This window comes from Leucobacter chromiisoli, from assembly GCF_016522505.1.
In the GTDB taxonomy this organism is placed as follows: domain Bacteria; phylum Actinomycetota; class Actinomycetes; order Actinomycetales; family Microbacteriaceae; genus Leucobacter; species Leucobacter chromiisoli.
In genome coordinates this window covers 400,158-501,933 of sequence record NZ_JAEHOH010000001.1, presented here as the reverse complement: position 1 = coordinate 501,933, position 101,776 = coordinate 400,158, and the positions used below count along the sequence as shown (strand labels likewise).

Here is a 101,776-nt window from a genome sequence, read left to right as displayed (position 1 = left end):
ACCTGGCGCTCGTTCTTCTCTCGATGACGCACCCCGGCGTAGCGAAGTAGCGCGTCCCAGAGAAGGGGGCCGGGATCCGTGCGGATCCCGGCCCCCTTCCGCGCGTTATGAAGACATTAAGAGCGCGTTCTGTCAAGTTCATAGGGGGTGGTTGAAGGGGTGGTAGTGTTGCCTCGTTCCAGAATCGTTACATCGGCTTCCCAGCCCCTCATCGATAGGTCCTCCCGATCCCATGACTGAACCGTCCGCATCGCGAACCGCTCTCCCCTCCCTCGACCGCCGCACCGTGCTCAAGGGAGCCGCGTGGGCGGCTCCGGTGATCGCGGTCGCCACCGCCGTCCCCGCCGTCTCGGCCACCACCGCCGGTTTCGATATCGAGATCCAGGGCCTCCAACGGGGCTGGGGCTTCTCATTCTTCAACGACGCCCTCACGGAACGGATCTCCGTCTCCACCGGCGACGGCTTCGCCATCGGCAACCCGGGCGCCTCCGACGCTCCCGCCGGCACGACGGTCACGGTCTCGGTCGACAACCGCGTGTTCGATCTCGGCACCGCCGCCCAGGTCGGGCCTGAGGGCGCGTCCTCCCCGGTGCCCCTGTCCCCCAGCGTCTCGGGCAACGTCACCACGTACACCCTCGTCGTCAACCACCCGGTTCCGGCTGGCGCCGACTACATGACGCCGGGTACCGGCGCCGTCGTCGTGACCTTCCCCGATATGAACACCGGCGTCGAGTACCCGAACGACCACCTCGACGGCTACACGCCGAGCGTGTGGGCCCTCGGCCTGTCCGGTGACGCCGACACGTCGAACAACTCCTGGCCTGGCACGCCGCCGGAGATCGAGCCCGCCACCCCGTGGGGCGTCCACTTCGAGTCGCACACGGCCGGCACCGTTCCCACTCAGGACGGGGAGGTTCGCACCATCGAGACCGCTCGAGCCGTCTCGGTCGGCCCGAACCCGACTCCCGCCAACGCCACCTTCCTGCTGTCGTTCGACTCGGGCGCGATCGCAGGAGTGGCCGCCGAGGTGACGCTCAACGGGTCGCCCTTCACCGGTGCGTCCCTCACCGAGCAGCCTCTCGTATCATCGGCTCGGCAGTGGATCCTCGATCTGGGGCAGCCCCTCGTCGAGGGCGACACGGTCGAGTTCGCCTTCGCCTACACCCTCATGGAGGAGCCGCTGCAGCGCCTCCAGGACAACGGCGCGGGTGCTGTGAACGTCTGGCTCGAGAGTCACCTCAACGACCCGAACCAGCGCTCCACGGTCTCCGTGGTTCGCGAGTACGCCTCCGACTGGAGCGAGTCGCCCGCGGAGTAGACGCGAACAGGTTCTTCGAACGCGGGCGGGGCCCGGGATCCGCGCGGGTCCCGGGCCCCGCTACGCTTATGGGCGTGATGCCTGGCCAGTCCCCCGTCGCGGGCGCCCGCGCGCTCGCCCTCTCCCTCACCGCCATGTTCGCCCGCCGCTTGGGCTGGAACGGGCTCTACGCCCGGGCGAACCGCCCGCTCATGGAGCTCGCCGAGATGCAACCCGTCACGGCCGCATGGTGGCGCGAGCGCCGCAAGCAGAAGGGCGAGTTCTTCTACCTCGCGATCGGCGACTCGACCGCCCAGGGGATCGGGGCGTCGACGCCGGGGCGCAGCTACGTCGGGCAGCTCGCCGACCGCATCGAGGCCTACACGGGCGCACCGGCGCGAGTGGTCAACCTCGGCGTCTCGGGCTCCACGACCTTCCTCTGCGCGCGCGACCAGCTGCCCCGCGCCGAGAAGCCGCTCGCGCAGCACCCGAACCTCGTCACCGTCTCCATCGGGGCGAACGACATCGCGATGTGGGACCCCGTGGCCTTCCACCGGAACCTCGGCCGCATCCTCGACGCCGTCCCGCGGCACACGATCGTGGGCGAGCTCCCGTGCTTCTTTTTCCCGAGGAACGAGCGGAAGGTCGCCGAGGCGAACGGGATCCTGCACCAGCTCGCCGAGGCGCGGGGGCTGAGGGTGGTGCCGATCCACGCGGCGACCCGGCGCCGCGGGCTGCTCGGGATCCTCACCGAATTCGCGGGCGACGCCTTCCACCCCAACGATCGCGGCTACGAGGTATGGGCCGACACCTTCTGGCCCGATGTGCGGGATCGCGTGGACGCCGTGATGCGCGAGCGCCGGGCATCGAGGCAGGCTCGCTGAGCGGCCCAGGAGTCCGGCGGCCGGCCTGCGGGCCGTCGGTGAGCCCTACAGCCCCGAATCCTCCAGCACCTCGGTGACGAGGGCCGCGATCTCGCTGCGCTCCGAGCGGGTGAGCGTCACGTGCCCGAAGAGCGGGTGGCCCTTCAGCTTCTCGATGACCGCGGCGACGCCGTCGTGGCGGCCGACCCGCAGATTGTCGCGCTGGGCGACGTCGTGCGTCAGCACCACCCGCGAGTTCTGCCCGATCCGGCTGAGCATCGTCAGCAGCACCCCGCGCTCGAGGGACTGCGCCTCGTCGACGATCACGAAGGCGTCGTGCAGCGAGCGGCCGCGGATGTGCGTGAGCGGCAGCACCTCGACGAGATCGCGCGCCACCACCTCGTCGAGCACGTTCTGCGAGACGATCGACCCGAGCGTGTCGAACACCGCCTGACCCCAAGGGTTCATCTTCTCCTGCTGGTCGCCCGGCAGGTACCCCAGCTCCTGGCCGCCCACCGCGTAGAGCGGCCGGAACACCATGATCCGGCGGTGCTGCTGGCGCTCGAGCACCGCTTCGAGACCCGCGGCGAGCGCGAGCGCCGATTTACCCGTCCCCGCCCGGCCCCCGAGCGAGACGATGCCGACCCGGGTGTCGAGCAGCAGGTCGATGGCGAGCCGCTGCTCGGCGCTGCGTCCGGAGACGCCGAAGACCTCCCGATCGCCGCGCACCAGCCGCACCGATGCCTCCCCGTCGACGCGCCCGAGGGCGTGCCCGCGCGGCGAGTTCAGGATCAGGCCCGTGCCGTGGGGCAGCCCGTGCACCTCGGGCACGTCGGTCAGGCGCTCGTCGTCCCAGAGCTCGCCCATCCGCTCCTCGTCGAGCTCCAGGGTGGCGACGCCCGTATAGACGTCGTCGCCGACCTGCTCGGCGAGGTACTCCTCCGCGCCGAGGCCGATCGCGGCCGCCTTCACGCGCATCGGCAGGTCCTTCGACACGATCGTGACGTCGAGCCCCTCCGCGGCGAGGTTCTGCGCCACGGCGAGGATACGCGTGTCGTTGTCGCCCAGTCTGAGCCCGTTCGGCAGCACCTCGTCGCTGCCGTGATTGAGCTCGACCCGCAGGGTGCCGCCCTGGTCCCCCACGGGAACGGGGAAGTCGAGCCGGAGGTGCTGCTCCCGCAGCTCGTCGAGGAGACGCAGCGCGCGCCTCGCGAAGTAGCCGATCTCCGGATCGTGCCGCTTCTTCTCGAGTTCGCTGATCACCACCACGGGCAGCACCACGGCGTGCTCGGCGAATCGAAACAGGGCCCGCGGGTCGCTCAGCAGCACCGAGGTGTCGAGCACGTAGGTGCGCTCACCCCGTTCCGAGCCCCGTACTTCTGCTGGTTCCATACCCCCACGCTACGCCCATCGGGCGATTCTCGCGGCAGCACATGCGAGGGGCCGGGTAAACACCTGGGGTTCGCTGGGTGAACACCCAGTTCCCCTCCCGACCTGGGGATTCGTGAAAAATCTCCCAGCACGCCGTGCAGCGGTCCGGTAACGTTGTGACGTTAGACGACGGATCCGGGCCCCGCCTCGACGGGATGGTCGACGGGAACGGGTTCCCCGCCCTCGGGCGGACCGCGGAGAGCGACCGGCCCTCCGCGGCAGGAAGTTCTTCAAGGGAAACGAGACATGACCGACGCAAGGGTACTGCGCACGCGCGCGTCTCTGCACCGGGCCATCGCGGCGCTCGCCGCGAAGGCCCCGGTGACCGAGATCACCGTTTCGCAGCTCGCCGAGGACGCGGGCATCAACCGCGCCACCTTCTACAAGCACTTCGATTCCCCCTCCGAGACGCTCGCATCCTTCCTGCAGGCCGAGCTGGGGCCGGTCCGCGACCGCTTCTCGGCCGACTTCTCGTCGCCCGACGTCGACCCGGTCGACGCGTACCGCAACTGCGTGCAGGGGGTGCTCGATCACGTGGAGCGCTTCCGCGACGTGTACGCGATGGCGATCGCCACGCCTCACGACGGCGTCGCCCAGAACCTGCTGTGCGACTTCTTCACGGACACGGTGCACCCGTTCCTCGAGAGCCGCTCGAAGGTCGACCCGCGCGTGCTCGAGCTGGAGCCGAACACCGCGGCGCGCTTCTTCGCCCACGGCATCGTCGGGGCGATCAAGTCGTGGGTGCTGAACGGAGATCCCGACCGGGAGTACTTCGTCCGTACGCTGGTCGGCTGCGCCCCCGACTGGTGGCTCCGACCGCGCACGACGTGACGGCGGAGGCGGACTGCGACCGAACCGGGAGCCCCGAAGCCCGGGAGTTCAGAGAGTTCAGAGAGTAAGGCGGACATCGCATGACCGACGCACGAGTGGTGCGCACGCGCGCGGCGCTGGATCGCGCCATCGCCGAGCTGGCCTCCGAGGCCTCGGTGTCCGAGATCACGGTCTCGCAGCTCACCGAGACGGCCGGCATCAACCGCGCCACCTTCTACAAGCACTTCACCTCGCCCGCCGAGGCCCTCGAGGCGCTGCTCGCGCAGGAGCTGGATCCGGTGCGGGAGCGGCTGCAGGGCTACGCGACGCCCGGCAGCGATCCCCGCGCGGTGTTCCAGTCGACGATGACCGAGGTGCTCGACCACATCGAGCGGTTCCGCGACATCTACGAGACGGCCTTCGCGAGCCCTCACGACAGCACGGCGGGCCACGTGCTGGCCGCCCACTTCGCCGAGTCGGCGCGGGCGTTCCTCGGCGAGCCGGAGGGCGGCGGACCGCTCGATCCGACCATCGACCGGGATGTCGTCGCGAGCTTCATCGCCTCCGGCCTGGTCGGGGCGATCGGGGTGTGGCTGCGGCGCGAGGACTGCAGTCGCGAGATGCTGCGCGAGGCGATGCTCGCCGTACTACCGGGCTTCTGGTTCCCCGGGCGGTAGCCCCGAGCCGCTCTCAGCGGCCCGGGGATCGTCCGGAGCACCGGGGGTCGCGGACGGCGCCGAGGGGCGTCGGCCTGCGACGCGCTTCGGAGCGAGCTCGGGCTCGGGCCCGAACTGCCGGGTGAGCAGGAGGATCAGCACGACGGCCGCCACCACGATCCACCCCGAGACGCCGAGCGGGTTCACGAGCGCCATCTCCATCGGCTCGCCGGCGGCCGGCAGCCAGATGAGCAATCCCGCCGAGGCGTTGAGCGCGGCGTGACCGAGCACCGCGGGCCAGACGGACCCGCTCCGCAGACGCACCCAGCCGAACAGCACGCCCCAGACGACGGCGCCGACGGTCATGAGCGCGACGCCGCTCCAGTCGGTGCGATTGAAGTTGTATCCGAGCAGGATCACCGGCGTGTGCCACAGCCCCCAGATCGCTCCGCTCAGCAGCAGCGCGGGCCACGCTCCGAGCGGCCGCAGCGCCGGGAGCAGCCAGCCGCGCCAGCCGATCTCCTCGCCGAATGCGGCGATCGACCCGACGAGCGCGTTGAGGGGGATCGCGGCGATCTGCAGGGCGACCAGCAGCCCGAGGGGCGGCATGGCGGCGGCGGCCAGCGTGCTGGGCGCACGCATCGTCCTGAGCGCACGCCCCGCGCACGCCCCTCCTGCACATTAGAACGCGGCGATCCCCGTGAGTTCGCGCCCGATGACCAGCTGGTGCACCTCGTCGGTGCCCTCGTAGGTGCGCACCGACTCGAGGTTCGCCATGTGCCGCATCACGGGGAAGTCGTCGGTGATGCCGTCGCCGCCGAGGATCGCGCGACTCGTGCCCGCGATCTTGATCGCCTCGCGCACGTTGTTGAGCTTGCCCACCGAGATCTGGCCATGGGTGAGTCTGCCCGCGTCCTTGAGGCGGCCGAGGTGCAGCGCGAGCAGCAGCCCTTTCTCGTACTCGACGAACATGTCGGCGAGCTTGGCCTGGATGATCTGCTTCCCGCCGATGGGCGCCCCGAACACCTCGCGGGTCTGGGCCCGTCGCACGGCGACCTCGAGGCAGGATCGCGCCGCGCCCATGACGCCCCAGGCGATGCCGTAACGAGCCTCGTTGAGGCACTTGAACGGCGAGGAGAGCCCCCGCGAACCCGGCAGGATCGCGTCGGCGGGCAGGCGCACGTCGTTCAGCTCGATCTCGGTCTGCAGCGAGGCTCGCATCGACAGCTTGTTCTCGATCGCGGTCGCGCGGAAGCCCGGCGTATCCGTCGGCACGACGAAGCCGCGCACGACGCCCTCGTCATCCTTCGCCCAGATCACGCCCACCTGCGCGATCGTGGCGAGGCCGATCCAGCGCTTGCGGCCGTTCAGCACCCACTCGCCGCCGTCGCGACGGGCCGTCGTGACCATCGTGTTCGGGTCGGATCCGCCCTGCGGCTCCGTCAGCCCGAAGAAGCCGATCGCCTCGCCCCGGCCCATCGCGGGCAGCCAGCGCTCCTTCTGCTCATCGGAGCCGAACTTGTAGATCGCCCCCATGGCGAGGGATCCCTGCACCGAGAGCGCTGTGCGGAACCCCGAGTCGACCGCCTCGAACTCCATCGCCACCAGGCCGTACGCCACGGAGGAGGCGCCTCGGAGGCCGTAGCCCTCCATGTACATGCCGAAGGCGCCGAATGCGCCCACCTCGGGCAGCAGCTCCGCCGGCAGGCGCCGCTCCTCGAACGCCCGGTCGATGATCGGCCGGATGCGGGTCTGCGCGAACTCGCGCGCCCGCAGCTGCCACTCGCGCTCCTCGGCGGAGACGAGATCCGCGACGTCGAACAGCTGGTCGATGGTGGTGGTCATTCCTGCTCCTTCTGGGCGGTTCGGGATGGGGACGGCTCGGGGCGCGGCAGCCAGTCCGCGTCGTCGTGGGCGCCGAGCGCCGGCGGGGGCAGCCGCGTGCCGACCGGCGTCTCGGAGAGCGAGATGGGGGTCGCGACCGAGCGCAGGGTGCGCCGTTCGCCGTCCGGCCCCACGGCGGCGGTCTCGGCGACCGCACCGAGACCGAGCGAATCGGCGAGCTCGAACGCCTGCCCGATCGTGTTCACCCGCCCGGCAGGGATGCTCCGCGCGGTGAACTCGCCGATCCACTCGTCCGCGGGCCGTTCCCCCAGGCGCTCCTCGAGCAGGGCGCGGAGCTCGGCGCGATGCGCCACGCGCGAGGGGTTGTCGGCGAACCGCGGATCCTCGGCGAGGTCGGGGATCCCGAGCGCCTCGCACAGCCGCGAGAACTGACCGTCCGTGCCCACGGCCAGCGCGATCGCCTGGTCGCGGGCGGCGAGCGTCTCGTACGGCGCGATCGACGGGTGCGCGTTGCCCATCCGCCCCGGGGACGTCCCCGTCTCGAGCGTCGAGGACGCCTGGTTCGCGAGCGCGGAGAGCAGCGAGCCGAGCAGCGTCACCTTGACGTGCTGACCCCGGCCCCTCGCCTCGCTCCCGCGCGGCTCGGTGGGGGTCGCCCCGGCCTCGCCGCTCCCGCGCGGCTCGGCAGGCGGCAGATCCCGCGCACGCAACGCGGCCTGGATCCCGATCACCGCGTTCAGCCCCGTGAGCACGTCGACGAGCGCGACGCCCACCTTGGTCGGCTCCCCGCCGTCGTCGTCGCTCGCCCCCGTGATGCTCATGAGCCCTCCGACCGCCTGCACGAGCAGGTCGTAGCCGGGAAGCTCGGCCCCCGCCGCGTCGCCGAAGCCCGAGATCGAGCAGTACACGACGCCCGGATTGACCGCCGACACCTCGGCGTACCCGAGGCCGAAGCGATCCATCGTGCCGGGTTTGAAGTTCTCGACGACCACGTCGGCGGAGCGGGCGAGCCGCCGCGCGCGAGCCAGTCCGTCCTCGGATCGCAGGTCGCACACCACCGAGCGCTTCCCGCGGTTGACACCCGCGAAGTAGGTGCTCTGCCCCACCGCGTTCACCGGCGGGCGCCACTGCCGGGTGCCGTCGCCCTCGGGGCTCTCGATCTTGATGACGTCGGCTCCGAGATCGGCGAGGATCATCGTCGCGTGCGGGCCGGCGAGCACGCGCGAGAAGTCGGCGACGCGGATCCCGGCGAGCGGGCCGGTGGCAGCGTCGGGCGCTGCTGCGCTCTCGGGCACTGCTGCGCTCGCGTGCGCCCCCTCACCCCGGCCGGAATCACCCTGCGAGGGGTTCTCACCCATGCTGCTCCCATCACGGTCCACGACGACTGCGGCGGCTCACGCCCGAGTTCCCCGGTACGCCGGCTCGACGCGGCAGGACGGGGCCCTCCCACCATGTTAGGGGGTGAGCCGCAGCGGCGAGCAGCGCGCGCCCGCGCGGCCTCGACCTCCCCTGTCGGATCCTACGCGGCGATCCGCTCCGCGTCCTGCTCGGAGATCATGATGAGCCCGCGCGGCGTGTTGGCGAGGCGGTTCATCACGTCGATCCACGCGGGATTGAGCTCGGGAGGCCGGCTGCCGGAGAACCGGAACACGAGCGGGATGTGCGGGGAGACCCACACCGATATCCGGCCGCTTCCCCTCTCGACGGGGTTCGCCCAGCTGATGAAGAAGCACTCCTGCCGCCGGAGCTTGATCCCCACCGCCGCCTTCAGGTGGGCGAGCATGCGGTCCTCGATCTCGTACTCGGCTGCGCCGTCGTATACCAAGTGGCCCATGGGCACATGGTGGCACTCTTTCCTCTCCCGTGGGGCCGGGTTAAGTGGCTTTGCGCCGGCGGGCCGCGCCGCGCCGTCGTGCGGACCGTTCGATCAGTACAGCAGGAACTGCGCCGTTCCCGCGCCCTGTACCTCGCCGACGGCGACCCGCAGATGGTAGGAGGCGCCGCCCGCAGTGACGGGCTCACGCGTAATCCCGCAGGTATCGGGGCTGCTGCGCTCTCGGTTCCAGGTGAGGGGCTCGGTCTCGAGCGGCTGGCCCGGTTCCAGGATCACGTTGCGATGGTCGGGCTCCTCCATGCAGTCGCTCGCGCGCCACACCTCGTCGTCGCCGCTCGAGATCGCGAACTGCATGCCGGCTGTGCCGAGGTCGGTCGAGCAGGCGGCGTCGCCCGTGTTCTCGACGCTCAGCGAGAGCTGCGGCTGCACGCCCTCGGCGTAGCTCTGCGCGTCCGTCATCGGGGTCACGGCGAGCTGACCCGCGGAGCAGGCGGGCGGCTCGTCGGCGTCCTCCTCCTCGTCCGGCTGCTCCTCCGAGGCGGCGATGTCGCCGGGCACGGAGACCTCGCCCGCGCCTCGCGCCCCGCCGCTGGAGCCCGGCTTCACCACGATGAGCACGACCACCGCGATCAGCGCGAGCAGACCGAGCAGCACGAACAGGCGCCGCCGGATGTACACCTTCCGATCCTTCGGCCCCACCGGGTTACGCAGCGTCGACATGGCGACAGCGTAACGCTCGCCGCCGACGATCGGCGGCAGACTCGCGCACCCGCGCGAAGCTAGAGGCGCTTCAGCATGCGGGTGTTGCCGAGGGTGTTGGGCTTCACCCGCGCCAGGTCGAGGAACTCGGCCACGCCCTCGTCGGTCGAGCGCAGCAGCTCGGCGTAGACGTCCGCCGCGACGAGCTCGGCGTTCTCGCTCACGGCGTCGAAGCCGTGCCGGCCGAAGAAGTCGACCTCGAAGGTCAGGCAGAACAGCTGGGTCAGGCCGAGCTCGCGCGCCCGATCCTCGAGCGCGGCGAGCAGGCGGTGGCCCACCCCGCGTCCGAGCCACTCCTCGGCCACGCCCAGCGTGCGCACCTCGCCCAACTGCTCCCACATCACGTGCACCGCTCCGTACCCGACGACGCGATCCTCGGCGTCGACGGCGACGAGGAACTCCGGGACCGAGCCGTAGAGCACCACCAGATCCTTGCCCAGCAGGATCCGGCGCTCGACGAGCGGTGCCATCAGCTCGACGATGCGCGGCACGTCGGCCGTGCGAGCGGGTCTGATCCCGATCTCTTCAGCCATGGGATCTAGGCCGCGTAGTCGCCGACGAGACGCACCGCGCCGCCGTCGACCCCCTTGGCGCCCTGCTCGAACCCCGCGAGATCGCGTGCGCCGGTGGAGACGGCGCCGACCTGCCACGTCTCGAGACCCTCGGCGCGCAGCTTCTCGGCGACGCGGTCCGCGCGTCGCTCCTCGACCACCGCGAACATGCCGACGCCGAGGTTCCAGGCGTCCTCGAGGCTGCCGAGGCTGTGCCCGCCGAGCTCCGCGAGGTGGCGGAAGACGGGCAGCGGCGACCAGGTGGAGCGGTCGATCTCGGTCCACGCGCCGACGGGCAGCACGCGGGCGAGGTTCGCGGCGATCCCGCCGCCGGTCACGTGGCTGAGGGAGTGCACCGCGCCGTCGAGCTCGGCGTCCTCGAGCACGCGGAGCAGCGGAGCGGTGTACAGCGCGGTCGGTTCGAGCAGCGCCTCGCCGTAGCTCGTGCCGAGCTCGGCAGTGCGATCGGAGTAGCCGACGCCCCGCTCGGCGAGGATGTGGCGCACCAGCGAGAACCCGTTGGAGTGCAGGCCGGAGGCCGCCATCGCCAGCACGACGTCGCCGTGCTGCACGCGCTGCGGGCCGAGCATCCTCTCCGCCTCGACCACGCCCGTCGCCGCGCCGGCCACATCGTACTCATCGGGGCCGAGCAGACCCGGGTGCTCGGCGGTCTCGCCGCCGACGAGCGCCGTGCCCGTGGCCTCGCACGCCCCGGCGATCCCGCGCACGATGTCGGCGATGCGCTCGGGCACCAGCTTGCCGCAGGCGATGTAGTCGGTCATGAAGAGCGGCTTCGCGCCGACCACCACGATGTCGTCCACCACCATGGCGACGAGATCCTGCCCGATCGTGTCGTGCTTGTCGATCGCCTGCGCGATCGCGACCTTCGTGCCGACGCCGTCGGTCGAGGAGGCCAGCAGCGGCCGTCGGTAGCCCAGCAGCGCGGAGGCGTCGAAGAGCCCGGCGAAGCCGCCCACCCCGCCGAGCACCTCGGGCCCCTGAGTGCGCGCCACAGCCGACTTCATCAGCTCGACGGCAACGTCGCCGGCGGCGGTGTCCACCCCGGCCTGGGCATAGATCGACGAGTTCTCGCTCACTCCGACAGTCTACAGGGCCGCCACACGGCGACCCGCGGCTGCCTCCCGAGCGCCCTGCCTGAGTGCGGGCTGCGGAGCGACCATCGCAGGCCCCTGCACGTGCGCGAAGCGGCCGGGGGTGTGGGAGACTTGGAGAGGCCCGTTTCCCCGGGCACACCCGACTTCTCAGGGAGCAAACACACAGCATGTGCGGCATCGTCGGCATCGTCTCGTCCGAGCCCGTCAACCAGCAGGTCTACGACAGCCTGCTCCTGCTTCAGCACCGAGGCCAGGACTCCACCGGCATCGCCACCGTCGACGGCGACCGCTTCCACATGGTGAAGGCGAACGGCCAGGTGCGCGAGGCCTACCGCACCCGCGACATGCGCCAGCTGCTCGGCAACGTCGGCCTCGGGCACGTCCGCTACGCCACCCGCGGCTCGGCCGCCCGCGAGGAGGAGGCGCAGCCCTTCTACGTCGGCGCCCCCTACGGCATCATTCTGGTGCACAACGGCAACCTCACGAACACGCGCGAGCTCACCGCCGAGCTGTTCAACGTGGATCGCCGCCACCTGAACACCCACTCCGACACGGAGCTCCTGCTGAACGTGCTCGCGAACGAGCTGCAGGCGGGCATCACCGGGCTGCAGCTCGACGACGAGCAGGTCTTCGACGCGGTCGCCAGGGTCCACGAGCGGGTCGAGGGTTCCTACGCGGCGATCGCGATGATCGCCGGCTACGGTCTGCTCGCGTTCCGCGATCCGTTCGGGATCAGGCCGCTCGTGCTGGGGCGCCGCAAGGCCGAGAACGGCCAGGACGAGTGGGTCGTCGCCTCGGAGTCGCTCGTGCTCGAATCGGGCGGCTACGAGATCGTGCGCGACGTCGAGCCCGGCGAGGCGATCATGATCTCCCCCGACGGCTCGATGAAGTCGCGCCAGTGCGCCGCGGCCCGGAAACTCGTGCCCTGCGCCTTCGAGTACATCTACCTCGCGCGCCCCGACTCGGTGCTCGACGGCATCTCGGTGTACGACGCCCGGCTGCGCCTCGGCGACGTGCTCGCCGAGGAGATCGCCGAGCAGCTGCAGGGCGTCGACGTCGACGTCGTGATGCCGATCCCCGATTCAGCGCGGCCCAGCGCCATGCAGGTCGCGCAGAAGCTCGGCATCGAGTACCGCGAGGGCTTCTTCAAGAACCGCTACGTCGGCCGCACCTTCATCATGCCCGGCCAGGCCGTGCGCAAGAAGAGCGTGCGCCAGAAGCTCAATGCCATGAGCACCGAATTCGCGGGCAAGAACGTGCTGATCGTCGACGACTCGATCGTGCGCGGCACGACCTCGCGCGAGATCGTCGAGATGGCCCGTACCGCCGGCGCGAAGTCCGTGATCTTCGCCTCCGCCGCCCCGCCGGTGATCTACCCGCACGTCTACGGCATCAACATGCCGACCCGCTCCGAGCTGATCGCGCACGGCCGCACCCCGGCCGAGATCGCCGAGGGCCTGGGCGCCGATCACCTGATCTACCTGAGCGTCGAGGGCATGAACCGCGCCATTCTCGAGGGGCAGGATCACGTCACGGAGCTCGAGCAGAGCTGCTTCACCGGTGAGTACATCGCCGGCAACGTCGACGAGGAGTACCTCTCCTGGGTCGAGGCGACGCAGGAGAGCTAGGGTCCGCGCCGGAGGCGCCGGCGAGGCGGGGATCGGGGTCGGGATCGGGATCGGGAGAAGCCTCGGGACTCCCTCCCGGGCGCGCGAAGAAGGCCCCCGACCGAGGTCGGGGGCCTTCTTCGCGGCTATCGGAGCGCTACGGCCTGTCGGAGTTGCCCTGATCGTTCCGGGGCGGGTTGCCGGTGGCGGTGCCGCCGGGAGCGGTGCCGCCGGGAGTGGCATCGCCGGAACCGTCCGAGGAGTTCGCGACACCCTCGCCGCCCTGATCGCCCTTCGCATCGGCGTCGCTGCCGCCGACCTCCTTCTTCAGGATCTTCATCGACTGCCCCAGGCTCTTCGCGAGCCCCGGCAGCTTCGGCGCGCCGAACAGCAGCAGCACGATGAAGACGATGACAATGAGGGTTGGCCCCGTCATATTTCCGAACATAGCTAGAACGCTCCCATCATTGATGTCCGGCCATTATCGCACGTCACCCGGGCGGCCGGTCGTCGGAAGGTCCGCATCCGCGGCAGCGGCGCTCGCGGCGGCGGGAGCGGCCGTGCCGGCCGAGGTCGCGGGGGCGGTGGTCGCGGAGGCCGGGGCGGCGGCCGCGGGAGCCGCCGGGGTCTCGCCCGACTCGTCTCCGCCGACCTCCTTCTTGAGGATCTTCAGCGACTGGCCGAGACTCTTCGCAAGCGCGGGGAGCTTCGGGGCACCGAACAGCAGGACGATGATGAAAACGATGACGATGAGGTGCGCACCGCTCAGTCCCTGGATCATGGGAGCAGACTCCGTTCGATAGATTCGGCGAGCTTCTCGCTCACCGCATGTCGGCCTGGATCGCGACGCCCGTGCCGCGTTGCCGCTTCGCGATCATACCCAGGATCAGCGAGAAAACACCCCCCACCGCGAGACCGAGAGCGGCCCCGATGAGGAGCATGAAGCCGACGACCTGCCCCATCGTGTACTCGGCTCCCTCTTCGATGGGGAACAAAAGGCTGATCAGCGCGGCGATCAGGGCTCCGACGACGGCCCCGCCGAGAATCACCCGTGAATACCTGACGGACCGCTGCAGCCCGACCTGGAGCTCGGTCTCCTCGATCACGGGATCGGGATCCCCGACCTCGGCCGCGAGTGGCGCCTGCTCGGGAACCTCGGCTTCGGGCGCGGTTGCCGGTTCGTGACGACCGGCGGGATCGGAGATGCTCATGCCCCCTATTCTCGCAGGCCCACGCTGAGGTTCCGCCCGACCGCCGTGCGACGTCAGCGTCGCGACGTCACCGCGGTGCGGCACCACCGCGGTTCGGCGCCAGCGCGGTCCGATGTCACCGCGCCGGGCCGCGGTCATCGCCGTCGGGACCGGCGAATCCGAGATCCACCGTTCCGTCCGCAGTTCCCGCGCTCGGGGTTCCCGCGCTCGGGCGAGATCGCACCAGCGGGAGCAGGCCGTCGAGATCGGCCCGTGATCCCGAGGCGATCACCCGGCCGTCGCGCAGCGCCCGTTCCCAGTCGAGATCGCCCGAGGCGAGCGCGATCCAGGTCGCCGGATCGGTCTCGATCACGTTCGGCGGCGTGCCGCGCGTGTGACGCGGACCGGTCACGCACTGGGTGGCCCCGAACGGCGGCACGCGCACCTCGACGGAGTTGCCGGGCGCCCGCTCCGCGAGCTCCTCGAGCAGGTAGCGCACGGCGGCGGCCATCACGGGGCGGCCGGTGTCTCCCCCCAGCGCGGCGGCGAGCGCCGCTCTGCCGTCCTCCTCGGAGATCCTGCGCTTCGCCATGCCACCACCCTACCGCCGGGCTCGGCGCCGCCTGCCGCCTGCCGCCCGCCCGTCGCCGTCGCCGTCGCCGTCCGTCGAGAAAGCATGCTTGCTCCGCGGTCGCATCACAACTGCGGGGGTTTCGATGCGACCGTGGAGGTTCGATGCACCTGGAGGACGCGGAGGGACGCGGCGAACGCCGGAAAGGTAGGCTGGGAATCGTGAAGATCCTCGTGCTGGGCCCGGGAGCCCGTGAACATGCCATCGTCCGCGCGCTCCTCGCCGAGGAGGCGGGGCACGAGATCGTCTGCGCGCCGGGAAACGCAGGTGTCGCCGCGGAGGGCGTGGAGACGCCCGAGCTGGCGTTCACCGATCCCGTGGCCGTCGCGAACTTCGTGCAGCAGCGGGGCTTCGACCTCGTGGTCATCGGCCCCGAGGCCCCGCTGGTCGCGGGTGTCGCCGATCCCCTCCGCGAGCGCGGAGTGCCGGTGTTCGGCCCGGGGAAGGCGGCGGCCGAACTCGAGGGGTCGAAGGCGTTCGCCAAACGCATCATGGCGGAGGCGGACGTTCCCACCGGCCGCGCGGTGCGCGTCGAGACGGTTGAGGCCGCCGGCGACGTGCTCGACGAGTTCGGCGCCCCGTACGTGGTGAAGGCCGACGGGCTCGCCGCCGGCAAGGGGGTGCTCGTCACCGAGGACCGCGACGCCGCCCTCGAGCACGTCGCCACGTGGGCTCCGCACGGCGACGTGCTCGTCGAGGAGTTCCTCGACGGCCAGGAGGTCTCCCTCTTCTTCTTCGCGGACGGTCACGACGTCGTCGCCCTCAGCCCCGCGCAGGACTACAAGCGCATCTTCGACGGTGACGAAGGCCCCAACACCGGCGGCATGGGCGCCTACTCGCCGCTGCCCTGGGTCGCCGACGACTTCGTGGAGCAGATCACCGACACCGTGGCGCTGCCGACCGTGCGCCAGCTCGAGTCGGAGGGCACTCCCTTCATCGGGCTGCTCTACTGCGGCCTCATCGTGACCTCGAAGGGCGTGCGCGTCATCGAGTTCAACGCCCGCTTCGGCGATCCCGAGACGCAGGTCGTGCTGCCGCGCCTCGAATCCCCGCTCAGCAGCTACCTCTTCGCGGCGGCCTCGGGCACGCTGCAGGCGCAGCCGGCGCCCAGGTTCTCCGACGACGCGGCCGTGATCGTGGTGGTCGCGAGCGAGGGGTATCCGGGCGAGGTGGTGACCGGACGCGAGATCACCGGGCTCGACGCCGCCGCCGAGGTGCCGGGTGTGCACCTGGTCCACGCCGCGACCCAGCGCGACGCCGAGGGGCGCTGGATCGCGACGGGCGGGCGCGTGCTGGGCGTCGTCGCGCGGGGAACGGACTTCGCGGAGGCCCGGGAGCGCGCCTATCGGGCCGTCGATCTCATCGGGCTCGAGGGCGGGCAACACCGCACCGATATCGCCGCGCGCGTCGCCTGAGCGGCCGATCACCTCGTTCGAGCGGCTGAGCGCGTCGCTCGAACGGATGAGCGCAACGAGCCCCCGAGTGCGGTCGGCGACTACCGCCCTCGATCGTCCCCGCTCCCGCGGATGAGATCGTCGAATCCCAGTTCGTCCCAGGCGTCGCCGTCCAAGCCGTCACCGGCGTCCGTCGCGGACCCCGCCGAGCCACCGGCGTCCGACGCGGAACCCGCCGAGCCACCGCTGTCCGATGCGGACCCCTCGGAGCCGGCCTCGACCGTGGGCCGGGCCTCCTCGGGGTCGACGGCATCGGCGGGCGTCGGGGGCGTCCCGTCGCTCACGGTTCCGGATTCCGTCGATTCCCCCGGTTCCACGGCGGGCTCCGTCGATTCCCCGGCGGCAGGGGCTTCCGTGGAGGATTCCATGGCGTCGGGAACGTCGGCGCTCCGCTCTTCGGCTTCGGGCACCTCGGTGCCCGGGCCCTCAGGAGCGAGTTCCTCGGCGCCCGGCCCTTCAGGAGCGAGTTCCTCGGCGCCCGGTCCTTCGGCGGGATCCTCGACAGAGGGCTCCTCGGCGGCGGGCTCCTCGACGGAGGGCCCCACGCCAGCGGACTCCTCCGCCACCGCCTCCGAGCCTCGATCCTCTCGGGGTTCCGGATCCTCCTGCTGCCCGGAGGCGGCCTCGGCGGCGGTCTCCAGATCCTGCATCAGCACCTGCCACCCCTCAGCGGAGGCGGCGGCCCGCGCCGAGGCTCCCGGCAGCGCGTCGAACCCGGTCTCGGTCACGACGACGGCCGTGCCCTCCTCGAGCGAGCGGAGCGTGATCAGCACGGCGGTGGGGCGCTCGTCGCCGGCTTCCGACCACCGGAAACCGATGGCGTGCCCGTCGACGAACACGTCGACCTCGCCCGAGGCGTCGCGGGCGACGCGATCGGGGCCCTCGCCCTCCGACCAGCGCTCGGCCACGGATCCGCCGAGGCGCGGCTCGAGCTCCAACTCGGGCCACCATGCCTCGCGTCGTTCCGCGTCGACGATCAGCGACCACACAGAGGAGCGCGTTGCGGCCATCCGCTTCCGCGCTACCACCGGTCCCAGCGGGATCATAGCCCTCCCATGATTCTCGCTTTCAGCTTAGTGCTCGGCACTGACAACCAGCCTCAGGACACGGACTCGTCAGCATCCTTTCACCCGCGATCCCACCCTTCCCTCCCCGGATGCGAGAATGGTCCGGTGACGAACTCGACGACGCCCCCGCAGCTCGACGGCTGGCTGCACCGCTACTCCGGCAAGGTGCGCGATCTGTACGTGCCTGCCGACGGATCGGACGCCCACCTGCTCGTGGTCGCGAGCAACCGGGTGAGTGCGTTCGACCACGTGCTCGAACCGCCGATCCCGGGCAAGGGCGCGCTGCTCACCGCGCTGTCGAACTGGTGGTTCGAGCGCATCGACCTGCCGAACCACCTCGCGGGTGAGGGATCCGGGGCGCCCGCCGTGCCGGAGGAGGTGGCCGACCGCGCGATGGTCACCCGCCGCCTCGACATGCACCCCATCGAGTGCGTGGTGCGCGGAGCGCTGACCGGCTCGGGCTTCGCCGAGTACCAGCGCACGGGCGCGGTGTGCGGCATCGAGCTCCCCTCCGGCATCGAGGACGGCGACCTGCTGGAGACGCCGATCTACACTCCGGCGTACAAGGCTCCGCTGGGCGAGCACGACGAGAACATCACCTTCGAGCGGAGCGTCGAGCTCGTCGGCGTCGAGGTCGCCACCGCTCTGCGCGACGCTTCGCTGCGCATCTTCACCGCGGCTCGGGATCTCGCGGCCGAGCGCGGCGTGATCCTGGCCGACACGAAGTTCGAGTTCGGCCGGGATCCCGAGACGGGCGCACTGGTGCTCGCCGACGAGGTGCTGACCAGCGATTCCAGCCGCTACTGGGACGCGGAGGCGTACGCCGACACGAGCAGGGACCGCGCCGAGCGTCTCGCGAGCTTCGACAAGCAGATCGTGCGGAACTGGCTGCGGGCGCACTGGGACGGGACCGGCGAGCCGCCCGCTCTGCCCGACGAGATCGTCGAGCGCACCTACGCGCGCTACCGCGAGCTCTACACGCGCCTCACCGGCCTCGAGCGCTGAGCGCCGGATTCCCCGCGTCACCCCCCGCCACCCGCGCCCGCAGGCGCCCCAGGAGCTCCATGATCCTCTCCCCCATCGACGAGCAGGCCGCTTCGGCGATGCTCGGCGATCCCGCCACCTCGGCGGCGTGGCTCGCCGAGATCGCTCAGCAGCACCCCGCGCTCTGGGACCGCATCGCCGAGCATCCGAGCGCCTATCCCCATCTGATCGCCTGGATGACGGAGCACGCGGCGATCGCCCGGCGCCAGGATCCCGGCCTGGAGATCGCCCTCGGGCCGGATACCGAGCCCGTGCCCGCCCCTCCGTCGGCGCCGTCGCGGCGCGGGCCGGCGGCCCGAGTGCTCCTCTTCACCGCTGCGGCGATCGCGGTGGCCGCGGTCATCGCGATCGCCGCGGGGGCGCTGCTCGCCCGGCTCGACTGAGAGAGCGGCGAGGGATCTCGCGGCCCTCCTGCCCGCGCGGTTCCGTGTGCGAGAATTGGAGAGATCCTCACACGAGAAACGGAGATCCCGGGTGCCCACGATTGTTGTTGATGTCATGCCCAAGGCCGAGCTGCTGGACCCGCAGGGGAAGGCCACCTCGGGCGCACTGGACCGTCTCGGGCACGGCAAGTTCCACGACGTCCGCATCGGCAAGCGCTTCGAACTGAGCGTCGACGGCCCCGTCACCGACGAGGTGCTCGCCGAGGCCCGTCAGGTCGCCGACGAGATCCTCTCGAACTCGGTCATCGAGGACGTCGTCGCCATCACCGTCGACGGCGAGGCCGAGTGATGTCGCCCCGTATCGGCGTCGTCACCTTCCCGGGTTCCCTGGACGACCGCGACGCGCAGCGCGCCATCCGCATGGCGGGCGCCGAGCCCGTCGCGCTCTGGCACGCCGAGCACGACCTGCAGGGCGTCGACGCGGTCGTGCTGCCCGGCGGCTTCAGCTACGGCGACTACCTGCGCCCCGGGGCCATCGCCGCGGTCTCGCCGATCATGACGGAGGTCGTGGACGCTGCGAGCACGGGCATGCCCGTGCTCGGCATCTGCAACGGCTTCCAGGTGCTCGTGGAGTCGCACCTGCTCCCCGGCGGGCTGATCCGCAACGCGCACCAGCAGTTCATCCGCCGCGACCAGCGTCTGGTCGTCGAGAACGCCGACACCGCATGGACGCGCGAGTTCGAGCAGGGCGAGGAGATCATCATCCCCCTCAAGAACGGCGACGGGGGCTACATCGCCGACGACGAGACGCTGAAGCGCATCGAGGGCGACGGGCTGGTCGCGTTCCGATACGCGGGAGTCAACCCCAACGGATCGCTGAACGACATCGCCGGCCTCACGAACGAGGCGGGCAACGTCGTCGGTCTCATGCCCCACCCGGAGCACGCAGTCGAGGCCGGCTTCGGGCCCGACACCGCCGATGCGATGCGCTCGGGCCTCGACGGCCTGCGGTTCTTCACCTCCGCGGTGAACGCGCTGGTGGCGCGGGTGTAAGAGGGGGAACGCGCCGCGTTCTCGGGGACGCGGGGCACGATCCTCGACCGCGCCCCGCTATGCCGCGGGGCGCGACGTCCCCGGAATGCCGCAGCGCCGCCGCTAGACCGTCGCCGCGGCGCGGGCGGCCGCCGGCAGAGCCTCGACCACCCGCGCGATCGCGGCGTCGTCGTGCGCCGCCGTCGCGAACCAGGCCTCGAAGGCGCTCGGCGGCAGGTTGACGCCGCCGTCCAGCATCGCGTGGAAGAACGCCCGGTGCGCGGCCGTGTTCTGCCGCTGCACGTCGGCGTAGGTGCGCGGCACCTCGGCGAACTCGCCGAAGAGCACGCTGAACAGGGTTCCGGCGCGCTGCACGCGGTGCGGCACGCCCGCCGCGCTCAGCTCGGAGGCGACCGCTCCCGCGATCGCGTCAGCGGCGTGCCCGAGGCTCCGGTAGGCCGCGGCGTCGGCGTGCCGCAGGGTCGTGAGGCCAGCGGTCACCGCGAGCGGGTTCCCCGAGAGGGTTCCGGCCTGGTACACCGGCCCCAGGGGGGCGAGCATCTCCATCAGCTCGGCGCGTCCGCCGAGCGCGGCGAGCGGCAGCCCGCCTCCGACGACCTTGCCGAAGGTCAGGAGATCGGGAGCGGCGCCCCCGTGACCGACATCCCCATCCCCGGCGCCCCCCGAGACGATACCGCCGGACGCGTCGCGGCCGGCAGACGCTGCAGCGGACTCGATGCCCCAATAGCCGGAAGGCCCGGCGCGGAAGCCCGTGAGCACCTCGTCGAGGATCACCAGCGCGCCGTGACGGTGCGCGAGCTCGATCATGGCCCGGGTGAACCCGGGCGCGGGCGGCAGCACGCCCATGTTGGCGGCCGCGGCCTCGGCGATGACGGCGGCGATCCGGTCGCCGTGCTCCGCGAAGGCAGCCTCGAGCGCCGGCAGATCGTTGTAGGGCAGCACGAGGGTCTGCGCGGCGGTCTCGGCGGTGACGCCCGCGGAACCGGGCATCGCGAGCGTGGCGAGGCCCGAGCCCGCCTCCGCGAGCAGTCCGTCCGAGTGGCCGTGGTAGTGCCCGGCGAACTTGATGAGCAGCGGGCGCCCGGTAGCGCCGCGGGCGAGCCGGATCGCCGTCATCGTGGCCTCGGTGCCGGTGGAGACGAGACGGAGGCGCTCGACGACCGGGACGCGCGCGATGATCTCCTCGGCGAGCTCGGCCTCCTCCGGCACCGAGGCGCCGAAGCCGAGCCCCCGGCCCGCGGCGGCCTGCACGGCGTCGACGACCGCCGGGTGGGCGTGCCCGAGCAGGGCGGGGCCCCAGGAGGCGACGAGGTCGACGTACTCGTTGCCGTCGACGTCGGTGACGAGGGGGCCGCGACCGGACACGAGGAAGCGCGGCGTGCCGCCCACCGAGCCGTAGGCGCGAACGGGCGAGTTCACCCCGCCGGGGATGACGCGGCCCGCGCGCTCGGCGAGCCGGGCGCTGCGGGCGGTGGACACGGCCGCGCTCATCGGATCCACCCCGCGATCTCCGTCGCGAAGTAGCTCAGGACGGCATCGGCCCCCGCCCGCTTGATGCCGAGCACGGACTCCTCGATCGCGCGCCGGCGGTCGATCCACCCGTTCGCGGCGGCCGCCTCGATCATCGCCGCCTCACCCGACACCTGGTAGGCCCACACCGGCACCGGGCTCGTCGCGGCGACGTCGGCGAGCACGTCGAGGTAGCTCATCGCCGGCTTCACCATGAGCACGTCCGCGCCCTCCGCGAGGTCGAGCTCGGCCTCCCGGAGCCCCTCCCTGCGGTTCGCGGGATCCTGCTGGTAGCCGCGGCGGTCTCCGCTCAGCTGCGAGTCGACGGCTTCTCGGAAGGGGCCGTAAAACGCCGACGCGTACTTCGCCGCGTACGCGAGGAGCGCGGTCTCGCGGTGGCCGGCCTCGTCGAGGGCGTCGCGCACCGCCGCGACCTGGCCGTCCATCATGCCCGAGAGCCCGAGCATCGCCGAACCGGCGCGCGCCTGGGCCAGCGCCATGGAGCGGTAGCGCACAAGCGTCGCGTCGTTGTCGACCTCGCCCGAACCGCCGAGCACGCCGCAGTGGCCGTGGTCGGTGAACTCGTCCAGGCAGAGGTCGGTCTGCACGACGAGCGCGTCACCGACCTCGTCGACGACCGCGCGGGTCGCGGCGTTCAGGATCCCGTCGGGGTCGTCGGCGGCGCTGCCGCTGGCGTCGCGCCGCTCGGGCACGCCGAAGAGCATCACCCCGCCGAGGCCGGCCTCGGCGGCCTCCGCCGCTGCGCGACGCAGCGAGTCGAGGGTGTGCTGATGCACACCGGGCATGGAGGAGATGGGCCGCGGCTCGGCGATCCCCTCGCGCACGAACAGGGGCAGGATCAGCTCGGCCGGGTGCAGCCTGGTCTCCGCGACCAGGCGGCGCATGGCGGGCGTGGCGCGCAGACGGCGCGGGCGGACGGTCGGGGTGTGGATCATGGGTCGTTCCCTTCTGCGGGTTCGGAGGTCTGAGGAGCGGAGTGCCGGCCTGCGGGGCCGGGGGCGTCGCGGGCGGTCGCCGCGGGATCCGTGCTCGCGGGCTTCAGCGCCGCCGCGAGCGCGGCGAGCAGGCCCGGGACGGTGTGCTCGTCGGCGACGACGTGGGCGGGGATCCCGCAGCGCTCGAGCGCTCGGGCCGTCGGCTCGCCGATCGCCGCGAGCACGACGGCGGCCGGGAGCGCGGGGAAGCGTCGGGCGACCTCGCGCGCGACGGAGCCGCTGGTGACCAGGATCGCGTCGACGACGCCGTCGGCCACGGCGGCCTCCGCCTCGGTCGCGGGCGGCGCGGGGATCGTGCGGTAGGCGGTGACGCGCTCGGGGCAGTGCCCGGCGTCGCGCAGCGCGCGCTCGAGGGTGTCGTCGGCGATCTCGGACAGCGGCAGCAGGATCCGGGAGGGACGCCCGGAGGCGGGACCGATCACGTCGAGCAGGGCGGCGGCGAGGCCGGAGCCCGAGTAGTCCCGTTCGGGCGCCGCGGCGACCTCGAAGCTCCGAGCCCGCAGCGCCTCGGCCGTCGCCGGGCCGACCGCGGCGACGCGTCGATCCGGCCGCGGACGAGCGCCGGCGTCGGCCGCGGCCGCGGCGCCGTTGGCGCTCGTGACGGCGAGCCAGTCGTACTCGCCGAGGTTCCACCGCTCGGCGGCGGCGATCAGGGGCCCCGGCTCCGAGGGCGGGACGATCTCGATCAGGGGCGCCTCCAGGGGGACGCCGCCGAGCGCGCGGATCGACGCCGAGGCGCGCGCTCCGGCGCCCCCACCGCGGGGGACGAGGATCCGGACCCCCCGGAGGGGCCCGGGATCCTCCGCGGCGTCGGCGAGCGCGCCCATCAGGCGCCCCCGAGCGGCGCGAGCCGGGCGGCGCCCCGTTCGAGCAGCTCGGCGGCGACGGCGCGGCCGAGCGCGAGGGGCTCGGATCCCGCTCCGCCGGCGCTCCCGTCGGTCTCCGCGTCCGATCCGGGGCCCCAGAGGGTCTCGCCCTCCGCGGTGAGCCGCCCGGAACCGTCCAGGCGGTACACCGCTCCCCGCAGCCGCAGCACGTCGCCGGACACCTCGGCGCAGGCGCCCACGGGAGCCGCGCAGCCCGCCTCGAGCGCGGCGAGCAGTGCGCGCTCCGCGAGCGCGCACGCGCGGGCCTCCGGATCGTCGAGCGCGGCGAGCGCCTCGGCGTAGGGCGGCAGCGCGGCGTCCTCCTCGCGCACCTCGATCGCGAGCGCGCCCTGGCCCGGGGCAGCGGGGGCGTCGGCGAGCGAGAAGCGCTCGGTGATCGCGTGCTCCCGGCCGATCCGGTCGAGGCCGGCGGCGGCGAGGACGACGGCATCGAGGTCGGCTCCCACGCGCCCGAGGCGCGTGTCGACGTTGCCCCGCAGATCCTGCACGTCGAGGTCGGGCCGGCGGGCGAGGAGCTGCGCCGCGCGCCTCGGCGAGCCCGTGCCGACGCGGGCGCCCTCGGGCAGCTCCGCGAGCGTCAGTCCGTCCCGCGCGCAGAGCGCGTCGCGGGCGTCCGCGCGCACGGGGACGGCGCCGAGCGCGATGCCGGGACAGGGCGTCGTCGGCAGATCCTTGAGCGAGTGCACGGCGACGTCGCACTCCCCCGCGAGCAGGGCGTCGCGCAGCGCGCTGACGAACACGCCGGTGCCGCCGAGCTGCGAGAGCGGCGCACGCGACGTGTCGCCCTGCGTCGTCACGATGACGAGGGCCACCTCGGCACCGGTCGCGGCGGCGATCGCCTCCCCGACGGTCGTCGTCTGCGCGACCGCGAGAGCACTGCCGCGCGTGCCGATCCGGATGAGACCCGGCCTGGCGGGGGTCGGTCCCGTGGCCCGGAACACCCGTCCGGCGGTGTCTGCAGAGCGTTCGTGGTGGGTCATGTCCGTGATGTTCCTTCGTCGTTCGGGGCGTGGAGCAGCTGTCTGGCGGCGGCGCGGGCGGCGGGGATCACCGACGCGAGGCCGGTGCCGCTCACCCAGTCGCCGATGAGCACGGTGCCCGGAGGGGCGGCGAGCGGCGGGTCGACCGAACCCTCGCGCCCGCGCGCTCCCGGCGGCGCGTTCGTGCGCCACTCCCTCCGCACCATGCCGCGCAGCGACTCCGCGCGCAGCTCCACGCCGAGGATCCGGGAGGCGTCGTTCAGCGCGATGCGCTGCACGGCGGCGTCGCCGAGGCCCGCGGTCTCCGGGGGGCTCCCGGCGCGTCCGTAGGAGACTCTGAGCAGGTGCAGGCCGCTTCCCGCGCGGCGCGCCCGCTCCGGCCACTTCGCGGTCACGTGGGTGAGCGCCTTGGCGGCGATCCCGCGCCGGACGCCGTCGCCGGTGCCCGCGACGAGGGCTCCCGTGCCGCGGGGAGCGCTGTCGAGCAGCGGCTCCTCGAGCGCGAGCGCCACGACCTCGACCCGGGAGGAGGCCTCCTCCGCGGCCGGGGCTCCGAGCACGGTCCGAGCGGCCTCCTCGGGCACCGCGAGGACGACCCCCTCGGCGCGGTCGAGCTCCCGCCCCTCGGCGTCCAGCAGCGCCCAGGCTCCGGCGCGGCGCTCGATCCGCTCGACGGCGACGCCCGTGCGCGCCTTCACCCCGAGGCGCCCGAGCTCGGCGGCGAGGGCGTCGGTGAGCGTCGTCATCCCGTCGCGCAGGCCCGCGACCGCGCCTCCGGCAGCGGATGCGCCGTCGCGCAGCTCGCGGGCCGCGACCACGAGCGAGCCCCGTCGGGCGTAAGCCTGGGCGAGGCCGGGGATCGATGAGAGCGTGAGCCGGGACGGGTCGGTGGAGTGCACGCCGAGCACCACGGGTCCCACCAGCCGCTCGAGCACGCGGCGGCCGAGGCGGACGCGGACCAGTTCGGCGAGGCTCTCGCTCCTCGCTCCGACGCGCCGCGGCAGCAGGCGCTCGGCGGCGGCCCGCACGGAGCCCGGGAGGCCGAGCGCGCGACGCGATTCCCGGGAGAGCGGCTCGGCCGGGATCCCCGCCGTGCCGGCCGCGGGAAGCCGCACGGCCCGTGCGCCGGCGATCACCCATGAGCCGAGCTTCGCCGGCGGCACGATCTCCGCCTCGATCCCGAGCTCGGCGAGGAGCTCGGCCACACCGCCGCCGCGGGTCGCGAACGCCTCGGCCCCGATGTCGATCGGCACGCCCGCGAGGGTCTCGCGCCGGATCCGGCCGCCCAGACGATCCGCCGCCTCGAGCAGCGAGACCTCGGTCCCGGATCCCCCGATCAGCGCGGCCTCTCGGGCCGCGGTGAGCCCGGAGACCCCTCCGCCGATCACGGCGATACGACGAGACCGTTCAGCGCTCATGCGCGAGCTCGACGATGCGCGTCAGCACCGCCGGATCGGTCTCGGGCGGCACGCCGTGCCCGAGGTTCAGCACGTGGGCCGGCGCACGGGAACCGCGCTGGAGCACGTCCTCGAGGTGCGCCTTCAGGGTGTCCTCGGGCGCGCCCAGATAGGCGGGGTCGAGGTTGCCCTGCAGCGGCACCGCGTCGCCGAGCCGGCGGCTCGCCTCGTCGAGCGGCGTGCGCCAATCGACGCCCACGGCGCTCGTGCCCACCGCCGCGAGCTCTTCGAGCAGGTGACCGGAGCCGACCGCGAAGTGGATCGAGGGCACGGTGCCGATCCGCTGCACCGGCTCCAGGGCGCGGCGCGAGGCCGGCGCCACGCGCTCGCGGTAGTCGGCGACGCTCAGCGAGCCGGCCCACGAGTCGAAGAGCTGCACAGCGCTCGCCCCCGCCTGCACCTGCGCTTCCAGGAAGGCGCCGCTGAGTTCGGCCGCCCAGTCGAGCAGTTCCCGCCAGGTCTCGGGGTCGGCGTGCATCAGCGTGCGGGCGCGCAGGTGATCACGCGACGGACCGCCCTCCACGAGGTAGGCGGCGAGCGTAAACGGGGCGCCCGCGAATCCGATCAGGGGCGTCGCCCCCAGCTCGGCCACCGTGAGCCGCACCGCCTCGCGCACCGGTTCCAGCGCCTCGCTCAGCCGATCCGCGCCGAACTCCGCGCGGCAGCGGGCGACGTCCGCCGCAGTGCGCACCGGGTGCGGGAAGACCGGCCCGCGGCCGGCCACCAGGTCGACCTCCACGCCCGCGAGCAGCAGGGGCACGACGATGTCGCTGAAGAAGACGGCGGCGTCGACGCCGTGGCGGCGGACGGGCTGCAGCGTGATCTCGCTCGCGAGCGCGGGGTCGAGGCAGGCGTCGAGCATGCGGGTGTCCGCACGGATCGCCCGGTACTCGGGGAGCGACCGTCCGGCCTGGCGCATGAACCAGACCGGCATCCGCTCGGGACGATCGCCCCGAAGTGCACGGACGAGCGGAGCGGCGCTCGTGCGCCCGTCGACGAGGGGGTGGGAAGCTGTGAGCGTGTTCATCGCTCGAAATGCTAACTTATACATCTGATGAAACACATCTGATGTGGCCCCCAGGGGCCCCTCCGGCCTCGATCCTCCCACATGATCCCCCGATCACACACATAATCGAGAATTTCCGCATGCTGATCTGCCTTTCCATCGACCACCGCGGGGCCCCGCTCCCGCTGCTCGAGCGCATCGAGCGCAACGGCCGAGCGGTCACCCGCGCGTTCGCGGACCCCGCGGCCGCTGACGGCTCGGTGGTGCTGGCGACGTGCAACCGCTTCGAGGTGTACCTCGACTCCCCCGCCGAATCGCACGACGCGATCCTCGATCGCCTCGCCGCCGCGAGCGCGGTGCCGAGGGACCAGATCGTCGCCGCCACCGAGGTGCTCGCCGACGACCGGGCGGCCGAGCACCTCTTCGCCGTGGCCGGCGGGCTCGAGTCGGCCGTCCTGGGCGAGGGCGAGATCGCGGGGCAGGTGCGCCGCGCCCACACCCGCGCCCGCGAGTCGGGCACCCTCACGCACCGGCTCGAACGGCTCTTCCAGACCGCGGCCCGCACCTCGCGCGCGATCAAGCACCGCACCGGCATCCAGTCGACGGGCCGCTCGCTGGTGCGGCTCGCACTCGTCCTGGCCGAGAGCCGCGTCGCGTCGTGGGCCGACGCGCGCGTGCTGCTCATCGGCACCGGGGCCTACGCGGGCGCCACCGTCGCCGCCCTGCGCGCACGCGGGGCGGCACCCGCCAGGGGCGGGTCGGACGGGCGCAGGGGCGCTGGGAGCATCCGCGTGCACTCACCGTCGGGGCGCGCCGCGGAGTTCGCGGCGAGCCGCGGCCTCGAAGCCGTCGCGCCGGGAGAGCTGGACGCCGCGCTGGCCGATGCCGAGCTCGTGATCGCCTGCAGTTCGGTGGAGGATCCGCTGCTCTCCGTCGAGGATCTCCGAGCCGCCCCCTCCGCCGACGGCGGCCCGCGGCTGCTGATCGACCTCGGCATGCCGCGCAACATCGACCCGGCGGTCGCGGGGCTGCCGGGCGTCGAGCTGCTCGACCTCGAGACGATCGCGAAGCACGCCCCCGTGCCCGAGCTCCGCGCCGAGGCGGAGGCTCTCGACATCGTCCGCGAGGCCGCCGCCGAGTTCGCGGCGTCCCAGGCCGAGCGCGAGGCCGTGCCCGCACTCGTGGCGCTGCGCAGCCGCGTGCTCGGGATCCTCGAGGAGGAGCTGTGCCGGGCGCGGCCCGGGCGCGGGGCCGGGGACGCGCCGGGCGCGGGCGCGGAGTCGGGTGCCGCCACGGAGCCGGGTGCCGGCACGGATGCCGGGGCCCGGGCCGGCGCCGGGGGGCCCGCCGGTCGCGGGCCTCATGGCGGTGACGACTCGACCTCTCCCGAGCGCGGCTCGCACGACCTCGAGGCGGCGCTGCGCCGCTTCGCGGGGCGGCTGCTGCACGAGCCGACGACGCGGATCCGCGCGCTCGGCCGCGAGGGGCGCGCGTCCGAGGCCGAGCGCGCGGTCGACGCGCTCTTCGGAATCGGGCACTGAGCCGGCCGGCCCGCGTCCGGGCCGCGCCTCCGTTCGATCCCGCCGCCCAGAGCCTCTCCGGCGGCGCGATCCATCGCGATCAGACCCGCGGCCGATCCGGCCGCAGCCACACGGCGCCCGTCGCGAGCGCCAGGCCGGCGAGCACGACGCAGGTCAGCCTCCCGCTCGGGTCGGCGGCGAAGAGCCAGCCGACGCAGATGGGGCCGAGGGCTGCGATCGCGAAGGCGAGGCCCTGCACGCGCCCCGCGATGCCGGCCGCCCCCTCGCCGCGTTCGGCGGCGGCCAGCTGCAGCAGCACGGCCGGGTAGATGAACTGTCCGAGCCCCACGAGCAGCACCCCGGGAACCGCGAGCGTCGCCGACCCAGCCAGCAGGCACCCGAACCCGAGCGCGATCGACGCGAGCGCGACGAGGGTCAGGGTGCGGTAGGAGCGCGGCGTGCGCGTGAGCGCCGCGACGATCGGGGCGGCGGGGATCGCGCAGACCGCGTACAGCGTGAGCAGCAGGGCGCCCGCCGAGGCGTCGAGGCCGACCCTGGCCGAGACCAGCTCGGGCAGCCACGCGAACATGGCGAAGGCGAAGAAGGAGTTCGCGGCGATGAGCGCCGTCGAGCGCGCGGCGAAGTCCCGCCGGGACGCATCGGGGCGCGTTCCGCAGGCAGGGGCGGGGCGACGCTTCCGAACGCGACCCCGTGCGTGCGGCGCGCGCGGGGGCATCGGCGCGCGGGGCGCGAGCGGGCGCAGCGCCGAGTGGGTGAGCGGCACGAAGAGCACGACGCCCGCGGCCGCGACGACGCCCCAGGCACCGGTCGCGACCTGCCACGAGACGAGGTCGGTGCCCCAGCGCGAGGCGAGGGGCGCGGCCGCGGTGCCGATCGTGATCATCGTCGCGTAGACGGCGGTGACCCCGCGCAGCTCGCTCGCGGGGAACCTCCTGCCGATGAAGAGCGGGATCGCGGTGTTGAGCACGCCGATCGCGAGATACGCGAGCAGCGCGAACGCCACGAGGCTCGGGGTGCTCCAGGCGAGGCTCCGCGCGAAGAGCGACAGCACCAGCGTCAGGCAGGCGACGTGCGACAGCCAGCGGATCGAGGCCGTGCGCGCCCGGAGTCCCGTGCCGAGCGTCACCGCCGCCATGAGGAACGGCCCGAGGCTTCCAATGAGCCCGATGTCCGCGATGGTCGCGCCGGTGCTCTCGCCGATCTCGCGGGCGATCGGCGAGAGCGCGCCGAGCGGTGCGCGCAGGGTGAGGGCGCAGAGCAGGATCGCGGTCAGCGCCAGGAGGAGGGAGCCGGGCCGGCGGGTCACCGCCGCGAGTCGGGCAGCGCGGCGAGGGTGCCGAGCAGTGAGTCGGGAACGAGCGAGGCGTCGGCCTCGCCGCTGCGCACCAGCTCGGCGATCCGCGTACCCACCTCGGCCGTCGTCGCGCCCATCTCGGCGCCGGCGAGCGCCGGCAGCCCGCCGAGCACCTCGACGGTGGCCGCCTCGACGGCGCGCGCGGCCTCCCCCTCGCCGAGGTGTCCGAGCATCAGCGCGAGCGACAGGACCGCGCCCGAGGGGTTCGCCCATCCCTTGCCGGCGATATCGGGCGCGGAGCCGTGGATCGCCTCGAACATGCTCGGCGCGGAGCCGTCGAGGTTCAGATTCGCACTGGTGGCGACTCCGAGGCCGCCCTGGATCACGGCGCCGAGGTCGGTGATGATGTCTCCGAACAGGTTGTCGGTGACGACGACGTCGAAGCGCTCGGGCGCGAGCGGCAGGTGGAAGCACATCGCATCGACGTGCACGTAGTCGACCTCCACCTCGGGGTAGAGCGAGGCGAGGTCCTCCACCACCTCCTGCCACAGCTGCCCGGCGGCGACCAGGATGTTCGTCTTGTGGCAGAGCGTGAGGCGGCGGCGGCGGCCGAGCGCGAGCCTGAACGAGAAGTCGACGACCCGCTCGATCCCGGCCCGCGTGTTGAGCGACTCCTGCATGGCGACGGCGTTCGGGGTGCCCGCGTGCACCGTGGAGCCGCGTCCCACGTAGGCGCCCTCGGTGTTCTCGCGCACGATCACCATCTCGCAGCGCTCGGGGGTGAGGCCCGCGATCGGCGTCGGCACGCCGGGGTAGAGGCGCACGGGGCGCACGTTCGCCGCCTGCTGGAAGCGCTGGCGCATCTCGAGGATGAAGCCGCGCTCCAGGATCCCGGGCGCGACCCGCGGATCCCCCATCGAGCCGAACAGGATCGCGTCCTTGTCGCGCAGGCGCGCGTCGACGGCGTCGAACAGCTCGCCCGTCTCCAGGTAGCGGTTCGCGCCGGCCGCGACCTCGCTGCGCTCGGTGCGGAACCCGTAGCGGGCCTCCGCCGCGTCGAGCACCTCGAGGGCGCAGCCCACGACCTCCGGTCCGATGCCGTCGCCGGGCAGCACTGCAATCGAGTAGGGCTGGGTCATGGTGGTCCTTCCATCGGCTCGGCGTCCGCGCCGGATCGCGCACGAATCGGCACATCCCGTTGGAGAACCGATCTTGGTGATCTATATTAAGTGGTAAGACCACTCAGCGCGACCGGATGTTCGCGACCCGATCCCGCTGCAGAGGCGGTTCTGACGGGCACCGACGCCGGGCCCACGCCCGCCCCACCGCCCAGCCGCCCCAGCCGCAAGGAGACCTCGTGACCGACACCCGCCCGCTCGCCCAGCCGCTGCTCGCTCCCGCCGGCGCTCTGCCCATCGGCGACGGCTGGCGGCCCGCGGCCGAGACGTCCCCCGTCGTCTTCCCCTTCGACGGCGGCGTAGTGGCGCAGGCGCCCGTCGGTACCGCCGCCGATTCCGCGGACGCCCTCGACGCGGCCGAGGCCGCACGAGCCGAGGTCGCCGCGCTGACCACCGCTCAGCGCAAGTCCATCCTCACCGCCGTCCACGACCGGCTCCGGGCCGAGGCGGAGCGTATCGAGGATCTGCTGATCCTCGAGACCGGCAAGCCTCGCGTCGACTGCCGCACCGAGGTGAGCCGCACGATCGTCACCCTGCAGGCCACCGCGGAGGAGGCCTCGCGAATCCACGGCGAGACCGTGCCCCTCGACCTGCAGGAGCTCGGCCGCGGCATGATCGGCTACTACACGCGCAAACCGGCCGGCGTCGTCGTCGCGATCGCGGGTTTCAACTACCCGCTGCTGCTCGCGACCCACAAGCTCGCGCCCGCCATCGCGGCCGGCTGCCCCGTGATCGTCAAGCCCGCGCCGAACACCCCGCTCGCCACGCTCGAGCTCATCGCGATCGTGCGCGAGGTGCTCGCCGATCACGACGTCACCCCCGCCGCCGTGCAGCTCGTGAACGGCGGCCCGAGCGTCGGAGAGACGCTGGTGCGGGATCCGCGCGCGCAGGTCGTCTCCTTCACCGGCTCCGCGAAGATCGGCCACCTGATCGCGCAGCAGGCCGCCCCCCGCAAGACCCTGCTCGAGCTCGGGTCGAACACCGGGTTCATCGTCGCGGCGGATGCCGACGTCGAGGCCGCGGTCGACGCCGTGGTGGCGGGCGGCTTCTACGCGAACGGGCAGGCGTGCATCTCGGTGCAGCGGATCCTGCTCGAGCGCCCCGTCGCGGATCGCTTCGCGGCGCACCTCGCCGAACGCGTCGCCGAGCTGGTCGTCGGCGATCCCCGAGACGCCGCGACGAACGTCGCCCCGGTCATCAACGCCGCATCGGGCGAGCGGATCCGGGCCATGATCGACCGCGCCGTCTCCGCAGGCGCGCGGGTCCTCGTCGGACCGGGAGAGTCGCGGGAGGCGGACCCCGGTTCCGCAGGCGCCGCGGGCCCCGCGATGATCCGGCCCACGGTGCTCGGCGACGTGCCGGCCGACGTCGACGTCTGGGCCGAGGAGATCTTCGGCCCCGTCGTATGCCTCACGACGGTCGACTCGGTCGACGAGGCCATCGACCTGGTCAACGATTCCCGCTACGGCCTCCAGGCGGCGATCTTCACCTCCTCGCTCGAGAGCGCCTTCGCGGCCGTCGAGCGGCTCGAGGTCGGCGGAGTCGTGGTCAACGAGATCCCCGGCTTCCGCTCCGACATCATGCCCTACGGCGGCGTGAAGGACTCGGGTGTCGGGCGCGAAGGCCCCCGCTACGCCATCGAGGAGTACACCGTCACCCGCATGGCGATGATCCGCCCCCGAGCACGGTAGCCCGGCACCGTCCGCACCCGGCTCCTCTGCAGCCGGACCTCGCCTCGCTCGCCGCAGCCCGCCCCGGCGCATCCGTCTCACCGCACCAGACCCTCTCCGCCCTCGACCTCGCCGCATCAGAAGGAAGCCCCATGACCGACGCCCTCCCCTCCCCCGACTACTCCCGTCTCTTCCGCCTCGACGACCGCACCGTCGTCGTGGTCGGCGCGGGAGGCGGCATCGGCCGCGAGGCGGCGCAAGCGCTCGCCGCACAGGGCGCGCACGTGGTGGCGGCCGATCGCGCATCGGAGCAGGCTGCGGCGACGACCGAGCTGATCCGCGAGCGCGGCGGCTCGGCCGAGGCCTTCGAGATCGACGTCCTCGACGACGGCGCCGTCGAGGACGCGGCCGAGCGCTTCGGCGATGCCGCCGCCCTGGTCTTCACCGCGGCGACGAACGTGCGCAAGCGCATGGAGGACTACTCGCTCGAGGAGTTCGACCGCGTCGTCAACCTGAACCTGCGATCCTCGTTCCAGCTGATCCGCACCTTCGGCGCGCGCTTCGCCGCGAACGGCGGCGGCTCGATCGTCGGCTTCGCCTCGATCCGCGCCCAGGTCGTCGAGCCCGGCCAGGGCGTCTACGCCGCCACCAAGGCCGGTCTCGTGCAGCTCGCCAAGACCGCCGCCGCCGAGTACGGAGCGCAGGGCGTGCGCGTCAACGTCGTCGCTCCGGGTGTCGTCGAGACGCCGCTCACCGCCCAGATCAAGGCGAACGACGCCTGGTACGACGCCTACTCGCAGAAGGCCGCGCTCGGCCGCTGGGCGCGCCCCGACGAGCTCGCCGGAGCGGTCGTCTACCTCGCCTCCGACGCCTCCTCGTTCGTCACGGGATCGACGCTCACGGTCGACGGCGGCTGGACCGCGATCGACGGGCGCTTCACCCCGCCCGCGTCATAGGGCGCCGTCGCGCCACCCGACGTCACTCCCCTCTCCCCGGCGCGTCGAGCACGCGGCGCACCGTCGGGGCGGTCGCGGCGACGCCGATCCGGATCATCGCGAAGCCGAGCACCAGCAGCAGCGCCGAGCCCGCTACGAAGAGCGGCGCCGTCACCGCGGCCACCGCGACGAGCATGCCGGCGAGCGCCGTCGCCGCGAGCGCGGAGCCCGCGATCGCGACGACCGCTGGCATGCCGACCCTCAGCCTGCGCGCGCGGTCCAGAGCCGCGCGCGGCATCCCCAGCCGGTCGAGCGCGACGTACAGCTCGCGGCGCTCCAGCACGGCCGCCGTCTGCGTGATCCCGATCTGGCACGCGACCACGACGAAGGCGATCGCGACGAGCGCGACGAGCATCGTGCGGGCATCGACGAAGAGCAGCAGCTGGTCCGGCGTCATGATCGTCCGGCTGGCGCTGGCGCTGATCGCCTCCAGGTACCCGAGCAGACTGCCGGCCGGCAGCAGGATGAAGCTCGTCAGCGCCACCGCCGAGACCTGCCGCCACGCCGCCTTCGGGTCGTCGAGGACCCCTCTCGCCGCGACCAGCCTCGCGGGGTCGTCCGTGCGCGCGATCCGCGCCCGCGCCACCGCCGCGATGACGAACGGCCCCACGACGCCGAGCACGCCCATGACGGCGAGCACCGCGAGCGAGAATGCGATCACGAGCGCCGCGACGCCCCAGCCGGGAGACGCCAGCTGGGTGACGAGGACCGCTCCGCCGACGACGAGCAGGCCGGCGATGAGGCGCATCCGACCCATCCGCGGGGCGTCCTGACGGGTGCGGACGCCGAGCGGCGACAGCACGACCCGCCGCAGGCCGAGCAGCGCGCTGAGGGCGGCGATCGCGACGAGGGCGGGCGGGATCGCCGCAGCGCCCCACCACGGCAGCCACACCTGCTGGGCGCCGAGCCGCTCGCCGTGCACCGAGAGGGCGCCGAGCGCGACCGGAAGGACGAGCAGCGCCGCGGCCGTGCCGAGCAGCACACCGCCGCCCGCGAGCAGGGCGGCCTCGGCGACCGCGATCCCGCGCACCCGTCTCGCGCTCGCCCCCAGCAGCCGCAGGGTCGCCAGCCGGTCGTCGCGGCTGCGGGCCGCGAGGCGCGCCGTGGCGGCACCGAGGGTGACGAGCGGCACGAGGAGCACGCTCACGAGCCCGATCGCGAGCACGCGATAGCCGGCCTCCTCCGTCGGAACGCGCCAGAACGCGGCCGCGAGCAGCGTCGCCGCGAACGCGAGCAGCGTCGCGACCGCCGACGCCGACAGCTGCAGCCACGCGAGGACCGAGGATCCCCGCCTCGGGAGCACGAGGAGGCGCAGTGCGCTCACCGTGCGCCCCCGGGGCGGACGGCTTCCCCGGACCCCGCGCGACCGGCCCCGGGTCCCTCGATCCGGCCGTCGCGCAGGCGGACGGTGCGATCGCAGCGAGCGGCGACCCGCTCGTCGTGCGTGACCACCACGAGGGCCCGCGCTCCCGGCTCGCGGCCCGTCTGAAGCAGCGCGTCGAGCACCTCGTTGGCGGTGCGCGAGTCGAGCGCGCCGGTCGGCTCGTCGGCGAAGATCAGCTGAGGATCGGCGATGAGCGCCCTCGCGATGGCGATGCGCTGCGCCTGCCCGCCCGAGAGCCGGCCGATCCGCCTGCCGCCGAGCGAGCCGATGCCCAGGGCGCTCATCGTCTCGGCCGAGCGCTGCCGGGCCTCGGAGCGCGCGAAGCCCGCCAGCAGCAGCGGCAGCTCCACGTTCTCGGAGGCGGTGAGCTCGGGCAGCAGCATCCCCTGCTGGAACACGAAGCCGAACCGGCGCAGGCGCAGCGCTGAGCGCTCGTCGTCGGAGAGCGCGGCGAGGTCGACGCTGCGGGCTCCGGCGGTGCCCGTCGCGACGCCGGCTCCCGCGTCGTCCGCGCCGACCGCTCCCCCTCCGTCCGTGCCCGCCCTCGTCCGCAGCAGCACGCGCCCCTCGTCCGGGGCGATGATCCCGGCGATCGCGTGCAGCAGCGTCGACTTGCCCGATCCGCTCGGCCCCATGATCGCCACGGCCTCCCCCTGGCCGATCTCGAGATGCGCGTCCGCGAGCGCCGTGACGGATGCGTCCGTCGAGCCGTACCGCTTGCCCAGCCCCTCGGCGCGCAGCACCCAGGGCGCCTCCGTTCCGACCGCTTCGCGCGGTCCGCTCCGCATCGCCGTGCGCATGTCGCTCCCGTCCCGTTCGCCTCCCTCCCCGGCGGTCACCGGGGCGATGCATCCACGCTAGGAATCGCAGCCCCCGGTCGGACACCACCCGGGGGTGGAACCCTGGACGGGCGGATCCACCCGTGGGTGGTGGTCGGCTCCGCGCCGAGTCCGTAGCCTGGGCTCATGACGAGCGCGGCAGGGGCACCGGAGGAGGCGTCCGCCGCCGTCCCGCTGCTGCCTCGATCCCGCGCCGGGGCCTGGCTCGCCGGGCGGCCCCGCATCGCCGATGTCGCGGTGATCCTCGCCTGCACGGCGCCCACCGTCGCGGCCCTGATCCTCTCGCCGCCGGCGCACGCGTGGCTCGGATACCTGTGCGCGGCGGCGGTCGCGATCGTGTTCTGGTGGCGACGGTCGCATCCGCTCGCGGTGCTGCTGATCGCGGTCGGCATCGCCTCGGTGAACCCGATCTACGAGCACACCGTCGGGGGCGTCTTCTTCGAGAGCGTGTTCGGCGCCTTCGCCCTGGCCGCCCGGACTTCCCTGCGGGTCGCGCTGCTCGGCTACGCCGCGAGCGAGGTCGTGATCCTCGTCGTCTCCGGCGCCGGGATCCTGCTCGGCGCGCGCGAGGAGCTTCCGCCCGTGATGCTCGACCCGGCCGCCCTCATCGCGCTCGCGCTCGGCGTGGCGGTGCGCGCGAACTCCGCCCGCAGGGCCGCCCTCGAGGAGCTCGTCGCGGTGCGGGAGGCGCAGGCCGCGCGCGCCGAGCGGGCGAGGATCACCGCCGAGATGCACGACGTGGTCGCCCACTCCGTGACCGTGATGATCGCGCTCGCGGGCGGCGCTCGGGCCGGGTGGGAGAAGCACCCCGAGCGGGCCCGGCGGGCGCTCGAGCAGCTGGGAGCGGTCGGGGCGGAGGCGCTCGGCGAGATGCAGCGGATCCTGCGCGTGCTGCGCACGGACGGCGAGGGGCCGGATCGCGGGATCACCGCCTCGGGGCACGACCTGCCGCCCCTCGAGGAGCTCGTCGAGGTGTTCCGGGCGGCCGGGCTGCCGGTCTCGCTCGTGCGCCGCGGTGAGGCCCCGACCGACCCCGCCCTGCTGACCACGGTGTACCGGATCGTGCAGGAGTCGCTCACGAACGCCCTGCGCCACGCGGCGGGCGCGAGCCGAGTGGAGGTCGAGGTGGTCCACCGCGAGGACGAGCTCGTCATCTCCGTCTCCGACGACGGCGCGGCGAGCGGACGCGGCGCCGTCGCCGGGGCCGGCATCGCAGGCAGGGTCGGGGCCGGGGTCGGGGCCGGCGTCGGTCTCGCGGCGATGCGCGAGCGCGTCGCGGTGTTCGGCGGCAGCCTCGAGGCGGGGCGCCTCGACAGGGGTCCGGGGTGGCGCACGCGGGCGACGCTGCGTCTGGAGGCGCCGTCGGTTGCCGAGGCGGGGGCCGGCGCGTGAGCGCGGGCGGCGGCGCGGGAACGGCGGGCGGGGCGATCCGCGTCGTCGTGGTCGACGACCAGCCACTGGCGAGGGCCGGCCACGCGCTGATCCTCGACTCCGCCGACGGCATCGAGGTGGTCGGCGAGGCCGGCACCGGCGAGGACGCCGTCGAACTGGTGCTGCGCGAGCAGCCCGACGTCGTGCTGATGGACGTGCGCATGCCGGGCTTCGGGGGCATCGAGGCGACGCGGCGGATCGTCGCCGGGCGGTCCGCCGCCAGGGTGATCGTGCTCACCACCTTCGACCTCGACGAGTACGCCTTCGGCAGCCTGCGGGCCGGAGCGAGCGGCTTCCTCCTGAAGAGCGCCCGCCCCGAGGCGCTCGTGGAGGCCGTGCGGACGGTGCACTCGGGAGAGGCGGTCGTGGCGCCGCGCCTCACCTCCCGCCTGATCGACCGCTTCCTCCACGCCGACGACGACCGCGCCGACGACGACCGCGCCGGTCGCACCGGCCGTATCCTCCGCGCCGACGACGAGAGGCCGGTGCGCGGCGCGGGAGCCCCCGCGGCCGCCTCGCCCCTCGACCGTCTGAGCCCGCGCGAGCGCGACGTCTTCGCCGCCATCGTCCGGGGTCTCACGAACGGCGAGATCGGCGCCGAGCTGCACCTCGCCCCGTCCACGGTGAAGTCGCACGTCAACGCCATCTTTGCGAAGCTGCACCTGCGCGATCGGGTGCACGCCGTCATCCTCGGCCACGAGCTCGGACGCCCGCGGCGAGACTGAGCGTTCCCGACGAAGGAGGGCGCCGGAATCGCCCGTCCGGACCGCCCAGCCCCGGTGCGCTACAGTTGAGAGGCACTTCGAACGGCCGCGCATGCGGACCCCAGCCCCTCCCTCGCAGCAGAAACCACGGTAGAGATGTCGCACAGGTTCGAGCCGGTCACCCCGGTCCACACCTACCAGCGCATCGTCGAGCAGATCGAGCGGGCGATCGTCTCGGGCGAGGTTCCCGTCGGATCGCAGCTCGCCAGCGAGCGGGATCTGATGGCCCAGTTCGGGGTCAGCCGACCGACCGTGCGCGAGGCCCTGCGCATCCTGCAGAGCATGGGGCTCATCGAATCCCGCCCGGGCATGCGCGGCGGCCCCCTGGTGCTCGCACCGTCGCCGAGCGCGCTGCGGCGCTCCTTCCGGGCGATGCTCGGCACCAGCGCGATGGACGTCTCCGAGCTCGTGCAGTTCCGCGTGGTGCTCGAGGGCTCGACGAGCAAGCTCGCCGCCCTCAGGCGCACGGACGCCGACCTCGACCGGATGCGGGCCGCGGTGGAGCGGATGCGCGCCGCAGCGGAGACGAACGACCCCGACTTCGCCGACGCCGACCTGGAGTTCCACGAGGCGATCTGGGCGGCCAGCCGAAACGGGATCCTCGAGATGAGCGGTCAGGCCGTGTCGGGCGTGCTCCGCCTGCTGATGCGGCAGGAGGAGGCGGACGATCAGAACGACAACCGCGTGAAGCTCTCCTCGACCACGACCGACGAGGGGCTCTTCGAGGCGATCGCCGCGCAGGACGCGCAGCTGGCGGGCGGGATCGCGAGGCGATCGGTCGCCGAGCGCTACGCGCCCCTGCTCGAGGACGAGGGCGACCGACTCGCGCTCAGGCTCCTGGCCGAGTGAGCGCGGCGGCCTCGTCGAGCACGCTGCCGAACGACGCCGGATCGTGCGCGAAGCGCCCGAGGAAGAGGCCGTCGACGCTGTCGCCGATCGCCTCCAGCAGGCCCGGTCCCGCGCTGCCGCCGTAGATCACCCGCGCCGAGGGCGAGACACGGGCCCGGGCGTGTTCGCGCAGCGGGCCGCAGACCCCTCGGATGTGATCGGGGCCGGCCGGCCGGGCGGCCCCGATCGCCCAGACGGGCTCGTAGGCGATCACGATGTCCCCGCCCCTGCCCGCCGAGCGCGCGACGCCGAGGGCCGAGTCGAGCTGCCGGACGCACTCCGCGACCGCCGCCGCGGGTTCGCCGCGTTCGAGCTCGCCGAGGCACAGCAGCGGGGTGAGTCCGTTCCGCAGCGCCGCGTCCACCTTCGCGGCGACGATCTCCTCGGTCTCGCCGAACAGCCTGCGCCGCTCGGCGTGCCCGACCTCCGCGTAGCGGCAGCCGAGTTCGGCGAGCACGGCTGCGCTCACCTCTCCCGTGAACGCCCCGGCGTCCTCCGCGGCCACGTCCTGCGCGCCCACCCGCAGCCCGGCGGGGCCGCCGATCTCGACGGCGGCCGGGATCGACGGGAACTGGGGGATGACGAAGGGCACGACGCGCCCGTCCGCGACGGCGGGGTGCCGACCCGCGAGGCGTGCGGCCTCCGTCACCCACTCCACCGTGCGAGCGTGCGAGAAGTACATCTTCAAGCTGGTGCCGATGAGCATGCCCGGGCCCGCGGCGTCCGCCCCTCCGACCGCGGTCACGCCGCGCCCTCCCCGCGCTCCGCCAGCACCTCGAGCGCGGTCCGCGCCGCGAGCGAGAAGGAGACGGCTCCGGGATCCGGCGTGCCGAGGCTCTTGTCGCCGTGCGAGCGCGCCCTCCCGAGCCGAGCGACCATGTCGGCGGTCTCCTCGGCTCCGCGACGGGCGGCCTCGACCGCGCTCGTCCAGGCCTCGAGCAGCCCGTCCCCGGCCGCGATCCTCGCGGAGAGCTCGTCGGCGAACGGCACGACCGCGTCGATCATCGTCTTGTCGCCCGGCTGCGCCTTGCCGAACGACATGATCGCCTCCTTCATCCGGGTGACGCCCGCGCCCACCGCGGCGGTATCGACCGGGTGCTCGTCGCCGAGCTCGCCCCCGAGCGCGTCGAGCATCCGCCCCCAGATGGCGCCCGAGGTTCCGCCGCCCTCGTCGCTCCAGGCGTCGCCCGCGCAGCGCAGCAGCGTGCCCGCCCCGGCGCCGGCCTCCGCGGCGGCGGCCGCAGCGGCCGAGGCCGCGGCGCTGCCCCGCTGCATGCCGATGCCGTGATCCCCGTCGCCCGCGATCCGGTCGATGCGGCCGAGCTCCTCGGCCTGCTCGTCGAGCATCCGCGCGAGGGCGTCGAGCACCGCCGCGGCCGTGGCCGCGGCGTCGCGGGACTCCTCCGTCGACGGGCCGATCTCCCGGGAAGGTCCGGCGGCGACGAGGTCCTCCTCGCGCACCGCCACGCGCCCGGCGACCGCGCCGCGCCGGAAGGCCGGCGTGTCGCACGGCTCCAGCCAGAGCCGCTCGAGCTCCTCGTCGAGCCAGAGCAGGGTGAGCGACGCCCCCGCCATGTCGAAGCTCGTGCAGAACTCCCCCACCTCCGGCGAGACGAGCACGAGACCGGCCTCCTCGAGTCGCCGGGCGACCGAGGCGTAGACGACGTAGAGCTCCTCGTACTTGACGCTGCCGAGCCCGTTGAGGATCGGGACCACCCGAGCGCCGTCGCGAGAGACGCCCTCGGGGACCTCGTCGAGCAGCTTCGTCACGAACAGCTCGGCGAGTCCGTCGGCGGTCGGCACGTCGACCTCGTCGATCCCGGGCTCCCCGTGGATGCCGAGCCCCACGGCCATGCGCCCCTCCGGCACGTCGAACAGCGGCTCGTCAGCCCCGGGCAGGGTGCACCCCCCGAAGGCGACGCCGAACGACCGGGTGCGGGAGTTCGCCCGGTTCGCGACGCGCTCCACGCCGTCGAGGTCGTACCCCGCCTCGGCGGCGGCCCCCGCGATCTTGAACACCGTGAGGTCGCCGGCGATGCCGCGGCGCTTCTCGATCTCCTCGGCGGGCGCGCTCGAGACGTCGTCGGTGACGCGGACGGTGCGGCAGTCGACCCCCTCGGCGCGGAGCCGCTCCTGGGCCTGGTCGAAGTGCAGCACGTCGCCGGCGTAGTTGCCGTAGCTCAGCAGCACGCCCCGCCCCTCGTCGGCCGCGGCGGCGACCGAGTGCACGCGCTGCGCCGAGGGCGAGGCGAAGAGGTTGCCCATCGCGGCGCCGTGGGCGAGGCCGGGCCCCACGAGCCCGCCGAATGCCGGGTAGTGCCCGCTTCCGCCCCCGATCACCAGGGCCACTGTGGGCTCAGCGCCCCGGGTCGATCGCACGACGCCGCCGGGCACGGCGCGCACCCAGCGCGCCGATGCGGCGGCGAAGCCCTCGATCATCTCGGCGGCGAACTCGTCGGGGTCGTTGAACAGTCGCGTCATCGCGTCCTCCTGATCTTTCGTTGTCTCGCGGGCGGATCGGTCCGCCCCGTCGTGGGCTGTGCGGGGGGCCGGGCGGGGGCCGGCCGGCCGATCGGCGCCGGTGAACCCGCGTCGGTCGACCGGTCTGCACCGGTCAATCGGCCGGCGCGTCGTCGCGCTCGTCCTCCTCAAGGTAGACGAGCGCCCTCGTCTGGCGGTCCTCCTCCGGCGTCAGGTCCTCGGCGTAGAAGCGGTAGATGTTGCGGCGCACGATCGACGCGGCGCGCGCCGAGTCCCGGTTCCGGATCGCCTCGACCAGCTCCCCCGCGGCGCGCGCCTGCCGCAGCATCCGGGAGTCCCGGTCGGGGTCCTGGGCGAGGCGCGCGTAGACGAGCTCCCTCATGACGTCGGCCACCGCGTTGCCGCAGACCCGGATGATCTGGTTGTGCGAGGCCACCTTCAGCGTGTCGTCGAAGCGGTTCGTGGCCTCGGGGAACTTCACGGCCTCCTCACGCGCGGCGGCCTCCATGAGCTTCTGGGCCTCGACGATGCGCTCGAGATCTGCGTCGTCGTGGAGCTGCGCGGCGAGGCGGCAGGCGGTGCTCTCGAGCGAGAGCCGGAACTGCAGCAGCTCGGCGCGCGAGACCGACTCGAGCCTGGCGAAGCGCTGGATCGAGTTCTCGAGGAGACGGGGTGAGTAGTTCGTGATGATCGGGCCCCGGGGGTCGCCGGGCTTGGTGATGATGCTTCCCGTGGCCTGCAGCACCTTCAGCGCCTCGCGCACGGTGGATCGGCTGACGCCGAACTCCGCCATGAGCTGCCGCTCCCCCGGCAGCCGGTCGCCGGCCTTCAGCCGGCCCGCCGCGACGGCGCTCTCCACCTGTTCGACGATCGACTCGTACGCGACCTTGCGCCCCGCCTCGGTGAACAAGGGTTCCGACATGTTGACAACGCCTCCTCGGTGAGTGTGCTCGAAACGCTCGCAGCGGCTCGCATTGACCGTTCGCATCTCATAGGCTAATTTAAAGCAAGTCTACTGGTCGAACCAGTAGACCGTGCATGAGAACACAAGGGAGTATCACAATGCCAAAACTTCGCCGCACCGTCGCTGCGGCCGCCGCACTGGCGGCAGCGATGGTCCTCAGCGCCTGCAGCGCGGGCAGCTCCGGCAACTCGGGCGGATCCTCCGCCGGTGCCGACCAGGACTCGCTCACCGTCGCTCTGACCGCGGAGCCCCAGAACTTCGACTTCACCACCACGGGCGGTGCGCCGATCCCGCAGCTGCTGATGACCAACGTCTACGAGGGCCTCGTCGTCATCGACCAGGAGGGCACGCCCCAGCCGCAGCTCGCCGAGTCGTGGGAGCTCAGCGACGATCGCAAGTCCTACACCTTCACGCTGCAGGAGGACGTGACCTTCTCGAACGGCGAGCCGTTCACCGCCGATGACGTGAAGGCCAGCATCGAGCGAGTGCAGAACGACTGGGTGCTCGACCTCAAGAACAAGATGGATGTCGTCGAGTCGGTCGAGGTCGTCTCCCCGACCGAGGTCACCGTCACCCTGAGCCGCCCCAGCAACGCGTGGCTGTTCGACATGGGCACCTCCGTCGGCGCCATGATGCCCAAGGAGGTCGGCGACCTCGCGAACGAGCCGATCGGCACCGGCCCCTACGTCATCACCGACGTCAAGCGCGGCGACAGCATCAGCCTCGAGGCCCGCGACGACTACTGGGGCGAGGAGCCGGCCATCAAGGACGTGACGATGCGCTACTTCGCCGACGCGGTGGCCACCACGAACGCGCTGCGCGCGGGCGACGTCGACCTCGTCTACAACCTCGGCGCCCCCGACCTCATCGACGGGTTCAAGAGCGATGACGCGTTCAGCGTCGTCGAGGGCTCGACCAACCGCGAGATCATGCTCGCCATGAACAACAAGCGCGCTCCGTTCGACGACATCCGCGTGCGCCAGGCCGTCCGCTACGCGATCGACGAGCAGGCCGTCATCGACACCGCGTGGGCCGGCTACGGCACCGAGATCGGCGGCATGGTCCCGCCGCACGACCCGTACTACGAGGATCTGACGGATCTCTACCCCTACGATCCCGACAAGGCCCGCGACCTGCTCAAGGAGGCGGGAGCCGAGAACATCGACGTGACCTGGAAGGTCCCGACGCTCCCCTACGCGACCGCCGTCTCCGACATCGTGGTCTCGCAGCTCGCCGACGTGGGCATCAACGTGACCATCGAGTCGACCGAGTTCCCCGCCGTCTGGCTCGACACGGTCTGGACCCAGGCCGACTACGAGATGACCGTCATCGGCACCGCCGAGGCCCGCGACATGCTCATCACCTTCAACGACCCCGAGTTCTACACGGGCTACGACAACTCCAAGATCAAGGACCTCGCCGCGGCAGCGGACCAGGGCACCGAGGAGGAGTACGTCGAGGGGATGAAGGAGGTCGCACGCATCATCTCCGAGGACGCCGCCGCCGAGTTCCTCTTCCTCTACCCGCTCGTCTCGGTCTCCAAGGCCGGTCTCGAGGGCGTGCAGGAGAACGAGGTCACCGAGGCGCTCACGCTCTCGACCATGCACTGGAGCGAGTAGCGCCCGACCGCGCTGCTCACCACCGAGGATAAAGGAGCCCGCCCATGCCGCTTCGGCTTCTCAGCAGTCTGGGACAGCTGATCATCACCCTGTTCATCGCCACGGTCATCCTGTTCGCGCTGCTGCGCGTCATGCCGGGAGACCCCGCGGTCGTCGCACTCGGAGTCAACGCGACTCCGGAGGCGCTCGACCAGTGGCGCGAGCGATACGGGATCGATCAGCCGCTCGTCCTCCAGTACTTCGACTGGGCGGGCGGGCTCCTCCGCGGTGACTTCGGCGACTCGTACGTGCTGCAGGAGAACATCTCCGCCCTGGTCATCGACCGGACGCAGGTGACGCTCCTCCTGGTGATCACGGCGATGGTGCTCGCCCTCGTCATCGCCATCCCCGTCGGCACCCTCGCCGCGATCCGCCACCGCAACGCCTCCGGGGCCATCATCTCCGGCGTCTCCCAGGTGGGCGTCGCGGTGCCGAACTTCCTCGTCGGCGTGCTGCTCATCGCGCTCTTCGCCGTCAACCTCGGGTGGTTCCCGTCCGGGGGCTGGGTGGCGCCCGCCGACGACTTCGGCGAGTTCGTGCGCAGGATCTTCCTCCCGGCGCTCGCGCTCGGCTCCGTGCAGGCGTCGGTGATGACCCGCTACGTCCGCTCGGCCGTGCTCGAGATCATGCGCGAGGACTTCCTCCGCACCGCGCGGGCGAAGGGCCTCACCAGCAACGCGGCGCTCGTGCGGCACGGCCTGCGCAACGCCGGCATCCCGGTGCTGACGGTGGTGGGCGTGCAGCTCGCCACGATGCTGGTCGGCGCCGTCGTCATCGAGCGGGTGTTCGTCATCCCCGGCCTCGGCAGCCTGCTCGTCGACTCCGTCAGCAACCGCGACCTCATCGCCGTCCAGGGCGTCGGCGTGATGCTCGTGCTGCTGGTGGTCCTCATCAACTTCCTGGTGGAGATCACGTACTCGCTGTTCGATCCTCGTCTGCGGAAGGCGGCCTGACCATGACCGAATCGCATCCCCCCACGGGCGTCGTCGCGCAGCCTCCGGCCACGCTGGCGCTGGCCGTCCCGCGGCGCCGCGAGCGCCTCAACGCCCAGCTGATCGCCGGCGGGATCCTCGTCGGCATCGTCGTCGTCACGGCCCTGATCTCGTTCTTCTGGACCCCCTACAACCCCGTGCAGAGCGTGCCGGCGGATCGCCTGCAGCCGCCGGGGGCCGAGCACTGGATGGGCACCGACCGCTACGGCCGCGACGTCTTCTCGGCCATCATGGTCGGGTCGCAGATCACGCTGCTCGTCGGCATCGTCGCCGTCGGCATCGCGGTCGTGTTCGGCGTGCCGCTCGGCATCGTGGCCGGCATGCGTGGCGGCCGTCTCGACGGCTTCCTCATGCGGGTCACCGACGTGATGATGGCGTTCCCCAACCTGCTCCTCGCCATCATCTTCGGCGCGGTGTTCGGCGGCAGCACGGTCACCGCGATGTCGGCCATCGGCATCGCCGCGATCCCCGCCTTCGCCCGCGTCGCGAGGGCCGGGACCCTGCAGGTCATGAAGACCGACTACATCTTCGCCGCCCGCGCGGCGAACCGCCCGATGTTCATGATCGCCCTGCGGCACGTGCTCCCCAACATCTCGGGCATGCTCGTCGTGCAGGCCTCCGTGAACTTCGCGATCGCGGTGCTCGCCGAGGCGGGGCTCTCCTTCCTCGGTCTGGGCACTCCCCCTCCGACGCCCTCGTGGGGACGCATGCTGCAGGAGTCGCAGCAGTTCCTCGCCACCGACGTCTATCTCGCGATCTTCCCCGGCGTCGCGATCGCCATCGCGGTCCTGGGATTCAACCTGCTCGGCGACGGTCTGCGCGATCGTTTCGATCCGAAACTCCGGGAGAACCGATGAACACCCCAGTGAACTCGCAGCTCGCGCTCGACGTCTCGAACCTCACGGTCAGGACGCCGCACGCCTCTCTCGTGAGCGGCATCTCCTTCCACATCGCCCAGGGCGAGCGGGTCGGACTGATCGGCGAGTCGGGATCGGGCAAGTCGCTCACCTCGCTCGCCGTGATGGGCCTGCTCCCCGAGCCGCTGACCGCGAGCGGGACGGTGCACGCCGGCGACGACTCGGTCAACCTGCTGCAGCTCTCCGAGCGGGAGCTCGCGCAGCGGCGCGGCAAGTCGATGTCGATGGTGTTCCAGGAGCCGATGACCGCGCTCAACCCGCTCATGCGGGTGGGTCGCCAGGTCGCGGAGATCATGCAGATCCACGGCACCCAGCCCTCGCGGGCGGCGGCCGAGAAGCGCGCCGTCTCGCTCCTCGACGACGTGGGCCTGCCCAATCCGGCGGAGGCCGCGCAGGCCTTCCCGCACCAGCTCTCGGGCGGGCAGCGCCAGCGCGTGATGCTGGCGATGGCGCTCGCCAACGATCCGTCCCTGCTCATCTGCGACGAACCGACCACCGCGCTCGACGTCACGGTGCAGCGGCAGGTGCTGGATCTCGTGGTCGAGCTCGTCAGGAAGCGCGACACGGGCATGCTCTTCATCACCCACGACCTCGCCGTCGTGGCGAGCGTCTGCGACCGCGCGGTGGTGCTCAACAAGGGCGACATCGTCGAGGAGGGACCCATCGAGCAGGTCTTCCAGAACCCGCAGCACCCCTACACCCGAGGGCTGCTGGCGGCCTCCGACCTCGACGCCCGCGACGAGCACGGGCGCCTGTTCACCGTGGCGACCGCGGCGGCGTACCGGCCGGCCGAGGTCGCGGAGCAAGTGGCGGCGGAACCGGCGCCGGAGCCCGTGGGCGAGTCGCCGGCCGAGCACGGCGGCGAGCCGATCATCCGGGCCCGGGATCTCACGAAGACCTACGTGCGCACTCGCGCCTCGATGTTCGGCAAGGCCGCCGAGGTGCGGGCCCTGCGCGGAATCGACTTCACCGTCCACGCCGGCCAGCGTTTCGGCATCGTCGGCGAGTCGGGATCGGGCAAGTCGACGCTGCTCAAGATCCTGTCGGGCCTCGAGCGGCCCACCGGCGGGCAGGCCGACGTGCTCGACATCGACCTCATGCGCGCCCGCGACCGCGACTTCGGCACCCTGCGCAGCCAGCTGCAGATCGTGTTCCAGGATCCGATGGCGTCCCTCGATCCGCGCATGCGGGTGCTCGACATCGTCGAGGAGCCGCTGCTCAACCCCGCCAACCTGCAGGACGGCAAGCCGATGCGCGCGAGCGACCGCAGGGACGCCGTGGCCGAGATGCTCGAGGCCGTGGGGCTCAGCCCCGATGCCATGGAGCGCTTCCCCCACCAGTTCTCCGGCGGTCAGCGGCAGCGCATCTCGATCGCCCGCGCGCTCGTGTGCAAGCCCCGGATCCTGGTCGCCGACGAGCCGGTCAGCGCCCTCGACGTCTCGGTGCGCGCCCAGGTGCTCAACCTGCTCGCCGACCTCGTCGACGAGTACGCGCTCACGCTGCTGTTCGTGTCGCACGATCTCAGCGTGGTCAAGCACCTGTGCGACACGGTCGCCGTGATGCGGGCGGGCAACGTCGTCGAGACCGGCACGACCGCCGAGATCTACGAGAACCCGCAGGACGACTACACCCGCCAGCTCATCGAGGCGACGCCGACGCTGCACCACGCGATCGGCTCCGCGTAGGCCGCCGACGCGGCCCGCACCGGCGGCAGCGCCGAATTCACGAACGTTCCGACCAGCACACCGACAGGGGAGAGAGCATGTCCACCGCATCCAGCCGATCCGAACTCCGAGCGATGACGGGCAGGGAGCTGAGCGCCGGCTTCACGGCCGGCGACTTCGATCCCGTCGACGTCGCCGAAGCGGTCATCGAGACCGTGGAGGAGCGCAACCCGGAGCTCAACGCCTTCACCGAGTTCACCCCCGAGAACGTGCGCAGCAGCGCCGAGCGGAGCGCCGAGCGCTGGCGGCGCGGCGAGCAGCTGAGCGACTTCGACGGCGTGCCGTGGACGATCAAGGAGAACCTGCGCCGCGAGGGCGTCGACTACCGCTCGGGCACGGCGGCGACCGACCCGAGCCTCTCCACCGCGAACGCGCCCGTCGTCGACCGCGCGCTCGAGTCGGGCGCCGTGATCGTCGGATCCACCACGATGCCCGACTGGGGCATGCTCTCCTCCGGCGTCTCCAGCATCAACGGCATCTCGCGCAGCCCGTGGGATCCCTCCTTGACCACCGGCGGCTCGAGCGCCGGTGCGGGCGCCGCCGCCGCGGCGGGCTTCGCGGTCGCCAACATCGGCACCGACATCGGCGGCTCGATCCGGCTGCCCGGCACCTGGCTCGGCCTCGCCACGCTGAAGCCCAGCGACGGGCGCGTGCCGCTCGACAACCCCTATCTCGGTCGCGCGGCGGGCCCGATGTCCCGCACCGTCGAGGATCTGGCCTGGACCATGGAGATCGTGTCGCGCCCCGACGCCCGCGACTACACGGCCCTCCCCGGCGCGGAGATCGACTGGACGCAGCTGGGAACCGACGTGTCGAAGCTCAGGGTCGGCCTCCACCTCGACGCCGGAGCGGGCCTGGAGCTCGATCCCGAGGTGCGCGACGCCGTCGCCGCGGCCGGCCGGCTGTTCGCCGCCGCGGGCGCGGAGGTCGTCGAGGTGGATCCCTTCATCACCGACGACATGCTGACCGACCTCGACCAGTTCTGGCGCGTGCGCTCGTGGGCGACCTACCGGGCCCTGCCCGCCGAGAAGCAGATGCGGGTGCTGCCCTTCATCGCCGACTGGTGCATGGGCGGATCCGACGTTCCCGGGTCGCGCGTGCTCGAGTGCTACGAGACCATCCAGGAGCTGCGCGCCGCCACGACCGCTGCGACGCAGCCCTACGACATCGTGCTGTCGCCGGTCGCGACCCGCGCCGCCTTCCCCGCGGAGTGGCCGATGCCCTTCGGCTTCGAGAACGGCGGCATGAGCCACATCGGGTTCACCCTCCCCTACAACATGTCGGGCCAGCCCGCCGCCACCGTGAATTGCGGCCTCACCTCGGACGGCCGCACGATCGGCCTCCAGCTCTCGGGGCGCCGCTTCGACGATCTCGGCGTGCTGCAGGCGGCGTCCTGGTACGAGGCCGCGCGCCCCGCGGAGGCGGCGCCGCAGTTCCCCGTCCGCTGAGGCGCAGTGGAATGATCGGTCTCAGCACCTACGCCTTCTTCTGGCAGCACTCGGACCGGGTTCCCGCCCCGCTCTCCCTCGTGGGGGCGTTCGAAGCCACCCGGGAGCAGGACGTGCGGCTGTTCCAGATCTGCGATTTCGCGCCTCTGGAGCGGATGAGCGATGAGCAGCTGCGGGAGGCCGCGCGGGCGGCGCGGGATCTGGGCCTCACGATCGAGCTCGGCACCAAGGGCATCGAAGCGCCCCGACTCGAGCGCTTCCTCCGTCTGGCCGAGATCTTCGACGCACGGCTCGTCCGCAGTATGGTGTTCGGCCCCGACAGCCGGCCGAACCCGCAGCAGGCCGAGGAGTGGCTGCGCGACGCCGCGCCCGCCTTCGAGCGGGCCGGCGTCGACCTCGCGCTCGAGACCTACGAGCAGATCGCGACGGCCGACCTCGTGCGCCTGGTCGAGCGGGTCGGTTCGCCGAGGCTCGGCGTCTGCCTCGACCCAGCGAACGTGGTCGCGAGGCTCGAGCACCCTCGCGACTGCGTGGAGCTCGCGGCCCCCGTCCTGAAGAACGTCCACGTCAAGGACTTCGCCTTCGACCGGCAGGACGGCTGGGTCGGCTTCACGTACAGCGGAGCCCCGATGGGCCGCGGCCTGCACGACTACCGCCACCTGCTCGACACGGCCCGTCCCCGCGAGCGCGGGATCAACGAGGTCGTCGAGCACTGGCTCCCCTGGCAGGGGGATCCCACGAGCACCGTTGACCTCGAACGGGCCTGGACACGAACCACACTCGAATATCTAAGGAGCACACTGTGAACAACTACGCGATCGCGGTCATCGGCGCCGGCGGCAAGATGGGCACCCGGGTCTCGAACAACCTCGTGAAGACCGACCATCGCGTCTCCTACGTCGAGACCTCGCCCGCGGGCCGGGAGCGGGTCGTCGCGGCCGGTCGCGAGCTGACCGACGCCGCGACCGCCGTGGCGGGCGCCGACATCGTCGTCCTCGCGGTGCCCGACCTCGCGCTCGCGAGCGTCTCGGCGGAGCTCGTGCCGCAGATGAAGAGCGGCGCGATCCTGCTCACCCTCGATCCCGCGGCAGCCTACGCCGGTCTGCTGACGACCCGCGACGACGTGATCCAGGCGGTCGCCCACCCGTGCCACCCGTCGGTGTTCCTCGAGCGCACGACCCCCGAGGAGTGGGCGGACACCTTCGGCGGCATCGCCGCCCCGCAAGACGCGATCGCCGCGGTCGAGTCCGACGATCCCGAGAAGCGGGAGATCGTGGAGGCCACCGTCCGTGCGATCTACGCCCCCGTCATCGACGTGCACTGGGTCACCGTCAAGCAGCTCGCGCAGCTCGAGCCGACGCTCGTGGAGACGGTCGCCTGCATGATCGGCGAGCTGCTGAACGAGGCGCTGCAGGAGGCGATCGACACCATGGGGGTGCCCGAGGCCGCGGCGCGCAGCATCCTCTACGGCCACACGCAGGTGGCGCTCGCGAACGGTCTGCGCGGCGACAACCCCTTCAGCGAGGCGTGCCTGATCGCCATGGACTACGGCCGCGAGAGCATCATCAAGGAGGACTGGAAGAAGATCTTCCGCGACGACGAGCTCGACAAGAACCTCGCGCGCATGCTGCACCTCGACAAGATCGAGCGCTGATACGGCGGGCGCGTCCGCTCGGCGGGGCGGCGGGCGCGTCCGCTCGGCGAGCGCGCTCCGCTATGCGGCCGCCCGGCGCCCGCCGGTCGCGAACGCGAGGGCCGCGCAGGCGGCGGCGGTGACGAGCGCGAACGCGGCGACGGCGGGCCCCAGGCCGACGAGCTCGGCGAGCGCGCCGAGCCCCAGCACGGGCAGTGCGCTCCCCAGATAGGTGACCGTGTAGATCGCGCTGACGGTCGAGGCGTGCTGCCGGGGCGCCACGGAGGTCGTCGCGGCCGTGAAGGCGGCCTGGAAGGCGATCCCCTGCCCCGCACCGGCGAGGACGCCCGCCGCCACGACGAGCGGGGCGCCGCCGATCCACCCCGCGGCTCCCAGTCCGAGGAGCGCGACCGCCAGCGCGGAGAGCCCGACGGGCATGCGCCACGCCCCTCGCAGCGGGAGGAGTTGCGTGAGCGCGGAGGCGCCCAGCGTGACGGCGGAGAGCAGACCGATCGCGAGTCTCGACTCCGTCTGCACGATGCCGGCGAAGTAGGAGGGCGCGAGCGAGAGGCAGAAGCCGAAGACGGTGAAGCTCAGGAAGCCCGTCGCCGCCGCGACCCTGAAGGCGCGCAGGGCTGGCGAACCTGGGCGGTGCCCCGACCGCCGGCCTGGGGCGGGCGGCGTCTCCGGGGTGGGCGGCACCTCGGCGGGATCGCCGGACTCCGGCCGGGCGTCGAGCTCCGGCGGCGCGTCCGCGAGCGCGATCGGCTCCGTCGCGGTCGCCGGGCGGCAGGCGGTGCGCGGCGCCACCAGCAGGATGGCCGGGATCAGGGCCGCCAGCAGGGCGGCCACCGCGAGGAAGGGCACCGCCACGGCGTCACCGCCCGCGAGCGACAGTGCTCCCCCGACGACCGGTCCCGCGGCGACCCCGCCCGAGCTCGCGAGCAGCGTGAGCCGGCCCGCGAACCCGGGTCTCGTCGGCATCAGGATCCGGAGCGCCCCCGATGCCGTCCCGGTGGCGCAGGCGATCGCCGCACCCTGCGCCGCTCGGCCCGCGCAGAACCAGGCGAGCGAGGGGGCGAAGGCGAGAGCCGCGGTCGCCGTGGCGGCGACCGTCAGCGCCGCCACGAGCACGGTGCGGCGGTTCACCGAGTCCGCGAAGCACCGGAACACGAGCAGGCCGATGATGAGGGCGACGATGTAGCTCGAGAAGGCCAGCGAGATCCCGAGCGGCCCGACCCCTAGCCGATGCTCGAGCACCGGGAAGAGCGGGGTGCCGAGGTTCGCGCCGACGAGCAGCGAGAAGAGGGCGAGGGCGGTCAGCGCGACGCGCGGTCGCGGGCGGATGCGGGCGGGGTCCGGGCGGGGTGTGCTCGAGGCCTCGACGGCCTGGGCGCGGGTGGCGCTCATGGTGCTCCTGACTGGGGTGTGTCGCCCTTGTGGGGCGTTCCGCACCGTTCGCGGGATGCTGCGAGGCGGTGCGATCGGGATCGCGCCGACCGCGTCCCGTAAGCGATTCAAGCGGTACTGTCCGATCTGCGCAACCGACAAGAGATCAATTGATCGATATGATCAATGAAGAACGCTCTCGCTTCACAGAAAGTGGGCACTATGACCGACCTCGACGTCACGGACCGGCGCATCCTGCGCGAGCTCGACCACGACGCCCGCATGCCGACCGCCATGATCGCGCAGCGGCTCGGGCTCGCCCGCGGCACCGTCCAGGCGCGGCTGGAGAAGCTCTCCTCCTCCGGAGTGCTGCGCGCCCACAGTGCACGCATCTCCCCCGCCGCGCTCGGCCGGCCGGTCGGCGCGAGCGTGCAGGTCGAGCTCGACCAGCATCAGATCTCCGAGGCGATCGCCGCGCTCGCCGACATCCCGGAGGTGCTCGAGTGCTTCGCGCCGGCGGGCAGCACCGATCTGCTGCTCCGCGTCGTCGCCAGAACGCCCGACGACCTCTACCGGGTGAGCGAGGTGATCCGGCTCTGCCCCGGCATCCGCCGCACCTCGACGAGCCTGTTCCTGCGCGAGGTCATCCCCTACCGCGTGACCGGCCTGCTCGAAGAGGCCGCCGGCCGACGGGGCTAGACCGCGGCCGGAGCCCATTCGCGGTTCAAGAGCGGGAGCAGAGCGCCCCAGGGGGCCGGTCCCGGGTGCGGCGGCGGTGTCAGGAGCGGTAGTAGACCGCGACCCGCCTCCCCGAGTGGTCGATCACCTGCACGGGCGTCTCGAACACGTCCTGCAGCACCTCGGGCCGCATGATCTCCTCGGGAGTACCCGACGCGACGATGCGCCCGTTCGCCAGCGCGACGATGCGATCCGCGTAGGCCGAGGCGAAGTTCACGTCGTGGATCACGAGGATCACCGTCTTGCCCAGCGCGTCGGCCGCGGCCCGCACCTGCCCCATCATGCTCACCGCGTGACGCATGTCGAGGCCCGTGAGCGGTTCGTCCAGCAGCACGTAGTCCGTGTCCTGCGCCAGCACCATCGCCACGAACGCGCGCTGGCGCTGCCCGCCCGAGAGCTCGTCGATGAAGCGATCCTCCATGCCTGCGAGGTCGAGGAAGGCGATGGCGGCGTGGATCGCCCGCTGGTCGGTCTCGGTCAGCCGCCCCGACGAGTGCGGGAAGCGGCCGAAGGTGACGAGCTGCCTCACCGTCAACCGCGCGAGGAAGTGGTTCTCCTGCTTCAGGATCGAGACCGTCCGGGCGAGCTCCTTCGGCTTCGCGGCCCGCACGTCGAGCCCGCCCACCGTCACCCGGCCCCGATCCGCCTCGAGCAGGCGCCCGATGATGGTGAGCATCGTCGACTTGCCGGCGCCGTTCGGCCCGATGAGCGCGGTCACCCCGCCGCGCTCGATCGTCAGGTCGATCGGCCCGAGCACATGCCGCCCGGCGTAGTGCTTCTCGACCCCGCGCAGTTCGATCATCGCAGGCTCCTTTCGGTCAACGCAGTCCCTTTCTGAGCAGCACGACGAGGAAGGTGAGTCCGCCCACGAACTCGATGATGACGGTCACGAGCCCCGCAGCGGAGAAGACGTTGCGCAGCACGAACGTCGCGCCGAGCAGGGTGACGAGCCCGATGCCGATGGCGAGCGGCACGGTCTCGGAGTGGCTGTCCCCCGGCGCGAACTGATACGCGAGGGTCGCGACGAGGAATCCGAAGAACGTCATCGGCCCGACCATCGTCGCCGAGACCGACACGAGCACCGCCACGAGCACGAGCGTCGTGACGACCTCGCGCCGGTAGTGCACGCCGAGCCCCACCGCGACGTCGCGCCCGAGCGCGACCACGTCGTACGTGCGCCGGCGCAGCCACGCGTAGACCAGGATCGCCAGCACCATGGTCCCCGCGATGGGGAGGTACTCCGGGTTCCCCTTCCCGATGCTGCCGAAGAGGCGCGCGCTCAGCACGTCGAACTCGCTCGGCGTGAGCGTGCGCTGCAGGAACGTGGAGAGCGACCCGAAGCCGATCCCGAGCACCACGCCCACCAGCAGCATGAGGTGCAGGTTGGCGCGCCGGCCCGAGAAGAGCCAGCCGTAGAGCACCGTCGCGAACACCACCATGAGCGCGCTCTGGGCGACGATCTTCGGGATCCCCTCCATCGTGCCCGCTGCGGTGCCGAAGACGAACACGAGGGCCGTCTGCGTGAGCACGTAGAGCGCGTCGAAGCCGAGGATCGAGGGCGTGAGGATCCGGTTCGACGTCACCGTGTGGAAGAGCACGGTGGCGAGCGCCTGGGCGACCGCGACGAAGGCGATCGTGCCGAGCGACGTCAGCCGCGTCTGCACGATGATCCAGAACCCGGGGCTGCCCACGGGCGCGGGGTTCTGGTAGACGAGGATCGCGACGGCGAGCAGCGCCGCCACGGCGTAGACGACGAGCAGCGCCCGGTGCCGCGACAGCCAGGAGGGCCCCGGCTCGGACCAGTCCGGCGGCTCCCCCGTGCTGCCGAGCCGCACGATGCCGAGCTGCCCGAGCCGCCCGGCCTGCCCCTCGCGCTCAGCCACGTGCCCGCTGCCTGAGGAGCAGAGTGATGAACACGACGGAGCCGACGATCCCGAGCACCATCGAGACGGGGATCTCGAAGGGCATGATGATCGTGCGCCCGACGAGGTCGCACGCGGTCACGAGGGCGACCCCGCCGAGCACGACCCACGGGAGGTTGCTGCGCACGTTGTCTCCCCGCACCATCGCCACGATGTTGGGCACCACGAGGCCGAGGAAGGGCAGGAAGCCGACGACGACGGTCGTGACGCCCGCGGCGATCGCGACGAGCGCCGTTCCGGCGATGAGGATCGCCTCGTAGCTGAGGCCGAAGCTCGTCGCGATGTCCTTGCCGAGGCCCGCCACGGTGATGCGATCGGCCATGACGAACACGAGCAGCGTGACGACGGCGACGACCCACAGCACCTCGTAGCGGCCGCGGACCACCGAGGTGAAGCTGCCCATGAACCAGACGCCGAGCATCTGCAGCAGGTTGAACTTGGCGGCGAGGAAGGTGGTGAGGGCGCTGACGACGGCCCCGATCATGATGCCGACGAGCGGCACCACGAGCGTCGTGCGGATGACGATGCGACGCAGGATGATCATGAACAGCATGGCGCCGACGAAGGCGGAGGCGCTGGCGATCACCATCTTGCCGAACAGCCCCACGCCGGGCAGCAGCAGCACCGTGAGCAGCAGGCCGAGGGCGGCCCACTCGGTCGTGCCAGATGTCGTGGCGTCGACGAAGCGGTTCTGCGTGAGCATCTGCATCACGAGACCGCTGGTCGCCATCGCGGCCCCGGCGAGCACGAGCGCGATCGTGCGGGGCACGCGCGTGATCCAGAACATCTCGGATCCGAACTCCCCGTCGCCGACGTCGTAGACCCCCGTCATCAGCGAGGCGACGAGCAGCCCGGCGACGACGGCGCAGGCCCCGAGCATCAGCCACGGACGACGCCTCGGCGGCGCGAGCTCGGGGGCCACGGGGGCGTTCCCGCCCTCGCTGCGGATACGCCGAGCGGGGCGCCCGTTCTCTCGAACGGACGCCCCGCTTCCACGGCCAGGGGCCGCGTCGGGCGTCATGCTCATGCGGCGCTGAACGCCTCCTGCAGCTGGGTGAACAGGTCGGTGTAGGCGTGGATGCCCTCGGTCAGGTAGAAGTTCGGGTCGAGGATCACGATCTGATCCTGCTGCACCGCCGTGACGTTCTGCAGCGCCTCGGAACCGGCGATCAGCTCGTCGGCGGGGGCGGAGCCGGCCTCGCGGTCCTCGGGGGCGAATGCGGCGTCGCGGTCGAGCGCGACGATCCAGTCGGGGTTCGAGTCGGCGATCGCCTCGACGGAGATGTCGTCGCCCTGGTGGTCGTCGGTCGCACCCTCGACCTCGAGCGCGGGCTTCCAGCCGAGGGCGGGGAACACCGGACCGAGCGCGCGCCCGACCTCGGGGGCGATGTAGCCGATCTGGCCGGCCGAGGTGTTCACGGCCATGACGGTGTCGGTGCCGTTGTACGCCTCCTTCGCTCCGGCGATCGCCTCGTCGAGCTCGGTGCTCAGCGCCTCGGCGTCCTCCTCGCGGTCGAAGATCTGGCCGAGGATCTCGGTCTGACGCTTGAGCTCGGAGACCTCGTCCTCACCCTCGCGGGGCGCGATCTCGATGACCGCGGCCTGGGGGTTCTGCTCCTTGATCTGGTCGTAGGCGTCGCTGAAGCGGTATCCCCCGATGATCAGGTCGGGCTGCGCGGCGACGATCGCCTCCAGATCGGGCTCGCGGTGGCTGCCCACGTTGGCGATCGCGTCGTCGTCGGTGTACTCCGGCCACACCGAGCCCATCACGTCCTTCGGCGCGGCGACGAGCTCGATGTCCCACTCGCTGAGCGTGTCGAAGACGGTGTTGTCGAGGGCGACGACCTTCTCCGGGTTGACCGGCACCTCGATCTCGCCGTGGTTGTCGGTGATGGTGACGGTGCCCGCCTGCTCCTCGGCCGGCGCCTCCTCAGCGGGTGCGCCGGAGGCGCAGGAGGTCAGGGCGAGCGCTGCGCCGAGCGCGAGCGCCGTGATTCCGGCTGCGCGCGTGAGTCGAATGGCCACGGAGGTGCTCCTCAAATGTCGTCAGGGCATGAAAATACGCCGATGGATTCGTGCGAACTGCATCGACGCGGCTCTGGCCCGGTCGTGTTCCGGGCCACTGAGGCAAGCCTAAGCTGAAGTTCATCTGATGATCAAGGCGATGGCGAAAACCCCCTGTTCGTTCGGCGTTTCTCCCGAACCGGCAGCGCGGCATCCGGGCAGCGCGGCGTCCAAGCAGTGCGGCGTCCGGACAGCGCGGCGCGCGGACGCCGGGACCGCGCTAGCGCTGCTGGTCCGGTCCCTGCTGCAGCACCGAGAAGTCGGGCTGGCCGTCGGGCCCCACGGGCAGCGGAGTGCCATCGGCGAAGGTCGGCCAGGGCAGCAGCTCCTGCTGCGCCGGTGCACCCTGCGGCGGATACGCCTGCTGGGAGTGCTGCTGGGGAGCCTGGACCGCCTGCACCTGGTGGACCTGGTGGGCCTGCTGCGCCGCTCGCGCGGCCTGCCGCTGACTGCGCGCGGCCTCCCGCGCCTGCGCGCCGTACGACCAGCGCAGCAGCAGGGTGATCGCGATCCCGAGCGCCACGAGGATCAGCGTCGCCGTGGCGATCTTCCAGTAGAGCTCGGGGATGTCGACGTCGAAGAGGTCGATCCCGACGGGCGCCGTGAAGAGGATCCCCGAGAGCACGGCCAGCACGCTCGTCACGAACGCGAAGCGCCCGACCACCGGCGGGAAGCGGCCGCTGCTGCCGATGAGCAGCTGGCAGCACAGGATCACCGCCCGCGTCACGACGATCACGAGCACCGACTTCCAGAAGATGCTGCCGACCAGCCAGAAGGGGTCGTACGGGTTCATCCAGATCACGATGAGCAGCAGCCCGAGGATGTACGCGTTCGCAATCAGCGCGACCGGCGCGTACCACTCGGAGCGGACCTCGCGCCGGGTGTCGAAGGCCGTGAGCAGCACGAACACCGCGAAGAGGAAGAAGGTCGCGAAGACGCGCTCGAACTTGCCCTCGAAGTCGCCGATGAAGAGCAGCGAGATCGATGCGATCGAGAGCGCCGCCAGCAGGATGATGCTGATCTTGAGGAAGCTCGAGAGCCGCTTGGGGCCCGGCCCCTGCGCCTGCTGTCCGGGGCGCCCCGGTGCGGCGGGTGGGCCAGGGTGGCCCGGATGACCCGGGTACGCGGGCTGCGGGCCGACGGGCGCGGACGAGTCGGGACGACCCGGGCTGTCCTGGGGCGCCTGGGCCGGAGGCGTCTGGGGCGCGGTCTGCCCGTCGCCCGCGGGGGCTGCGGTCCGGGTGTCCGCGCCCGGGTCGGCGCCGCCGTCGGGGCTCGGGGGCAGCGGGTGCTGGTTCGGAGTGCTCATGCCACCAGTTTCCACTGTTCCGCTGTGAACCGCCAGCGGTCGGCTCGCGCCGACGGATCCCATCGTGCGCCTACTGCGCCGAGCGATCCCGCGTCTGCCCCGCCATCCGATCCAGTTCACCGCCCGGCGTGATCCCGCGGGCCCAGCATCGCCGCACGGCGCGGGCCCAGCATCGCCGCGCGGCACGCGTAGACTAGAGGGTAGGCTTCGGGCTTTCTCCGGGCCGATCTCGCCCTCAGACCCCGGAGCACATCGAGCGTGACTGACACCACCGCCGTCCCAGCCCCCGACACCGTAGCCGACGCCCTCGCGACCCCCGACAAGGAGCAGCCGTACGGCGCTCTCGGGCTCAAGGACGACGAGTACGCGAAGATCAAGGAGATCCTCGGCCGTCGCCCCACCTCCGGCGAGCTCGCCATGTACTCCGTCATGTGGTCCGAGCACTGCTCCTACAAGTCGTCGAAGATCTACCTGCGCCAGTTCGGCAAGAAGGTCAACGACAAGATGAGGGAGCGCCTGCTCGTCGGCATGGGCGAGAACGCCGGCGTGATCGACGTGGGCGAGGGCTGGGCCGTCACCTTCAAGGTGGAGAGCCACAACCACCCCTCCTACATCGAGCCCTTCCAGGGCGCGGCGACCGGCGTCGGCGGCATCATCCGCGACATCATCTCGATGGGCGCCCGCCCGGTCGCGGTCATGGATCAGCTGCGCTTCGGCGACATCGACGATCCCGACACGGCCCGCGTGGTGCACGGCGTGGTCTCGGGCATCAGCTCGTACGCGAACTGCCTCGGCCTGCCGAACCTCGGCGGCGAGACCGTGTTCGACGGCGTCTACCAGGCGAATCCGCTCGTCAACGCGCTCGGCGTGGGCGTGCTGCGCCACGAGGATCTGCACCTCGCCAATGCCTCGGGTACGGGCAACAAGGTCGTGCTCTTCGGCGCCCGCACGGGCGGCGACGGCATCGGCGGCGCGTCGATCCTCGCCTCCGACAGCTTCGCCGAGGGCGGCCCGACGAAGCGCCCGGCGGTGCAGGTCGGCGACCCCTTCGCCGAGAAGGTGCTCATCGAGTGCTGCCTCGAGCTCTTCAAGGGCGAGCTGGTCGAGGGCATCCAGGATCTCGGCGCGGCGGGCATCAGCTGCGCGACGAGCGAGCTCGCCTCCAACGGCGACGGCGGCATGTTCATCGAGCTCGACAGCGTGCTGCTCCGGGATCCCTCGCTCACCGCCGAGGAGATCCTCATGTCGGAGAGCCAGGAGCGCATGATGGCGGTCGTGGCGCCCGAGAAGCTCGACGCCTTCCTCGAGGTGACGAAGAAGTGGGACGTCGAGACGAGCGTGCTCGGCGAGGTCACCGACACCGGCCGCCTCGTCATCAACTGGCGCGGCGAGGAGATCGTGAACGTGGATCCGCGCACCGTCGCGATCGACGGGCCGGTCTACGAGCGCCCCGTCGCCTACCCGAGCTGGATCGATGCGCTGCAGGCCGACTCCGCCGCGAAGCTTCCCCGCGCAGCCTCCGACGACGAGCTCCGCGCGCAGCTGCTCGCGGTCGCGGCGTCGCCGAACCAGGCTTCCGCCGAGTGGGTCACCAACCAGTACGACAAGTACGTGCTCGGCAACACCGCCCTCTCCTTCCCCGACGGAGCGGGCATGATCCGCGTCGACGAGGAATCGGGCCTCGGCGTCGCCATCGCGACCGACGCGAACGGCCGCTACTGCCAGCTCGATCCCTACGCCGGCGCGCAGCTCGCGCTCGCCGAGGCGTACCGCAACGTCGCCACCTCGGGCGCGGTGCCCACCGCGGTCACCGACTGCCTGAACTTCGGCAGCCCCGAGAACCCCGAGGTCATGTGGCAGTTCTCGCGCGCCGTCGAGGGCCTCTCCGACGCCTGCCTCTCGCTCGAGGTTCCCGTGACCGGCGGCAACGTCTCGCTCTACAACCAGACCGGCGACACCCCGATCCATCCGACCCCCGTCGTCGGCGTGCTCGGCATCATCGACGACGTCGCGCGCCGGGTGCCGAGCGGCTGGCAGGATGAGGGCGAGCACCTCTACCTGCTCGGCACGACCCGGGAGGAGCTCGACGGCTCGGCCTGGGCGGGCACCGTCCACGACCACCTGGGCGGCCTGCCCCCCGTCGCCGACCTCGACGCCGAGCGCAGGCTCGCCGAGCTGCTGCACGCGGCTTCGCAGGGCGGCCTGCTCTCCGCGGCGCAGGATCTCTCGGACGGCGGTCTGGCCCAGGCGCTCGCCGAGGCGACGCTGCGCTTCGGCGTGGGCGCGCGGGTGTGGATCGACGAGATCATGGAGCGCGACGGCGTCGACGCGACGACCGCGCTCTTCTCCGAGTCGCAGGGCCGCGTGCTGGTGGCCGTGCCCCACGAGGAGGACGTGAAGTTCAGGGGCCTGTGCGAGGGGCGGGGCTACCCCGTGCTGCGCATCGGCGTGACGGACGGCACCGGCGAGACCGCGGCGCTCGAGGTGCAGGATCGCTTCTCGATCCCGCTCGCCGAGCTCGGCGACGCTCACCGCGGCACGCTGCCCGCCCGCTTCGGCGCGGTCATCGGCGACGAGGCGTAGCCGCGCCTCAGACCTACTTGACGAGCGGGAAGAGGATCGTCTCGCGGATCCCGAGCCCCGTGAGCGCCATGAGCAGGCGGTCCATTCCCATGCCCATGCCTCCCGACGGGGGCATGCCGTGCTCGAGGGCCCGCAGGAACTCCTCGTCGACGCGCATGGCCTCGTCGTCGCCCTTCGCCGCCTGGGCGGCCTGCTCGACGAAGCGCTCGCGCTGCACGACTGGGTCGACGAGCTCCGAATAGCCGGTCGCCAGCTCGAAGCCGCGCACGTAGAGATCCCACTTCTCGACGACACCGGGGATCGACCGGTGGTGGCGCGTGAGCGGGCTCGTCTCGACGGGGAAATCCATGACGAAGGTCGGACGCGTGAGACCGTCCTTCACGAAGTGCTCCCAGAGCTCCTCGACCAGCTTGCCGTGGTTCGGCAGCCTCACCTCGACGCCCTGTTCGTCGGCGAGCGTCTGCAGCTCCTCCACGGACGTTGAGGGGGTGATCTCACGGCCGACGGCCTCGGAGAGGGTGCCGTACATCGAGATGCGATCCCACTCGCCGCCCAGGTCGAAGAGGGTGCCGTCGGCCCACAGCACCGTGTGCGACCCCTCGCGCTCGGTCCCCGCGTTCGCGGCGAGGGCGGCGTTCTGGATCAGCGTCTGCGTCAGGTCGGCGATCCCGTGGTAGTCGGTGTAGGCCTGGTACGCCTCGAGCATCGCGAACTCGGGGCTGTGCGTCGAGTCGGCGCCCTCGTTACGGAAGTTGCGGTTGATCTCGAAGACGCGTTCCAGTCCACCGACGGCCGCGCGCTTCAGGAAGAGCTCGGGGGCGATGCGCAGGTAGAGCTCCGTGTCGAACGCGTTCGAGTGCGTGACGAACGGGCGGGCGGAGGCTCCGCCGTGCATGGTCTGCAGCATCGGGGTCTCGACCTCGACGAAGCCCTGCTCCGCGAAGGTGCTGCGGAGGCTCGCCATCGTCTTGGCGCGGGTGAGCACGTTGACCCGTGCCTGCTCGCGCACGATGAGGTCGAGGTAGCGCTGACGCACGCGCGTCTCCTCGCTCAGCTCGCTGTGCAGGTTGGGCAGCGGCGCGAGGGCCTTCGCGGCGATGCGCCACTCCTCCACCATGACCGAGAGCTCCCCGCGTCGGCTGGAGATGACCTCGCCGCGGACGAAGAGGTGATCGCCCAGGTCGACGAGCTCCTTGTACTGCGCGAGCGAGTCCTCGCCGACTCCGGCGAGGCTGATCATGACCTGGATCCGCGTGCCGTCGCCGGACTGCAGGCTGGCGAAGCACAGCTTGCCCGTGTTGCGCTGGAAGACCACGCGGCCGGCGATCCCGACGGTCTCGCCCGAGGCGCTGTCGGGGGTCTCCGTGAGGTGCTCCCACCTCTCGCGCACGGCCGGGATCGTGGCGGTGACGGGCACCTCGACGGGATATGCGCCGCCGCCGAGGCCGCCGAGGTCGTTCAGCTTCGCGCGCTTGTCGAGCCGCACCTGCTTCTGCTCGAAGACCTCTTCTTCGTACGCGGTGGTGTCGGGCGCGGTGTGGTCGCTCATCTGGGCGGGATCCTCCGTTGTCTCGGCGTGCCGGACAAGTCTACCGATCCCGAGCGTGCGCCGAGTCGGGATCGCGGCCGGACGCCCGGTTCATCCGTCACGGATGTGCGCGGGGGCGGGCCGCGAGCCGCCTACAGCGCCTCGTCGGCGTCGGGCTCGGCGGGCGCTCCCCCCGCGACCGCGAGCAGTTCCTCGTCGATCGCGGCTCGGGCGAGGCCGCCGACGACGCGGTCGGGCCGCTCGATCCCGAGCCCGCGCAGCGTCTCCGCGGCCTGCCGGACGACGGCGCGGGAGAACTCGACCGCCGCCGACACCGCCTCGGCGTAGGCCGGGCGATCCTGCTCGGAGACGATCACGGGCTCCGCCCCCATCTCGACCGCGAGCGCCTGCCCGATCGGCAGCACGGGCCCGGGCGCGGTGACCGCGACCGTGCTCTCGGCCAGGCGGGCGAGGTCGAGGCTCGTGCCGGTGAAGACCATCGCCGGGTGCAGCGCGAGCGGGATCACGCCGACCGAGAGCGCCGGGGCGAAGACGCCGTATCCGTGCTCGGCGGAGGTGTGGATGGCGATCTGCCCCGGCTGCCAGGCGGCGGTCTCGGTGAGGCCGTGCACCAGCCCGGGGAGTTCCGCTCCGGGGATCGCGAAGAGCACGAGCTCGGAGCGCCGCACGATCTCGGGCACCTCGAGGACGGGCACTCCGGGAAGCATCGATTCGGCGCGCTCCCGGCTCTCCTCGCCGAGCGCGCTGATGCCGGTGATGGCGTGACCGGCCCCCGCGAGCGCCCGGGCGAGCACGGGCCCGACCCGGCCCGCGCCGATGACGCCGATGCCCAGTCGACTCGCCTGCGCGGCGCCGCTCATCGCTGCTCCGGATCGACGCGAGGCGCTGGCTGCGCGGCGGCCCGCCGCTCGGCCTCGCCGCTCTGCACCCGCACGACGGCGTCGGCCAGCAGATCGAACACCTGCCTCGCGCGCTCGAGCTCGAGGCCGCGCATCTTCGTGTTCACCGGACCGAGGACGGTGTCGAACTGGATCGTCGCGAGACCGAGCACGCGATGCACGAGCGGCCGGTGGAGCTGCACGGACTGCGCCCGCAGGATCGGGGCCACCGTGAAGGAGCGGGTGAGCGCACCGCGGCGGATGCGGAGGGTCGCGCCCTCGTCCGCCCCGTGGTCGCCGCGCGCGCCGTCGACGCCGCGGACGCCGGCGCCGCCGCGCGCGCCGTCGACGCCGTCCACGCGGATGCCGGCGCGCCGCCGGCCCCACCACAGCACCCAACCGGCCCGCGGTCCCGCGCCGAGGTAGCCGTCTGCGGAACCGACGAGGCCGTCCCGCAGCCCCTCGGCCTCGTGTGCCTCGTCGCCGATGCCGGGCAGCAGCGTCTCGAGCACCCGGATCACGTCGGCCTCGAACCCGACCGGCAGCACGACGCCGCCCGCCTGGCTCTGGCCGCTCTCGGACGCCTTCTGCCCGGCTCTCGTGATGCGCACCTTCCACCAGCCGAACCTGCGCCAGAGGAGCGGCTGGCGCGCCTCGACGGCGTGGATGCGGCCGAAGGGGATGGTCTCGGTGCTGGTCGAGGTGAGGCCCGCACTCGTGCGCACCCCGTCCTCGGAGTGGGAGAGGGTGAAGTTGAAGCCCTTGTTGAACTGACCGAACGCGACGCCGACCATCACGACCAGGAGCGGGATGAGGCCCGCCAGGATCGCCCACTCCCAGACAGCCGCGGCGATCGGCACGGCCACGATGAGCACGACCGCGAAGATCACCTCCCAGCTGAGAAGGATGCTGCCGACGAGCCTGCCGACGGGAACCGAGACGAGCGCGCCCCGCTCTCGGGCGCTGGGGTCGATGTCGAAGTCGGCGAAGTCGCTGACGCGCTGCTCGAAGGCGCCGTGGGCCTGCGCGTACGGCGTGCCGTCGGCGCTCACCGCTGCCGCCGAGTCGGCGCTCACCGCGAACGCGGAGTCGGCGCCGGGCGCGGGCCGCCCGCCGCGCTTCGAGATCGCGGCCCGGCGGATGATCTGCTCGCGCACGGTCTTGGCGTCCTTGTGGCCGAGGTAGTTCAGGTCGACCTTGCCGCCCTGCCCCGCGGTCTGGATCTCGATCTGCGTGAGGCCGAGCGCCCGGGCGAGCAGGGGACGCTTCAGGTTGACGCTCTGGATCCGCTCGAGCGGCGCCCGCCGGTGCTGGCGGAACAGGATGCCCTTGCGCGCCTCGACCGCGTCGTCGCCGACGCGGTAGGTGTGGAACCGCCAGCTCAGCCACGCGAAGAAGACCACGAGCGCCACGAAGCCGAGCAGCCCGCCGATCACAGCGAGCAGGAGGCCCCGCTCGAGGATCGTGGAGAAGAGGTCGAGCACATCGCCGCCGTTCTCGGAGGCGGCCTCGCCGCCCACGAACAGCCCGATGATGCTGTCGCGGAGGTTGGCGATGATGACGCCCACGATGACGACGAAGATGAGCCCGCCCTGCAGCAGCGGCGAGAGCGGGTGCAGGCGCCGCCACCCCTCGGCGTCGGGTGTGCCCGGCAGCGTCTCCGCCCGCGGGATCGCAGGGGCGTCGGTGCCGTCGACCGGCCGCTCGTTCACAGCCCCGACCGCCGCGTCTCGGCGAGGTCGATCAGGCGATCCCGCAGCGCCTCCGCCTCCTCGGCCGGCAGCCCCGGGAGGTTCACGCCGGTCGCCGCCGAGGCCGTCACGAACTTGAGCGTCGAGAGCCCGAGGGCGCGCAGCAGCGGGCCGCGCGTCACATCGACGAGCTGCAGCCGCCCGTACGGCACCGCGATCACCCGCTCGAACATGATGCCGCGCCGGAAGAGCAGGTCGTCGTCGCGCAGCACGTAGCCGATGGCCTTCACCCGCCGGAACGCGAGCACGGAGTTCACGAGCAGCCCCACGACGCCGATGGGGAAGACGATGACCACCCAGAGCGGCGGCTCGGCGCCGGTGCTCAGCATGATCACGAAGAAGACCGCCACCAGGATCAGGTCGAACAGGAGGTTCAGCGCGAGGTCGGCCCAGGCGTACTTCGGCGAGACGCGGTGCCACTGCCCCGCGCCCGCCGGCCACCCGGAGCCGCCCGCGGCGTCGCCGGGGCCCGCCGCGGGCGGGTCCATCGCGGCCGGGGCCTCCGCTCGAACCGCGCCCTGCTCTGCTCCGCTCGCCTGTGTGTTCACGCCTCCACCCTACTGGCGGGCGCCGACATCGCCACGGGCGGTGCGCTCAAGGCGAACCGCTCCAGGCGAACCACTCAGGCAAACTGCTCACCCGAACCGCTCAAGGCGAACCGCTCAGGCGGGCTGGTCGGCGGCGTCCGCGTCGCGCTCCTCGTCGTCCGGAGGGATCCGGCAGAGGTGCTCGGCAATCACACCGCACACGACCAGCGCGACGCCCGAGGCGAGCACGAGCAGCATGGGCAGCCAGGTCTCCGTGGGCGCGGGCACGCTGCGGGTGAGCAGCGAGAGCGCGAGCCCGCCTCCGAATCCTCCGAGCAGGGCCCCGGCGAACTGCCCGGCTCGCGCCGCCGCCAGGATGCGCACCGCCGTGAACGGGTTGACGTTGCCGCCGGTGTCCCGGGTGGTGGCGCGCCGCAGCACCAGCCCCAGGGCGAGGATGCCCACCGCCAGGATCAGGATCGTGACCGGCAGGGGGATCGGCGGGACCAGCGGGGGCCGGCCCCTCGAGGAGAGGAAGAACTGGACGAGCAGGCCGGTCGCGACTCCCGCGGCGGCGAAGGCGAGCACGGTGAGCGGGGAGGTGCGGTCGACCCTACGCACGAGCGGCTCCCCCGTCGGCGCATCGGTCCGCTCCGGCGTCTGAGACCCCCGGATCGAAGGGGGAGGTCGTGTCGCCGAGCGCGGCGAGCAGACGGTCGACCCGGCCGTGGCCCATGAGCACGGCGTCGGGATCGAGGTCGAGCCACGGGGCGAGCACGAAGTCGCGCTCGTGCGCGCGCGGGTGCGGCACCGTGAGCCGATCGTCCTGCACGACGCGCCCCCCGTACAGGATGAGGTCGATGTCGAGGGTCCGATCCCCCCACCGCAGGTCGCGGGTGCGACCGTGGCGCTGCTCGATCCCCTGCATCACGTCGAGCAGCTCGTGGGGACTCAGCACGGTCTCGGCCGCGGCGACCGCGTTGAGGTAGCGCGGGGCGTCGGGATCCGGACCCTCCAGCGTGAGCGCGACGGTTTCGCGCATCGGCGAGGCGCGCAGATCGCTGATTCCGGGCGTGGCGGCCAGCTCGGCCTGCGCCGCCAGGATCGTCTCGCCGCGATCCCCCAGATTCGCGCCGAACGCGAAGAGCACGGGCACCACCTGGGCGATCATCCCGCCGTCTCCCCTGCCCGCCTGACGACCGTCACCGACACGTCCCGGAAGGTCGCCGCGATCGGCGCGTCGGGCTTGTGCACGGTGATCCTGGCGGCCTGCACCCCGGCGAAGCCCAGGGCCACGCCGGCGACGCGCTCGGCCACGGTCTCGATGAGGTCGACGGGGTCCTCGGAGACGGCGCGCACGATCGCCTCCGCCAGCTCGCCGTAGTGCACCGTCCGCTCGAGCGAGTCGCCGGACGCGGCGGCGCGCAGATCGACGGTCAGCTCAGCGTCGACGAGGAAGCGCTGCCCCCGCTCGCGCTCGAAGTCGAAGACGCCGTGGTGCGCGAACACCTCGAGCCCGGTCAGGGTGATCCGGTCCGCAGCGGGATCCTCTGCGCGCGCGCTCATTCCGCACCTCCGGCCTCGGTCGTCGCCTCCGTCTCCGAGGCTACCTGTCGGCCACCCGCCGACCAAGCCGCCGCGACGGCCAGTGCCTGGACGCTGCCCGCGACGTCGTGGACGCGCACCCCCCACGCGCCGGCCCTGGCCGCCAGGGCGCTCACCACCGAGGTCGCGAGATCGCGCTCGGCGGGCGTCGACGCGGATCCGTCGCCGCCCGCCGAGGCCAGCGCCTCCGCGATCATGCGCTTGCGCGAGGCGCCGACGAGCACCGGGTAGCCGAGCTCGAGCAGCTCGCCGAGACGGGCGAGCAGCTGCCAGCACTGCGCGCCCGTCTTGTCGAAGCCGAGGCCCGGATCGAGCACGATGCGCCCGGGATCGACGCCGGCCCCGATCGCGGCCTCCGCCTGGACGGCGAGGGCGTCGCGCACCTCGACCACGACGTCCGCGTAGTCGGACCGGCGGTGGCCGGGATCCGGCACTCCGCGCCAGTGGCCGATCGCGAAGGTCGCACCGTGTTCGGCGCTCGCCCACGCCGCCGCATCGAGCATCGCGGGGTCGTGGGTGCCGCCCGAGACGTCGTTGACGATCGCGGCGCCGGCTGCGACGGCCGCACGCGCCGTCGCGGCGTGGATCGTGTCGATCGAGATGCGCCGGCCCTCGGCGGCGAGCTCGCCGATGACGGGCGTCACGCGCCGCAGCTCCTCCTCGAGGGGAACGGCGACCGCTCCGGGCCGTGTCGACTCTCCGCCGACGTCGACGATGTCGGCGCCCAGCGCGAAGAGCTCCCGTCCGCGCCTCACGGCCGCCGCCGCGCTCTCGAACCGCCCGCCGTCGCTGAACGAGTCGGGCGTGACGTTGAGCACGCCCATCACGAGCGTCACTGCGCGGCACCGATCAGGGCCATCACCTCGGCCCGCTCGGCCGGGTTCGCGAGCGCGCCGCGGGAGGCGACCGTCACGGTGAGCGCCTCCCGCTGCTGCACCCCGCGATCGGTCACGCACCCGTGGCTCGCCTCGAGCACCACGAGCACCCCCTCCGGCGCGAGCGCGTCCTCGATGGTCTGCGCGATCTGCTCGCCGAGGCGCTCCTGCACCTGGGGCCGAGCGGCGAGCGCGTCCACCACTCTGGGCAGCGCGCTCAGCCCCACGACCCGGGCGCCCGGGCGGTAGGCGATGTGCGCCCGGCCGCGGAAGGGGAGCAGATGGTGCTCGCACACCGACCGCAGCGCGATGTCACGCAGCAGCACCAGCTCGCCCGTGTCCGACCCGACGGGCACGGCGTCTGCGAGATGCACGGCGGGATCCTGCCCCACCCCCGAGAAGAACTCGGCGTAGGCCTCGGCGACGCGGGCCGGCGTCTGCGCGAGCTCGGGGCTGTCGGGGTCGACGCCGATCGCGCTCAGCAGCTCGCGCACCGCCGCGGCGACCCGCTCGCGATCCACGTTCTCGGCCATGCCGCGCTACCGCCCGGCGTCGCCGTCGTCGTGCACGCCGAGATTGCGGGGCGGCGCACCGGGCTCGTCGAGGGTTCCGGGCGCACCCGGATTCCGCCGCTCATCGGCGGAGCCGGCACGATCCGAGTCCCCGGCACCGCCGGCGTCACCGTCGCGCTCACCGTCCCGCGTACCCTGCTCGCCGCCGCCGGTCTCGCCGTTCCCGGCCGGGTCGCCGTCGCTCGCGTGCCGATCGTCCATGCGCAGCGCCGCCGGCACCTCGATCGGGGGGATGTCCGAGACCGGGCGGCCCGTGTTCGAGAGCCAGGTCGGCCGCACGGGCAGCTTCTCCACGTCGCGGAAGATCTCCGCGATCTGGTTGTGATCGAGCGTCTCCTTCTCGAGCAGCTCCGCGGCGAGGCGGTCCAGGATCCCGCGGTTCTTCACGAGCACCTCGTACGCCTCGTCGTGCGCCTGCTCCAGCAGCGCACGCACCTCGGCGTCGACCGACACCGCCACCCCCTCGGAGTAGTCGCGGCTCTGCCCGAACTCGCCGAGGAACGCCCCCGGCTGGCCCTGGCCGAGCTTGACCGGGCCGATGGAGGCCGACATGCCGTACTCGGTGACCATCTTGCGGGCGGTGCCCGTCGCCTTCTCGATGTCGTTGCCGGCGCCCGTGGTCGGGTCGTGGAACACCAGCTCCTCGGCGACGCGACCGCCGAGCGCGTAGGCCAGCTGATCCTGCAGCTCGTTGCGGGTGACCGAGTACTTGTCCTCGAGCGGGATCACCATCGTGTAGCCGAGCGCGCGGCCACGGGGCAGGATCGTGATCTTCGTCACCGGGTCGGTGTGGTTCAGCGCCGCCGCCACCAGGGCGTGACCGCCCTCGTGGTAGGCCGTGATCAGCTTCTCCTGATCCTTCATGACGCGGGTGCGTCGCTGCGGGCCGGCGATGACCCGGTCGATGGCCTCGTCGAGGGCGCGGTTGTCGATGAGCTGCGCGTTGGAGCGGGCGGTCAGCAGGGCGGCCTCGTTCAGCACGTTCGCGAGGTCCGCACCCGAGAAGCCGGGGGTCTTGCGGGCGACGACGTCGAGATCGACGTTCTGCGAGAGCGGCTTGCCCTTCGCGTGCACCTCGAGGATCTTGCGCCGACCGGGCATGTCGGGGGCGTCGACGCCGATCTGGCGGTCGAAGCGGCCGGGGCGCAGAAGGGCGGGATCCAGCATGTCGGGCCGGTTGGTCGCCGCGATCATGATCACGTTGGTCTTCGGGTCGAAGCCGTCCATCTCGACGAGCAGCTGGTTCAGCGTCTGCTCGCGCTCGTCGTGACCGCCGCCCATGCCCTGGCCCCGCCGCTGGCCCACGGCGTCGATCTCGTCGACGAAGATGATCGCGGGCGAGTTCGCCTTGGCCTCCTTGAAGAGGTCGCGCACCCGGCTCGCGCCCACGCCGACGAACATCTCGACGAAGTCGGAACCGGAGATCGAGTAGAACGGCACGCCGGCCTCGCCGGCGACGGCGCGCGCGAGCAGGGTCTTGCCGGTTCCGGGCGGCCCGTAGAGCAGCACGCCCTTCGGGATCCGGGCCCCGACCGCCTGGAAGCGCGTCGCGTCCTGCAGGAAGTCCTTGATCTCGTGCAGCTCCTCGACGGCCTCGTCGGCGCCGGCGACGTCGGCGAAGGTGACCTGCGGCGTCTCCTTCGAGACGAGCTTCGCCTTGTTCTTGCCGAACTGCATCACGCCGCGGCCTCCGCCGGCCGACATCGACGACAGCACCCACCAGATCAGCAGGCCGAAGATCAGCAGCGGGAAGAGGAAGCTGAGCAGCGACCAGATGGGGTTCGGCTGCGGCACCTGATCCGTGAAGCCGTCCTCGGGATCGGCGTCGGCGACCGCCTGCACGATATCGTCGCCGCGCTGGGAGACGTAGTAGAAGAAGACCTGATCGGTGGCGAGCTCCTTGTCGACCTTCGTGAGCTCGAGGTTCACGCGCTGATCGCCGTCGATGATCTCGACGGCCTTGACCTGCTCCTTCGCGAGCATCTCGAGACCCTCCTGGGTCGAGACCTCTCGCGTACCGCTGCCGGACAGCAGTGACCACCCCAGCAGCACGATGAGCGGAGCCAGGATCAGGTAGAGCAGCGGACCGCGCAGCAGCTTCCTGGTCTTCGAGGTGTTCTCCGAGGTCTTCTCAGCCAAGTCTGAGCCTTTCTGCACGCGCCGGGGCTTTGATCCGGAGACGGATCCCCGACACAGTAAGAGTAGTAGCTGCCTCCCCGCTTGGCCCTGAGTGTATGCCAGGGGCGTAATCCGCGCCCGGCCCGCGCCTCGATCCCGCGCCCGCCTACGCGTCGCCGCCGTAGACGTGGGGGGCGAGGATCGCGACGTCGCGCAGGTTGCGGTAGTCCTCCGCGTAGTCGAGGCCGTAGCCCACGACGAAGTCGGCCGGGATGTCGTAGCCCACGTACTCGACGTCGAGCTGCACCTTCATCGCCTCCGGCTTGCGCAGCATGGTGCAGATCCGCACCGAGCGCGCGCCCCGGCTCGCGAGGTTCTCCTTCAGCCACGAGAGCGTGAGGCCCGAGTCGATGATGTCCTCGACGATCAGCACGTCGCGGTTCGTCAGATCGGCGTCGAGATCCTTCAGGATCTTCACGACGCCGCTCGACTTCGTCCCCTTTCCGTAGGAGGAGACGGCCATCCAGTCCATCTGCGCGTGGAAGCGGAGCTCGCGCGCGAGGTCGGCCATCACCATGACCGCGCCCTTCAGCACGCCCACGAGGAGCGGGGGCTCCTCGGCGTAGTCGGCTTCGATCTCGCGCGCCATCTCGGCCAGGCGTGCGTGCAGTTCGGCCTCGGTGTGCAGCACGACGGTGAGGTCGTCGCCCAGGTGTTTCGCGTCCATCCCTCTACTGTACGGCGTTCCCCGGCCGCTCCCGGCCGGCCCCGCCCCGACCCGCTCAGCGGTGGGCGGTGAACACGATGAGCCCGCCGGATCGGGCGACCGAGATGCCCGGCACGTGGATCGGCCCCTGCCCCCGCCAGTCGGTGACGAGGGCGGAGATCGCGAGGGTGTGCTCGCGGCTGAGGTGCGAGCCGAACTCCGCGGCGGCGACGGCGCGGATGAGGCGGTGCCGCAGTGCGGCCGGATTCGCCGCGAGCGCTGCGACCGACACGGCGATGCCGGCTTCCGCGGGCTCCACGATCTCCTCGATCGTCTCGGCGACCATGTCGTCGAAGGCCTCGGCGTCCTCCCGCGCGAGCTCGGCCGTGCGGGCGAGCGCGGCCGCGATCCCGGGCCCCAGCTCGGCCTCGAGCACGGGCAGGATCCGATCCCGCACCCGCACCCTCGCGTAGCCGGCGTCGCTGTTGTGCGGATCCCGCCACGGGCTCAGCCCCTGCGCCGCGCAGGCCGCCTCGGTGGTCGACCGGTCGAGCTCCAGGAAGGGGCGCAGGATCGGGCCGCGCCGCCGCGGGATCCCCGCCAGGCTGCGCGCACCCGAACCGCGGGCCAGCGCGAGCAGCACCTGCTCGGCCTGGTCGTCGCGGGTGTGCGCGGTCAGGATCAGCCGAGCGCCGAGCCCCGACCGCACCCCTTCGAGGGCGGCGTACCTGGCCTCCCGCGCGGCCCCCTCGGGGCCGGCCTCGCTGTTGCCGGGAACGCTGACGCGCTCGACCGTCACGGGGTCGAGGCCGAGGCCGCGCGCCGCGGCGGCCGCCTCCTCGGAGACGCCGGCCGAGTCGGGTTGCAGCCCGTGGTCGACGATCGCGGCCCCGGCTTCGAGGCCGAGCCTCGGCGCTTCGAACGCCACGGCTGCGGCGAGCGCGAGCGAGTCGGCTCCACCCGAGAGGGCGACGAGCACGAGCCCCTCCCCCGCCCCGGGTGCGCTGCCGGCGCCCGCGAGCGCCTCGCGCACGGCGCGACGGGTGCGCGCGACGGCGGGGTTGAGGCGCGGGAGGCGGGTCACGTCCCCACGGTACCTCCTCCGGCACGACCGGGCGCTCCGCCCGCAGCCGGGAGCCGCGGAGATCCCGTCGGGTAATCTGGTGCCTGCCAGCGACACCGCGCTCGCACGGGATCCCGAGCCACGGGACGCCTGCACGATCCACGATCACCGATCCACGAATTCAAGGAGCAGCATGACCGCCGCATTCGATGCCGTCATCGAGATCCCGAAGGGGAGCCGCAACAAGTACGAGGTCGACCACGAGACCGGCCGCGTGTACCTCGACCGCGTGCTCTACACGGGCTTCGTCTACCCCGCCGACTACGGCTTCTTCGAGGAGACCCTGGGCGAGGACGGCGATCCGCTCGACGTGCTCGTGCTGCTCGACTACCCCGTCTTCCCCGGCGTCGGCGTGAAGGTGCGCCCCGTCGGCGTGCTCAAGATGAGCGACGAGGCCGGCGGCGACGACAAGGTCATCGCGGTGCAGCACAAGGATCCGCGCTGGTCGCACATCCAGGACGTGGCGGACATCCCCGAGTACACCCGCAAGGAGATCGAGCACTTCTTCGAGCGCTACAAGGATCTCGAGCCGGGCAAGTGGGTCAAGGTCGACGCGTGGGGGTCGGCCGCCGACGCGGAGCAGCTCATCATCGAGGCGCGCCAGCGCCTCGCCGACCAGCACTGAGGCGGATGCGAGGCGCGAGGAACGAGTGCCTCGCAGGCAGCAGCGCCTCGCGGACGAGCACTGAGGCGCGCCTGGCGCACCTGTCTCCGGGCGAGCCGAGCCTGCCGGAGACGGGTGCGCCCGATCAGCCGCCCTCGCGCTCCCGCGCGAACCAGAGCCGGAGCTCCTCCCGGCTCGTCACGCCGAGCTTCGTGAAGGCGTGCGCGATGTGGGCCTCGACGGTGCGCGGCGAGAGGTGGAAGCGCTCGGCGACCGCGCGGTTCGAGTAGCCGAGCGAGACGAGCAGGGCGATCTCCCGCTCGCGGGCCGAGAGCTCGGGGGCGACGGGCGGCGGCGGCCAGACCCCGAGCTCGGCGAGCACCCGCACGTCGGCGCCCTCCCAGACGGGCCCCTCGGGCTGCCGCACCAACCGGGAGACGTGGGTCAGGAGCGCTGCGGCGACGGGCGAGTCGCTCTCGGCGGCGAGCTCCTCCACGCGCGGCAGATGGTCGGCGGCGGAGCGGGGATCCTCGGTGACCCAGACGTGCAGGGCCCGCAGCTCGGAGAGCTCGAGACCCTCGTTCGCGGCCCACTCGACCGCCTCGCGGGCGTGCTCGACGGTGTCCGGATCCCGGATCCACTGGCGCGCCGAGAGCACCAGCCTGCGCAGGTGGCCGCCGGCGGCCTGCGCGATGCCCGGCATGGGGATCTCGGCGGCGCGGATCGCGCGGGCCGCCGCATCGCGCTCCCCGAGCGCGGCGAGGGCGAGGGCGAGAGCGGCGTGGGCGAGCGGGGCGGCGCCGTACAGGTCGCGCTCGCGCAGCCGCGCCAGCACCCGCTCGGCGCGCTGAGCGGTTCTCCGCCATCTCCCCTCCTGCAGCGAGAACAGCACCTCCCCGATCTCGACGAGGCCCGTGTAGTGCGCTTCGGCGTGCACGTCGGCGGTCGCGCGCTGCTCCATCTCCTGCAGGATGTGGCGCCCGGCGCCCGTGCTTCCGCTCGCCCAGTAGGCGAGGAACCAGCAGATGCCCTGCAGCTCGGCCATGTCGTCGCGCGGGCGCTCGCCGAGCGCGGCCAGGGCGCGAGCCTGCTCGGCGCTGAGCACCCCCTCCCGGATCCTGCCCCGCTGCTGCAGCAGCAGCGCGGAGACCGCGCGGGCCGGCGATCGCGCCCACTCGATGCCGAGCTCGGTCGTGATGCCGGGATCGGGACAGTGCTCCGCCGCGGCTCGCAGCTGGCCCGTGTAGGCGAGCATCAGCACCCGCGCGCTGCGCAGCATCTCCACGGCGATCGGCTGCTGCAGCGTCGCCTCGACCCGGTCGAGCTCGGCGAAGGCGGCTGCGGCGCGATGCTCCCGCAGCGCACCCTCGATGAGGAAGAGGTGCAGGCTCGCCCAGAGCGGCTCGGTCATGCTCGTGGCGTCGTCCAGCGCGCCCGGCCCGGCCTCCGCGGAGCCCGGAGGGGGAGCCTCGGAGAGGACGTTCCGGATCAGCGCGCTCGCGCGGAGCAGGCTGACGCGGTCTCCGAGCAGGCGGGAGATGCGACCGGCGTGCAGCGCCGCGATGCCCGCCCTGCCCGCGTCAGCCTCGGGATGCGCGGCGATCTCGAGGACGATCCGGAGGATGAGGCGCGGATCGCCGCCCCGGCTCAGGATCTCGAAGGCCGTCCAGAGCCAGTGCAGCGACAGGGCGCGACCGGAGTCGAGACCGAGCGCGACCATGCGCAGCAGCAGCTGCGGACGGCCCGTGGGGTCGACGGTGCCGCGATCGGCGTCGAGGGCGCGGAAGAGCGCGTCGCTGATGTCGGCTCGCCGCGCGGGCGGCATGCGGACCCGCAGGGCCGCCGCCATCAGGGGGTGCGCGCTCTGCAGGGCGATCTCGCCGGTGGGGCGCATCCGCGAGACGATCATCCCCCGGTCGAGCAGGGAGGCGATGCTCTGGGCGTCGAGCTCCCGCAGCAGGGCGGTCTCGAACAGCGGCTCCGCCTGGGCGAGCACCTCGAGCGTGCGCAGTTCCGCCTCGCTGCACCCCTCCTCGACCAGCGCCGCGAGCTCCTCCGGCACGTCGTCGTCCCCCGGATCCGCCCAGATCACGCCCCTGCTGCGCTGGAGCCTCCCCCGCCGCTCGAGGGTGAGGGCGAGCACGCTCAGCGCGTAGGCGTTGCCTCCGGTCGCCGCGTGCCAGCGGCGGAGCGTGCTCTCCTCGATGAGTTCGCCGCCGAGCAGCTCGGCGAGATACCTGCCGCTCTCCGCCGGGCTCAGGGGCTCGACGACGATCCGCTGCACCCTGGGGCCCTGCGTGATGCGGTCGGCGGCCCGGCTGAGGTTCCTGGCCGTCGCGATGACCCGGGCCCGTCGGGATCGGACGAGGGCGTCGAGCAGGTAGGCGCTCAGAGGCGGATACTCGTCGACGGCGGGGGCGACGATCACGGGCTCCCTGCCCTCCGCGGAGGCCACGATCACATCGACCAGGCGTGCGGCGAGCGCGGCGGGATCCCGCACCTCGAACCCCTCCCCGGTCTCGGCGGCGTCGACGCCGCCCGTCTCCGCCGCGCCGAAGATCTGCGGGAAGTGGAAGCCGAACACCGTCGCGATGCCGCTCGTCTCCGGCGGGGGCGGCGACATGATGGTCACCGCGGTCGGCTCTCCGAGGCGGTCCGCGAGCCCGTACGCCGCCTCTTCCGCGAGGCGGGACTTCCCGTTCCCCGATTCGCCCAGCAGCAGCACCGTGCTGCCCGGCTCGAGGATCGCCGAGATCACGCGCTCCACCCGCTCGGGAGCGGATCGAGCCCCGTAGTGGCGCGCGGGATCCGCCGCCGCCTTCTCCCAAGTCGGCGCGCCCTGCTGCTGTGCGCGTCCCATGTGCGTGTTCCCCGGTCCCGACGCGGCGATGCCGCGCCGACACTTCAGAAGTGTACGCCGTACAACAAGATTCCCTCAGTGGCGATACCGAAAATTGATCATCAGATCATCGAGCAAACCGAAGCAAATGATAGGAACGACGACGCATCCGGTTGCGGCCCCCGCTTTCGCCGGGGAGGCCCCGTCCCGATACCCAGGGCCGCGGAGGTGTGCATCTCCTGGGCATTCCGGCGCATGCACCTGCGACCCCGTAGTCTGAGGGCAGCGATCGGCAGCCGCCTTTGGCTCTTCCCGAAGCCCCGGCTCCGCCGATCGAAACGGATTCCCCCATCGTCACCACGCAGCTCCCGGAAGGCCGTCTCGGTCCGCTCCGCAAGACCAGCCGGCCCGCCTACGCGACCACGGACACCTTCCCGAAGGTCGCGCGAGCCTACACCCAGGTGTCGCAGGCAGTGCGCGAGAGCGGCCTGCTCAGGCGGGCCGGGTGGTTCTACGCCTCCGTGGGCGCCCTGCTCGCGGTCGGATTCGGAGGCGCGATCACCGGCTTCGTGCTGCTGGGTGACAGCTGGTTCCAGCTGCTGATCGCCGCGGCGCTCGGCCTGCTCTTCACGCAGGTCGCCTTCCTCGCACACGAAGCGGCTCATCGCCAGATCCTCAGCACGGGCCCGGCGAACGACCGGCTTGCGCGGGCACTCATCGGCTTCGTCGGTATGAGCTACTCGTGGTGGGATTCGAAGCACACCCGGCACCACGCGAATCCGAACCGGGTGGGCAAGGATCCCGACATCGAGGTCGACACGATCTCGTTCCTCGAGGAGGACGCCGCCGAGGCGCGGGGCCTGCGCGGGATGATCACCCGCAGGCAGGGATGGCTGTTCTTCCCGCTGCTCACGCTCGAGGGGCTCAACCTGCACTACCTCGGCGTCAAGCATCTCGTCTCGCCCGGTCCGGTGAAGCAGCGCTGGACGGAGCTCGGCATGATCGCCGCTCGCTTCGCGCTGCTGCTCACACCGCTCTTCCTGTTCCTCCCGATCGGCATGGCCTTCGCGTTCCTCGGGGTGCAGCTCGCGGTCTTCGGCGTCTACATGGGCGCGTCATTCGCTCCGAATCACAAGGGCATGCCCGTGATCGCGCACGACGCGAAGCTCGACTTCTTCACCAAGCAGGTGCGCACCTCCCGCAACGTCTCGGGCGGATGGTGGGCGACAATACTGATGGGCGGCCTCAACTACCAGGTCGAGCACCACCTGTTCCCGAGCATGCCCCGCCCGCACCTCTCGAAGGCTCGCGAGATCGTGCGCGAGCACTGCGCGACCCTCGGCGTTCCCTACACCGAGACCACGCTCTGGCGCTCCTACGGGATCGTCATCGCGTACCTCAATCGCGTCGGGCTCGCGGCGGGCGACCCGTTCGAGTGCCCCGTGACGGCGCAGTACCGCAGGGCGTAGTCGCTCGGAGACGAGTTCGCCTCCGAGTCGACCGGAGGACCGGCCCCGATCTCGCCGCTCCCCAGCTTCCGAGGGTCAGGAGTAGTAGGGCGATCCCCCCGCGACGCTGCCGATGCCGAACAGGAAGAGCGAGACGAGCAGCGGGAACCCGATCGACATGGCGATCGTCACGTAGCCGGTGATCAGCCCGGTGATCGCCTGCCCGCGCCCCGAGATGCCCGGCACCTTCGAGCGGTTCAGCCCGAAGTGCCCGATGATCACGGCGGGGACGCCGCAGAGCAGGCCGAGCACCCCGAACACGAAGCCGACGAACGGGATCCACGCCCAGATCGCGAACAGCAGGCCCACCACGCCCACGATCATCGAGGCGATGGCGAGTCCGTTGCTCGAGCTCGGCACCTGCTGCAGGTAGTACGGCTGCTGGTACTGCGGAGGCTGGTACTGGGGCGCCTGGTACTGCGGGGACTGGTTGCCGGGGGGCGGGATCGTCATGCTCCCAGCCTAGCGAAGACGCGAGCGGTCACACCCGCCGCGAGGTCGCGATGACCCCGGCGCTCGCCGCGGTGACGAGCGCGAGCGCGACCACCTGGGCCGTCGAGAGGCTCTGCTGCAGCACGATCAGGCCCGCGAGCGCGGCGACGGCGGGGCCGAGGCTCGAGAGCACGCCGAAGACGCGCGAGGACATCGTCTTCAGCGCGGTGAACTCGAGCGCGTACGGCAGCGCCGAGGTGAGCAGCGCGACCCCCGCGAAGACGACGAGCAGCCACGGGTCGGCGCCCACCGCTGCGACGGCGTGCCCCGCCCCGAAGGGCACCACCACGAGCGCGGCCACGATCATCGCCACGGCGAGCCCGTCGACGCCGCGCACGCGGGGTCCCAGTCGCGACGAGGCGACGATGTACATCGCCCAGAACGCTGCGGCGCCGGCCGCGAGCAGCAGGCCCGGCAGCGAGAGCGCCTTGCCTGGATCGAAGCCGAGGAGTGCGACGCCACCGACGGCGAGGAGCACCCACGCGACGTCGAGCGGGCGACGGATCCCCGCCGCCGCGACGGCGAGCGGGCCGAGCAGCTCCACCGTCACGGCGATGCCGATCGGGATCTCGTCGATCGCGAGGTAGATCAGGGCGTTCATGCCGCCGAGGCCGGCGCCGAGGACGAGCGCGCCGATCCAGGTGCGCAGCGTCCAACCGCGGACGCGCGGCCGGACGGCGAGCGCGAGGATCGCAGCCCCGAGCGCGAGACGGAGCGCCGCGGCCCCGAGCGGGCCCAGACGCTCGAAGTACGCGCCGGCGAGGGCGTTGCCGAACTGCACGGAGAAGACGGCTGCGACGACCAGCAGGGTGGCGGGAGGGCGCCGCGCGGGTGCGGCGCCGGAGGTCGGTTCGGTCAGGAGTCCAGCGCCCTTCTGCTGGCCTCGATGACGCGCACCATCGACGAGTGCAGCTCGGTGAGCTCCTCGACGCTCATGCGGAGCCGCCTCGCCATCTCCACGGGCACCTGCTCGGCCCGGGAGCGGAGCGCGAGGCCGTCGGGGGTGAGCGAGATGTCGAGCCGCCGCTCGTCCTCGAAACTGCGCTGCCGCCGCACGAGGCCCTGGCCCTCCAGGCGCTTGATGACCGGGGAGAGCGTCGACGCGTCCTGGTGGAGCATCTGTGCGAGCGGACCGAGCGCGAGCGTGCGGTGCTTCCACAGCGCGAGGAGCACCAGGTACTGCGGGTGGGTGATGCCGAGGGGATCGAGCGCGGGCTTGTAGGCGGCCACGATGTTGCGCGAGGCGACGGTCAGCGCGAAGCAGACCTGTCGCTCGAGCGCGAGCGGGTCGTCGGGACTCATCCTCCCATTTTCCCTCTTGAGCGGGAGCGCGTCTACGGTCGATCCGCCCGGATTCGCGCCTACGCCTGCTGGATCCGCAGCATGTTCCCGGCCGGATCCCGGAGCGCGCAGTCCCGGGCGCCCCACTGCTGGTCCATCGGCTCCTGCACGATCTCGGCGCCCGACGCCTCCAGCCTCGCGAAGGTGGCGTCCAGGTCGTCGGTCGCGAGGTTCACTCCGAAGTAGCTGCCCTTGGCGACGATCTCCATCAGCGTCCGCCCCTCCTCCTCGGTGAGCCCGGGGTTCGCGAGCGGAGGGTGCAGCACGATGGCGGTGTCGGGCTGGTTCGGCGGTCCGACCGTGATCCAGCGCATGTCGCCGGATCCCACGTCGAGCCGCACCTCGAAGCCGAGCGCGTCCCGGTAGAAGGCGAGCGACGCCTCCGGATCGACGAGGGGCAGGAAGCTGTTGCTGATCGTGATGCTCATGGCCTCACGATATGCGCACCGCTGCCGCGGGCGCTTCTCGATTCCTGACGGGTTGCCGGGGCGAGGGATCCGGATCAGGCGGAGGGCGGCCTCCGGATCGGCCGCGCGACCTGCCTGACGATGCACGGGGCCATCCCCGCGAAGGCGTCGGCGCCCGACGCGCGGTACTCGCTGGGCGGCACTCCGACGAGCTCGGTGAAGCGCAGGCTGAACGTGCCGAGCGAGGCGTACCCCACGATCAGGCAGATCTCCGTGACGCTCAGGTCGCTCTCGCGCAGCAGGATCATGGCCCGCTCGATCCGGCGGGTCATCAGGTACGAGTACGGGGATTCGCCGTAGGCCCGCTTGTACTGCCGGCTCAGGTGCCCGGCGGACATGTGCGCCCCGCGGGCGAGTTCCTCGACGTCGAGGGGCTCGGCGAACTCGCGGTCGATGCGGTCGCGCACGCGGCGGAGCGCGACGAGGGTGCGCAGATCCTGCGCCCGGGCCTCTGATGCCATGGGTCGATCATGCCGTACGCGGCCGAGCGACCGCATCCCTCACCGCAGGCCGAGGTGCTCGCGCAGCCCGCGTCCGGCGTACGCGTCGCGGAAGAGACCCTCCGCGGCGAGCGCCGGCACGACCTCTCCGAGGAACAGCTCGACGGATCGCCACGATCCGCCGGCGAGCGCGATGAATCCGTCGATCGCACCGGTCTCGGCGCGAGCCGCGATGGCGGCGACGGCGTCACCGGGCGTGCCGGTCACCGCCCAGTGCGCGGGGCCGCGGGAGGCGCGCTGCGCGTCCGCCGCGCGCTCGGCCTCCGCCCGGCTCTCGGCGAGCGTCACCACGAGCCCGGGCAGGAATCGCACGGCGTCGGCGGGTCGACCGGCGCGCTCGGCGGCGGCGCTCAGCGCGGCGCGCTGGGCGACCGCATCCGCCTCCGTCGCGGCCACGGCGAAGACCGCGTCCGCCGTCGCCCCGGCGAACGCGATGCCGGCCGCGGACCCGCCGGCCTGGAAGAGGGGCGGGTCGCCCGACGGGTGGGCGGCGACGGTGAGCGGCCCGGCGACGCTGAAGTGCCCGTCGTCGCGGTCGACCGTCCGCACCCGCCGCGCCTCCGCGAACCGGCCCTCCGCACGGTCGAGCAGCAGCGCCTCTGCCGGGTAGCGCCGCCACAGCTCGCGAACGGTGTCGACGAAGGCGCGGGCGCGGGCGTAGCGCTCCTCGGAACCGGGCGGGGTGCCGAGACCGTGGTTGGCCCCGCCGCCGAGCGCGGTCACCGCGTTCCAGCCGGCCCGTCCCCCGCTGAGCCGATGCAGCGACATGAGCTGGCGCGCCGCCGTGTAGGGCGAGGCGAACAGGGTCTGCACCGTCGGCACGACGCCGATCCGCGAGGTCCGCGCGGCGAGCGCCGTGACGAGGGTGTGGGAGTCGTGGGTGCTGAAACCCGGCGAGCGGTCGAGCACGCGCGGGTCGAGGTGGCCGGCGTCGGGCGCGAACAGGAAGTCGAGGTGCGCCGCCTCGGCGGCCGCGGCGAGGTCGGTGAACGGCGCCAGGTCGAACAGCTCCTCGACCCGGCTGTCCGCGGCGCGCCACGCCTCGCCCCGCAGCCAGGTGGGCGAGACGGCGATCCCGATGTTCAGGCCCGCACTAGTCACGCCGCGCCACCTCGACCGTCTCGCGCAGCAGCTCCGGCAGCGTGGTCGACCAGCAGGCCTCGTCGTGCCCGCCGTCGAACTCGCGGTACGAGATGCGGTCGCAGGATCCCGCGAGGGCGTCGCGCAGCCGCCGGGTCGGCTCGAGCAGCACCCACTCCTGCAGGCCCACCTCGAGCGACACCGTGCCGAGGCCGGGTTCGCTCTCCCGGATCGAGCGGGTGAGCCACTCCGCCCCGCCCGGCGCGTCCGGGTGCGGCCACCAGAAGGATCCGGACTGGCACACGGACACGCCGAAGCGCTGCGGCGCCGCGCACTGGGCGTAGAGCGCAGTCAGCCCGCCGAGGCTCTGCCCGACGATCCGCGTGCGGGCGGGCTCCGAGGTCAGCGGCGCCCCGAAGAGCCGCTCGGCATCGGCGCCCGCGCGGTCGAGCACGCGCACCAGGTCGGCGACGAGCTCGGGCGAGCAGGTGAGGTCTTGCACTCGCTGCTCCATCGGCCCCGACCCGACGAGCAGCGCGATCGTCGGCGGCAGCACCTCCGACGCCTGCCAGGCGTCGAGGGCGGCCGCCGAGTCGAGCCAGCGTTCGCCGTCGAGCAGCACGAGCACCTCCCACTCGTCGGGCGGCGGGCCGGCGGGGATGTGCCACCACAGCGCGGCGCGGCGCTCGTCTCCGACGGGCACGATCCGCCCGGGGGTCTCGGCCGGGCGCAGCGGGATCGGCGCCGGAGCGCTCGGCCCCGCGGCGACGGACGGCAGCGGCCCGCCGATCCGGGCGGTCTCGCGGGCGAGCGGATCCGGTGCGGCGTAGTACTGCAGCTCGTACCACTCCTCGACGCTGCGGCGCCCCGCCGTGTCGGTCACGGCGAGGGACCGCGCGCGGCGCTGCTCGATCAGCGCCCTCCTCGCTTCCGGCGGCTCGGGTCTCGGGCCCGCCTGCGCGGCGATGGCGTAGCTGCCGCGCCAGGCGGAGCCGAGACGGAGGCTGAGCCACCAGAGGTCGGTGCCGGGCAGGTGCTCGAAGAGGGCGTGCTCGAGCGTCTGCGGGTCGGCGATCTTGTTGCCGAGCAGTGCGACCCGCTCGGTTCCCGGCGCTCCGCGGTGCACGAAGGTGTAGGTGCAGGATCCGCCGGCCTCGTCCTCGATGAGCGGTGCGCCGACGGCCGCGACCTCATCCCAGAACGCGGCGAGCCGGTCGGCCCCGGGGAAGGCTCCGAGCGCGTCGACGCGGGGGCTCCGCACGCGCGGAACCGGATCCGGGCGGGCGACGTGCGGGGGCACCGCCATGGTCGTCGGCCCCTCGCCGCGCGGCGGCACGGGGAAGCTCACGACTCGCTCCCCCGCTGCTGCCTCGCCCGGGGCACGACGAGCGGGCGGCCGGTCTCCGGGTCCTCCAGCACGATCGCGTCCAGCGCGTAGGCCCGCTTGAGCACGGCGGGCGTGACGACCCGGGACGCCTCGCCCTCGGCGATGATCTCCCCCGCGTGCATGGCCACCATGTGGTCGGCGTAGCGCGCGGCGAGGTTGAGATCGTGCAGCACCGCGACCACCGTCCGTCCGCGAGCGGTGAGGCGGGCGCACAGCTCGAGCACCTCGATCTGGTGCGCGATGTCGAGGAAGGTCGTCGGCTCGTCGAGCAGCAGGATGCCGGTCTCCTGCGCCAGCGCCATCGCGATCCACACCCGCTGACGCTGGCCGCCCGAGAGCTCGTCGACCATGCGGTCGGAGAACTCGCGCATGCCGACCTCCTCGAGCGCGTCGGCGACGATCCGCTCGTCGTCGTTCGACCACTGCCGCAGCAGGCTCTGATGCGGATAGCGGCCGCGCGCCACGAGATCCCCGACGGTGATGGCGTCGGGCGTCACCGGCGACTGGGGCAGCAGGCCGACACGACGGGCGAACTCCTTGCTGCGCAGCTCCCCGATCGCGCGGCCGTCGAGCACGACTCGTCCCGCGTCGGGCCGCAGCATCCGCCCGAGCGCCCGCAGCAGCGTCGACTTGCCGCAGGCGTTGGGGCCGACGATCGCGGTGAACCCGCCGGTGGGCACCGCGAGGTCGAGCCCGTCGATCACGGGGGCGGCGTGGTAGCCGACGCGGAGGGACTCGGCGGACAGCGTCGGGACGTTCATGGTGGCGATGGCCTCTTCCGGATTCATGGCGGGCGGGTTCAGACGCGGCGGGCGAGCAGCCAGATGAGGTACAGCCCGCCGATGATGGATGTGACGATGCCGATGGGCAGGCGCAGGCCGATCTCGATGTGCTGGGAGACGATGTCGGCCAGGGCGAGCAGGATGGCGCCCATGAGCGCGGAGAGGACCACGAGCACGCTTCCCCGCCGGGCCACCCGGACGACGATCTGCGGCGCCGCGAGCGCGACGAACGCGATCGGGCCGGCCACGGCTGTGGCGACCGCCGTGAGCAGGACCCCCACGACGAGCACGCTGAAGCGGATGCGCTCGACGGCGATCCCGAGCCCCGCGGCGACGTCGTCGCCCATCTCGATCATGCGCAGCGCTCGCACGAGCGCGAGGACGAGCGGGAGCAGCACGGCGAGGGCCGCGACGAGGCTCCACACGTGGGGCCAGCCGCGCCCGGTCAGGGAGCCCGACTGCCAGACCTGGGCGGCCGAGGCCTGCGCGACGCCCGCGCGCACGAGCAGCAGATCGGTGACCGCGGCCATGATCGCGCCGATGCCGATGCCGACGAGCACGAGGCGGATCCCGCCGGTGACGCGATCCTTCCGGGCGAGCAGGTACACCGCGAACGCCGTGACCAGGCCGCCCACCACCGCCGCGAGCGCGGTCTCGAGCACGCCCCCGCCGAAGATCGTGATCTGGGCGACGGCGCCCGTCGCGGCGCCCGACGTGAAGCCGATGATGTCGGGCGACCCGAGGGCGTTGCGGGAGAGGCTCTGGAAGACGCAGCCCGCGACGCCGAGGGCGGCGCCGACGAGCAGCGCGCAGAGGAGGCGCGGCAGGCGGCGGCCCTGCACGGTCCGCACGCTGCGCTCCTCGCCGATCCCGAACAGCGCCTGCATGACCTCGAGCGGGCCGAGGGTGACGGAGCCGAGGACGAGGCTGATCGCCCCGATCGCGAGGAGGATGATCAGGAGGACGAGGGCGAGCCCGGCGATCCTCGTGTCGATGCGCGCGCTGCAGGGGCCGATCCGCAGCGGGCGGCCGCGGACGATGGGGGGCGGAGAGGCGGTCATCCTGCGATCTTCCTCCTGCTGCGGACGAGGGCGACGAACACCGGACCGCCGATGATGGCCGCCGCGACCGCCGTCGGGATCTCACCGGGGGCGATGACCACCCGGCCGAGCACGTCGGCGACCATGAGCGTCGCCGGTCCCACCACGAGCGTCGCTGGGATGAGGAAGCGGTGGTCGGATCCCACGAGCATCCTCACGACGTGCGGTGCGACGAGGCCGATGAAGCCGATGGGGCCGGCGGCGGCCGTGGCGGCGCCGGCGAGCAGCACGACCACGAGGCCGCCGCCGCCCCGGGACAGCGGCGCCGACACGCCGAGCGAGCGCGCGCTGTCGTCGCCGAGCGCGAGCGCGTTCAGCGGGCGGGCGAGCAGCAGCGCCCCGACGGCGCCGACCGCGATGAAGGGCAGCACCGTGGCCGTCACCTCGAGGCCGCGCCCCTGCAGGGTGCCGACGGCCCAGAAGCGGAACTGGTCGTAGGCGGACTCGCGGCTCAGCAGCACGGCCGTGGTGATCGCGCTCAGGAACATGGCGATGGCGGCGCCCGCGAGCGCCATGCGGGCGGGGGTGGCGCCCGAGCGGTGGGCGGTGCCGAGCGCGTAGACGGCGACGGCCGCGAGCGCGGCCCCGAGGAAGGCGAAGCCGAGATAGCCGACGAGGTCGGTCACCCCGAAGAAGACGATGCCGACGACCACCGCGAGCGAGGCGCCGGCGTTGAGGCCGAGCAGGCCCGGCTCGGCGAGCGGGTTGCGCGTCAGCGACTGCATGACCGCCCCGGCGACCGAGAGGCCGACCCCCACGACGATGCACAGCGCGGCCCGGGGCAGGCGCGAGCTGACGACGATCAGGTGATCGTCGTCAGACGGATCGAAGCGCAGCAGCGCGTCGACGACGGCGCCCGGGGCGACCGGGTGGGAGCCCAGGCCCAGGCTCAGGACGGTCGCGACCGCGAGCACGACGAGGCTCGCGGTCGCGACCGTGACGAATCGGGTTCCGGAGCTCACTGCTGGGAGCCGAAGGCCTCCACGACCGCTTCGACCATCAGGCGCGCGCTGTAGGGGTCGATGCGGAACGAGGTGGATCCGATCGAGACGACGGTGTCGTCGGCGACCGCCTGCGCGTTCTGGAGCAGCGGGTCGCTCTTGACGCCCTCGACGCCGTCGCGCTCGATGCTCACCATGAACAGCGCGCTCATGTCGCCGAGCGCGGCCGGCAGGTTCTCGGGGGTGATGCCGAGCGCGTCGGAGCGCTGCTGCGCGACGAGCTCCTCCGCCGGCTCCTGATAGTCGAAGCCGAGCGCCTGCAGGATCTCGGCCTGCGAGCTGTTCTCGGTGAAGACCATGGAGGGGTCGGCGCCGTTGTAGGAGAGCGCCGCGACCGGCCCGTCGACGGGCGTGATCTTCTCCGCCTCGCCGGCGACCCACTCGTCGAACTCGGCCAGCGCCTCCTCGGCCTCGGCCTCGCGGCCGGTGGCCTCGCCCAGCTGGCCCATGATCTCCCGCCAGTCGTGCGTGCCGTAGTCGATCATCACGGTCGGGGCGATCTCGCTCAGCTGGTCGTACGCCTCGAGCGTGGTGTCGGCGCCGATGGTCGAGCCGATGATGAGGTCGGGTTCGGCCAGCTCGATCGCCTCGAGGTCGAGCTCGAGATCCGGGTACAGGGTCTCGACGCCGCGCTCCTCGGCGACCTCGGCCCACTGCAGGAAGAAGCCGTTGTCGTCGGTCAGCGGAGTGACGCCGGCGGCGGCCGTGGCGGTGAGCGGGGCGTCGATCGCGAGGAGCGACCCCGTGAGGGTGACGCTCGTCGAGACCACGGTGAGGGGCTCCTCGGGGATGTCCGTCTCGCCGGCGTCGTGAGCGATCGTCCGCGGCCAGCCGCCCTCCGAGCCGCTCGCCGCGGCGTCGTCGGTGTCGGAGGCGGGGGCCGACGAGCAGCCGGTCAATGCCACGAGGGCCACGACCGCCGCGGCGGTCAGCGTGCGAAGCGAAGTCTTCACGAGAGTCCTTTCAGAAGGGTTAGGCAAGCCAACCCTTACATACATCTGATGATCTCGCAAATCACCGGTTCGCAGGATGGATCGGCTCGAACACCGTCGCCTCGACGCCCCACCCGAGCGGTACGGAGCGCTCGAGCCTCCATCCGCTCTCGCGGCCGAGAGCGGCGAGCGCTTCCGAGCTCCGCATGCCCGCCCCGTTCACGGCCAGCGCCAGAGCATGGGCCTCGTGCGCGTGCGGGTCCAGGGAATCCGGCCGCGCGGGATCCACGACCACGAGCCCTCCGGCCCGCGCCCGCAGCGAGGCGAGGAGATCCCGGGCCTCCGCGTCGGTGCGATGCTTCAGCGCCAGGGCGAGCACGACGACGTCGACGTCCGCGCCGTCATCGCTCGACGCGTGCTCCGTCAGTCCGGCGAGCACGCCGGCCTGCACGCCGTCGCCTCCCACGGCGAGCTCGGCCGCGAGACCGGCCTCGCGTGCGAGGTCCGCGATCTCCGCCGCGCCGGGGCCGAGCAGCAGGGCGCGGCGCACCCCTTCCCAGATCGAGTCGCGGAACAGCGCGAGCGCGAAGAAGCGCAGCATGGCGGCCTCCTCGCACTGCTCCTCGAACAGCGCCGCATCGGACCGCAGCCGATCGGCGAAGGTCTCCCCGTGCGCGCGCTCCCACGCCGTGCCGCCGGCGGCGAGCGCCTCCGGGAGCGCCGCGAGGGCGTGGGCGATGTCGCCGTCGTGCCCGTCGAATTCCTCGCGGCCATGATCGGAGGCGAGCAGCGCCTCGCCCGCGGGCCCGAGGGCGAGCGCGCCGCCCTCCTCCGCCACCGAGACCATCCCGTGGTGCACGAGCACCGGCAGCATCGCCGCGAGCGCGGCGGCGGCGATCCCGCACCGCTCCGCCAGCTCTCGCGCCAGGGCCCCGGGACGGTCCGCGAGCTCGTCGAGCACACCGCCGCCGACCGCCGCTCGCACCGTGAGCCAGGCCACCGGCGACGGGACCTCCGGGTGGGCCGGCGCCAGCTCGTCGTCGGCGTGCCAGTAACCGGTGACGCACATGCGGTTCTTCGGGATCCGCCGCTCGCGCCCCAGGTACCGCCGCAGCGGCAGAAGCGTCCGGCTCTCTCCCGAGGCCCAGACGAAGCCCTCGCCCGCCTCGGGAAGCGCGGCCCGCACGGCTCTCTCCAACGCGGCGCGGTCGGTGGGCGCGGCGACGACCCACTCGACGGTGTCATCGGGCCGGGTCGAGAGCTCCTGACGGGAGGTCGGATCGCTGATCGTCACCACGATGCGCGCCGGAGCGTCGAGAGGGCGCTCGTCGAGGAAGCGGCCGATCGCCGGCAACGCGGTCTCGTCGCCGATCAGGGCGACCCAGTCCGGTCGATCGGGCAAGACGATCGACGACTTGGGCCCCACGATCCACAGGTCGTCGCCCGGGCGGGCCTCGCGCGCCCAGTTCGACGCCGGCCCGTCCCCGTGCAGCACGAAGTCGAGATCGACCTCGCCCGCGGCGAGATCCACCCGCCTGGGCGTGTAGTCGCGGGAGATGCGCGCGGGGGCGTCCCGCCACTCGATGCCCTCTGCGAGCTGCACGGGCAGCGCGCGCTCGAGCTCGTCGGGCGCGGCGAAGATCGCCTTGACGTGGTCGTCGAAGCCGGGCGCGTGGAACGGGCCGAGGCTGAGACCGTCGCGCTCGAACGCGAACAGCTGCGGCCCGCCGAGCGTGACGCGGCGCATCCGCGGCGTCACGTCTCGCACGCGGATCACCTCGAGGCGTCGCAGTACGAGCGGGTGGGTCACGAAATCTCGGTGCGCCATAGCAACTTTCTCATCATCTGATTAAGGTTAGGTAAACCTTAACGACTGCCGCCGAACTCGCGCAACGAGGCACGGCGAGGGTGGACAGGTCCCACCGGCCGAACGGGCTCCTCGGAGCGACCATGGACTCAGGCCCTCGAACCTGTCCCGTAACGATCCCGCTACAGCCGACCGGGGAGCAGGATCCGGGCCGCCGTTCATCAGCCGCCGCGCCTATGGTGTGAGCATGAACCGCCGCACGACGCCCCTGCTGCTCGCAGCGCTGCTGCTCCTCGCCCCGCTGTCGGCGTGCTCGCCCAGCGGCTCCGTCGACCGCGGCGCCCCCACCCTGGATGCGGGCCCGCCGTCCGCCGCGCAGGACGGCGCGGTCCCCGGGGAGGCCTCGGAGGCTCAGGCGGGCGACGAGGGCGCTCAGCGCTCCGTGATCCGCACCGGCGACATCTCGATCGAGGTCTCCGATCCCGAGGGCGCCGCCGACGAGGTGACCGAGATCGCCGCCGATCTCGGCGGCTCGGTGGAGTCCCTCACCGTGCGCGGCTCGAGCGGCGACTCTCCGGCCGGCGCCGCCCTCGTCGTGCGCGTGCCGGCCGATCGGCTCGACGAGGCGTTCGACGCGCTCGACGGCGTCGGGACGGTGCTCTCCCAGAGCCGCTCCGCGGCCGACGTGACCACCGAGCACGTCGACCTGCAGGCCCGGGTCGAGGCGCTGGCCGAGTCCGTCGACCGCCTCACCGAGCTGATGGCGGGCGCCGCGTCGACGGGCGAGCTCCTCGAAGCGGAGGCCGCGCTGTCGCAGCGGCAGCAGGAGCTCGACGGGCTCCGCGCCCAACTGGAGTCGCTGGAGGGGCAGATCGACGAGGCGACGGTCTCGGTCGACCTCCGCACCCGGAGCGCGCTGCCGGGCGGCGGGCCGGAGAACTTCTGGGAGGGGCTGGTCGCCGGGGTCGACTCGCTCGCCGCGGCCGGAGCGGGAGCGCTCGTCGCACTCGGCATCCTGCTCCCGTGGCTCGTGCTCGCCGCGGCCGTCGCGCTGGTCGCGCTCCTCGTGGTCCGCGCCGTGCGCCGCAGGCGCCGGAGGCGACCGGGCAGCGGTCAGACCCCGGCGGCGCCGCCCGACCGGCCGACCTCGTCGGCGCCGCCGACCTCGCCGACTCCGCCGACCTCGCCGACTCCGCCGAGCAGCGCCGAGTAGGGCACCTCGCACCCGAGGATGCGCTCGGCGGCCCGGTGCCCCGAGAGGAGGGCGGCGGTGACGGTCGCCGGATCCTCGGTCCAGGTCGCCTCGCCCGCCAGGTGCAGCACCCCCGCCACCGGAGTGGCGATGAGGTCGTGGTCCTCCGGGCGGGATCCAAGCATCATATAGGCGTAGGCGCCGCGGGCGTACGGGTCGTCCTGCCAGTGCGTGATCCGGACGTCCACGGGATCGGGGATCCCGTGGCCGTAGATGCCGCGCAAGCCGTCCATCACCGAGGCCACGACCCGCGCCTCGGGCCAGTCGCGGATCTGCTCGGCGCAGGCGCCGGCCGCGAAGGCTAGCAGCGCGGGCTCCCCGTGCAGGGCGGTGAGGTCGTACCAGGAGTGCCACCACTCCGCCTCGGGTCCCTGGCGCCGGATCGCGTAGACCCCCTCGGGCCAGAATCGCTCGGGGAAGCGCAGGAACACCTTCTCGAAGGCGTTCATCTCGAGGCGTCCGACGGCGCCGGCGACCGGCTCGGGCAGCGGAGGATCGAACTCGATCGACCCCGCGCGCAGCACGCCGATCGGCACGGTCACGATCGCGTGAGCCGCGGCGAGCTCGACCTCCGTCTCCGATCCCCGCGCCCGTCGCAGGGCGGAGACCACGACTCCGTCGACCGTCCAGCGCACGCTCGTGACCTCGTGCTCGAGTCTCACGTCGAGCCCCGCTGCGAGGCGATCCACGAGCCGCCCGTACCCCTCCGGGAACACGACCTCGTCGCCCTCGATCGCGTCGTCGTCGAGGCCGTGCGCGTCGAGGAGCGTCGCATCGGCGCCGTACTGCTCCTCGGAGCGATGGTGGAGGAACTCGGTGACGCGCTCCGCGCGATCCGAGTCCCAGCCGTGCTCGGAGGCGACGTCCGCCACCGCGGCGCCCGCGACCTCCGCGTAGGAGCTGCCCGGCTCGGCGCCGGCGATGACCTCGGCGAGGCGCGCGTCCACCGCCGCCACGTCGGCGACGAAGCCGCCGACCTCCTCGTCGCTCAGGCGCTCGCCGCCCGGCCCGTAGTAGGCGATGGGCCTGCCGCCGGCCTGGTAGCTGCCGACGGTGAACTCGACCGTCGGCATGCCGAGCCGGCTCACCGTCTCGAAGAGCGTGCTGTTCTCGACCCCGTGGATCCAGGACGCCCCGAGGTCGGTGACCCGCTCCCCCGCCCGCTCGGTGTGGACGCGGCCGCCCGCGCGATCCCGCGCCTCGAGCACCGCGACGCGTCGACCGGCGCCCGCGAGGAGTCGCGCCGCCGCGAGGCCGGAGACGCCCGCGCCCACCACCAGCGCATCGAACCGTTCCGCCTCGGGGCCTCCCCGGGTCGAGGACGGGCTGGCACCGCCCGCCGAAGACGCGGCGGTCACTCGTCCGGCACCAGGATCGGGGTGTCCCGGTTGAGGCTCTCGCGGCGGAAGAACGGCCGCGAGTTCGGCCGGAGCCACCAGATGCCCATCAGCACGAATCCGAAGAGGATCGCGCCGACGCCGATCACGAAGGCGCCGCCCACGCCGAGCAGCACGGTCTCGCTGTAGTCGGTGCTCCACATGTCGATCGCCGACTGCACGCAGGCGTAGGCCAGCAGCAGCCCGCCGAGGGCGGGGAGGATCCCGCGCATCCACAGGTTGCGGGCGTTCTCGCGCAGGGTGTCGCGGAAGTACCAGACGCAGGCGAAGGAGGTGATCGCGTAGTAGACGGCGACGGCGAGGCCCATCGAGGTGAGGGAGTCGGCGAGCATGTCCTCGGAGAGGATCGACATGCCCACGTAGTAGACGATCGCGGCGACGCCCATGACGGTCGTGGAGAACCACGGGGTCTTGAACTTCGGGTGCAGCTCGGCAAACTTCGCGGGCAGGGCCCGGTACACCGCCATGGAGAGGGTGCCGCGGGCGGTCGGCAGGATCGTCGTCTGGGTCGAGGACGCCGCCGAGAGCATCACGCCGAGCAGCAGGAACCAGCCCCACGGGCCGAAGAGCACGCCGCCGAGCACCGAGAACACGTCGTCGAGGTTCTCGGGGTTGGTGAGGCCGTAGCCCGTCTCGCCGAAGCCCGCGAACATCATGACGGCGACCGAGACGCCCACGTAGAGGATGATGAGCACCACGATGCTCGAGAGCGCCGCCCGGCCGGGGGTCTTGCGGGGGTTCTTCGTCTCCTCGTTGAGCGCCAGGCACGTGTCCCAGCCCCAGTAGATGAAGAGCGCCAGCAGCACGCCCTCCATGAACCCCGACCACGAGGTGAGCTCGGCGGGATTGAACCAGCTCCAGTCGAAGGCCACCGAGTCGGGGTTGGATCCGTTCAGCGCGTTCACGAGGGCCAGGCCGCCGAACAGCGCCATGGCGACGATCTGGATCGTCATGAGCACCATCTGCAGCCGCTCGCCGATCTGCACGCCGACGGTGCTGACGAAGGTCATGATGGCCATGAACACCACCGAGGTCGCGACGACGATCACCCTGTCGTCGGCGAACTCCTCGTTGCCGAGCAGCAGCCAGAAGTACTGGCCGGTGATCTCGCCGACGTTGGCGAGCACCATGATCGCCGAGACGGCGACCGCCCAGCCGCCGATCCAGCCGGTCACCGGCCCGAAGGCCTTCGCGCCCCAGACGAAGGTGGTGCCGCAGTCGGGCATCTCCCGGTTGAGCTCCTGGTAGGCGAAGGCCGCGAAGATCATCGGGATGCAGGCCACCACGAACACGAGGGGCGCCTGCGCGCCCACCGCGATGATCACGTAGCCGAGCGTCGCGGCGAGGGAGTAGAGCGGCGCGGTCGACGCGAGACCGATGACGGTCGACCCCACGACCCCGAGGGCGCCCTCGCTGAGGCCCTTGCCGACGTGGATGTGACCGGTGTCGGTGGCGTTGTCCAGGGTCTTCTTCGTCATGAAGACATCCTTATCGTCATATTCGTGATGGGCCTCGCGCTCTTCGCCGAGGCATGGAGCGCGAGGCCATACTACTCCTGGAGCAGGCTCCCGAGTGGACTCGAAGCGCAGGCGGTTCGCGCCTCCGTTCTTCGGCCCGGAGCATCCTCGACCGCACGACTTTCAGTCGCCCGAACACCGAGAGGCCCGCCGCTCCCATGCCGATCAGCAACCAGCCGACGACGAGGGAGGATCTTCCGCCACGGTTCGTCCCGACGCCGCGCAAACAAAAGAACCCCCGCGATGTAGAAGCTACGCGGGGGTTCAGTAACGGTGTAATAGCCGCTACGTGGCTCCGACGGGCGTCGATCCCGTGACCTCACGATTTTCAGTCGTGCGCTCTACCAACTGAGCTACAGAGCCAGGCACTCACCAATGGCAGGTGCCAGAGACGAAGAAACCCTTCCGAGGAAGGGTTCTTCATCTGGCGACCCTGACGGGACTTGAACCCGCGACCTCCGCCGTGACAGGGCGGCGCGCTAACCAACTGCGCCACAGGGCCATGGTGTATTCAATTGTATTCGGTGTTCAGTGACCCCAACGGGATTCGAACCCGTGCTGCCGCCGTGAAAGGGCGGTGTCCTAGGCCGCTAAACGATGGGGCCGAAGCACTTTCGCGCTTGCTACCGAGATGTAAGCTTACGGCCACTTCGGCCTCCAGCGCAAATCGGGCCGCGCGAACCGAGCATCCCTGGCGTGTCGCGACTCACCGCCTCGAATTCCGGGCGAAAAGCGTCCGGGCCGCCGCTAGGGGAGGAGCGACGACCCGGACCGGGCATATGAGTGAAATAGGGGTTACTTCATGCGCCCGCTCCCCTCCCTGCGCCGGAAGGTGGAGATGAAGAGCGCAGCACCGGCTGTCGCCGCCAGGAGGGCGATCGCGGTCCACGACGCGAGGTCGTCGGATCCGGTCACGGCCAGTTGCGCGCTCGGTTGAGGGGCGGCCTGCACCACGGGGTGCTGAGCCGGGGGAACCTGGACCACCGGCGTCACGGGCGGCTCGACCGGAGGCTCGACGGGGGGCTCAGGGCAGGGATCCACCGTGAACTCCGTCATCGCCATCGCTCCCCCGGGTCCGCTGACCCGAGCCATGTAGTCGCCCGCTCCGCTCACCGGGATCAGCACCGTCTGCTCGGCCGCCTCGGCGACGAACACCGCGGACGATCCCGGATCGTCGGCCTGCATGACCTCGACGGTGTACTCCGACCCGGGAACGAGGGAGCCGAGGTGCACCGCGACCTCACCGGGCAGCTCGCCCCCCGCGACCGTGCACTGCTCGACATCGACCGTGATCGTCGGCGTGACGACCGGCGGCGGCACCTCGCAGCCGTTCCGGAAGATGATCTGCCCCTCCTCGTCCCAGTTCTGGCCGGGGAAGTGCTTCACCTCATCTCCGTCCTGGTAGTCGAACGGCGGAATGATGTCTCGCCCGTCCTGGTGCCCGGCGCCGACGTGCCCGTTCAGCACGCCCTGCACGCTCGGCTCGATGAACACGTACGGGTTCTGATCCGAGCCCGTCGCGTGGCAGATACCCACCTTCTGCTCGGGCTCGGGATCCGGGCACGGGTTCACGGTGAAGCTCTGCGACGCCGACGTCCCGTCAGCCGCCTGTACCGTCACGGTGTACGCCCCGGCCCCGCTCAGCGACAACGTCACCGTGCGCTCCGTGGGTCCGGCCGGGAGCATCTCCCCCGCGGGAGCCCCGCCGTCCTTGGTCAGGGTGACCGAGTAGTCCATGCCCGCAGCGAGCGAACCGAGGTGGATCGCCACCTTGTCGGGAAGGTCCCCGCCGGCGACCGTGCACTGATCGACATCGATGGCGATGGTCGGCGTCGGCGTCTCGGGCTTCGGCACCTCGCAGCCGTTGGTGAAGATGGCCTGGCCCTCGGCGTCCCAGTTCTGGCCCGGGAAGTGCTTCGTCACTCCGTCATCGACGTAGTCGAAGGGCGGGATGATGTCGCGACCGTCCTGATGAGAGGCTCCGGCGTGGCCGCTGACGTTGCCGTTGGCATTCGGGGTGTTGACCACCCACTTGCCGTCGGCGCCCGTCGCGTGGCAGATCGTCACCTTGTTGTGCGGGTTGTTGTCGCCGCCCTGCTTCGCCTCGGGCTCCTCCGCCGGCGCCTGCTCGCCGGCCTGGCCGGGATCTGTCGCCTCGGGTGCCTCGACGACGGGCTCGGCCTGCGCGGTCGGCTCCGCGACGGGCGGCGCGGGAGGTTCGGGCGCCGGTGGGGCGGGAGGCTCGGGCGCCGGTGGCTCGGGCGCGGGCGGTGCCGGGGGTTCCGGAACCGGTGGGGCCGGTGGCTCGGGCGCAGGCGACGCCGGGGGCTCGGGCGGGGCGGGCGGCTCCGGTGCGGGATCCTGCGCCGGCGCCGGCGCCTCGGTCGCCGCGGCGACATCGTCCGCAGCGTACGCCGCGAGCGGCACCGGTCCGAGGACCAGCGCCGTCGTGGCGATCAGAGCGGCTGCGAACCTGCCGCCCCACGCTCGACGCGGCACACCGTTGTGCGCGCGTCGAAATGGTGTGTTCATGATCTTTCCATCCGATTCGACGAGCGCGACCCGTCGGTCTTCGGACGACGGCTCGCGCAGTTGCTGAGCGGCCGAAGCCCGGCTCGCTCCACTTCAGACGGAGAGCGAGAGGCCTTTCGAGCAGCGTCGCCGGCTGCGCGCGGGGCGGGGGATCCCCCTCCCCTGCGCGACGAGCGCTCGCTGTTCGACACGACGTTCCCCTTCTTCCGTCGGCCTCACCGCGAGCGGAAACCGCTCAGCCGGTCGGCCTAGCGTCAGGGTAGGAATCGAGGGGGCGCCGACACATCGGTAGGAACTACGTATTCGAGCACGGGATCACGGAGGGCAGCCCCAGGGCGGGCTCGTCGGCTCGCAGGCGCGGAGACGCGCGGAGTGCGCGGAATGCGCGGAGGCGCGCATGATGACACGAACGACAAGACGAACGAGAAGAGAGATGCTTCGAGAGGAGCGGAAAGGAGACGTCAGCCGGAACAGGCAGGAAGCCTCAGAGCCGGAAGGGGCGAGACGAGGAGCCGACCGCGTGCGCCCGAGCCGCGCGGTCTCGACCGCGGTCAGGCGCCGATCGCGCGCTGCAGTCTGGTGAGCGAGATGTCCTCGTGCAGCATGACGCCCTGGCTGGTGCGCTGCTCGAAGGTGAAGCCGATCCGCCCCTGGCGGAGAATGCCGATCAGGTAGGGCTCCCGAGCGTTCCACAGGATCCAGGTCGGCTGGCCGAACGTGTTGTTTCCGAGGAAGGTCACCTCGATGTCGCGATCGCCGAATCGCTGGACGGTCGGCACCATGCGCTGGGTCGAGAGCACTACGCCGCCATTCTGTGACTGCTGCATCTCATTCATACCTCCGATCCTAGCCTCCAGCCGGCCCGGTGCGGTATCTTGCCGCGCGGTTTCCCTCCGCCGCATCGGCCGGCCGCCGGCGCGCGAGTTCTATGCTGGAGGCATGCATCCCGCCCGCAAGGTCCTCCTCGTGTTCGCGGGAGGCGCCGCGGGAGCGCTGCTGCGCGTGCTCCTGCTCGCGATACCCGCCGCGCACGGTCCGGCGCTCGAGGCCGCGGCACTCGCGGCGGTCAACGTGCTCGGCTCGCTCGCCCTCGGCACCCTGCTCGGCGCCGTGACCGCCGCGACGCCCCGCGCCGACGCCGTGCGGGCGGGCCTCGGCACCGGTGTGCTCGGCGGGTTCACCAGCTACAGCGCGCTCGTGCTGCTGATGCTGCCGGCGGGCGGGGCCTCGTCGCTCGGCGCCGTGCTCGGGTTCCTGAGCCTCGTCGCCGGCATCGCAGCCGCGTTCGCCGGGCTGCGGCTCGGGGAACGCGGCGCGGCGCGGCGCTCGCGGCCCCGCGGCGATCGGCCGAGGAGGTCCGGAGCGTGACCTCGGATCTCTTCGCGCCGCTCCCCCTGCTGCTCGTCGCCGTGGCCGGAGGCGTCGGGGCCGTACTCCGCTACGGTCTGGACCGCGCCGTGCAGCGCGGCCTGCCGGGGCGGCCGCTCGGGATCCTCCTCGTCAACGTGCTGGCCGGCTTCGGGATCGGGCTGCTCGCCGGGCTCGCACTCGCGGGGGCTGCGGCCGGCGCGGATGCGGCGGTCGTCACCACGCCGCTCCCCGCTCCCCTCGGGCCGGTCCTCGCCTCCGGTCTGCTCGGCGGCTTCTCCACCTTCAGCACGGTCGCCGTCGACAGCGCCAAGCTCTGGCGCGCGAAGCAGTGGGGGTGGTTCGCGGTCAACACCGTCGGCATGCTGGCCTGCTCGGCGGCCGCGTGCCTCGGCGGCCGGGCGCTCGGTGCCGCCCTGCTCTGACGGCTACTCGGCGGCGGGCTCGCTCTCGGCGGCCCCGCTCTCGGCGGGCTCGACCGTCTCGACCGCCGAGAGGTACACCTTGCGGATGTGGTCCGGCACGGTCCACCGGGTCCGGGTGCCCGCGACGAGGCGCATGACGTCCCCCGCCTTCACCTCGACGGTGTGGTGCGCGTCGAGCAGCTCGATCTTCGCGCCGCCCGAGATCACGACGAAGAGCTCGTCGACCTCGGTGTCGGTGACCGCTCCACCGCGCAGCTCCCAGATGCCGGCTTCGCACCCGGCGATCCCGCCCAGCTCGATGACCCCCTGACGCGGATGCCCCGAGACCACGTCTGCGGCGGGCACGGGTTCGAGCGAGACGATCGCCCCACGACCGTGCACCACTGCGTTGGACCCTTCGGGCAGCATTTCAGTCATCGTGTATCCATTCTCGGAGGGAGGTGATGCGGGTGGAGCGTGGCGACGGTGCGCGAGGCCGCGTCGGGCCTGCGCCGGTTCAGGAGTCGAAGCCCAGGCCGAGGGCGTCGAGGGTCTTGAGCAGCACGTTCCGCCTGCCCCGGTTGTGGTCGGCGCGATCCAGCGACCAGCGGGTGAGGTTGATCCCGACGGAGGCGGCGGGCTCGGGCGGGAAGGGCAGCGGCACCTGCTTCACCATCTCGAGCTCGGTGCGCTCGGTGACGCGCCCCTCGAGCCGGTCGACGATCACGTCGGCGGCGAAGTGGGTGGCGCCGACGCCGAGACCGGTGAAGCCGGCCACGTACTGCACGCGCCCGCCGTGGGCCTGCCCGAAGAACGCGCAGAAGCGGGTGCTCGTGTCGATGACCCCGGCCCAGCGATGGGTGAACTTGAGCCCCTCGAGCTGCGGGAAGGTGGTGAAGAAGTGGCTCGCGAGCCTGCGGTGGCTCTCCATGCGATCCTCGTACTCGTGGCGGATCCTGCCGCCGGCGAAGTACACGGCGTCGTAGCCACCCCACAGGATGCGGTTGTCCTTCGTCAGTCGCGAGTAGTGGAACTGGTTCGCCATGTCGGCGAGCCCCTCGCGCCCCTTCCAGCCGATCGACTCGAGCTGCTCGTCGCTCAGCGGCTCCGTCATGAGCACGTAGTCGTACACGGGCACGGTGTGGAAGGCGTAGCGCTTGAGCAGCGAGGGGAACACGTTGGTGCACAGCGCCACCCGCTCGGCGGTCACGAGGCCGCCGGTCGTGCTGAGCTCGATCGGGGCGTCCGCCGCTCCCTCGAGGTTCAGCACACGACTCTCCTCGTGGATCTCGACGCCGATCTCGCTCGCGTAGCGTGCGAGCTCGGCCGCGAGCTTGGCCGGGTGGATGTTCGCGTTCTCGCGCGGCGAGAAGTCCCCGCCGAGGAACGTGGGCGAGTCGATCCGCTCGCGCACCTGCTCGGCGTCGAGGGTCTCGACCTCGGGATCGTCGCCCTCGCCGAGCCACTCCACCTGGTGCGGAGCGTTCGCGACCGACAGCTGGCCGGTGCGCTCCCAGTCGACGTCGAGTCCGTGCTGCTCGATGAAGCGCTCGATGGCGTCGAGATTCTCGTAGCCGAGGCGCCGCAGCGTGCCGATCTCGTCGGGCCAGCGGGATTCGGCGTTCGGCTCCCCGTGGGTGATGCTCGCCTCGCAGAAGCCGCCGTTGCGGCCGGATGCGGCCCAGCCCACGCGCTTCGCCTCGAGCAGGATCACCCGGCGCTCGGGATGCTCCGTCTTCAGCTTGATCGCGGTCCAGAGACCCGCGAAGCCGCCGCCCACGACCGCGTCGTCGACCCGGCGATCACCCTCGAGGGCGGGATACCGCGCAGCGCTCCCGGCGATGTCGTCGATCCAGAAGCACGCCAGCCGGGTATCGGCGAGGGAGTCGTCGATGACCTTCGCGGCGGGCGGGTTCGTTTCGAAAATGGTGGGTTCCATGAAGTCCTCGTCCTTGATGAGCTCTCCCACGATCCTCCCATATCGTGGGCCGCTTCGCATCCCGCCTTCGTTGCGGGATCACTGCACCCCGAGGGCGATGTCGTGCGGAATCGAGCGCATTCCCACCGAAGAACAACGAAATCCGTCGACCTGCGGTCTGCGCGGCGAGCTCAGGCCTTTGGCGGCTTCATGATGGCCCCGGTCGCGAGGCCCAGTGCGAGGCCGGCGGGCAGCCAGTACCAGAACTCGGTCAGCGCGCTGATCAGAACGCCCATGATCGCGCCCATCACGAGACCGAGGATGATCTGCTTGCGCCGGGCCTTCGGGTCCGGGGCATCCTCGTCGCGCCGCCCTCGCGGATCCTCCTGCTTGCTCATGCCGACAGCCTATCGAGGACGCGCAGCTCGGCGGCGCGAGACCGGGCGACGGGCTCCTCGCGTGCGGCGAGACGATCGGCGAGGTCCATCACCCCGAGCGCGGCGAGCTCCGCCGCACCGGCGCCCCGCGCGAGTGCGAGATCGATCAGGCGCCCGCTCGCCCGGGCGATCTTCGCCGAGCTGAGCGACGGGCGCGCGCCGGCCGCGAGCAGCAACGGCTCGAGGCGATCCAGCACCGCGGCGTCGGCGCCCGGCAGCAGCTCGGCCTCCCACTCGCGCCAGGCGCGACGCACGCCGCAGAGGTGGTCGGTGGCGAGCACGACGTCGTCCGCGATCTCGACGGACTCGACCCCGCTCTCGTCGCTCAGCACCACCGCGGTGCGCACCGTCCGCAGCGATGCGAGCGGCCCGATCCGGTCCACGGCGTCGCCGACCCGATCCCGCAGCTCGGCCCGGAGCCCCTCGGGCATCTCGTCGGCCGGGGGCCACTGCAGCTCTGCGACGCCCTCGGCGCCGCGCTCCTTGAGGTGCCAGCCGGCGTCCTTCCCCCCGTGCCGGGATCGCACCGCGAGCCGAGCCCGGCCCAGGTCCCCCTCGGCGGTGTCGAGGTAGTCGGCGGCGAGCTCGAAGGTCTCCGGCTCGCTCGCCCGCATGCCGAGGCGCTCGAAGGCCTCGGCCCCGGGCAGCGCCGCGTCTCCCGGGGCCTCGTACTTGCGCTCGACCTCGAAGGTCGCCGTTGCTCCGCGATCGCTCACAGACCCAGCTTACGGGGCGGCACGGGGCGACGCACGGCATCGTGATGGGCGGCATTGCGACGGGCGGCACGGGCCGCCGCCGGTACACTGGCCGGGTGGCAGCGCAAGAGCTCTCGGATCGCGCCGCGGAGGCGTGCCGCACGGCCGTCGCCTCGCTGAGCGGGGCGGGAATCGCCCCGGAGGCCCTCGCCGAGTACGTGCCCGGGCGCCGGGGTCTGCTACGCCGACGCCCCGCCACGATGCGGCCCCGCGGTGAGGTCTGGCGGGTCGCCCCGCTGCTGCTCGGCGCCGACGGTGCGCTCTATGCGGCCGGGCGCGCCACCCGCTCCGCGGAACGAGGCCGGCCGGGGTACCAGTCGGTGTCGCGCGAAGAGCGCCGCGAGATCGCGGCTGCGGCGCTGCGCGGCGGCTACCCCGTCGGGGCCGCCGTCAACTTCGACGCCGTCCTGCTGCTGCCGGGGGCGGGCGCCGCCGAGCCCGCGGACCTCGATGCGGCGATCGCCGTGCTGGGCGAGGAGAGCCCGATCGGGGTCGTCGGCGCCGAACTCCGCGTGCGGTGGCGAGCCGGCGCTCCGCTCGAGGGGGCGCCGAGTCTCGAGGAGTTCCTCCGCGACCGGGTGGCCCTGCTCGTCGAGCGCGGCGGCGAGGGAGCCGCTTCGTGAGCGACGCCCTCTTCGGCGACGAGCTGATGCCGCGCCCCGACCCCGGGCTGCCGGAGGGCGCCCACTACGTCGCGCGCTGGCTGACCCTCGAGCAGCAGCGCTGGATCGTCGGCCGTTTCCACGAGTGGACGCGCGGCCCGGTACCGATCCGGGCCGCGAAGGTGCGCGGCACCGAGATGAGCGTCAGGACGGTGTGCCTCGGCTGGCACTGGCGCCCGTACCGCTACACGCGCGAGGCCGTCGACGTGAACGGGAACCGGGTGCTGCCGTTTCCCGACTGGATGGTCCGCCTCGGCCGGAGCGCGCTCGTCGCCGCCACGGGGGATCCGCGCGCCGGTGACGGCTACACCCCGGACACGGCGCTCGTGAACTACTACGACGACGCGGCCCGCATGGGCATGCACCAGGACCGGGACGAGCGCTCCGCCGCGCCCGTCGTCTCGCTGTCGATCGGGAACACCTGCCGCTTCCGCTTCGGCAACACCGAGCACCGCAACCGCCCGTACCGGGATCTCGACCTCGCCTCAGGCGACCTGTTCGTCTTCGGCGGCGCCTCCCGGTTCGCGTACCACGGGGTTCCCAGGGTCTACCCCGGCACCGCCCCCGAGGGCTGCGGGCTGCAGACCGGTCGCATCAACATCACGATGCGGGAGACCGGCCTCGAGGGCTGAACGCCGTCTCGCTCCCGGAATATCGTGCCCTGGAGAGGAATCGAACCTCCGACACCTTCTTTAGGAGAGAAGTGCTCTATCCACTGAGCTACCAAGGCGCGGGCGCGTTCCCCGAGGATCGCGCCACCCGACCAGCCTAGCAGGAAGCGCGCGGAGCCCGCTCCGGCGCGAGCCTCGCCCGCGCCGGCCTGCCCGCGATCGGCGACTCGCCCCGCGAACGGCTGACGTGATGCGGGTGGACGTCCGATTCACCCCGGAACAGGCATCCGTCCCGCGGAAACAGCGGGCACCGGACACGCCGAGGGCCCGCCTCGCGAACGAGACGGGCCCTCGGGTGGTTCAGGCAGATGCGGAGCGCTTAGAAGCGGACCACGGCGGACGGAGCGCCCGCGCTGGTGGTCACGCCGGCGACCACCGTCTGGTTGCCGTTCCAGCCGCCGTGCACGGCCTGGCCGTTGCCGATGTAGACGGCCACGTGCTGGCCGGGCCAGATCAGGATGTCGCCGACGGCGTAGGAGCCGGCCGACACCTGCACGCCGCCGAGAGCGGTGTACTCGCCGACCTGGGTGCCGAGGTCGCCCGCCGGCACGCCGATGGCGCGCAGCGACTTCTCGACGAGGGCCGTGCAATCCTGGACCACGCCGAGCTGGGCGAGGGCCGCGTTGGCGATGCCCTGGCCGCCGGAGCCGGCGGGGATGTCGTTGCCGCTGGGGGCCTCGCCGGCCGGCTGGGCGGCGGTGTCGGCCTGCTGCGCGGCGCGCTCACGCTCCTCTGCGGCCTTCGCCTCGGCCTCGGCCTTCTTGCGGGCCTCCTCCGCGGCGGTCCACTCCTCGCTGACTGCGGCACTGGGGCCCTCGAGCGCGAGCGGGGCCGCCTCGATGTCAGCAGTCGTGAGGTTCTGCGCCGGCGTGTAGTCGGGCTGACCCTCGACCTCGGGGGTCGCGTACGCGGGGAGGGCGAAGGTTCCCACCAGGCCGGCGCTCAGGACGGCCGCGCCGACCATCTGGACGAGGCGCTTGGTCTTCGAGGGAGCTGCGGGCGAAGCGTCGGCTGTAACCGCTACTGCGGTGCCAGGAGTCTGAGTCACGTGTAAATCTGCCTTACGTT

At 72.4% G+C, this 101,776-nt stretch carries 97 protein-coding genes, 4 tRNA genes and 1 pseudogene; 32 read left to right on the top strand and 70 right to left on the bottom strand.

Features of this window, described 5'->3' with window-relative positions:
• Nucleotides 1-232 precede the first annotated feature (232 nt).
• Nucleotides 233-1,318: a hypothetical protein gene (locus JD276_RS02195; protein ID WP_200113380.1), complete on the top strand. Its 1,086-nt coding sequence runs from the start codon at nucleotides 233-235 to the stop codon at nucleotides 1,316-1,318.
• Between the two features lie 77 nt (nucleotides 1,319-1,395).
• Nucleotides 1,396-2,181, top strand: a complete 786-nt coding sequence (locus tag JD276_RS02190) for an SGNH/GDSL hydrolase family protein (RefSeq protein WP_233615171.1) — start codon at nucleotides 1,396-1,398, stop codon at nucleotides 2,179-2,181.
• 45 nt (nucleotides 2,182-2,226) lie between these two features.
• On the opposite strand, the gene phoH2 is transcribed toward JD276_RS02190, so the two are convergent.
• Nucleotides 2,227-3,552 carry an RNA 5'-3' helicase PhoH2 gene (gene phoH2, locus JD276_RS02185; protein ID WP_200113376.1) on the bottom strand — a complete coding sequence of 442 codons (1,326 nt, stop codon included), beginning with the start codon at nucleotides 3,550-3,552 and terminating at the stop codon, nucleotides 2,227-2,229.
• A gap of 285 nt (nucleotides 3,553-3,837) precedes the next feature.
• On the opposite strand from phoH2, the gene JD276_RS02180 reads away from it, so the two are divergent.
• Both JD276_RS02180 and JD276_RS02175 read left to right on the top strand, forming a co-directional pair.
• The gene (locus JD276_RS02180; RefSeq protein WP_200113374.1) at nucleotides 3,838-4,422 is read left to right on the top strand and encodes a TetR/AcrR family transcriptional regulator; all 585 of its coding nucleotides are present in this window, start codon (nucleotides 3,838-3,840) and stop codon (nucleotides 4,420-4,422) included.
• An 80-nt stretch (nucleotides 4,423-4,502) separates the two neighbouring features.
• Complete coding sequence (locus JD276_RS02175) at nucleotides 4,503-5,078, top strand: TetR/AcrR family transcriptional regulator (RefSeq protein ID WP_200113372.1); 576 nt, start codon at nucleotides 4,503-4,505, stop codon at nucleotides 5,076-5,078.
• Here the strand turns inward: JD276_RS02175 and JD276_RS02170 are convergent.
• From JD276_RS02170 to purM, 7 genes are all read right to left on the bottom strand, one after another.
• On the bottom strand, nucleotides 5,049-5,699 hold the full coding sequence (locus tag JD276_RS02170) for a CPBP family intramembrane glutamic endopeptidase (RefSeq protein ID WP_200113371.1): 651 nt from the start codon (nucleotides 5,697-5,699) through the stop codon (nucleotides 5,049-5,051). The two genes, JD276_RS02175 and JD276_RS02170, sit on opposite strands and share 30 nt — an antisense overlap.
• Nucleotides 5,700-5,738: 39 nt before the next feature.
• Nucleotides 5,739-6,902, bottom strand: coding sequence for an acyl-CoA dehydrogenase family protein (locus JD276_RS02165; protein ID WP_200113369.1), 1,164 nt, complete (start codon nucleotides 6,900-6,902; stop codon nucleotides 5,739-5,741).
• The gene (locus JD276_RS02160) at nucleotides 6,899-8,260 is read right to left on the bottom strand and encodes a CaiB/BaiF CoA transferase family protein (protein ID WP_200113360.1); all 1,362 of its coding nucleotides are present in this window, start codon (nucleotides 8,258-8,260) and stop codon (nucleotides 6,899-6,901) included. The genes JD276_RS02165 and JD276_RS02160 overlap by 4 nt, the downstream gene beginning before the upstream one ends.
• 161 nt (nucleotides 8,261-8,421) lie before the next feature.
• Nucleotides 8,422-8,736, bottom strand: a complete 315-nt coding sequence (locus JD276_RS02155; RefSeq protein ID WP_200113358.1) for a DUF7882 family protein — start codon at nucleotides 8,734-8,736, stop codon at nucleotides 8,422-8,424.
• Nucleotides 8,737-8,829: 93 nt separating this feature from the next.
• Nucleotides 8,830-9,456, bottom strand: a complete 627-nt coding sequence (locus JD276_RS02150) for a hypothetical protein (protein ID WP_200113356.1) — start codon at nucleotides 9,454-9,456, stop codon at nucleotides 8,830-8,832.
• A gap of 59 nt (nucleotides 9,457-9,515) precedes the next feature.
• A complete protein-coding gene (locus JD276_RS02145; protein ID WP_200113354.1) occupies nucleotides 9,516-10,028 on the bottom strand; it encodes an amino-acid N-acetyltransferase in 513 nt (170 codons plus the stop codon).
• A gap of 5 nt (nucleotides 10,029-10,033) precedes the next feature.
• The gene (purM, locus tag JD276_RS02140) at nucleotides 10,034-11,143 is read right to left on the bottom strand and encodes a phosphoribosylformylglycinamidine cyclo-ligase (protein WP_200113352.1); all 1,110 of its coding nucleotides are present in this window, start codon (nucleotides 11,141-11,143) and stop codon (nucleotides 10,034-10,036) included.
• 185 nt (nucleotides 11,144-11,328) lie between these two features.
• On the opposite strand from purM, the gene purF reads away from it, so the two are divergent.
• On the top strand, nucleotides 11,329-12,789 hold the full coding sequence (purF, locus tag JD276_RS02135; RefSeq protein WP_200113350.1) for an amidophosphoribosyltransferase: 1,461 nt from the start codon (nucleotides 11,329-11,331) through the stop codon (nucleotides 12,787-12,789).
• 136 nt (nucleotides 12,790-12,925) lie between these two features.
• Here purF and JD276_RS02130 read toward each other — a convergent pair whose 3' ends face one another.
• From JD276_RS02130 to JD276_RS02115, 4 genes and pseudogenes are all read right to left on the bottom strand, one after another.
• Entirely contained in the window at nucleotides 12,926-13,204 is a 279-nt protein-coding gene (locus tag JD276_RS02130; RefSeq protein ID WP_372432805.1) for a twin-arginine translocase TatA/TatE family subunit, read from the bottom strand.
• A gap of 45 nt (nucleotides 13,205-13,249) precedes the next feature.
• Entirely contained in the window at nucleotides 13,250-13,549 is a 300-nt protein-coding gene (gene tatA / locus JD276_RS02125; RefSeq protein WP_200113334.1) for a twin-arginine translocase TatA/TatE family subunit, read from the bottom strand.
• 40 nt (nucleotides 13,550-13,589) lie between these two features.
• Nucleotides 13,590-13,979, bottom strand: coding sequence for a hypothetical protein (locus JD276_RS02120; RefSeq protein ID WP_200113332.1), 390 nt, complete (start codon nucleotides 13,977-13,979; stop codon nucleotides 13,590-13,592).
• Between the two features lie 223 nt (nucleotides 13,980-14,202).
• Nucleotides 14,203-14,550: pseudogene (locus tag JD276_RS02115) on the bottom strand (sterol carrier family protein); the annotation flags it as partial.
• A 200-nt stretch (nucleotides 14,551-14,750) separates the two neighbouring features.
• On the opposite strand from JD276_RS02115, the gene purD reads away from it, so the two are divergent.
• A complete protein-coding gene (gene purD / locus JD276_RS02110) occupies nucleotides 14,751-16,004 on the top strand; it encodes a phosphoribosylamine--glycine ligase (RefSeq protein WP_200113328.1) in 1,254 nt (417 codons plus the stop codon).
• 80 nt (nucleotides 16,005-16,084) lie between these two features.
• Here purD and JD276_RS02105 read toward each other — a convergent pair whose 3' ends face one another.
• The gene (locus JD276_RS02105; protein WP_200113326.1) at nucleotides 16,085-17,053 is read right to left on the bottom strand and encodes an SRPBCC family protein; all 969 of its coding nucleotides are present in this window, start codon (nucleotides 17,051-17,053) and stop codon (nucleotides 16,085-16,087) included.
• A gap of 162 nt (nucleotides 17,054-17,215) precedes the next feature.
• Between JD276_RS02105 and JD276_RS02100 the strand changes: the two genes are divergently transcribed.
• The 4 genes from JD276_RS02100 to purQ all read left to right on the top strand — a co-directional run bounded on the left by JD276_RS02100 (nucleotide 17,216) and on the right by purQ (nucleotide 19,590).
• Nucleotides 17,216-18,115 carry a phosphoribosylaminoimidazolesuccinocarboxamide synthase gene (locus JD276_RS02100; RefSeq protein WP_307866404.1) on the top strand — a complete coding sequence of 300 codons (900 nt, stop codon included), beginning with the start codon at nucleotides 17,216-17,218 and terminating at the stop codon, nucleotides 18,113-18,115.
• Between the two features lie 59 nt (nucleotides 18,116-18,174).
• Nucleotides 18,175-18,537, top strand: coding sequence for a variant leucine-rich repeat-containing protein (locus JD276_RS02095; protein ID WP_200113317.1), 363 nt, complete (start codon nucleotides 18,175-18,177; stop codon nucleotides 18,535-18,537).
• A 91-nt stretch (nucleotides 18,538-18,628) separates the two neighbouring features.
• Nucleotides 18,629-18,886: a phosphoribosylformylglycinamidine synthase subunit PurS gene (gene purS / locus JD276_RS02090; RefSeq protein ID WP_200113315.1), complete on the top strand. Its 258-nt coding sequence runs from the start codon at nucleotides 18,629-18,631 to the stop codon at nucleotides 18,884-18,886.
• The gene (purQ, locus tag JD276_RS02085; RefSeq protein ID WP_200113313.1) at nucleotides 18,886-19,590 is read left to right on the top strand and encodes a phosphoribosylformylglycinamidine synthase subunit PurQ; all 705 of its coding nucleotides are present in this window, start codon (nucleotides 18,886-18,888) and stop codon (nucleotides 19,588-19,590) included. The genes purS and purQ overlap by 1 nt, the downstream gene beginning before the upstream one ends.
• Before the next feature lie 102 nt (nucleotides 19,591-19,692).
• Here the strand turns inward: purQ and JD276_RS02080 are convergent, their stop codons facing one another.
• Genes JD276_RS02080 through hemE form a run of 6 tightly spaced genes read right to left on the bottom strand, consistent with a single transcriptional unit; the run spans nucleotide 19,693 to nucleotide 26,466 of the window.
• On the bottom strand, nucleotides 19,693-21,081 hold the full coding sequence (locus JD276_RS02080; RefSeq protein WP_200113311.1) for a glutamate-1-semialdehyde 2,1-aminomutase: 1,389 nt from the start codon (nucleotides 21,079-21,081) through the stop codon (nucleotides 19,693-19,695).
• Nucleotides 21,078-22,055, bottom strand: coding sequence for a porphobilinogen synthase (gene hemB / locus JD276_RS02075; RefSeq protein ID WP_200113309.1), 978 nt, complete (start codon nucleotides 22,053-22,055; stop codon nucleotides 21,078-21,080). Before hemB ends, JD276_RS02080 begins: the two co-directional genes overlap by 4 nt.
• A complete protein-coding gene (locus tag JD276_RS02070; RefSeq protein ID WP_200113307.1) occupies nucleotides 22,052-22,942 on the bottom strand; it encodes a uroporphyrinogen-III synthase in 891 nt (296 codons plus the stop codon). Before JD276_RS02070 ends, hemB begins: the two co-directional genes overlap by 4 nt.
• Nucleotides 22,942-23,982 (bottom strand): hydroxymethylbilane synthase, encoded by a 1,041-nt coding sequence (gene hemC / locus JD276_RS02065; protein ID WP_200113305.1) that lies wholly within the window; start codon nucleotides 23,980-23,982, stop codon nucleotides 22,942-22,944. The genes JD276_RS02070 and hemC overlap by 1 nt, the downstream gene beginning before the upstream one ends.
• Complete coding sequence (gene hemG, locus JD276_RS02060; RefSeq protein ID WP_200113296.1) at nucleotides 23,979-25,400, bottom strand: protoporphyrinogen oxidase; 1,422 nt, start codon at nucleotides 25,398-25,400, stop codon at nucleotides 23,979-23,981. The genes hemC and hemG overlap by 4 nt, the downstream gene beginning before the upstream one ends.
• The gene (gene hemE / locus JD276_RS02055; protein WP_200113288.1) at nucleotides 25,390-26,466 is read right to left on the bottom strand and encodes a uroporphyrinogen decarboxylase; all 1,077 of its coding nucleotides are present in this window, start codon (nucleotides 26,464-26,466) and stop codon (nucleotides 25,390-25,392) included. Before hemE ends, hemG begins: the two co-directional genes overlap by 11 nt.
• A 119-nt stretch (nucleotides 26,467-26,585) precedes the next feature.
• On the opposite strand from hemE, the gene JD276_RS02050 reads away from it, so the two are divergent.
• The gene (locus tag JD276_RS02050) at nucleotides 26,586-27,986 is read left to right on the top strand and encodes a glutamyl-tRNA reductase (protein ID WP_233615169.1); all 1,401 of its coding nucleotides are present in this window, start codon (nucleotides 26,586-26,588) and stop codon (nucleotides 27,984-27,986) included.
• Between the two features lie 79 nt (nucleotides 27,987-28,065).
• Here the strand turns inward: JD276_RS02050 and JD276_RS02045 are convergent, their stop codons facing one another.
• Together JD276_RS02045 and JD276_RS02040 are read right to left on the bottom strand one after the other, a co-directional pair.
• Nucleotides 28,066-29,292, bottom strand: a complete 1,227-nt coding sequence (locus JD276_RS02045) for an MFS transporter (protein WP_200113286.1) — start codon at nucleotides 29,290-29,292, stop codon at nucleotides 28,066-28,068.
• Nucleotides 29,289-30,419: a 3-isopropylmalate dehydrogenase gene (locus JD276_RS02040; RefSeq protein ID WP_200113284.1), complete on the bottom strand. Its 1,131-nt coding sequence runs from the start codon at nucleotides 30,417-30,419 to the stop codon at nucleotides 29,289-29,291. Before JD276_RS02040 ends, JD276_RS02045 begins: the two co-directional genes overlap by 4 nt.
• 218 nt (nucleotides 30,420-30,637) lie before the next feature.
• Here JD276_RS02040 and JD276_RS02035 point away from each other — a divergent pair, with 218 nt between their 5' ends.
• The gene (locus JD276_RS02035) at nucleotides 30,638-32,149 is read left to right on the top strand and encodes an aldehyde dehydrogenase family protein (RefSeq protein ID WP_307866401.1); all 1,512 of its coding nucleotides are present in this window, start codon (nucleotides 30,638-30,640) and stop codon (nucleotides 32,147-32,149) included.
• A gap of 131 nt (nucleotides 32,150-32,280) precedes the next feature.
• A complete protein-coding gene (locus JD276_RS02030; protein ID WP_200113270.1) occupies nucleotides 32,281-33,084 on the top strand; it encodes an SDR family NAD(P)-dependent oxidoreductase in 804 nt (267 codons plus the stop codon).
• Between the two features lie 22 nt (nucleotides 33,085-33,106).
• Here the strand turns inward: JD276_RS02030 and JD276_RS02025 are convergent, their stop codons facing one another.
• Nucleotides 33,107-34,447, bottom strand: coding sequence for an FtsX-like permease family protein (locus tag JD276_RS02025; protein WP_200113268.1), 1,341 nt, complete (start codon nucleotides 34,445-34,447; stop codon nucleotides 33,107-33,109).
• Nucleotides 34,444-35,346: an ABC transporter ATP-binding protein gene (locus JD276_RS02020; protein ID WP_307866400.1), complete on the bottom strand. Its 903-nt coding sequence runs from the start codon at nucleotides 35,344-35,346 to the stop codon at nucleotides 34,444-34,446. Before JD276_RS02020 ends, JD276_RS02025 begins: the two co-directional genes overlap by 4 nt.
• Nucleotides 35,347-35,472: 126 nt before the next feature.
• Here JD276_RS02020 and JD276_RS02015 point away from each other — a divergent pair, with 126 nt between their 5' ends.
• The 3 genes from JD276_RS02015 to JD276_RS02005 all read left to right on the top strand — a co-directional run bounded on the left by JD276_RS02015 (nucleotide 35,473) and on the right by JD276_RS02005 (nucleotide 38,390).
• Nucleotides 35,473-36,738 (top strand): sensor histidine kinase, encoded by a 1,266-nt coding sequence (locus tag JD276_RS02015; protein ID WP_200113265.1) that lies wholly within the window; start codon nucleotides 35,473-35,475, stop codon nucleotides 36,736-36,738.
• Nucleotides 36,735-37,502, top strand: coding sequence for a response regulator (locus tag JD276_RS02010; protein WP_307866399.1), 768 nt, complete (start codon nucleotides 36,735-36,737; stop codon nucleotides 37,500-37,502). Before JD276_RS02015 ends, JD276_RS02010 begins: the two co-directional genes overlap by 4 nt.
• 135 nt (nucleotides 37,503-37,637) lie before the next feature.
• Nucleotides 37,638-38,390 (top strand): FadR/GntR family transcriptional regulator, encoded by a 753-nt coding sequence (locus JD276_RS02005; RefSeq protein WP_200113263.1) that lies wholly within the window; start codon nucleotides 37,638-37,640, stop codon nucleotides 38,388-38,390.
• Here the strand turns inward: JD276_RS02005 and JD276_RS02000 are convergent.
• The 3 genes from JD276_RS02000 to JD276_RS01990 all read right to left on the bottom strand — a co-directional run bounded on the left by JD276_RS02000 (nucleotide 38,371) and on the right by JD276_RS01990 (nucleotide 41,832).
• On the bottom strand, nucleotides 38,371-39,174 hold the full coding sequence (locus JD276_RS02000) for a triose-phosphate isomerase family protein (protein WP_307866398.1): 804 nt from the start codon (nucleotides 39,172-39,174) through the stop codon (nucleotides 38,371-38,373). The genes JD276_RS02005 and JD276_RS02000 overlap by 20 nt on opposite strands.
• Nucleotides 39,171-40,910 carry a dihydroxyacetone kinase family protein gene (locus JD276_RS01995; protein WP_200113261.1) on the bottom strand — a complete coding sequence of 580 codons (1,740 nt, stop codon included), beginning with the start codon at nucleotides 40,908-40,910 and terminating at the stop codon, nucleotides 39,171-39,173. Before JD276_RS01995 ends, JD276_RS02000 begins: the two co-directional genes overlap by 4 nt.
• Before the next feature lie 133 nt (nucleotides 40,911-41,043).
• Nucleotides 41,044-41,832, bottom strand: coding sequence for a FadR/GntR family transcriptional regulator (locus JD276_RS01990; protein WP_200113258.1), 789 nt, complete (start codon nucleotides 41,830-41,832; stop codon nucleotides 41,044-41,046).
• A 140-nt stretch (nucleotides 41,833-41,972) separates the two neighbouring features.
• Between JD276_RS01990 and JD276_RS01985 the strand changes: the two genes are divergently transcribed.
• The 7 genes from JD276_RS01985 (at nucleotide 41,973) to JD276_RS01955 (ending at nucleotide 50,267) form a co-directional block, all read left to right on the top strand.
• Entirely contained in the window at nucleotides 41,973-43,493 is a 1,521-nt protein-coding gene (locus JD276_RS01985; RefSeq protein WP_200113256.1) for an ABC transporter substrate-binding protein, read from the top strand.
• A 44-nt stretch (nucleotides 43,494-43,537) separates the two neighbouring features.
• On the top strand, nucleotides 43,538-44,485 hold the full coding sequence (locus JD276_RS01980; RefSeq protein ID WP_200113254.1) for an ABC transporter permease: 948 nt from the start codon (nucleotides 43,538-43,540) through the stop codon (nucleotides 44,483-44,485).
• A gap of 2 nt (nucleotides 44,486-44,487) precedes the next feature.
• The gene (locus JD276_RS01975; protein WP_200113252.1) at nucleotides 44,488-45,381 is read left to right on the top strand and encodes an ABC transporter permease; all 894 of its coding nucleotides are present in this window, start codon (nucleotides 44,488-44,490) and stop codon (nucleotides 45,379-45,381) included.
• On the top strand, nucleotides 45,378-47,126 hold the full coding sequence (locus JD276_RS01970; RefSeq protein ID WP_200113250.1) for a dipeptide ABC transporter ATP-binding protein: 1,749 nt from the start codon (nucleotides 45,378-45,380) through the stop codon (nucleotides 47,124-47,126). Before JD276_RS01975 ends, JD276_RS01970 begins: the two co-directional genes overlap by 4 nt.
• 77 nt (nucleotides 47,127-47,203) lie before the next feature.
• A complete protein-coding gene (locus tag JD276_RS01965; protein WP_200113248.1) occupies nucleotides 47,204-48,613 on the top strand; it encodes an amidase in 1,410 nt (469 codons plus the stop codon).
• Between the two features lie 11 nt (nucleotides 48,614-48,624).
• Nucleotides 48,625-49,419 carry a sugar phosphate isomerase/epimerase family protein gene (locus tag JD276_RS01960; protein WP_200113246.1) on the top strand — a complete coding sequence of 265 codons (795 nt, stop codon included), beginning with the start codon at nucleotides 48,625-48,627 and terminating at the stop codon, nucleotides 49,417-49,419.
• On the top strand, nucleotides 49,416-50,267 hold the full coding sequence (locus tag JD276_RS01955; RefSeq protein ID WP_307866396.1) for a phosphogluconate dehydrogenase C-terminal domain-containing protein: 852 nt from the start codon (nucleotides 49,416-49,418) through the stop codon (nucleotides 50,265-50,267). Before JD276_RS01960 ends, JD276_RS01955 begins: the two co-directional genes overlap by 4 nt.
• Nucleotides 50,268-50,327: 60 nt before the next feature.
• Here the strand turns inward: JD276_RS01955 and JD276_RS01950 are convergent, their stop codons facing one another.
• Nucleotides 50,328-51,656, bottom strand: coding sequence for an MFS transporter (locus JD276_RS01950; RefSeq protein WP_200113244.1), 1,329 nt, complete (start codon nucleotides 51,654-51,656; stop codon nucleotides 50,328-50,330).
• Nucleotides 51,657-51,857: 201 nt separating this feature from the next.
• Here JD276_RS01950 and JD276_RS01945 point away from each other — a divergent pair, with 201 nt between their 5' ends.
• On the top strand, nucleotides 51,858-52,334 hold the full coding sequence (locus JD276_RS01945; RefSeq protein WP_200113242.1) for an Lrp/AsnC family transcriptional regulator: 477 nt from the start codon (nucleotides 51,858-51,860) through the stop codon (nucleotides 52,332-52,334).
• 79 nt (nucleotides 52,335-52,413) lie between these two features.
• Here the strand turns inward: JD276_RS01945 and JD276_RS01940 are convergent, their stop codons facing one another.
• The 5 genes from JD276_RS01940 to JD276_RS16095 all read right to left on the bottom strand — a co-directional run bounded on the left by JD276_RS01940 (nucleotide 52,414) and on the right by JD276_RS16095 (nucleotide 57,668).
• Nucleotides 52,414-53,175 carry an iron ABC transporter ATP-binding protein gene (locus tag JD276_RS01940; protein ID WP_200113240.1) on the bottom strand — a complete coding sequence of 254 codons (762 nt, stop codon included), beginning with the start codon at nucleotides 53,173-53,175 and terminating at the stop codon, nucleotides 52,414-52,416.
• Nucleotides 53,176-53,191: 16 nt separating this feature from the next.
• Entirely contained in the window at nucleotides 53,192-54,256 is a 1,065-nt protein-coding gene (locus JD276_RS01935; protein ID WP_307866395.1) for an iron chelate uptake ABC transporter family permease subunit, read from the bottom strand.
• Entirely contained in the window at nucleotides 54,249-55,322 is a 1,074-nt protein-coding gene (locus JD276_RS01930) for an ABC transporter permease (RefSeq protein ID WP_372432803.1), read from the bottom strand. The genes JD276_RS01935 and JD276_RS01930 overlap by 8 nt, the downstream gene beginning before the upstream one ends.
• The gene (locus JD276_RS01925; RefSeq protein ID WP_200113233.1) at nucleotides 55,319-56,320 is read right to left on the bottom strand and encodes a siderophore ABC transporter substrate-binding protein; all 1,002 of its coding nucleotides are present in this window, start codon (nucleotides 56,318-56,320) and stop codon (nucleotides 55,319-55,321) included. The genes JD276_RS01930 and JD276_RS01925 overlap by 4 nt, the downstream gene beginning before the upstream one ends.
• 259 nt (nucleotides 56,321-56,579) lie before the next feature.
• Entirely contained in the window at nucleotides 56,580-57,668 is a 1,089-nt protein-coding gene (locus tag JD276_RS16095; protein ID WP_200113231.1) for a hypothetical protein, read from the bottom strand.
• Between the two features lie 258 nt (nucleotides 57,669-57,926).
• Here JD276_RS16095 and purL point away from each other — a divergent pair, with 258 nt between their 5' ends.
• Nucleotides 57,927-60,251: a phosphoribosylformylglycinamidine synthase subunit PurL gene (purL, locus tag JD276_RS01915; protein ID WP_200113228.1), complete on the top strand. Its 2,325-nt coding sequence runs from the start codon at nucleotides 57,927-57,929 to the stop codon at nucleotides 60,249-60,251.
• 13 nt (nucleotides 60,252-60,264) lie between these two features.
• On the opposite strand, the gene lysS is transcribed toward purL, so the two are convergent.
• The 12 genes from lysS to tilS all read right to left on the bottom strand — a co-directional run bounded on the left by lysS (nucleotide 60,265) and on the right by tilS (nucleotide 71,916).
• A complete protein-coding gene (gene lysS / locus JD276_RS01910) occupies nucleotides 60,265-61,800 on the bottom strand; it encodes a lysine--tRNA ligase (RefSeq protein ID WP_200113225.1) in 1,536 nt (511 codons plus the stop codon).
• Between the two features lie 131 nt (nucleotides 61,801-61,931).
• Nucleotides 61,932-62,660, bottom strand: a complete 729-nt coding sequence (locus JD276_RS01905; protein WP_200113218.1) for a Rossmann-like and DUF2520 domain-containing protein — start codon at nucleotides 62,658-62,660, stop codon at nucleotides 61,932-61,934.
• A complete protein-coding gene (locus JD276_RS01900; RefSeq protein WP_200113216.1) occupies nucleotides 62,657-64,390 on the bottom strand; it encodes a PH domain-containing protein in 1,734 nt (577 codons plus the stop codon). Before JD276_RS01900 ends, JD276_RS01905 begins: the two co-directional genes overlap by 4 nt.
• Nucleotides 64,387-64,977 (bottom strand): PH domain-containing protein, encoded by a 591-nt coding sequence (locus JD276_RS01895; RefSeq protein ID WP_307866394.1) that lies wholly within the window; start codon nucleotides 64,975-64,977, stop codon nucleotides 64,387-64,389. The genes JD276_RS01900 and JD276_RS01895 overlap by 4 nt, the downstream gene beginning before the upstream one ends.
• A 114-nt stretch (nucleotides 64,978-65,091) precedes the next feature.
• Nucleotides 65,092-65,577 carry a DUF3180 family protein gene (locus JD276_RS01890; protein ID WP_200113209.1) on the bottom strand — a complete coding sequence of 162 codons (486 nt, stop codon included), beginning with the start codon at nucleotides 65,575-65,577 and terminating at the stop codon, nucleotides 65,092-65,094.
• The gene (folK, locus tag JD276_RS01885) at nucleotides 65,570-66,127 is read right to left on the bottom strand and encodes a 2-amino-4-hydroxy-6-hydroxymethyldihydropteridine diphosphokinase (protein ID WP_200113207.1); all 558 of its coding nucleotides are present in this window, start codon (nucleotides 66,125-66,127) and stop codon (nucleotides 65,570-65,572) included. Before folK ends, JD276_RS01890 begins: the two co-directional genes overlap by 8 nt.
• Nucleotides 66,124-66,522 carry a dihydroneopterin aldolase gene (folB, locus tag JD276_RS01880; RefSeq protein ID WP_200113205.1) on the bottom strand — a complete coding sequence of 133 codons (399 nt, stop codon included), beginning with the start codon at nucleotides 66,520-66,522 and terminating at the stop codon, nucleotides 66,124-66,126. Before folB ends, folK begins: the two co-directional genes overlap by 4 nt.
• Nucleotides 66,519-67,397 (bottom strand): dihydropteroate synthase, encoded by an 879-nt coding sequence (gene folP, locus JD276_RS01875; RefSeq protein WP_307866393.1) that lies wholly within the window; start codon nucleotides 67,395-67,397, stop codon nucleotides 66,519-66,521. Before folP ends, folB begins: the two co-directional genes overlap by 4 nt.
• Nucleotides 67,394-67,969, bottom strand: coding sequence for a GTP cyclohydrolase I FolE (folE, locus tag JD276_RS01870; protein WP_200113203.1), 576 nt, complete (start codon nucleotides 67,967-67,969; stop codon nucleotides 67,394-67,396). Before folE ends, folP begins: the two co-directional genes overlap by 4 nt.
• 6 nt (nucleotides 67,970-67,975) lie before the next feature.
• The gene (gene ftsH, locus JD276_RS01865; protein WP_200113202.1) at nucleotides 67,976-70,147 is read right to left on the bottom strand and encodes an ATP-dependent zinc metalloprotease FtsH; all 2,172 of its coding nucleotides are present in this window, start codon (nucleotides 70,145-70,147) and stop codon (nucleotides 67,976-67,978) included.
• Nucleotides 70,148-70,292: 145 nt separating this feature from the next.
• Nucleotides 70,293-70,853 (bottom strand): hypoxanthine phosphoribosyltransferase, encoded by a 561-nt coding sequence (gene hpt / locus JD276_RS01860; RefSeq protein ID WP_200113201.1) that lies wholly within the window; start codon nucleotides 70,851-70,853, stop codon nucleotides 70,293-70,295.
• Nucleotides 70,854-70,908: 55 nt separating this feature from the next.
• Nucleotides 70,909-71,916: a tRNA lysidine(34) synthetase TilS gene (gene tilS, locus JD276_RS01855; protein ID WP_200113200.1), complete on the bottom strand. Its 1,008-nt coding sequence runs from the start codon at nucleotides 71,914-71,916 to the stop codon at nucleotides 70,909-70,911.
• 172 nt (nucleotides 71,917-72,088) lie between these two features.
• Here tilS and ppa point away from each other — a divergent pair, with 172 nt between their 5' ends.
• Complete coding sequence (gene ppa / locus JD276_RS01850) at nucleotides 72,089-72,580, top strand: inorganic diphosphatase (RefSeq protein ID WP_200113194.1); 492 nt, start codon at nucleotides 72,089-72,091, stop codon at nucleotides 72,578-72,580.
• A 124-nt stretch (nucleotides 72,581-72,704) separates the two neighbouring features.
• Here the strand turns inward: ppa and JD276_RS01845 are convergent, their stop codons facing one another.
• Nucleotides 72,705-75,419 (bottom strand): helix-turn-helix domain-containing protein, encoded by a 2,715-nt coding sequence (locus JD276_RS01845; RefSeq protein ID WP_200113192.1) that lies wholly within the window; start codon nucleotides 75,417-75,419, stop codon nucleotides 72,705-72,707.
• A gap of 329 nt (nucleotides 75,420-75,748) precedes the next feature.
• On the opposite strand from JD276_RS01845, the gene JD276_RS01840 reads away from it, so the two are divergent.
• Nucleotides 75,749-76,867 carry a fatty acid desaturase family protein gene (locus JD276_RS01840; RefSeq protein ID WP_372432806.1) on the top strand — a complete coding sequence of 373 codons (1,119 nt, stop codon included), beginning with the start codon at nucleotides 75,749-75,751 and terminating at the stop codon, nucleotides 76,865-76,867.
• 75 nt (nucleotides 76,868-76,942) lie between these two features.
• Here the strand turns inward: JD276_RS01840 and JD276_RS01835 are convergent, their stop codons facing one another.
• The 12 genes from JD276_RS01835 to JD276_RS01780 form a co-directional block, all read right to left on the bottom strand.
• A complete protein-coding gene (locus JD276_RS01835) occupies nucleotides 76,943-77,359 on the bottom strand; it encodes a DUF4190 domain-containing protein (RefSeq protein WP_200113190.1) in 417 nt (138 codons plus the stop codon).
• A gap of 28 nt (nucleotides 77,360-77,387) precedes the next feature.
• A complete protein-coding gene (locus JD276_RS01830) occupies nucleotides 77,388-78,179 on the bottom strand; it encodes an EamA family transporter (RefSeq protein WP_307866392.1) in 792 nt (263 codons plus the stop codon).
• A 74-nt stretch (nucleotides 78,180-78,253) separates the two neighbouring features.
• The gene (locus tag JD276_RS01825) at nucleotides 78,254-78,700 is read right to left on the bottom strand and encodes a MarR family winged helix-turn-helix transcriptional regulator (protein ID WP_200113188.1); all 447 of its coding nucleotides are present in this window, start codon (nucleotides 78,698-78,700) and stop codon (nucleotides 78,254-78,256) included.
• Nucleotides 78,701-78,759: 59 nt separating this feature from the next.
• Entirely contained in the window at nucleotides 78,760-79,167 is a 408-nt protein-coding gene (locus JD276_RS01820; protein ID WP_200113186.1) for a VOC family protein, read from the bottom strand.
• Between the two features lie 74 nt (nucleotides 79,168-79,241).
• A complete protein-coding gene (locus tag JD276_RS01815) occupies nucleotides 79,242-79,667 on the bottom strand; it encodes a helix-turn-helix transcriptional regulator (RefSeq protein ID WP_200113184.1) in 426 nt (141 codons plus the stop codon).
• A gap of 39 nt (nucleotides 79,668-79,706) precedes the next feature.
• Nucleotides 79,707-80,807: an LLM class flavin-dependent oxidoreductase gene (locus JD276_RS01810; protein ID WP_200113182.1), complete on the bottom strand. Its 1,101-nt coding sequence runs from the start codon at nucleotides 80,805-80,807 to the stop codon at nucleotides 79,707-79,709.
• Nucleotides 80,800-82,134 (bottom strand): enterochelin esterase domain-containing protein, encoded by a 1,335-nt coding sequence (locus tag JD276_RS01805; RefSeq protein ID WP_200113180.1) that lies wholly within the window; start codon nucleotides 82,132-82,134, stop codon nucleotides 80,800-80,802. Before JD276_RS01805 ends, JD276_RS01810 begins: the two co-directional genes overlap by 8 nt.
• Nucleotides 82,131-82,961, bottom strand: a complete 831-nt coding sequence (locus JD276_RS01800) for an ABC transporter ATP-binding protein (protein ID WP_233615166.1) — start codon at nucleotides 82,959-82,961, stop codon at nucleotides 82,131-82,133. Before JD276_RS01800 ends, JD276_RS01805 begins: the two co-directional genes overlap by 4 nt.
• Before the next feature lie 11 nt (nucleotides 82,962-82,972).
• The gene (locus JD276_RS01795) at nucleotides 82,973-84,016 is read right to left on the bottom strand and encodes a FecCD family ABC transporter permease (protein WP_200113178.1); all 1,044 of its coding nucleotides are present in this window, start codon (nucleotides 84,014-84,016) and stop codon (nucleotides 82,973-82,975) included.
• On the bottom strand, nucleotides 84,013-85,017 hold the full coding sequence (locus JD276_RS01790) for a FecCD family ABC transporter permease (RefSeq protein WP_307866391.1): 1,005 nt from the start codon (nucleotides 85,015-85,017) through the stop codon (nucleotides 84,013-84,015). The genes JD276_RS01795 and JD276_RS01790 overlap by 4 nt, the downstream gene beginning before the upstream one ends.
• The gene (fepB, locus tag JD276_RS01785) at nucleotides 85,014-86,009 is read right to left on the bottom strand and encodes a Fe2+-enterobactin ABC transporter substrate-binding protein (RefSeq protein WP_307866390.1); all 996 of its coding nucleotides are present in this window, start codon (nucleotides 86,007-86,009) and stop codon (nucleotides 85,014-85,016) included. Before fepB ends, JD276_RS01790 begins: the two co-directional genes overlap by 4 nt.
• Before the next feature lie 61 nt (nucleotides 86,010-86,070).
• Nucleotides 86,071-87,816: a siderophore-interacting protein gene (locus JD276_RS01780; protein ID WP_200113173.1), complete on the bottom strand. Its 1,746-nt coding sequence runs from the start codon at nucleotides 87,814-87,816 to the stop codon at nucleotides 86,071-86,073.
• A gap of 226 nt (nucleotides 87,817-88,042) precedes the next feature.
• On the opposite strand from JD276_RS01780, the gene JD276_RS01775 reads away from it, so the two are divergent.
• Nucleotides 88,043-89,008 (top strand): DUF4349 domain-containing protein, encoded by a 966-nt coding sequence (locus JD276_RS01775; protein ID WP_200113166.1) that lies wholly within the window; start codon nucleotides 88,043-88,045, stop codon nucleotides 89,006-89,008.
• Here JD276_RS01775 and JD276_RS01770 read toward each other — a convergent pair.
• The 7 genes from JD276_RS01770 to JD276_RS01740 form a co-directional block, all read right to left on the bottom strand.
• A complete protein-coding gene (locus JD276_RS01770) occupies nucleotides 88,909-90,405 on the bottom strand; it encodes a flavin monoamine oxidase family protein (RefSeq protein ID WP_307866388.1) in 1,497 nt (498 codons plus the stop codon). The two genes, JD276_RS01775 and JD276_RS01770, sit on opposite strands and share 100 nt — an antisense overlap.
• Nucleotides 90,402-91,922, bottom strand: a complete 1,521-nt coding sequence (locus JD276_RS01765) for an APC family permease (RefSeq protein ID WP_200113164.1) — start codon at nucleotides 91,920-91,922, stop codon at nucleotides 90,402-90,404. The genes JD276_RS01770 and JD276_RS01765 overlap by 4 nt, the downstream gene beginning before the upstream one ends.
• 329 nt (nucleotides 91,923-92,251) lie before the next feature.
• Nucleotides 92,252-92,324: transfer RNA gene (locus tag JD276_RS01760), tRNA-Phe, on the bottom strand.
• A gap of 62 nt (nucleotides 92,325-92,386) precedes the next feature.
• Nucleotides 92,387-92,463: transfer RNA gene (locus JD276_RS01755), tRNA-Asp, on the bottom strand.
• Nucleotides 92,464-92,493: 30 nt separating this feature from the next.
• Nucleotides 92,494-92,566 (bottom strand) — tRNA-Glu (locus JD276_RS01750).
• 190 nt (nucleotides 92,567-92,756) lie between these two features.
• Complete coding sequence (locus tag JD276_RS01745) at nucleotides 92,757-94,493, bottom strand: hypothetical protein (RefSeq protein ID WP_200113162.1); 1,737 nt, start codon at nucleotides 94,491-94,493, stop codon at nucleotides 92,757-92,759.
• Between the two features lie 551 nt (nucleotides 94,494-95,044).
• Nucleotides 95,045-95,329 carry a hypothetical protein gene (locus JD276_RS01740; protein WP_200113160.1) on the bottom strand — a complete coding sequence of 95 codons (285 nt, stop codon included), beginning with the start codon at nucleotides 95,327-95,329 and terminating at the stop codon, nucleotides 95,045-95,047.
• Between the two features lie 103 nt (nucleotides 95,330-95,432).
• On the opposite strand from JD276_RS01740, the gene JD276_RS01735 reads away from it, so the two are divergent.
• Together JD276_RS01735 and JD276_RS01730 are read left to right on the top strand one after the other, a co-directional pair.
• Nucleotides 95,433-95,861 (top strand): fluoride efflux transporter FluC, encoded by a 429-nt coding sequence (locus tag JD276_RS01735; protein ID WP_200113158.1) that lies wholly within the window; start codon nucleotides 95,433-95,435, stop codon nucleotides 95,859-95,861.
• Nucleotides 95,858-96,286 carry a fluoride efflux transporter FluC gene (locus tag JD276_RS01730; RefSeq protein WP_307866387.1) on the top strand — a complete coding sequence of 143 codons (429 nt, stop codon included), beginning with the start codon at nucleotides 95,858-95,860 and terminating at the stop codon, nucleotides 96,284-96,286. Before JD276_RS01735 ends, JD276_RS01730 begins: the two co-directional genes overlap by 4 nt.
• Nucleotides 96,287-96,289: 3 nt before the next feature.
• Here the strand turns inward: JD276_RS01730 and JD276_RS01725 are convergent, their stop codons facing one another.
• From JD276_RS01725 to JD276_RS01710, 4 genes are all read right to left on the bottom strand, one after another.
• Nucleotides 96,290-96,703 carry a cupin domain-containing protein gene (locus JD276_RS01725; RefSeq protein WP_233615165.1) on the bottom strand — a complete coding sequence of 138 codons (414 nt, stop codon included), beginning with the start codon at nucleotides 96,701-96,703 and terminating at the stop codon, nucleotides 96,290-96,292.
• 79 nt (nucleotides 96,704-96,782) lie between these two features.
• Entirely contained in the window at nucleotides 96,783-98,204 is a 1,422-nt protein-coding gene (locus tag JD276_RS01720) for an NAD(P)/FAD-dependent oxidoreductase (RefSeq protein ID WP_200113475.1), read from the bottom strand.
• A 170-nt stretch (nucleotides 98,205-98,374) separates the two neighbouring features.
• Nucleotides 98,375-98,581, bottom strand: a complete 207-nt coding sequence (locus JD276_RS01715; protein ID WP_200113151.1) for an HPP family protein — start codon at nucleotides 98,579-98,581, stop codon at nucleotides 98,375-98,377.
• Nucleotides 98,578-99,336, bottom strand: a complete 759-nt coding sequence (locus tag JD276_RS01710) for a CYTH domain-containing protein (RefSeq protein ID WP_200113143.1) — start codon at nucleotides 99,334-99,336, stop codon at nucleotides 98,578-98,580. Before JD276_RS01710 ends, JD276_RS01715 begins: the two co-directional genes overlap by 4 nt.
• 95 nt (nucleotides 99,337-99,431) lie before the next feature.
• Here JD276_RS01710 and JD276_RS01705 point away from each other — a divergent pair, with 95 nt between their 5' ends.
• Both JD276_RS01705 and JD276_RS01700 read left to right on the top strand, forming a co-directional pair.
• On the top strand, nucleotides 99,432-99,998 hold the full coding sequence (locus JD276_RS01705; protein WP_200113134.1) for a hypothetical protein: 567 nt from the start codon (nucleotides 99,432-99,434) through the stop codon (nucleotides 99,996-99,998).
• Nucleotides 99,999-100,024: 26 nt separating this feature from the next.
• A complete protein-coding gene (locus JD276_RS01700) occupies nucleotides 100,025-100,669 on the top strand; it encodes an alpha-ketoglutarate-dependent dioxygenase AlkB family protein (RefSeq protein WP_200113468.1) in 645 nt (214 codons plus the stop codon).
• A gap of 25 nt (nucleotides 100,670-100,694) precedes the next feature.
• On the opposite strand, the gene JD276_RS01695 is transcribed toward JD276_RS01700, so the two are convergent.
• Nucleotides 100,695-100,767, bottom strand: a tRNA-Arg gene (locus JD276_RS01695).
• Nucleotides 100,768-101,027: 260 nt separating this feature from the next.
• The gene (locus JD276_RS01690) at nucleotides 101,028-101,756 is read right to left on the bottom strand and encodes an NlpC/P60 family protein (RefSeq protein ID WP_307866386.1); all 729 of its coding nucleotides are present in this window, start codon (nucleotides 101,754-101,756) and stop codon (nucleotides 101,028-101,030) included.
• Nucleotides 101,757-101,776 lie beyond the last annotated feature (20 nt).

Bases quoted from the DNA above. Each gene is read 5' to 3' on its own strand.
- JD276_RS02195 (WP_200113380.1), top strand. From the start codon at position 233: ATGACTGAACCGTCCGCATCGCGAACCGCTCTCCCCTCCCTCGACCGC.
- JD276_RS02190 (WP_233615171.1), top strand. From the start codon at position 1,396: ATGCCTGGCCAGTCCCCCGTCGCGGGCGCCCGCGCGCTCGCCCTCTCC.
- phoH2 (WP_200113376.1), bottom strand. From the start codon at position 3,552: ATGGAACCAGCAGAAGTACGGGGCTCGGAACGGGGTGAGCGCACCTAC.
- JD276_RS02180 (WP_200113374.1), top strand. From the start codon at position 3,838: ATGACCGACGCAAGGGTACTGCGCACGCGCGCGTCTCTGCACCGGGCC.
- JD276_RS02175 (WP_200113372.1), top strand. From the start codon at position 4,503: ATGACCGACGCACGAGTGGTGCGCACGCGCGCGGCGCTGGATCGCGCC.
- JD276_RS02170 (WP_200113371.1), bottom strand. From the start codon at position 5,699: ATGCGTGCGCCCAGCACGCTGGCCGCCGCCGCCATGCCGCCCCTCGGG.
- JD276_RS02165 (WP_200113369.1), bottom strand. From the start codon at position 6,902: ATGACCACCACCATCGACCAGCTGTTCGACGTCGCGGATCTCGTCTCC.
- JD276_RS02160 (WP_200113360.1), bottom strand. From the start codon at position 8,260: ATGGGTGAGAACCCCTCGCAGGGTGATTCCGGCCGGGGTGAGGGGGCG.
- JD276_RS02155 (WP_200113358.1), bottom strand. From the start codon at position 8,736: ATGGGCCACTTGGTATACGACGGCGCAGCCGAGTACGAGATCGAGGAC.
- JD276_RS02150 (WP_200113356.1), bottom strand. From the start codon at position 9,456: ATGTCGACGCTGCGTAACCCGGTGGGGCCGAAGGATCGGAAGGTGTAC.
- JD276_RS02145 (WP_200113354.1), bottom strand. From the start codon at position 10,028: ATGGCTGAAGAGATCGGGATCAGACCCGCTCGCACGGCCGACGTGCCG.
- purF (WP_200113350.1), top strand. From the start codon at position 11,329: ATGTGCGGCATCGTCGGCATCGTCTCGTCCGAGCCCGTCAACCAGCAG.
- JD276_RS02130 (WP_372432805.1), bottom strand. From the start codon at position 13,204: ATGACGGGGCCAACCCTCATTGTCATCGTCTTCATCGTGCTGCTGCTG.
- tatA (WP_200113334.1), bottom strand. From the start codon at position 13,549: ATGATCCAGGGACTGAGCGGTGCGCACCTCATCGTCATCGTTTTCATC.
- JD276_RS02120 (WP_200113332.1), bottom strand. From the start codon at position 13,979: ATGAGCATCTCCGATCCCGCCGGTCGTCACGAACCGGCAACCGCGCCC.
- JD276_RS02105 (WP_200113326.1), bottom strand. From the start codon at position 17,053: ATGGCCGCAACGCGCTCCTCTGTGTGGTCGCTGATCGTCGACGCGGAA.
- JD276_RS02095 (WP_200113317.1), top strand. From the start codon at position 18,175: ATGATCCTCTCCCCCATCGACGAGCAGGCCGCTTCGGCGATGCTCGGC.
- purQ (WP_200113313.1), top strand. From the start codon at position 18,886: ATGTCGCCCCGTATCGGCGTCGTCACCTTCCCGGGTTCCCTGGACGAC.
- JD276_RS02080 (WP_200113311.1), bottom strand. From the start codon at position 21,081: ATGAGCGCGGCCGTGTCCACCGCCCGCAGCGCCCGGCTCGCCGAGCGC.
- hemB (WP_200113309.1), bottom strand. From the start codon at position 22,055: ATGATCCACACCCCGACCGTCCGCCCGCGCCGTCTGCGCGCCACGCCC.
- JD276_RS02070 (WP_200113307.1), bottom strand. From the start codon at position 22,942: ATGGGCGCGCTCGCCGACGCCGCGGAGGATCCCGGGCCCCTCCGGGGG.
- hemC (WP_200113305.1), bottom strand. From the start codon at position 23,982: ATGACCCACCACGAACGCTCTGCAGACACCGCCGGACGGGTGTTCCGG.
- hemG (WP_200113296.1), bottom strand. From the start codon at position 25,400: ATGAGCGCTGAACGGTCTCGTCGTATCGCCGTGATCGGCGGAGGGGTC.
- hemE (WP_200113288.1), bottom strand. From the start codon at position 26,466: ATGAACACGCTCACAGCTTCCCACCCCCTCGTCGACGGGCGCACGAGC.
- JD276_RS02050 (WP_233615169.1), top strand. From the start codon at position 26,586: ATGCTGATCTGCCTTTCCATCGACCACCGCGGGGCCCCGCTCCCGCTG.
- JD276_RS02040 (WP_200113284.1), bottom strand. From the start codon at position 30,419: ATGACCCAGCCCTACTCGATTGCAGTGCTGCCCGGCGACGGCATCGGA.
- JD276_RS02030 (WP_200113270.1), top strand. From the start codon at position 32,281: ATGACCGACGCCCTCCCCTCCCCCGACTACTCCCGTCTCTTCCGCCTC.
- JD276_RS02015 (WP_200113265.1), top strand. From the start codon at position 35,473: ATGACGAGCGCGGCAGGGGCACCGGAGGAGGCGTCCGCCGCCGTCCCG.
- JD276_RS02005 (WP_200113263.1), top strand. From the start codon at position 37,638: ATGTCGCACAGGTTCGAGCCGGTCACCCCGGTCCACACCTACCAGCGC.
- JD276_RS01995 (WP_200113261.1), bottom strand. From the start codon at position 40,910: ATGACGCGACTGTTCAACGACCCCGACGAGTTCGCCGCCGAGATGATC.
- JD276_RS01990 (WP_200113258.1), bottom strand. From the start codon at position 41,832: ATGTCGGAACCCTTGTTCACCGAGGCGGGGCGCAAGGTCGCGTACGAG.
- JD276_RS01985 (WP_200113256.1), top strand. From the start codon at position 41,973: ATGCCAAAACTTCGCCGCACCGTCGCTGCGGCCGCCGCACTGGCGGCA.
- JD276_RS01980 (WP_200113254.1), top strand. From the start codon at position 43,538: ATGCCGCTTCGGCTTCTCAGCAGTCTGGGACAGCTGATCATCACCCTG.
- JD276_RS01975 (WP_200113252.1), top strand. From the start codon at position 44,488: ATGACCGAATCGCATCCCCCCACGGGCGTCGTCGCGCAGCCTCCGGCC.
- JD276_RS01970 (WP_200113250.1), top strand. From the start codon at position 45,378: ATGAACACCCCAGTGAACTCGCAGCTCGCGCTCGACGTCTCGAACCTC.
- JD276_RS01965 (WP_200113248.1), top strand. From the start codon at position 47,204: ATGTCCACCGCATCCAGCCGATCCGAACTCCGAGCGATGACGGGCAGG.
- JD276_RS01960 (WP_200113246.1), top strand. From the start codon at position 48,625: ATGATCGGTCTCAGCACCTACGCCTTCTTCTGGCAGCACTCGGACCGG.
- JD276_RS01950 (WP_200113244.1), bottom strand. From the start codon at position 51,656: ATGAGCGCCACCCGCGCCCAGGCCGTCGAGGCCTCGAGCACACCCCGC.
- JD276_RS01945 (WP_200113242.1), top strand. From the start codon at position 51,858: ATGACCGACCTCGACGTCACGGACCGGCGCATCCTGCGCGAGCTCGAC.
- JD276_RS01940 (WP_200113240.1), bottom strand. From the start codon at position 53,175: ATGATCGAACTGCGCGGGGTCGAGAAGCACTACGCCGGGCGGCATGTG.
- JD276_RS01930 (WP_372432803.1), bottom strand. From the start codon at position 55,322: ATGAGCATGACGCCCGACGCGGCCCCTGGCCGTGGAAGCGGGGCGTCC.
- JD276_RS16095 (WP_200113231.1), bottom strand. From the start codon at position 57,668: ATGAGCACTCCGAACCAGCACCCGCTGCCCCCGAGCCCCGACGGCGGC.
- lysS (WP_200113225.1), bottom strand. From the start codon at position 61,800: ATGAGCGACCACACCGCGCCCGACACCACCGCGTACGAAGAAGAGGTC.
- JD276_RS01905 (WP_200113218.1), bottom strand. From the start codon at position 62,660: ATGAGCGGCGCCGCGCAGGCGAGTCGACTGGGCATCGGCGTCATCGGC.
- folK (WP_200113207.1), bottom strand. From the start codon at position 66,127: ATGATCGCCCAGGTGGTGCCCGTGCTCTTCGCGTTCGGCGCGAATCTG.
- folB (WP_200113205.1), bottom strand. From the start codon at position 66,522: ATGAGCGCGCGCGCAGAGGATCCCGCTGCGGACCGGATCACCCTGACC.
- folE (WP_200113203.1), bottom strand. From the start codon at position 67,969: ATGGCCGAGAACGTGGATCGCGAGCGGGTCGCCGCGGCGGTGCGCGAG.
- hpt (WP_200113201.1), bottom strand. From the start codon at position 70,853: ATGGACGCGAAACACCTGGGCGACGACCTCACCGTCGTGCTGCACACC.
- ppa (WP_200113194.1), top strand. From the start codon at position 72,089: ATGACCGCCGCATTCGATGCCGTCATCGAGATCCCGAAGGGGAGCCGC.
- JD276_RS01845 (WP_200113192.1), bottom strand. From the start codon at position 75,419: ATGGGACGCGCACAGCAGCAGGGCGCGCCGACTTGGGAGAAGGCGGCG.
- JD276_RS01835 (WP_200113190.1), bottom strand. From the start codon at position 77,359: ATGACGATCCCGCCCCCCGGCAACCAGTCCCCGCAGTACCAGGCGCCC.
- JD276_RS01825 (WP_200113188.1), bottom strand. From the start codon at position 78,700: ATGAGTCCCGACGACCCGCTCGCGCTCGAGCGACAGGTCTGCTTCGCG.
- JD276_RS01820 (WP_200113186.1), bottom strand. From the start codon at position 79,167: ATGAGCATCACGATCAGCAACAGCTTCCTGCCCCTCGTCGATCCGGAG.
- JD276_RS01815 (WP_200113184.1), bottom strand. From the start codon at position 79,667: ATGGCATCAGAGGCCCGGGCGCAGGATCTGCGCACCCTCGTCGCGCTC.
- JD276_RS01800 (WP_233615166.1), bottom strand. From the start codon at position 82,961: ATGAATCCGGAAGAGGCCATCGCCACCATGAACGTCCCGACGCTGTCC.
- JD276_RS01795 (WP_200113178.1), bottom strand. From the start codon at position 84,016: ATGACCGCCTCTCCGCCCCCCATCGTCCGCGGCCGCCCGCTGCGGATC.
- JD276_RS01780 (WP_200113173.1), bottom strand. From the start codon at position 87,816: ATGGCGCACCGAGATTTCGTGACCCACCCGCTCGTACTGCGACGCCTC.
- JD276_RS01775 (WP_200113166.1), top strand. From the start codon at position 88,043: ATGAACCGCCGCACGACGCCCCTGCTGCTCGCAGCGCTGCTGCTCCTC.
- JD276_RS01765 (WP_200113164.1), bottom strand. From the start codon at position 91,922: ATGACGAAGAAGACCCTGGACAACGCCACCGACACCGGTCACATCCAC.
- JD276_RS01745 (WP_200113162.1), bottom strand. From the start codon at position 94,493: ATGAACACACCATTTCGACGCGCGCACAACGGTGTGCCGCGTCGAGCG.
- JD276_RS01740 (WP_200113160.1), bottom strand. From the start codon at position 95,329: ATGAATGAGATGCAGCAGTCACAGAATGGCGGCGTAGTGCTCTCGACC.
- JD276_RS01735 (WP_200113158.1), top strand. From the start codon at position 95,433: ATGCATCCCGCCCGCAAGGTCCTCCTCGTGTTCGCGGGAGGCGCCGCG.
- JD276_RS01725 (WP_233615165.1), bottom strand. From the start codon at position 96,703: ATGACTGAAATGCTGCCCGAAGGGTCCAACGCAGTGGTGCACGGTCGT.
- JD276_RS01720 (WP_200113475.1), bottom strand. From the start codon at position 98,204: ATGGAACCCACCATTTTCGAAACGAACCCGCCCGCCGCGAAGGTCATC.
- JD276_RS01715 (WP_200113151.1), bottom strand. From the start codon at position 98,581: ATGAGCAAGCAGGAGGATCCGCGAGGGCGGCGCGACGAGGATGCCCCG.
- JD276_RS01700 (WP_200113468.1), top strand. From the start codon at position 100,025: ATGCCGCGCCCCGACCCCGGGCTGCCGGAGGGCGCCCACTACGTCGCG.